Annotated in this window: 102 protein-coding genes, 1 tRNA gene, 2 CRISPR repeat arrays and 1 riboswitch (2 of these 106 only partly in view); of the genes, 58 read left to right on the top strand and 45 right to left on the bottom strand. The window is 63.2% G+C overall.

Annotation, left to right across the window (positions count from 1 at the left end):
• The 4 genes in view from W911_RS06935 to W911_RS06920 are tightly spaced (each overlapping or abutting the next) and all read left to right on the top strand, a layout consistent with a single transcriptional unit that may run on beyond the window.
• Positions 1 to 492, top strand: partial view of a bifunctional cobalt-precorrin-7 (C(5))-methyltransferase/cobalt-precorrin-6B (C(15))-methyltransferase gene (locus W911_RS06935; protein ID WP_023786822.1) — the 3' portion only. The gene continues 747 nt to the left of window position 1, outside the view; 492 of the gene's 1,239 nt are visible here — the last part of the coding sequence; its start codon lies beyond the left edge, outside the window; it ends in the stop codon at positions 490 to 492.
• Positions 486 to 872: a cobalamin biosynthesis protein gene (locus W911_RS06930; RefSeq protein WP_023786821.1), complete on the top strand. Its 387-nt coding sequence runs from the start codon at positions 486 to 488 to the stop codon at positions 870 to 872. Before W911_RS06935 ends, W911_RS06930 begins: the two co-directional genes overlap by 7 nt.
• Positions 869 to 1,624: a precorrin-4 C(11)-methyltransferase gene (gene cobM, locus W911_RS06925; protein ID WP_023786820.1), complete on the top strand. Its 756-nt coding sequence runs from the start codon at positions 869 to 871 to the stop codon at positions 1,622 to 1,624. The genes W911_RS06930 and cobM overlap by 4 nt, the downstream gene beginning before the upstream one ends.
• Positions 1,624 to 2,967, top strand: a complete 1,344-nt coding sequence (locus W911_RS06920) for a cobyrinic acid a,c-diamide synthase CobB (protein WP_023786819.1) — start codon at positions 1,624 to 1,626, stop codon at positions 2,965 to 2,967. The genes cobM and W911_RS06920 overlap by 1 nt, the downstream gene beginning before the upstream one ends.
• On the opposite strand, the gene cobF is transcribed toward W911_RS06920, so the two are convergent.
• Together cobF and cobA are read right to left on the bottom strand one after the other, a co-directional pair.
• Positions 2,968 to 3,735 (bottom strand): precorrin-6A synthase (deacetylating), encoded by a 768-nt coding sequence (cobF, locus tag W911_RS06915; protein WP_023786818.1) that lies wholly within the window; start codon positions 3,733 to 3,735, stop codon positions 2,968 to 2,970.
• 16 nt (positions 3,736 to 3,751) lie between these two features.
• Positions 3,752 to 4,558 (bottom strand): uroporphyrinogen-III C-methyltransferase, encoded by an 807-nt coding sequence (gene cobA, locus W911_RS06910; protein WP_041317817.1) that lies wholly within the window; start codon positions 4,556 to 4,558, stop codon positions 3,752 to 3,754.
• A 184-nt stretch (positions 4,559 to 4,742) separates the two neighbouring features.
• Positions 4,743 to 4,955: riboswitch (cobalamin riboswitch) on the top strand.
• Positions 4,956 to 5,123: 168 nt separating this feature from the next.
• Here cobA and W911_RS06905 point away from each other — a divergent pair.
• Genes W911_RS06905 through W911_RS06885 form a run of 5 tightly spaced genes read left to right on the top strand, consistent with a single transcriptional unit; the run spans position 5,124 to position 10,868 of the window.
• Entirely contained in the window at positions 5,124 to 5,945 is an 822-nt protein-coding gene (locus tag W911_RS06905) for a class I SAM-dependent methyltransferase (RefSeq protein ID WP_144083552.1), read from the top strand.
• Positions 5,942 to 8,218, top strand: coding sequence for a TonB-dependent receptor (locus tag W911_RS06900; protein WP_023786815.1), 2,277 nt, complete (start codon positions 5,942 to 5,944; stop codon positions 8,216 to 8,218). The genes W911_RS06905 and W911_RS06900 overlap by 4 nt, the downstream gene beginning before the upstream one ends.
• On the top strand, positions 8,206 to 9,102 hold the full coding sequence (locus W911_RS18120; protein ID WP_023786814.1) for an ABC transporter substrate-binding protein: 897 nt from the start codon (positions 8,206 to 8,208) through the stop codon (positions 9,100 to 9,102). The genes W911_RS06900 and W911_RS18120 overlap by 13 nt, the downstream gene beginning before the upstream one ends.
• Before the next feature lie 3 nt (positions 9,103 to 9,105).
• The gene (locus tag W911_RS18115) at positions 9,106 to 10,089 is read left to right on the top strand and encodes a FecCD family ABC transporter permease (protein ID WP_023786813.1); all 984 of its coding nucleotides are present in this window, start codon (positions 9,106 to 9,108) and stop codon (positions 10,087 to 10,089) included.
• On the top strand, positions 10,083 to 10,868 hold the full coding sequence (locus tag W911_RS06885; RefSeq protein WP_023786812.1) for an ABC transporter ATP-binding protein: 786 nt from the start codon (positions 10,083 to 10,085) through the stop codon (positions 10,866 to 10,868). Before W911_RS18115 ends, W911_RS06885 begins: the two co-directional genes overlap by 7 nt.
• On the opposite strand, the gene W911_RS06880 is transcribed toward W911_RS06885, so the two are convergent.
• Positions 10,865 to 12,598 carry an outer membrane beta-barrel protein gene (locus W911_RS06880; RefSeq protein WP_023786811.1) on the bottom strand — a complete coding sequence of 578 codons (1,734 nt, stop codon included), beginning with the start codon at positions 12,596 to 12,598 and terminating at the stop codon, positions 10,865 to 10,867. The two genes, W911_RS06885 and W911_RS06880, sit on opposite strands and share 4 nt — an antisense overlap.
• 447 nt (positions 12,599 to 13,045) lie before the next feature.
• Here W911_RS06880 and W911_RS06875 point away from each other — a divergent pair, with 447 nt between their 5' ends.
• Positions 13,046 to 13,255 (top strand): cold-shock protein, encoded by a 210-nt coding sequence (locus W911_RS06875; protein WP_023786810.1) that lies wholly within the window; start codon positions 13,046 to 13,048, stop codon positions 13,253 to 13,255.
• 266 nt (positions 13,256 to 13,521) lie between these two features.
• Here the strand turns inward: W911_RS06875 and W911_RS17275 are convergent, their stop codons facing one another.
• The 3 genes from W911_RS17275 to W911_RS06860 form a co-directional block, all read right to left on the bottom strand.
• Positions 13,522 to 15,969 (bottom strand): autotransporter family protein, encoded by a 2,448-nt coding sequence (locus W911_RS17275; protein ID WP_023786809.1) that lies wholly within the window; start codon positions 15,967 to 15,969, stop codon positions 13,522 to 13,524.
• A 323-nt stretch (positions 15,970 to 16,292) separates the two neighbouring features.
• Positions 16,293 to 17,288 (bottom strand): XdhC family protein, encoded by a 996-nt coding sequence (locus tag W911_RS06865; protein ID WP_144083551.1) that lies wholly within the window; start codon positions 17,286 to 17,288, stop codon positions 16,293 to 16,295.
• A 37-nt stretch (positions 17,289 to 17,325) separates the two neighbouring features.
• A complete protein-coding gene (locus tag W911_RS06860) occupies positions 17,326 to 18,090 on the bottom strand; it encodes an FCD domain-containing protein (protein ID WP_023786807.1) in 765 nt (254 codons plus the stop codon).
• A 149-nt stretch (positions 18,091 to 18,239) separates the two neighbouring features.
• Between W911_RS06860 and W911_RS06855 the strand changes: the two genes are divergently transcribed.
• The 4 genes from W911_RS06855 (at position 18,240) to aldA (ending at position 24,691) form a co-directional block, all read left to right on the top strand.
• Positions 18,240 to 19,889, top strand: a complete 1,650-nt coding sequence (locus W911_RS06855) for an L-lactate permease (protein ID WP_023786806.1) — start codon at positions 18,240 to 18,242, stop codon at positions 19,887 to 19,889.
• Between the two features lie 93 nt (positions 19,890 to 19,982).
• Positions 19,983 to 20,435: a (2Fe-2S)-binding protein gene (locus tag W911_RS06850; RefSeq protein ID WP_041317794.1), complete on the top strand. Its 453-nt coding sequence runs from the start codon at positions 19,983 to 19,985 to the stop codon at positions 20,433 to 20,435.
• A gap of 3 nt (positions 20,436 to 20,438) precedes the next feature.
• Complete coding sequence (locus W911_RS06845) at positions 20,439 to 22,808, top strand: xanthine dehydrogenase family protein molybdopterin-binding subunit (RefSeq protein ID WP_023786804.1); 2,370 nt, start codon at positions 20,439 to 20,441, stop codon at positions 22,806 to 22,808.
• 419 nt (positions 22,809 to 23,227) lie between these two features.
• Positions 23,228 to 24,691 carry an aldehyde dehydrogenase gene (gene aldA, locus W911_RS06840; RefSeq protein ID WP_023786803.1) on the top strand — a complete coding sequence of 488 codons (1,464 nt, stop codon included), beginning with the start codon at positions 23,228 to 23,230 and terminating at the stop codon, positions 24,689 to 24,691.
• A gap of 73 nt (positions 24,692 to 24,764) precedes the next feature.
• Here the strand turns inward: aldA and W911_RS06835 are convergent, their stop codons facing one another.
• Together W911_RS06835 and W911_RS06830 are read right to left on the bottom strand one after the other, a co-directional pair.
• A complete protein-coding gene (locus W911_RS06835; protein WP_023786802.1) occupies positions 24,765 to 26,726 on the bottom strand; it encodes a sigma-54-dependent Fis family transcriptional regulator in 1,962 nt (653 codons plus the stop codon).
• A 52-nt stretch (positions 26,727 to 26,778) separates the two neighbouring features.
• On the bottom strand, positions 26,779 to 27,543 hold the full coding sequence (locus W911_RS06830) for a FadR/GntR family transcriptional regulator (protein ID WP_023786801.1): 765 nt from the start codon (positions 27,541 to 27,543) through the stop codon (positions 26,779 to 26,781).
• 257 nt (positions 27,544 to 27,800) lie between these two features.
• Here W911_RS06830 and W911_RS06825 point away from each other — a divergent pair, with 257 nt between their 5' ends.
• The 3 genes from W911_RS06825 (at position 27,801) to W911_RS18110 (ending at position 30,933) form a co-directional block, all read left to right on the top strand.
• Positions 27,801 to 28,598, top strand: coding sequence for a (Fe-S)-binding protein (locus W911_RS06825; protein WP_023786800.1), 798 nt, complete (start codon positions 27,801 to 27,803; stop codon positions 28,596 to 28,598).
• Between the two features lie 266 nt (positions 28,599 to 28,864).
• Positions 28,865 to 30,286, top strand: a complete 1,422-nt coding sequence (locus W911_RS06820; RefSeq protein WP_023786799.1) for a LutB/LldF family L-lactate oxidation iron-sulfur protein — start codon at positions 28,865 to 28,867, stop codon at positions 30,284 to 30,286.
• The gene (locus W911_RS18110) at positions 30,283 to 30,933 is read left to right on the top strand and encodes a LutC/YkgG family protein (RefSeq protein WP_201768824.1); all 651 of its coding nucleotides are present in this window, start codon (positions 30,283 to 30,285) and stop codon (positions 30,931 to 30,933) included. The genes W911_RS06820 and W911_RS18110 overlap by 4 nt, the downstream gene beginning before the upstream one ends.
• 386 nt (positions 30,934 to 31,319) lie before the next feature.
• Here W911_RS18110 and W911_RS06810 read toward each other — a convergent pair whose 3' ends face one another.
• Positions 31,320 to 32,675 (bottom strand): porin family protein, encoded by a 1,356-nt coding sequence (locus tag W911_RS06810; RefSeq protein WP_023786797.1) that lies wholly within the window; start codon positions 32,673 to 32,675, stop codon positions 31,320 to 31,322.
• A gap of 623 nt (positions 32,676 to 33,298) precedes the next feature.
• Between W911_RS06810 and W911_RS06805 the strand changes: the two genes are divergently transcribed.
• The 6 genes from W911_RS06805 to W911_RS17270 all read left to right on the top strand — a co-directional run bounded on the left by W911_RS06805 (position 33,299) and on the right by W911_RS17270 (position 44,516).
• Positions 33,299 to 33,916 carry a QcrA and Rieske domain-containing protein gene (locus tag W911_RS06805; RefSeq protein WP_023786796.1) on the top strand — a complete coding sequence of 206 codons (618 nt, stop codon included), beginning with the start codon at positions 33,299 to 33,301 and terminating at the stop codon, positions 33,914 to 33,916.
• A 59-nt stretch (positions 33,917 to 33,975) separates the two neighbouring features.
• Positions 33,976 to 35,715 (top strand): PQQ-dependent dehydrogenase, methanol/ethanol family, encoded by a 1,740-nt coding sequence (locus W911_RS06800; protein ID WP_023786795.1) that lies wholly within the window; start codon positions 33,976 to 33,978, stop codon positions 35,713 to 35,715.
• Positions 35,716 to 35,818: 103 nt separating this feature from the next.
• The gene (gene aceE / locus W911_RS06795; protein WP_023786794.1) at positions 35,819 to 38,488 is read left to right on the top strand and encodes a pyruvate dehydrogenase (acetyl-transferring), homodimeric type; all 2,670 of its coding nucleotides are present in this window, start codon (positions 35,819 to 35,821) and stop codon (positions 38,486 to 38,488) included.
• Positions 38,489 to 38,541: 53 nt separating this feature from the next.
• Positions 38,542 to 39,825: a dihydrolipoyllysine-residue acetyltransferase gene (aceF, locus tag W911_RS06790; RefSeq protein ID WP_041316385.1), complete on the top strand. Its 1,284-nt coding sequence runs from the start codon at positions 38,542 to 38,544 to the stop codon at positions 39,823 to 39,825.
• A gap of 6 nt (positions 39,826 to 39,831) precedes the next feature.
• On the top strand, positions 39,832 to 41,262 hold the full coding sequence (gene lpdA, locus W911_RS06785) for a dihydrolipoyl dehydrogenase (RefSeq protein ID WP_081717665.1): 1,431 nt from the start codon (positions 39,832 to 39,834) through the stop codon (positions 41,260 to 41,262).
• Between the two features lie 635 nt (positions 41,263 to 41,897).
• Entirely contained in the window at positions 41,898 to 44,516 is a 2,619-nt protein-coding gene (locus W911_RS17270) for an autotransporter family protein (protein WP_158412842.1), read from the top strand.
• 52 nt (positions 44,517 to 44,568) lie between these two features.
• Here W911_RS17270 and W911_RS06775 read toward each other — a convergent pair whose 3' ends face one another.
• Together W911_RS06775 and W911_RS06770 are read right to left on the bottom strand one after the other, a co-directional pair.
• Positions 44,569 to 44,916 carry a Rap1a/Tai family immunity protein gene (locus tag W911_RS06775; protein WP_023786792.1) on the bottom strand — a complete coding sequence of 116 codons (348 nt, stop codon included), beginning with the start codon at positions 44,914 to 44,916 and terminating at the stop codon, positions 44,569 to 44,571.
• 20 nt (positions 44,917 to 44,936) lie between these two features.
• Positions 44,937 to 45,203 (bottom strand): hypothetical protein, encoded by a 267-nt coding sequence (locus W911_RS06770; protein WP_023786791.1) that lies wholly within the window; start codon positions 45,201 to 45,203, stop codon positions 44,937 to 44,939.
• Between the two features lie 185 nt (positions 45,204 to 45,388).
• On the opposite strand from W911_RS06770, the gene W911_RS06765 reads away from it, so the two are divergent.
• A complete protein-coding gene (locus W911_RS06765; RefSeq protein ID WP_023786790.1) occupies positions 45,389 to 45,583 on the top strand; it encodes a hypothetical protein in 195 nt (64 codons plus the stop codon).
• Positions 45,584 to 46,126: 543 nt separating this feature from the next.
• On the opposite strand, the gene W911_RS18550 is transcribed toward W911_RS06765, so the two are convergent.
• A complete protein-coding gene (locus W911_RS18550; protein WP_051388524.1) occupies positions 46,127 to 46,363 on the bottom strand; it encodes an IS1182 family transposase in 237 nt (78 codons plus the stop codon).
• Between the two features lie 141 nt (positions 46,364 to 46,504).
• On the opposite strand from W911_RS18550, the gene W911_RS06750 reads away from it, so the two are divergent.
• From W911_RS06750 to cas2, 7 genes are all read left to right on the top strand, one after another.
• Positions 46,505 to 48,841, top strand: coding sequence for a CRISPR-associated helicase/endonuclease Cas3 (locus W911_RS06750; protein WP_041316383.1), 2,337 nt, complete (start codon positions 46,505 to 46,507; stop codon positions 48,839 to 48,841).
• A 72-nt stretch (positions 48,842 to 48,913) separates the two neighbouring features.
• The gene (cas5c, locus tag W911_RS06745; RefSeq protein WP_023786787.1) at positions 48,914 to 49,609 is read left to right on the top strand and encodes a type I-C CRISPR-associated protein Cas5c; all 696 of its coding nucleotides are present in this window, start codon (positions 48,914 to 48,916) and stop codon (positions 49,607 to 49,609) included.
• A gap of 277 nt (positions 49,610 to 49,886) precedes the next feature.
• Positions 49,887 to 51,635, top strand: a complete 1,749-nt coding sequence (cas8c, locus tag W911_RS06740) for a type I-C CRISPR-associated protein Cas8c/Csd1 (RefSeq protein WP_023786786.1) — start codon at positions 49,887 to 49,889, stop codon at positions 51,633 to 51,635.
• On the top strand, positions 51,632 to 52,579 hold the full coding sequence (gene cas7c / locus W911_RS06735; RefSeq protein ID WP_023786785.1) for a type I-C CRISPR-associated protein Cas7/Csd2: 948 nt from the start codon (positions 51,632 to 51,634) through the stop codon (positions 52,577 to 52,579). The genes cas8c and cas7c overlap by 4 nt, the downstream gene beginning before the upstream one ends.
• Before the next feature lie 16 nt (positions 52,580 to 52,595).
• Positions 52,596 to 53,255 (top strand): CRISPR-associated protein Cas4, encoded by a 660-nt coding sequence (gene cas4, locus W911_RS06730; RefSeq protein WP_023786784.1) that lies wholly within the window; start codon positions 52,596 to 52,598, stop codon positions 53,253 to 53,255.
• A complete protein-coding gene (gene cas1c, locus W911_RS06725) occupies positions 53,252 to 54,286 on the top strand; it encodes a type I-C CRISPR-associated endonuclease Cas1c (protein ID WP_023786783.1) in 1,035 nt (344 codons plus the stop codon). The genes cas4 and cas1c overlap by 4 nt, the downstream gene beginning before the upstream one ends.
• A gap of 28 nt (positions 54,287 to 54,314) precedes the next feature.
• Positions 54,315 to 54,605, top strand: coding sequence for a CRISPR-associated endonuclease Cas2 (gene cas2 / locus W911_RS06720; RefSeq protein WP_023786782.1), 291 nt, complete (start codon positions 54,315 to 54,317; stop codon positions 54,603 to 54,605).
• A 194-nt stretch (positions 54,606 to 54,799) separates the two neighbouring features.
• Positions 54,800 to 56,459: a CRISPR direct-repeat array (repeat unit 32 nt; unit sequence GTCGCCTCCCGCGCGGAGGCGTGGATAGAAAC).
• A gap of 95 nt (positions 56,460 to 56,554) precedes the next feature.
• Positions 56,555 to 57,122: a CRISPR direct-repeat array (repeat unit 32 nt; unit sequence GTCGCCTCCCGCGCGGAGGCGTGGATAGAAAC).
• Positions 57,123 to 57,175: 53 nt separating this feature from the next.
• On the opposite strand, the gene W911_RS06715 is transcribed toward cas2, so the two are convergent.
• Positions 57,176 to 57,376, bottom strand: coding sequence for a hypothetical protein (locus W911_RS06715; RefSeq protein WP_023786781.1), 201 nt, complete (start codon positions 57,374 to 57,376; stop codon positions 57,176 to 57,178).
• Entirely contained in the window at positions 57,313 to 57,474 is a 162-nt protein-coding gene (locus W911_RS19020; RefSeq protein ID WP_425277590.1) for an Arm DNA-binding domain-containing protein, read from the bottom strand. The genes W911_RS06715 and W911_RS19020 overlap by 64 nt, the downstream gene beginning before the upstream one ends.
• Before the next feature lie 680 nt (positions 57,475 to 58,154).
• Between W911_RS19020 and W911_RS19015 the strand changes: the two genes are divergently transcribed.
• The 15 genes from W911_RS19015 (at position 58,155) to W911_RS18575 (ending at position 70,438) form a co-directional block, all read left to right on the top strand.
• Positions 58,155 to 58,352, top strand: coding sequence for a helix-turn-helix domain-containing protein (locus W911_RS19015; protein ID WP_023786780.1), 198 nt, complete (start codon positions 58,155 to 58,157; stop codon positions 58,350 to 58,352).
• A gap of 69 nt (positions 58,353 to 58,421) precedes the next feature.
• Positions 58,422 to 59,303: a helix-turn-helix domain-containing protein gene (locus tag W911_RS06705; RefSeq protein ID WP_023786779.1), complete on the top strand. Its 882-nt coding sequence runs from the start codon at positions 58,422 to 58,424 to the stop codon at positions 59,301 to 59,303.
• Positions 59,293 to 59,958 (top strand): hypothetical protein, encoded by a 666-nt coding sequence (locus W911_RS06700; protein WP_144083550.1) that lies wholly within the window; start codon positions 59,293 to 59,295, stop codon positions 59,956 to 59,958. The genes W911_RS06705 and W911_RS06700 overlap by 11 nt, the downstream gene beginning before the upstream one ends.
• A gap of 14 nt (positions 59,959 to 59,972) precedes the next feature.
• Positions 59,973 to 60,674, top strand: a complete 702-nt coding sequence (locus tag W911_RS18105) for a hypothetical protein (protein WP_144083549.1) — start codon at positions 59,973 to 59,975, stop codon at positions 60,672 to 60,674.
• A 113-nt stretch (positions 60,675 to 60,787) separates the two neighbouring features.
• A complete protein-coding gene (locus tag W911_RS06685) occupies positions 60,788 to 61,000 on the top strand; it encodes a helix-turn-helix transcriptional regulator (RefSeq protein WP_023786775.1) in 213 nt (70 codons plus the stop codon).
• Positions 61,001 to 61,497: 497 nt separating this feature from the next.
• Entirely contained in the window at positions 61,498 to 61,965 is a 468-nt protein-coding gene (locus W911_RS06680; protein WP_023786774.1) for a hypothetical protein, read from the top strand.
• Positions 61,962 to 62,618 (top strand): hypothetical protein, encoded by a 657-nt coding sequence (locus W911_RS06675; RefSeq protein ID WP_144083548.1) that lies wholly within the window; start codon positions 61,962 to 61,964, stop codon positions 62,616 to 62,618. The genes W911_RS06680 and W911_RS06675 overlap by 4 nt, the downstream gene beginning before the upstream one ends.
• 9 nt (positions 62,619 to 62,627) lie before the next feature.
• A complete protein-coding gene (locus W911_RS06670; RefSeq protein ID WP_023786772.1) occupies positions 62,628 to 63,236 on the top strand; it encodes a hypothetical protein in 609 nt (202 codons plus the stop codon).
• Positions 63,237 to 63,365: 129 nt separating this feature from the next.
• Positions 63,366 to 63,683, top strand: coding sequence for a phage tail assembly protein (locus tag W911_RS06665; RefSeq protein ID WP_023786771.1), 318 nt, complete (start codon positions 63,366 to 63,368; stop codon positions 63,681 to 63,683).
• Positions 63,684 to 63,804: 121 nt separating this feature from the next.
• The gene (locus W911_RS17260; RefSeq protein WP_023786769.1) at positions 63,805 to 66,108 is read left to right on the top strand and encodes a phage tail tape measure protein; all 2,304 of its coding nucleotides are present in this window, start codon (positions 63,805 to 63,807) and stop codon (positions 66,106 to 66,108) included.
• 12 nt (positions 66,109 to 66,120) lie between these two features.
• Entirely contained in the window at positions 66,121 to 66,495 is a 375-nt protein-coding gene (locus W911_RS06655; RefSeq protein WP_023786768.1) for a hypothetical protein, read from the top strand.
• Between the two features lie 354 nt (positions 66,496 to 66,849).
• A complete protein-coding gene (gene ku, locus W911_RS06650; RefSeq protein ID WP_023786767.1) occupies positions 66,850 to 67,710 on the top strand; it encodes a non-homologous end joining protein Ku in 861 nt (286 codons plus the stop codon).
• 1 nt (position 67,711) lies between these two features.
• Positions 67,712 to 69,334, top strand: a complete 1,623-nt coding sequence (ligD, locus tag W911_RS06645) for a non-homologous end-joining DNA ligase (protein WP_023786766.1) — start codon at positions 67,712 to 67,714, stop codon at positions 69,332 to 69,334.
• Positions 69,331 to 69,942 carry an ATP-dependent DNA ligase gene (locus W911_RS06640; protein WP_023786765.1) on the top strand — a complete coding sequence of 204 codons (612 nt, stop codon included), beginning with the start codon at positions 69,331 to 69,333 and terminating at the stop codon, positions 69,940 to 69,942. The genes ligD and W911_RS06640 overlap by 4 nt, the downstream gene beginning before the upstream one ends.
• 202 nt (positions 69,943 to 70,144) lie before the next feature.
• A complete protein-coding gene (locus tag W911_RS18575) occupies positions 70,145 to 70,438 on the top strand; it encodes a hypothetical protein (protein WP_144083547.1) in 294 nt (97 codons plus the stop codon).
• A 70-nt stretch (positions 70,439 to 70,508) separates the two neighbouring features.
• Here the strand turns inward: W911_RS18575 and W911_RS06630 are convergent, their stop codons facing one another.
• On the bottom strand, positions 70,509 to 71,567 hold the full coding sequence (locus tag W911_RS06630) for an STAS-like domain-containing protein (protein WP_023786763.1): 1,059 nt from the start codon (positions 71,565 to 71,567) through the stop codon (positions 70,509 to 70,511).
• A 197-nt stretch (positions 71,568 to 71,764) separates the two neighbouring features.
• On the opposite strand from W911_RS06630, the gene W911_RS18095 reads away from it, so the two are divergent.
• From W911_RS18095 to W911_RS18885, 4 genes are all read left to right on the top strand, one after another.
• Complete coding sequence (locus W911_RS18095; RefSeq protein ID WP_023786762.1) at positions 71,765 to 72,217, top strand: hypothetical protein; 453 nt, start codon at positions 71,765 to 71,767, stop codon at positions 72,215 to 72,217.
• Complete coding sequence (locus W911_RS18090) at positions 72,214 to 72,792, top strand: hypothetical protein (RefSeq protein WP_144083546.1); 579 nt, start codon at positions 72,214 to 72,216, stop codon at positions 72,790 to 72,792. The genes W911_RS18095 and W911_RS18090 overlap by 4 nt, the downstream gene beginning before the upstream one ends.
• Before the next feature lie 219 nt (positions 72,793 to 73,011).
• Positions 73,012 to 73,500, top strand: a complete 489-nt coding sequence (locus W911_RS06615) for a hypothetical protein (protein WP_023786758.1) — start codon at positions 73,012 to 73,014, stop codon at positions 73,498 to 73,500.
• The gene (locus W911_RS18885) at positions 73,497 to 73,631 is read left to right on the top strand and encodes a hypothetical protein (protein WP_023786757.1); all 135 of its coding nucleotides are present in this window, start codon (positions 73,497 to 73,499) and stop codon (positions 73,629 to 73,631) included. Before W911_RS06615 ends, W911_RS18885 begins: the two co-directional genes overlap by 4 nt.
• Before the next feature lie 31 nt (positions 73,632 to 73,662).
• Here the strand turns inward: W911_RS18885 and W911_RS06610 are convergent, their stop codons facing one another.
• The 4 genes from W911_RS06610 to W911_RS06595 form a co-directional block, all read right to left on the bottom strand.
• On the bottom strand, positions 73,663 to 73,938 hold the full coding sequence (locus W911_RS06610) for a type II toxin-antitoxin system HicB family antitoxin (RefSeq protein ID WP_081717827.1): 276 nt from the start codon (positions 73,936 to 73,938) through the stop codon (positions 73,663 to 73,665).
• A gap of 14 nt (positions 73,939 to 73,952) precedes the next feature.
• Positions 73,953 to 75,272: a site-specific integrase gene (locus W911_RS06605; RefSeq protein WP_041316379.1), complete on the bottom strand. Its 1,320-nt coding sequence runs from the start codon at positions 75,270 to 75,272 to the stop codon at positions 73,953 to 73,955.
• A 63-nt stretch (positions 75,273 to 75,335) separates the two neighbouring features.
• On the bottom strand, positions 75,336 to 75,752 hold the full coding sequence (locus W911_RS06600) for a hypothetical protein (protein WP_023786754.1): 417 nt from the start codon (positions 75,750 to 75,752) through the stop codon (positions 75,336 to 75,338).
• Between the two features lie 233 nt (positions 75,753 to 75,985).
• Positions 75,986 to 76,076 (bottom strand) — tRNA-Ser (locus tag W911_RS06595).
• Between the two features lie 291 nt (positions 76,077 to 76,367).
• On the opposite strand from W911_RS06595, the gene W911_RS06590 reads away from it, so the two are divergent.
• Positions 76,368 to 76,994: a hypothetical protein gene (locus W911_RS06590; RefSeq protein WP_023786753.1), complete on the top strand. Its 627-nt coding sequence runs from the start codon at positions 76,368 to 76,370 to the stop codon at positions 76,992 to 76,994.
• 794 nt (positions 76,995 to 77,788) lie between these two features.
• Here the strand turns inward: W911_RS06590 and W911_RS06580 are convergent.
• The 6 genes from W911_RS06580 to uvrC form a co-directional block, all read right to left on the bottom strand.
• Positions 77,789 to 79,183 carry an N-acetylmuramoyl-L-alanine amidase gene (locus W911_RS06580; RefSeq protein ID WP_041316376.1) on the bottom strand — a complete coding sequence of 465 codons (1,395 nt, stop codon included), beginning with the start codon at positions 79,181 to 79,183 and terminating at the stop codon, positions 77,789 to 77,791.
• Between the two features lie 216 nt (positions 79,184 to 79,399).
• Positions 79,400 to 79,873, bottom strand: a complete 474-nt coding sequence (locus W911_RS06575) for a molybdenum cofactor biosynthesis protein MoaE (protein WP_023786748.1) — start codon at positions 79,871 to 79,873, stop codon at positions 79,400 to 79,402.
• Positions 79,874 to 79,890: 17 nt separating this feature from the next.
• A complete protein-coding gene (gene moaD, locus W911_RS06570; protein WP_023786747.1) occupies positions 79,891 to 80,187 on the bottom strand; it encodes a molybdopterin converting factor subunit 1 in 297 nt (98 codons plus the stop codon).
• A gap of 19 nt (positions 80,188 to 80,206) precedes the next feature.
• The gene (pgsA, locus tag W911_RS06565) at positions 80,207 to 80,794 is read right to left on the bottom strand and encodes a CDP-diacylglycerol--glycerol-3-phosphate 3-phosphatidyltransferase (protein WP_023786746.1); all 588 of its coding nucleotides are present in this window, start codon (positions 80,792 to 80,794) and stop codon (positions 80,207 to 80,209) included.
• Positions 80,795 to 81,130: 336 nt separating this feature from the next.
• Complete coding sequence (locus tag W911_RS06560; RefSeq protein WP_023786745.1) at positions 81,131 to 82,276, bottom strand: NAD(P)-dependent methylenetetrahydromethanopterin dehydrogenase; 1,146 nt, start codon at positions 82,274 to 82,276, stop codon at positions 81,131 to 81,133.
• A 274-nt stretch (positions 82,277 to 82,550) separates the two neighbouring features.
• Positions 82,551 to 84,557, bottom strand: coding sequence for an excinuclease ABC subunit UvrC (gene uvrC, locus W911_RS06555; protein ID WP_023786744.1), 2,007 nt, complete (start codon positions 84,555 to 84,557; stop codon positions 82,551 to 82,553).
• 154 nt (positions 84,558 to 84,711) lie between these two features.
• On the opposite strand from uvrC, the gene W911_RS06550 reads away from it, so the two are divergent.
• The gene (locus tag W911_RS06550; RefSeq protein WP_023786743.1) at positions 84,712 to 85,677 is read left to right on the top strand and encodes a hypothetical protein; all 966 of its coding nucleotides are present in this window, start codon (positions 84,712 to 84,714) and stop codon (positions 85,675 to 85,677) included.
• 24 nt (positions 85,678 to 85,701) lie between these two features.
• Here W911_RS06550 and W911_RS17250 read toward each other — a convergent pair whose 3' ends face one another.
• The 3 genes from W911_RS17250 to W911_RS06535 form a co-directional block, all read right to left on the bottom strand.
• Positions 85,702 to 87,153 (bottom strand): glucosaminidase domain-containing protein, encoded by a 1,452-nt coding sequence (locus tag W911_RS17250; protein WP_023786742.1) that lies wholly within the window; start codon positions 87,151 to 87,153, stop codon positions 85,702 to 85,704.
• Positions 87,154 to 87,159: 6 nt separating this feature from the next.
• Entirely contained in the window at positions 87,160 to 88,389 is a 1,230-nt protein-coding gene (locus tag W911_RS06540; RefSeq protein WP_023786741.1) for a glucosaminidase domain-containing protein, read from the bottom strand.
• A 338-nt stretch (positions 88,390 to 88,727) separates the two neighbouring features.
• Complete coding sequence (locus W911_RS06535) at positions 88,728 to 89,486, bottom strand: SDR family oxidoreductase (RefSeq protein WP_023786740.1); 759 nt, start codon at positions 89,484 to 89,486, stop codon at positions 88,728 to 88,730.
• A 473-nt stretch (positions 89,487 to 89,959) separates the two neighbouring features.
• Here W911_RS06535 and W911_RS06530 point away from each other — a divergent pair, with 473 nt between their 5' ends.
• From W911_RS06530 to W911_RS06520, 3 genes are all read left to right on the top strand, one after another.
• Complete coding sequence (locus W911_RS06530; RefSeq protein WP_023786739.1) at positions 89,960 to 90,682, top strand: TorF family putative porin; 723 nt, start codon at positions 89,960 to 89,962, stop codon at positions 90,680 to 90,682.
• 227 nt (positions 90,683 to 90,909) lie between these two features.
• On the top strand, positions 90,910 to 91,725 hold the full coding sequence (locus W911_RS06525; protein WP_023786738.1) for a TorF family putative porin: 816 nt from the start codon (positions 90,910 to 90,912) through the stop codon (positions 91,723 to 91,725).
• A 608-nt stretch (positions 91,726 to 92,333) separates the two neighbouring features.
• Complete coding sequence (locus W911_RS06520) at positions 92,334 to 93,107, top strand: hypothetical protein (RefSeq protein ID WP_023786737.1); 774 nt, start codon at positions 92,334 to 92,336, stop codon at positions 93,105 to 93,107.
• A gap of 25 nt (positions 93,108 to 93,132) precedes the next feature.
• Here the strand turns inward: W911_RS06520 and W911_RS06515 are convergent, their stop codons facing one another.
• From W911_RS06515 to W911_RS06500, 4 genes are all read right to left on the bottom strand, one after another.
• Positions 93,133 to 93,519 (bottom strand): hypothetical protein, encoded by a 387-nt coding sequence (locus W911_RS06515; RefSeq protein ID WP_023786736.1) that lies wholly within the window; start codon positions 93,517 to 93,519, stop codon positions 93,133 to 93,135.
• Positions 93,520 to 93,722: 203 nt separating this feature from the next.
• Positions 93,723 to 94,280 carry a hypothetical protein gene (locus W911_RS06510; protein ID WP_144083545.1) on the bottom strand — a complete coding sequence of 186 codons (558 nt, stop codon included), beginning with the start codon at positions 94,278 to 94,280 and terminating at the stop codon, positions 93,723 to 93,725.
• A gap of 124 nt (positions 94,281 to 94,404) precedes the next feature.
• The gene (locus W911_RS06505) at positions 94,405 to 95,208 is read right to left on the bottom strand and encodes a ribonuclease T2 family protein (RefSeq protein ID WP_023786734.1); all 804 of its coding nucleotides are present in this window, start codon (positions 95,206 to 95,208) and stop codon (positions 94,405 to 94,407) included.
• 1 nt (position 95,209) lies between these two features.
• Positions 95,210 to 96,613 carry a M20/M25/M40 family metallo-hydrolase gene (locus W911_RS06500; protein ID WP_023786733.1) on the bottom strand — a complete coding sequence of 468 codons (1,404 nt, stop codon included), beginning with the start codon at positions 96,611 to 96,613 and terminating at the stop codon, positions 95,210 to 95,212.
• A gap of 93 nt (positions 96,614 to 96,706) precedes the next feature.
• Here W911_RS06500 and ppdK point away from each other — a divergent pair, with 93 nt between their 5' ends.
• Entirely contained in the window at positions 96,707 to 99,463 is a 2,757-nt protein-coding gene (gene ppdK / locus W911_RS06495) for a pyruvate, phosphate dikinase (RefSeq protein WP_081717662.1), read from the top strand.
• 74 nt (positions 99,464 to 99,537) lie between these two features.
• Here ppdK and W911_RS06490 read toward each other — a convergent pair whose 3' ends face one another.
• From W911_RS06490 to W911_RS06440, 11 genes are all read right to left on the bottom strand, one after another.
• Positions 99,538 to 99,765 (bottom strand): hypothetical protein, encoded by a 228-nt coding sequence (locus W911_RS06490; protein WP_041317742.1) that lies wholly within the window; start codon positions 99,763 to 99,765, stop codon positions 99,538 to 99,540.
• Positions 99,766 to 99,903: 138 nt separating this feature from the next.
• Entirely contained in the window at positions 99,904 to 100,767 is an 864-nt protein-coding gene (nadC, locus tag W911_RS06485) for a carboxylating nicotinate-nucleotide diphosphorylase (protein ID WP_023786730.1), read from the bottom strand.
• The gene (locus W911_RS06480; RefSeq protein ID WP_023786729.1) at positions 100,764 to 102,452 is read right to left on the bottom strand and encodes an L-aspartate oxidase; all 1,689 of its coding nucleotides are present in this window, start codon (positions 102,450 to 102,452) and stop codon (positions 100,764 to 100,766) included. Before W911_RS06480 ends, nadC begins: the two co-directional genes overlap by 4 nt.
• 336 nt (positions 102,453 to 102,788) lie before the next feature.
• Positions 102,789 to 103,889 (bottom strand): quinolinate synthase NadA, encoded by a 1,101-nt coding sequence (gene nadA, locus W911_RS06475; protein WP_023786728.1) that lies wholly within the window; start codon positions 103,887 to 103,889, stop codon positions 102,789 to 102,791.
• Between the two features lie 253 nt (positions 103,890 to 104,142).
• Positions 104,143 to 105,135, bottom strand: coding sequence for an NUDIX hydrolase (locus tag W911_RS06470; protein ID WP_023786727.1), 993 nt, complete (start codon positions 105,133 to 105,135; stop codon positions 104,143 to 104,145).
• Positions 105,136 to 105,315: 180 nt separating this feature from the next.
• On the bottom strand, positions 105,316 to 105,948 hold the full coding sequence (locus W911_RS06465) for an HD domain-containing protein (protein WP_023786726.1): 633 nt from the start codon (positions 105,946 to 105,948) through the stop codon (positions 105,316 to 105,318).
• A gap of 10 nt (positions 105,949 to 105,958) precedes the next feature.
• Positions 105,959 to 106,579: a DNA-3-methyladenine glycosylase I gene (locus tag W911_RS06460; protein ID WP_023786725.1), complete on the bottom strand. Its 621-nt coding sequence runs from the start codon at positions 106,577 to 106,579 to the stop codon at positions 105,959 to 105,961.
• Positions 106,576 to 107,463, bottom strand: coding sequence for a CAF17-like 4Fe-4S cluster assembly/insertion protein YgfZ (gene ygfZ / locus W911_RS06455; RefSeq protein ID WP_023786724.1), 888 nt, complete (start codon positions 107,461 to 107,463; stop codon positions 106,576 to 106,578). Before ygfZ ends, W911_RS06460 begins: the two co-directional genes overlap by 4 nt.
• 52 nt (positions 107,464 to 107,515) lie before the next feature.
• Positions 107,516 to 109,000 (bottom strand): amidohydrolase family protein, encoded by a 1,485-nt coding sequence (locus W911_RS06450; protein WP_023786723.1) that lies wholly within the window; start codon positions 108,998 to 109,000, stop codon positions 107,516 to 107,518.
• Positions 109,001 to 109,255: 255 nt separating this feature from the next.
• Complete coding sequence (locus W911_RS17245; RefSeq protein WP_244438624.1) at positions 109,256 to 110,092, bottom strand: L,D-transpeptidase; 837 nt, start codon at positions 110,090 to 110,092, stop codon at positions 109,256 to 109,258.
• A 177-nt stretch (positions 110,093 to 110,269) separates the two neighbouring features.
• Positions 110,270 to 110,884: a hypothetical protein gene (locus tag W911_RS06440; protein WP_144083544.1), complete on the bottom strand. Its 615-nt coding sequence runs from the start codon at positions 110,882 to 110,884 to the stop codon at positions 110,270 to 110,272.
• A 260-nt stretch (positions 110,885 to 111,144) separates the two neighbouring features.
• On the opposite strand from W911_RS06440, the gene W911_RS06435 reads away from it, so the two are divergent.
• Positions 111,145 to 111,807, top strand: coding sequence for a LysE family translocator (locus W911_RS06435; protein WP_023786720.1), 663 nt, complete (start codon positions 111,145 to 111,147; stop codon positions 111,805 to 111,807).
• Positions 111,808 to 111,865: 58 nt separating this feature from the next.
• On the opposite strand, the gene W911_RS06430 is transcribed toward W911_RS06435, so the two are convergent.
• Together W911_RS06430 and W911_RS06425 are read right to left on the bottom strand one after the other, a co-directional pair.
• Positions 111,866 to 112,114 (bottom strand): hypothetical protein, encoded by a 249-nt coding sequence (locus W911_RS06430; RefSeq protein WP_023786719.1) that lies wholly within the window; start codon positions 112,112 to 112,114, stop codon positions 111,866 to 111,868.
• Positions 112,115 to 112,346: 232 nt separating this feature from the next.
• Complete coding sequence (locus tag W911_RS06425) at positions 112,347 to 112,808, bottom strand: TIGR02301 family protein (protein WP_023786718.1); 462 nt, start codon at positions 112,806 to 112,808, stop codon at positions 112,347 to 112,349.
• A gap of 278 nt (positions 112,809 to 113,086) precedes the next feature.
• Here W911_RS06425 and W911_RS06420 point away from each other — a divergent pair, with 278 nt between their 5' ends.
• Positions 113,087 to 114,576: the 5' portion of a Clp protease N-terminal domain-containing protein gene (locus W911_RS06420; RefSeq protein WP_023786717.1), read on the top strand. The gene runs 289 nt beyond the window's last position; 1,490 of the gene's 1,779 nt are visible here — the first part of the coding sequence; its start codon is at positions 113,087 to 113,089; the stop codon falls past the right edge of the window.

Raw genomic sequence — 114,576 nt, 5'->3', positions numbered from 1 at the left:
GTCACGCTTTCCTCGCTCGCGCCACATCCAGGCGAACTCTTGTGGGACATCGGTCTCGGCGCAGGCTCCATTGCCATCGAATGGCTGCTCCGCCACCCCGCGATGCGCGCCATCGGGATCGAAGAACGGACCGAGCGCGCACAGCGCGCCGAGCGCAACGCGGCAGCCCTCGGCACGCCCGAACTCCGCATCGTTACAGGCCGCGCGCCCGCGGCCTTATCCGATCTCCCATGCCCCGATGCCGTATTCATCGGCGGCGGCATGGGTGAACCCGGTGTATTTAAAGCGGCCTGGGCGGCGCTCAAGCCCGGCGGCCGCCTCGTCGCCAACGCCGTCTCGCTCAAGACGGAGCAACGCATGCTCGATCTCCACCAAACGCTCGGCGGCGAACTTGTCCGGCTCGACATCGCCCGCACGAGCCCGATCGGCAACGAGCGCGGCTGGTCGCCCGCGCGCCCCGTGACCCACTGGCGGGTGACGAAGCCATGCTAGTGTGCGGCATCGGGTGCCGGCGCGGAACGGCGACAGAAGACATCGAGGCAGCCATTTGCCTCGCGCGCAACGCCTTCATCCGCACCGAGGACATTGCTGTGATCGCCACGGAAACGTCGAAAGCAAACGAGCCCGGCATATGCGAGACCGCGCATCGGCTCGGCGTAACGCTCGTCTCATTCACGACGGACGAATTCCAAAGCGTCGCGAGCCGCATTTTGACGGTCTCTCCCGCAGCGCTCAAGCATAAGAGCACGCCATCCGTCGCCGAAGCCGCAGCCCTCCTTGCCGGTGGCGCGAACGCGCGCCTGCTGGGCCCGCGCGTTTTCAACGCCACCACCACCTGCGCCTTCGCAGTCGTCGACGGAGATCTGCGATGACCGTGCATTTCATCGGCGCGGGGCCGGGCGCTCCCGATCTTATCACCGTACGCGGCCGCAACCTCATCGCCGCCTGCCCGGTCTGCCTCTACGCGGGATCGCTCGTTCCGAAAGAGCTGCTGGAGCACTGCCCTGCGAACGCGCGCATCGTCGACACGGCCCCGCTCTCGCTGGACGAGATCGTCGCGGAAATCGCGACAGCCCACGCCGCCGGCCAAGACATCGCACGCCTGCACTCCGGAGACCTCTCGATCTGGAGCGCAACCGGCGAGCAGATCCGCCGTCTCGATGCTCTCGGCATTCCCTACACCATGACGCCAGGCGTCCCCTCCTTCGCCGCGGCAGCAGCCGCTCTGGGTCAGGAGCTCACGCTGCCGGAAGTCGCCCAGTCGCTCGTGCTGACCCGCACCTCCGGCCGCGCGTCCGCCATGCCGTCCACGGAAACGCTCTCCGCATTTGCCGCCACGCACACGACGCTTGCAATCCACCTGTCGATCCAGAGCGTGAAGCGCGTCGTCGAAGAGCTTATGCCGTTCTACGGCGCGGACTGTCCGGCCGTCGTCGTCGCGAAGGCGAGTTGGCCGGATCAGGAAATCATCCGCGAAACGCTCGGCACCATCGCCGCGGCGGTCGAGGAAAGCGGCATAGACCGCACCGCGCTCATCCTCGTCGGCCCGTCGCTCGCCTGCCGCGATTTCCGCGAGAGCGCGCTCTACAGCGTCGATTATCAGCGGCGATACCGGGGGCGCTGATGTCGTCCATCGCAAAACGTCCCCGCGGCATCGTCGTCGCCGCGCCGAGTTCCGGCTCAGGAAAAACGACGGTGACGCTCGGCCTCCTTGCCGCATTGCGTAAAGCAGGCGTCGTCGTTCAGCCGTTCAAGACAGGCCCGGACTACATCGACACCGGACACCATGCACGCGCGGCAGGGCGGCCGAGTTTCAATCTCGACACCTGGGCCATGCCGCAGGACCTGATCGCGAGCATCGTCTCTCGGACGGCAGCATCCGCCGACATCTCCATCGCGGAAGGCGTCATGGGGCTGTTCGATGCCGGCCCCAGCCGTGGCCTGTCGGGCAATGGCGCCACCGCCGATCTCGCGGCCCTGCTCGGCTGGCCCGTCGTGCTCGTTCTCGACGTCTCCGGGCAGACGGAAACCGCAGCCGCCCTCGCGCTCGGCTGCGCCACCTATCGGCCGGACGTTCGTATCGCGGGCGTCATCCTCAATCAGGTCGCGAGTGAACGGCATGAAGCTTTGATCCGCCCCGGCTTCGAACGGATCGACCTGCCAATCTTTGGCTCGCTGCGCCGCACGGACAAGATCCACCTGCCCGAGCGGCACCTGGGCCTCGTCCAAGCGGACGAACATGCCGACTATAAAAATCGCATCGCACACCTGGCCGACATCGTCGCCGTATCGATGGATCTCGATGCCATCGTCACCGCCGCAAGCGAGGCGGCCATTCCGCAGGCATCGGACACGACGCGCACCCCCGCCGTGAATCCGCCCGGTCAACGCATCGCCATCGCGCAGGATGCGGCCTTCTCGTTCACCTACAATCATATCCTGCAAGGCTGGCGCGACGCAGGCGCGGAGATCATATCGTTTTCGCCCCTCGCCGACGAAGCGCCGCCCTCGGAGGCCGACACCGTCTGGCTCCCTGGCGGATACCCGGAACTGCACGCAGGTCAACTCGCAGCCGCATCGCGCTTCATGAGCGGATTGAAAGCCCTTGCCGGGAAATCCGTGCCCATCCATGGCGAATGCGGCGGGTACATGGTTCTGGGCCAAGGCATCGAGGATGCGAACGGCGAGCGTCACGCGATGAGTGGCCTGCTCATGGCCGAGACCTCGTTCCGGCAACGCAAGCTCCACCTCGGTTATCGCCGCGCCACGCTGCTCGATGACTGCGCGCTTGGAAACAAGGGCACCACGCTCTACGGCCACGAATTCCACTACGCGACACTCGTCGCCGACACCGGCAAACCGCTTCTCGACATGGAAGACGGATCTCGGGCAAGTCAGACGGCCGGCTCACGGAACGGAAGCGTGACCGGCTCGTTTTTCCACCTTCTCTCCGCATCCCGCGTTTGATCAATCCGGCCGGCTTCGGCGCAGGAGATAAATATCCATGATCCAGCCGCTCGCGGCCTTCTCCTGGGCGCGTATCCGCTCGATCTCGTCGATAACGTCCGTGAGCTTGCCCGACACGAGCCGCTCCCGCGGCGTGCCGAGCAAAGCTCCCCAATAGATTTCGACATCCTCGCGTGCTGCCGCCCTCAACCCGTCGCCACGGTCAAGCATCACGACAATGCTGTCCGCCGCTTCCGGCCATCCGCGCTCCGCAAGCTCGCGACCCGTCGTCACCATCACCGATCCGCCGATGGTATTGAGGATCAGCCCATGCCGCGCAGCCAGCGCTTGAACGCTGCTGATGCCCGGAATGACCTCGATCTCGAACGCAAAGCGGCGCTCCTCGCGCACGAGATCGATCAGACGCAGCGTGCTGTCGTAAAGGCTCGGGTCGCCCCAAACGAGAAACGCACCGCATTCGCCATCCGCGACTTCGCTCACGATCCGCTCGACCAGTTTCTCGGCGCGCGCGCGGTGCCACGCCTCGACGCCCCGCTTGTAGCCGTGCGGCTGCGGATCTCGCATCGGATCGTCGATCGACACGAACCGATAGTCGTCGTTCTCGATAAACCGCTCGCAGATCTCCTGACGCAACGCGACGAGATCGCTTTTCGCCTCCCCCTTGTCGAAGACGAAGAACACGCGGGCTCTATTCAAGGCGTCGATAGCCTGAACGGTCACGTACTCCGGACTACCGGCTCCGATTCCAATGACGAGCAACTTTCTCATGACATCATCTCGCGCATTATCCTGCCGACGACTGCCAGGAGAGCAGAAGGCCGCGCAGATCCTGCCGCATCGTCACGATCTTTCCGATCACGACAATTGCGGGCGCCGAAAAGCTATGGGCCGCTGCGTCCGAAACCACGGCGCCAAGCGTCGTCTCGATGATGCGTTCACGCTCCGTCGTCGCGTTCTCGATGATGGCGGCGGGCGTATCGTCCGCCAATCCGCCACGCTGAAACGCCGCCGCGATCTCGGCCAGACGCGCCATGGCCATGAAAAGGATGATCGGCTGTCCGGTGCGAGCAAGCGTCTCCCATTCGGCAGCCGTCTCGTCGTCGACAACGCGGTGCCCAGTCGCAAGGATAACGGCATGATTGATCGTACGAACCGTTGCCGGAATGCCTGCAAGGGCGAGGCCCGCAAGCCCCGATGGAAGACCAGGCACGATCCTGACCGAACGCCCGGCCTGCACGAGCGCGCGCATTTCCTCGGCTCCACGGCCGAAGACGAACGGATCGCCACCTTTGAGGCGCACGATGCGCCGGCCCAGCCGCGCACTTTCGATCAGCGCGTCGTTGATGTCGTCCTGATGCGGTGACACCGTCCCACCCCGCTTGCCCACAGGCGTAAGAATAGCGTTCGGCTTCGCAAGGCGAAGGACGCGCGTATCCAGCAGCGCGTCGTAAAAAATCTCGTCGGCCTGACCGAGGGCGTGCACAGCTAAAAGCGTAAGCAGGCGCGGATCGCCGGGCCCGGCACCTACCAGCCAGATCTCCCCGGACGCGAACTCGGGAAACGCCAAAGCACAATCTGCGAGAGGATCCATTTTCCAACCGGCGCCGGCATCGCGGATGCGGATGCTTACGCGCCGTTCAATCGCAATGCGGCCTTGCGAGTCAAGGAGTTGCTGCCGACGCGAACCCACTCCGCTGTTGTGGCCGGATTGCTCCATGCACGCCTATTTCTGCCGTGAGGCATCCTACTTGCTTGACAGGAAACGGAGAGATGGGCTTGCCTGTCGCTGCTCAGGTTCTACGGCGCATGCGCTGTAGGTAGGGAATGCGGTACGCAGATCGATAATCTGCAAATCCGCAGCTGCCCCCGCAACTGTAAGCGGTGAGCTGCTTCGCACGAAGCCACTGGTGGCCATCGAGGCCGCCGGGAAGGCGCGAAGCAGCGTTATAACCGCAAGCCAGGAGACCTGCCTGAGCATGGTCGCTCTTCAACCGTGCGGGAGGCGCAGTTGATGCGGCAGCGTAGCAGCGACCGAATGTGACTTGGGGGGAACACTCGGGGCAGCTCGCGCACTATCGCTTTTTCATAGCTATTGTGTGCTCGTCGCATTTTGCGACTGACCTGGGTGTTCCGAACGGTTGTTCGGGGGCGCGACGGTGCGTGCGCAAAGCACATACGGGTTCGATAACCTATGGCACGACGGATGCCATAGGCCGGCTTCGGCCGCCGCTTTCGAGTCCATCGAAACCCACGACCCTCACGCAATCGACCCGCTCGTGCTGTACGCAACCGGCATCGGCGCATCCGATTACGTTTCGCGCATTTTCCCGCTCCTGTCCGCGCTGACAATCGGCGACCTGCTCGATGTCGGGGCCGGAGGCGGGCAACTCGGCGCAACGGTGCGCGAACGGGATCGCCGCTGGACGTGCATCGAGCCCTCGACGGCGATGCGCACGCGTCTCAGCCGTCTCGGACCATCGCTCGTCCTGCCCCATGGTTGGGAAGACGCCGACGTCGCGCCTGAAACGCACGACACCGTGCTCGCGGCAAACATTGCCGCACCGCTGACGGCCCCAAAACGCTTTCTCGAAACATGCCGCCGCTGGGCGACCCGCAACATCGTGTGGGTCGTTCCCGCGCAGAACGGACCGCGCGGTCTCTGCCTCGCCGGATGTCTCCCCGCAGAATGGCACGGCGAAGACGAGACGCCCGGCATCGACATCGTCCTCGCGCAACTCTCTCCCGAAGAGGCCCCGGCATCGATCGCCGTCGCAGACTGGACCTTCTCCCTGATCGCGACCGACGTGCCGGGCCTCGCCTCCTATCTCGCCGACCGCTTGTCCTGGACGTCGACCGACGCGCGACGCTCCGAACTCGTCGAGCATCTCACCCGGCGCGCTCGACCCGTCAGAGGCGGCTTCCGCCTCGACGTTCCCAGAAAATCTGCCGTTCTCGTTTGGAGGGACCTAAAAAAATGACACTCTATCGGATGAGCGCGCTTTTGGCGCTCTCGGTTTCCGTTGCAGCACTGCCGCAAAGCCTTCGAGCGCAGGAGCTCTCCCTCGACGAAGGCGAGAGCACCATCGTTCTCCCGGGCATCGACGTGGAACAGGCGGCCTCGCCCGCCCGCAAAGCCGGATCGCAGCAGACACGCAACCCGCAGCGCCAGAGCGGCCCGTCCGCCTCCGCCGTCGCATCCGACGAACTCGTCATCACACCGGGCGGCCGTCCGGAGGCGCGCGGCAAGGTTGCCGGAACCGTGCAGGTCATCGACCGTGGCATCATCGAGCGCTCGACCTCTCAATCCGTCACCGAACTCTTGCGGGAAAACGCCGTCGGCTTCTTCAGCGAATGGACGCCCGGCCAGACGTCCATCAACATGCGCGGCGCGGCGACAGACGGCCAGGGCAAGGATTTCCGCAGCCAGGTGCTCGTGCTCATCAACGGCCACCGTGCAGGCACGGCCAACCTGTCCAAGCTCTCGCTTGCGGACGTGGATCGCATCGAGGTCGTCCGCGGCCCCGCATCCGTCGTCTACGGCAGCCAGAACTTGGGCGGTGTCATCAACATCATCATGAAGACCGGCCGCTCCGCTCCCGGCACGCTCGTCGAAGGGCGCGTCGGCTCCTGGGACCTGTATCAGGGCAAGGTTCAGCACGGCGGAACCTCCGGAGGCGTCGACTACTACGCAGGCGTATCCGGCGGCATGCGCGACGACTATCATAGCGGCAAGGGCGGCGGCCACATGGAGAACACGGACTGGGACCGCCGCGGCGCGACCGGCTCTCTCGGCTACCAGATCAATCCCAATCACCGCCTCGAATTCAACGCACGCACCGACGGCGTCTATGACGTGGGCTTCCGCGGCTCCGCCGCCAACCACTTCGCCCGCGACGACCGCTCCAACAAGTCTGCCGACGCGAGCTATTACGGCCGCACGTCGGACGGCGTGTTCAACTGGTTCCTGCAGAGCTACATCGTCGAGGACGTCGACAATTTCAAATGGGCCTCGCCAAGCTCCGCCGGAACGTCGCTCGACCACAACCGCCGCGAGCTCGACATCTTCGGCACGCGCGTTCAGCCCCGCGTGCGTCCGTGGGAGGGCCACGAGTTGCTTCTCGGCTGGGATTGGGAGCAGAGCACGCTTCGCTCCGAGCGCGTGCGTGTCGGCCTCGGCGGCGCACCGATCGGACAAGTCCCGCCGCAGGACAACAACCAGACAGACCGCGTGCACGGCTTCTATTTCGAGGACTCGCAATCGTTCTTCAACGACGTTCTCGGCCTGCGCGGCGGCATGCGCTACACAACCGGCACGACGAGCTTCGATCCCACGCCGCACTACCGCGATCAGGTGAACACATCGCAGGACTACGACGCGCTCACCTATTCGTTCGGCGGCACGCTCGCGATCACGGAGGGAATCATTCTGCGTGCCGGAACGTCAACCGGCTTCCGCGCGCCGACCGCAACCGAACTCGCGGCCGCGACGACGAACCTCAACGGAACGCGCGCTTTCGGAAATCCCAACCTCGACCCCGAGACCAACGAGCAGATCGAGGTCGGCGCCAACATCTCCGGCTGGCTCGGAACGATCGATTTGGCGCTGTTCCAGAACGTCATCTCGGATCGCATCACCACGCGCCAGCGCCCGGGCGTCGCGCCGCAGACATCCGATTACATCAATAACCCCGGCGACATCGAGGTGCGGGGTATCGAGATCGGCTTCGACGCAAACCTCATGCGTCTGATCGGAACCGAACAGAGCACCTGGCGCTGGAACCTGTTCTCGAACGGCTATTACCACTTCGATATGGTCGACAAGGGTGCGCCCGCCACTGCGAACACCGATAAAGTCCAGCGCATGTACGAGTACGAGACCTCGATCGGCACTCGCTTCGGACAGTCGGGCGCGGGCGTGCGGGACTGGTCGCTGCAGATCGTCGGCCTCCTGCGCGGACCGATGTGGTATGATACCGAAGAGGCTTTGCTGATCCCGCTCGGCGAACCGAGAAACACCTTCATCCACCGCAAAGATCCTTTCTGGGTCTGGAACATCCGCGGTGATATCGAGCTGACCGAAGGACTGAAGCTCTTCGCCGGCGTCAACAATCTGTTCGATGTCAACGAGCATCCCATCTTCATCGCAACCGATACCCAGCCATGCATTGCCAATCCTGCGTCTCAAAACGGCGGCTGCGGCACCTCCATGCCCGGCCGGGAATTCGTCGCCGGCTTGCAATGGCGCTGGTAAAGTACATCGTCGCCGCCGCACTCGTGGCGGCGACGATCCCTTTCGGCGGAGCCTCCGCCGAGCCCGTTTCCATCGTCGATGCGCTCGGCCGCAAGGTCGTGATCCCGGCGCCACCCAAGCGCATTGTCACCGTCTTTTCGTCGAACACCGAGCTCGTCGCCGCACTTGGTCTCGCCGACCGCATCGTCGGCATCGACGCGATGACGCGCTATCCGCCCGAGATCGTCGCCAAGCCCCACGTCGGCGGGCGTCTCGGCTTCTCCGTCGATGCCGTCGTTGCGCAGCGGCCGGACCTCGTCATCGTCACCCCAGCCCGCCAAGCCGCCAACCAGCTCGTCGAACCGATGCGGCGCATCGGCATTCCCGTCATTGTTCTCACCTCACGCACGATGGCCGAGGTCATCGCCAACCTGCGCCTCGTTGGAAAGGCCGCAAGCCAATCCGAAAACGGCGAGGCCGTCGCACGCGCGATGGAAGTCCGAATCGCCACCGTCCAGAAAGAGAACGCTGGCCGCACGCGCCCGCGCGTCGTGATGATAACGGGGCAGCTCGGCAACGGCCTCATGCTTGTCGCGCGGCCCAACACATACACAGGCGACGCGATGCGCATTGCCGGAGCGGACTTCGCCTTGCCGACCTTACGAACACTGGCTCAGGTCTCGCCGGAAGCCATTCTGGCGTCCGCGCCGGATGTCGTGCTATTCGCAGGCCGGAAGGAGGATTTCGACGATCTCCTGACCCGCCCCGGATGGCGCGATCTCCCGGCAGTGCGCCGAGGCCGCACCTGGATCGTCCCGCGCGCCGAGTGGCTCATTCCCGGCCCCCGCACCGTCGACGGCATCGAACGCCTCGCCGAGCGCCTGCGTCAGCCCGAAGGTTCATAAGCGATGCGCTATTGGCTGACCCTCCTCGCCTTCGTCCTCGTCGCGATTGCCATCGGGGCCTGCGCCGGGCACACCTGGGTGACACCCGCATCGGTGCTGCGCGCCATCGCCGGCGAGACTTCGATAGAAAGCGCGCTGCTGTTCGAATGGCGCCTTCCCCGCGTCGTCGCCGCGGCTCTCGTCGGCGCACTTCTTGGCCTCGGCGGCGCAGTGTTTCAGGGCGTATTCCGCAATCCTCTGGCCGAACCTTACCTTCTGGGCTCCGCCGGCGGCGCGGCACTCGGCGCCACCATCGCATTGCTGGTCCCGCTCGCCGTGTCTCAGGCGTTCTCGCTGCCGATCCTGGCCTTCATCGGCGCATGGGGCGCAACGCTCCTCGTTATCGGAGTTTCGCGCGCCGCGGGCGCCCTCGACGTTCCGACGCTCTTGCTTTCCGGCGTCGCGGTGTCGGCTGTGCTCGGCGCGCTGCGCTCCTTTCTCATGCTCGCGCTGTCCGACGAAACCGTGAGCCTCCAGGTCGTGTTGAGCTGGGTGCTGGGCGGCATGCAGACACCCACATGGATCGGCGTCGGTGGCCTCGCGGTCGTGACGGCCATCGCGCTCGCCGCATGTCTCGCGCTTGCCTCGGGCCTCGATAAACTTGGCCTTGGCGAAACGATGGCGACCGCCTTCGGAATGGATGTCAGCCGCTTCGTCGCCCTTGCGGTGCTCGTCGGCTCGGCAACGGTTGCAGCCTCCGTCACCGTCGGCGGATTGGTCGGATTCGTCGGCCTTGCCGCGCCTCACATCGCGCGCTGGCGCCTGGGTCCGCTACACCGCTCGGTGATCCCGGCATCCGCCGCTATCGGCGCAGGCATCGTCGCCCTCGCAGACGCCATCGCACGGTCCGCGCTGCCCCCGGCCGAAATCCCGCTCGGCCTGGTGACAGCCGTTGCAGGCGGCCCGTTCTTTCTCTTCCTCCTGGCAAGGAGTAGGAAAAAATGGTGAGCCTCGCCGCCGAAGCCGTATCCGTCATACGCTCGGAACGCCTTCTCCTTGATGGCGTGAGTTTCGCGACCGGCGACACCGGCTCGATAGCGATCATCGGGCCGAACGGCGCCGGAAAATCGACGTTGCTCAAAGTTCTTGCCGGCCTTGAGCCTCCCACCGAAGGTGCCGTAACACTCGACAGAAAATCTCTGGCCGATCTGCCAGCGGCGCACCGCGCCCAAGCGATTGGATACGTGCCCCAACACTTCAATCCGCACTGGGATATTCGCGTCCGCGACCTCATGCGCATCGCACTCGAACGCGCGCGCCTCCCGAACATCCTGTCCGCCTTGGATCGCAGTCTTTCAGAGCACGATCTCGAAGCGTTCCGCGACCGCTGGTGGTCCACGCTCTCCGGCGGAGAACGCAGTCGTGTTCTCCTCGCCATGGTCGTCGCGACCGACCCGCCCATCCTCCTGGCCGACGAACCCTCGGCCAGCCTCGATCCGCGCTGCCGCCTCGACTTGATCGCCCGCATCGCGAACCACGGACAAACCGGCGTGTGCGTTGTTGTCATGCACGACATCGATCTCGCATTTCGGTATTTCGACCGCATCGTGATGATGAACGGCGGACGGATCGTAGCGGACGGATCGGCCGACAGCCTCTTCGAGCCCTCGCTTCTCGACGACATGTTCGGCGTCCGCTTTGCCCGCTCGCAGCAAGACGACTTGCGCTTTATCAGCGCTGGCTGGCCGATCGAAGGCGACAGCGACGGCAATGAGAAGCCAGGTTAATCGCCGAAGCGATACGACACCTGGCCGAAAACGCCCACGCGTTCGGTCTCGATCTTCAAGTGCTGCCTGATGGGCAAGACGGGTCCGCCGGCATCGTAAATCCGCTGCATGTGTCCGTCTTTGGTCCACATGGACCAATAGCGCGCACCAACGCCGACATTCAATCGATCCGTCATCGCATAAACCAGCATCGCCTCCATCTGCGTGCCGTAGCCATGTCCGCGCAACGGATTGATGCTGGCGATCTCAGGCGTGTTGCCGAAGTAATGCCGGTCTTCCGCATCCACCGAGACATACGGCAGAAACGCCACGTCAGCGCTCAGCGTGAAGCGGGGTGTGAGCTGGAACGCACCCGTTGCGCCGAGTCGAAGCGACTGCCACGTCGCTTCCTGCGCAATGATGGGATGACCGATAGGGGGAAGCCCCCCGCCGACATCCGCACCGACCGGCCCCAGTTGATTGGCGATCTGTATGACGCCAAGAGCCCCCATCGTCTCGCGATAATAGTTGTAGCCGACATACGCACCCAGCCGATGGCCCGGCGCACGCCACCAGTCATAACCGACGTCGATCGTACCGTACGCGGGGATGTCACCGGAAAGCTTGGGACTCAGCGTGTTCGAGTACGGAATGCTCGCCACGGTATCGCCGGGGATATTGTAGTCCTCGTCGTTCATATGACCGCCGGTGATCGAGCCCCCGCCGATGAAGCCCGCCGCGAAGACATTCCACGGCGTCGTAAGCCGCCCCGTCACTTCGCCTGTGCTGGCCGTGACATCGTCGTATGTAAGGCGCGAAACGAGCGCATGTCTCGACGCAGGCTCATTCTTTAGGAGACCGAGATCGTACTTGTGCCGTCCCCAGCTGTACCAGTAGCGCGCGCCGATCTCCAATCCATAGCCATGGTTCGCAGGTGTCGGATCGCCAAATTGCGGCACGGGCGCGGCCTCGTCGCCTTGTCCAGAAGAGGAGCCGAAGCGATAGTTGAGCCCCAGCTTGAACGTATGCAAATCGTTTGAAATCTGTCCCCGTCGGCCCGGAATCGTTTCGACGACGGCTCCCGTACTGTCGAGTACAGCGCTCGGCAAGAGACCGACCGAGCGATTGCCGAACTTCGCGTATCCGTATTCGGCGTTCAAAAACCAACTGCGGCTCAAGGCGTAATCCGCGCCAAAGCCGAGCGTCCATCCCCAGCGCGAGCGATCGTCGCTTCGGACTGTGAACGTGTTGCCCGCAGCCCCCTCCGTCATGTCGTTCGTCGCCTGATCGAGACCGCCCGCATACCAGGCCGCACCCGCCTTGCCGTAGATCACTGTGCGCCCGCTCGCGCCGAGGGCGAGACCGAGGCGCGCCGCGAGCGTACCGAACGCGTCGATATCGGTCACGCAGTTCGCGTTGACGAACGAGCCGGACAGCGCGGAGCACGTCCCCGTTCCTTCGACTCGGGGAAAGGAAACGTCGGCATCGAGGCCGTACACGACGATACCGGACTGATACGTGTAACCGGCCTGAGCGCCACCGAAGGCGCCCGACGCATGAATGGGATTGCCGAAAAGAGATCTTCCGAGCGGATCGGACACTTCACTCAGATCGGCAAGCCCGCCGAGATGCACACCGGCATAGAAGCCCGTCCAGTTGAATGGGGCATCGTCCGCCATCGCTGGTACGGAGAGAAAAAAAACAACCGCCCCCAGCAGGTGCGCCGAGCGTCCGCCAGGTCGCGCCACCATCCGCAGTCCTCCCGAAATCGCAGTCTCGAATCTCGCAAAAACGCGTTGATGTGACGCAACGTGCACCAGCCGATGCTAATGATTCGCCTGCCGGGACTCAATGTGCGGATGTCTGGGACGACGACAGGTGCGACAGGGAGGCGACGCAGAACGTCTCCGCGAGCAACGCGTATCCGCTCGAACGCGTGGGCGCTAAACTTTCCAAATAGGGTGTCTGCACGCGTGCTTTAAGAAGTTAACATATTACTGGAGCTTTCGATTTACGCCCTTGCAAACTCAAAAAATATCAATTACTTTTATTAAATCGAAATTGGCCGGAATGCGGGCCCCTGTACTCAGCTTTACTGAGTGTACGTTCATAGACCCCAAAATCGAGACGTAGAGTCGGCACCCACCTCTCGGCGCGTGTCGGCTTGTTAGCATGCATAAAATAGCATTGGAACATCCATGAAGACGGGTACGGTCAAATTCTATAATGGACAAAAAGGCTACGGCTTCATCGCTCCGGATGACGGCGGAAGCGATGTTTTTGTCCACGCAAGCGCTCTTGAGCGCGCCGGACTGCATGGTCTGAACGAAGGCCAGAAGGTCTCGTTCGACACTCAGGAAGATCGTCGCTCGGGCAAGATCGCCGTTGGCACCATCTCCGCCGACTGATCGAGGCCCGCCGACAGGCCGCTGTGTCTCTTGTTGGCCGTTCCCGCACGCGGAACGGCCAATTTTGTTTGAGTGTGGAACGCCTCTGACAAGGACATCCTCTCGCAAGGCAAATGCCCGAGCTCCCCGCCCCTCTGCGACGATCTCGACGTGCGGGACATCCGCACCGAGGCAGATGTGATGCGGGCGACAGTTCACGATCTCCGAGGGTTTCAAGCCCCTATCGCCACCAACGTAGAAGGCGCGCTCTGCCTCCTCGTTGAGACTCACCACGAAACCTGGATGCCTATTTTACCGTCATAAGCACTGCCGTGGGCGTGTTCGCCGAGGCCGACGAGATAGGACGCGTTGGCGTAGACGGCGGTCCCACCGCCTATATCTGCGGTGAAGCCGGTGTTGATCTCGAACGTCGTGCCGCCCAGATCCGCCGAGAACGGGATGAAACCGTTGGCGGGAGAGAACTGCGTCTTCGGATCGCCGAGGAACTCATACCAGAGGTTGGGGCGCACCCACGCGGTGAAGGTGGACGGGGTGCCCGGAAGACCGAAGTTCTGTGCAAAGCGAACGCCCAAACGCCCGACCAGAGAGTTCACATTGTCGTAGTGCACCTCGGCACCGACATCGGAGCCGTCATCGAGGTCGATGGTCTGATATGCGATCTGCGCCTGCGGTTCGATACTGAAGCCGCCAGGCCCAGTATAAACCGGATAGCCGCCTTCGATCGACGCACCAAATGCAACACCATCTGTTTTCATCTTCGCAATCCGCTTCGATTGCGCATCGATGTCGTACCACGAGCCCAGCAACAGCGCGTCAACGTAAGCGTTGTTCGGTGTGTGGTGCTTCCAGTAGGCGCCCCACGAATAGGCCATGAACGAATTGTCGCCCGCCTTGCCGACGCCGATATGTTGCACATCGCCCGAACCATGGCCGATAGCGAAGAATGTGCCCGCGTGGTTGCGCGAGCTGCCAATGTCGCCGTCGCGATACAAATCCATGCCGCCCTGGAAGGCCCAGAAGTCGTAGTCATACTTCGGGCCACTGCCGTAGATGCCCACCGTGCCACCGTCGCGATCGCCGCGCTGGCCAATGACGCGGGCCCACGCCGCGTTAGCCACTGCACCCGAGCCCACCTCATCCCCGCGCCGCTCGTGCAGCGTATCGAGCATGAGGCGGCCATAGAGCAGCGCCATCGCCGGCACGGCAGCATAGAGAGAAGTTTCAGCGCGATAATCAGGACGGAAGCCGGGCGCCCCGGGCGTGCTGGGAGTCTCGGGAGCACAAATCGGCGCTGAGGGATCAAGTGCGCAGTTCACGACAGAGCGGAGAAACCAGGCGTCAGGATTGCTCGCGTCCACGCTGCCGCGATGAAGCGAATATTCATAAGGACCCGCGATAACCGGCCCGGCCAACGTGAAACCGCCCGGGACGGTGGTGCCGCCATTGATCGCATCCACGACGAGAATGCCGTTGACCTGCGTAAGTGCGCCAAGCCCGCCAGCATTCGTGACGCTGAGCAACGACGTCCCCACTGCGGCGCCGCCATCGATGATCAATCGATCGGATGGCGAACCATCGCCGCCCAGGTGTGTGTTGACGTTAAACGTACCGCCTTGGCCGATGTAGTCCACCGTCGTCAGCGTCTTGAACGGCCCCGCGCTGGAGACCGGAGGTGTGAAATGCACGAGGCTGCCAGCGCCATTCGTCAGGGTCGTCACATTGGAAGAAGCGGTGATCGTCCAGTCCGTCGATTGCAGATTGACGTTCGAGATGCTGCCGAATGCCGTAATCGCTGCGCCTGTTAGAGTTGAACCCGTCGCATCCAGATCCAATGTCCCGCTGACAACTCGCAGTAGCGCACTGCCGCCAGTCAAGGTGGAGTTTGTAACCGTCGCATTTGCTGAGCCAATCGCGACATCGAACACCGCACCATCGCCGGACGATATCGTGCCATCGCTGATTGTGAAGGTGCTGTTGCCCTCTTGGTAAAACACCGATGTACCGGCGCCAGAAACGGTGATCGCGCTATTCGCGATGTTTACGACGTTGCCCACACCGCTCATATCAACGCCGTGCGAACCCGCCTCATTGGTGGTGATCGACGATCCGTTCCGCAGAGTAAGATTGGCGTTTCCGTTCAAGTCCGCGCCAAATCCGAAGGCTTGCAGCGTCGTGTTGTCGAACACAACCGACGCACTTCCAATTTCCATACCGTACGACTCGCCGACATTCACGCTGCTATCCGTGAGGGTTACGGTCGATCCGCCTAGAGAAAGGATGCCGCGCGAAAAAGGGCCCGTCGTGGTCGTGATGACCGTTCCAACGATATCGATCGTTGCATTGCTTTGCGCAGCGATGGCGACAGAATTGGCACCTGTGGTCGTAATGGTGGAACCGGCCTGAATAAAAATGTGGCTGCCGATAATCGACTGGACTGCCGTCGAAAGCGAGCCCTGCGACGTAATGAAAACCGGCGAGGTGGTTGTTATCTGTCCGTTATTCAGCGCATAGAAAACGGGAGTGCTGTTGAGGTTTAACGTGTACGTCCCAGCCGCTGTTTGGGCTGTTCCATTGGCCAAAACCTCTTGCGCTTGCGCGGATGAGGGACAGACGAGCGGAACGCCCAGAGCCGCCGATAAAAATGCGAAGGCGGCCAACGGCTCGGAGCGATACGAAAACTGCGCATGGCGGCGCTCTTGATTTCTGCTCAACATTGCGTCCCTTGAACCTCCGGCGGCGCGCGAGTTAAAATCGGCCTTTTGAACTCGGCGAACGCGCGATAACAAATGCGCAACCCACGATGAGCAGTCAGTTTCAATGAGACGATGATCCGTCGCCTGATTGTGCGCGCCAACAACTATAACGGCAGGCGCACACATCACATTTGCGAAGACGTCCAGGACCGGAATGCTCCTTATTCTGAGCGATTCGTTCCGCTATGGGTACCCGCCAACTTGAGTTCACGACCTAGCCTGGCCCAGATGGTTCATCGGCCAATCTCGTTTCGTCGCGATGTCGTCCTGATTAAGTTTGGAGCCTAAGGCACCAGGTTCCGAGCTTTCGCCTGCGCCATCATCTCAGCCAGTACGCCGACGGCGAGGGTTGCCTTGCTCTTGGCTGCGGGAATGGAGCCGATTGGCGCGCGTATGCGGTCGAGACTCGCTTCCGATACCCCGCGTGCAGCAAGAATCTGGCGCCGCTCGCGGTGGACGGCGTGGTTGCCTAAAGCGCCGATGTAAAAGCATTGCGTCTCAAGCAATGCGGCGAGATGGTCGATTTCCCGCTCGTGCTCATGGAAAATCAGGATTGCGGCTGTCACGCAATCGAGGCCTGCGAGCGTTTCCGGAAGATCGGCGTCGTCGATGAGCGCGCGCCGCCCGGCCAAGCCCAGGGCGCCGCGTGTTGCGCTGTCAGGAGTGACGATCTTGAGCGCGATGCCAAGCGCTTCGGCGAGGGTCGCAATAGCCACCAGCGCCGGACCGCTCCCGAGCAGCAACACCTGGAGCGGTGGCGTAAAGACGCGCTCGAACACGTTGCCGACGCGGTGGCTCGGGGCCGAAATCCCGTTCGCGCTTTCCACCAGGATGACCGTACTGCGCTGGTCGTCCATGTCGGTCGCGAGCATGAACGGACGACGCTTGGCGCGATACTCTGCCATTTCGGCGAGTTGTACGGCCGAGATGGTCTGGTCGAAGTAAAGATCGAGCCCGCTTCCGCAGGGAAGGCGGATATCGACGTAGCGGGAGCCCTTGCCGTAGCGGACCAGCCTGTTCTGCCGCGCGGCGATGGCGGCCTTGGCTTCCAGCGCGACGGAGTCCTCAAGGCAGCCACCTGACAGATAGCCGGCATAGCGGCCGTCCTCCGCGACCGCCATGTGTGCACCAGGCTGGCGTGGCGCACCGCCTTCGACGCCGACCAAAGTGACAAGCGCCACACGCTGGCCCGCTGCTTGCCAGCGTCGCATGGCGGGGAACACGTCCTCGTCTGAGAGGAGGCCGGCGGAGGACAACTGGCTCAGCGCGTCGATAGTCATGGCCTTGTTGCCTTTCCGGACAATCTCGCCCTGCTGGTCAGCGTGGGGCCAGGAAGGCGTTTCGCCCAACCCGCGACATCGAGCACTTGAGCCGCTCCTTATCCTCTTCGATCTTCTCGACGGTGCCGAAGACGAACGCGATGTGCGTGGCGGCCGCCTTCTCCGCCTCGTCCGGTCGCCCCTCGATCACGGCCTTGCCGATGGCGAGATGCTGGGCGAGCAGCTTCTCGCGCACGCCTGCGCGCCGGTAAAGATGCTCGCGGTTAAAGAAGATATGGTCGCGCAGAAGCTCGCCGAGCCCGCGCATGACGTGAAGCACGAGAAAGTTATGGCTCGCTTCGTAGAGCCTGAGGTGCAGGCTCGCGTCCGCCTCCGCCTCCCGCGCCGGATCGGCCGCCTTGTGGGCCTTCTTCAACTCGGCGAGGCAGTCACGGATTGCCGCCCGGTCGAGGGGGGTTGCCCGCTCGGCCGCGAAGCGCGCTGCCTGTGCCTCCACGCACTGGCGGAACTCCAGATAGTCCGCGGCGGCGTTTTCGTGGTCGCGGTAGAGGTTCGCGAGCGGCGTCATCATCGGCGTCAGGAACTCGGCCACCGAGGTGCCGCTGCGCGAGGCGGTGAGCAGGCCGCGCTTTACGAGTTTATCGATCGCTTCGCGCAGCGAAGGGCGAGAGACATCGAGCCGCTGGGCGAGGTCGCGCTCGGAGGCAAGCTTCTCACCTGGCCGCAGAGTGCCTTCGAGAATGAGCTTTTCGATGCGCGTCGCGATCGCATCCGAAAGCCTTTGAGTCTGGACGGCTTCCATTCGCACCCTCCATGGAGACCCGGATCCGATGCTGCACCGCAAGAACGGCGTGCGGGCCCGATCCTACAACAGGTTTTGACCAACTGCCACAGCTGGTATATTCGTTTTACCAAAGCTTCAGAACAAACGTCGAGGGAGGGGAAGAGTTCATGTGGTCGCAGGTCTATGACCCGCTCGGAAGTATGGTGCTTTCCAGCACCGTCGCCGCCGTTCCTATCGTTGTTCTGCTTGGCGCCATCGGTGTTTTCAACATCCGCGCCCATATTGCGGCCATGTTGGGGCTCGTGGCGGCGCTGATCGTCGCCGTTTTTGCCTACGGAATGCCGGTGCAAATGGCGGGACTCGCGGCCGCCTACGGCGCGGCGTTCGGGCTTTTGCCGATTGGCTGGATCATTCTCAACGTCATCTTCCTTTATCAGCTCACCAACGAGAAGGGTGAGTTTGCGGTTTTGCAGCGGTCGATCAGCACCGTCAGCGACGATCGCCGGTTGCAGCTGCTGTTCATTGCGTTCTGCCTCGGCGCGTTTTTCGAGGGCGCTGCAGGGTTCGGAACGCCGGTCGCCGTGACGGCGGCGATGCTGATCGGGCTCGGCTTCACGCCGCTTGCCGCTTCCGGTCTCTCGCTGATTGCCAACACGGCGCCCGTCGCCTTCGGTGCGCTCGGCACCCCGGTGATCGCGCTTTCCGCCGTGACCGGCCTCGACCTTCACGAGCTGTCCGGCATGATTGGTCGGCAGCTTCCGTTCTTCTCCGTTATGGTGCCGTTCTGGCTGGTGTGGGCCTACGTCGGCTTCCGCAAGATGATGGAGGTCTGGCCACCGATTCTTGTTGCGGGCGTGTCGTTCGCCGTGCCGCAGTATCTGGTCTCGAACTTCCACGGTCCCTGGCTGGTCGACATCGTGGCCGCCATCGTGTCGATGGCGGCGCTCGCTGGCTTCCTGCGCATCTGGAAGCCGAGTGATCGGGCCGCAGCCACCGCGGCCGAGCTGGCTGGCGCGGGCAATGCCGGCTCCGTGCCGGTGAAGGAGGATCTCCCCGCGCCCGCGGTGCGGCGCGCATGGACGCCCTGGGTTGTGCTCTCGATTTGCGTCTTCCTCTGGGGCGCGCCGCAAGTGCGTGCGGCCCTCGATGGCATATGGGTGGCGAAAGTGCCCGTCATGGGCCTGCACGAACAGGTGCAGAAGGTGCCGCCCGTCGTTGCGGAAGCGCATACCGAAGCCGCCGTCTACACCTTCAACATCCTGTCGACGACCGGATCCGGCATTCTGCTCGCCGCCATCTTCTCAGGATTCTTCCTCGGATATAGTTTAAGCGGCATGGTGCGCATGTATCTTCGCACGATCTACCTCGTGCGCTATTCGCTGATCACGATCTCCTGTATGCTGGCAATCGGGTTCGTCACCCGCTACGCCGGCACCGACGCCACCCTCGGCCTCGCTTTGGCCAATACCGGCTGGCTCTATCCGTTGTTCGGCACCCTCATCGGCTGGCTCGGCGTGGCGTTGACCGGATCCGACACAGCATCCAACGTGTTGTTCGGCGGCTTGCAGAAGGTAACGGCAGAGCAGCTCGATTTGAGTCCGGTGCTGATGGCCTCCGCCAACAGCTCCGGCGGCGTGATGGGCAAGATGATCGATGCGCAATCCATCGTCGTCGCGTCTACGGCCACGAGGTGGTACGGGCACGAAGGGTCTATCCTTCGCTTCGTGTTCTTCCACTCGGTCGCGCTCGCGATCCTCGTTGGTCTGTTTGTCATGGGCCAAGCCTATGTGTGGCCTATGACCCTCCTCGTCCCGTGATCCTCGGCGCCGGAAGAGCCGACACGTTTGGACGATCGTTTGAAGTTGCAGTTGGCGGTCGTGTTTGCCGCCGTAAAACCGGGAGAACGTATCATGGCAACCTTCACCGTGAACGGCGAGAGCCGTTCCTTCGACGGGGATCCGGGCACGCCGCTGCTCTGGTATCTGCGTGACGACGCGGGCCTCACCGGCACCAAATACGGATGCGGACAAGGCCTTTGCGGGGCTTGCACCATCCACCTCGACGGCGTGGCCGTGCGCTCTTGCATGACGACGATCGAAATGGCGGACGGCAAGGCCGTGACCACGATCGAAGGCCTGCACCCGGAAGGCGATCACCCCGTGCAGAAGGCATGGCGCGAACTCAGCGTGCCGCAGTGCGGTTTCTGCCAGGCGGGGCAGATCATGCAGGCAGCGTCTCTCCTGGCGGAGAACCAGGCGCCGTCCGACGACGAAATTACCCAGGAAATGAGCGGAAACCTCTGCCGCTGCGGATGCTACCAGCGCATCCATGCGGCTGTGCGTCTTGCGGCGGGAGGAGTGTAAGCCATGTTGCATTATCTCAAGAAGGAAGCCGAGAAGGCCGAGCGTAAAACTTCGCCCGCTTTGATCGAGAATGTGAGCCGGCGTAGCTTCGTGGGCGGCGCTCTTGCCGCCTCGGGCCTCGTGCTCGCGGTTCGCATTCCGAGTGCGTCGGCGCGCGAGAAGCTGACGCCTTACCCGACGGGCGGCGCGGACATGCCGCACGGCTATGGCAGCGCCAGCGATCCGCACGTGTTCGTCTCCATCAAGCCGGATGGCTCCGTCACCATTCTCGCGCACCGCGCGGAAATGGGAACGGGCGTGCGCACCAGCCTGCCGATGGTCGTAGCCGACGAAATGGAGGCGGATTGGTCGCAGGTCAGCATCGAGCAGGCCGTGGGCGACGAGCCGCTCTACGGCAACCAGGACACCGACGGCTCGCGCTCCATGCGCCATTACATCCAGCCGATGCGCGAATGCGGAGCCGCGATGCGCCAGATGCTGGAGCAGGCGGCGGCAACCAAGTGGGGCATCGACGCGTCACGCGTGCGTGCCAAGGCTCACAAGGTGGCGCAACTCGACGACGCGGGCAAAGAGACAGGCGAAACGCTCGGCTTCGGCGATCTCGCGGAAGCGGCGATGGCGCTGCCCGTACCCGCGCGTGAAACGCTACTGTTCAAGACGCCCGACGAATTCAGCTATATGCGCAAGGGCGAGACGAAGATTACGGATCTCCACGACATCACGACCGGCAAGGCGATCTACGGCGCCGACGTGCGCCTTCCGGGCATGAAGTACGCCGTCATGATTCGCCCCGCCGTGCTCGGCGAGAAGCTCAAGTCGTTCGATGGTGCCGCTGCGCTGAAAGTGCCCGGCGTGGAAGCCGTGCACGAGATCGAAGGCTTCCACGAGGCGCCGCGCAAGTTTGCGCCGCTCGGCGGCGTCGCCGTTGTGGCGAACTCCACGTTCGCGGCGTTGCAGGGCCGGGATGCGCTCACCGTCGAATGGGAACCGAGCGCCGATCATGCCGGCTACAATACGGACGCCTTCTTCGAGGAGATGTCGGAGACGTCCAAGAAGCCCGGAAAGGTGATCCGCGATCTTGGTAACGTCGATACCACGTTCGCGAATGCCAAGACGGTGTTCTCGGAGGAGTATCGTTGCCAGCATCTCAATCAGGCATCGATGGAACCGCTCGTTGCGGTGGCGCGTGTCGCGGACGGAAAGTGCGAGGTGTGGGCGCCGGTGCAGAGCCCGTACGGCGCGCGCGAGGATCTCGCAAAAGCGCTTGAGCTTCCGATCGAGGACGTCACGGTTCATGTGACGCTGCTCGGCGGCGGTTTCGGGCGCAAATCGAAGTGGGACTTCATGGTCGAAGCCGCGCTCATCTCGCGGAAAATCGGCGGTGCGCCGGTGCTTCTGCAATGGACGCGCGAAGACGACATGCACCACTCGTTCTACCATACGGTCTCGGTGGAGCGGATCGAGATGGCCTTCGACGATGCCGGCAAGGTGACGGGCTTCCGCCACCGCACGGTGGCGCCGTCGATCCTCTCGACGTTTGCACCCGACAGCGGCTACCAGTTCAATATCGAATACGGCATGGGCTTCGTGAACACGCCGTACGAGATTGCGAACGTGCGCTGCGAGAACGGACAGGCGTTCGCCCATACGCGGATCGGCTGGCTCCGGTCGGTGTCGAACGTCCCGCGTGCGTTCGCGGTACAGTCCGCGGTTGCGGAAGCCGCGCATGCGATGGGGCGCGATCATCGGGAGTTCCTGCTGGAGCTGATCGGATCGGACCGCATCCTCGACCTGAAGGCGCTCGGGTATCCGGAGGACTTCTGGCACTATGGCGACCCCTACGAACCTTTCCCCGTCGATACGGCGCGCCTGAAGCACGTGATCAATCTGGCGACCGAGAAAGCCGGCTGGGGCAAGGAACTGCCGAAGGGGCAAGGGCTCGGTCTCGCGGCGCATCTGTCGTGGCACAACTACGTCGCGACGGTTGTGCACGTGGACGTGAAGGACGACGGCACCATCACCGTGCCTCATGCCGTCACGGCCATGGACTGCGGGTTCTACGTCAACCCGGAGCGCATCCGCTCGCAGGTCGAGGGCGCGGCCGTCATGGGCATGTCACACGGGCTTTACAGCGGCATCACGTTCAAGAACGGTGCGGTCGAGCAGTCCAACTTCTACGATTTCGAGATCGCGCGGATGTCGAACTTCCCGAAGGTGGTCGATGTGCTTCTCGTCGAGCCGCAGCCGGGACGGAATGCTGCGGGCGTGGGCGAGCCGGGCTTGCCGCCGTTCGCCCCCGCGCTCGCCAACGGCGTATTCGCCGCGACCGGCAAGCGCCTCAGAAACATGCCCATGGGCGAGAAGGTCGCGTAAGCGGCCTGGCGCCAACGGTCTGCTTTCAGAAGATGAAGCCCGGGGAAGGTTCGCCTTTCCCGGGCTTCTCTATTCTGATCACAGTGTCTTGGCGCTGCGCGCCGACGGTCGATGCCGCACACCTCGAACGGGCATCGAGTTACGGCGGACGTAACGTCAAACGAGCGCATGTTACACACGGCGACGCCTCCCAGGCAGAAGCGCGCGCATTGAAAAAATCGAAAATAGCCTAACTACGACAGACGCTTGCGCGTCCGAATAGCTCTGCGCCAAACGCGTTGCTTCCCTATTGGCATAGCGCTTGCTCCCACCGTCTGCGGCAGCGAGCCGTCTCGGCATCGCCGGCGAGGTGGCCCCGACGTACGGCCTTCCGCCGCGGACCCTCTGCCAAATGACAAAGAATTTCCAGGGAGTGACAGATGCAGCTTTTCACACAGCAGCCGGGAGCAGCGGCTGCCTATCAAAATTTTATCGACGGCAAGTTCGTCGAGAGCCGGGGCAATACGATCGACGTCTCCAATCCCGCCACGCTCGACGTTATCGCCCGCGTACCTGACAGCGGATCGGAGGTCGTCGATCAGGCCGTGCAGGCCGCGAAGCGCGCGCAGCCGGCGTGGGAGAAGCTGCCGGCGATCGAGCGCGCCCGCCATCTCAAGGCCATCGCGGCGAAGGTGCGGGCCAACGCCGAACCGCTCGCCCGCCTCATCACCGAGGAGCAGGGCAAGGTGCTGCCGCTCGCGCGCATCGAGGTCAACTTCACGGCCGATTACATCGACTATATGGCCGAGTGGGCACGGCGCATCGAGGGCGAGATCCTCACCAGCGACCGGGCGGGAGAAAGCATCTTCCTGTTCCGCAAGCCCATCGGCGTGACGGCCGGAATTCTGCCTTGGAACTTTCCGTTCTTCCTCATTGCCCGCAAGATGGCTCCGGCACTCGTCACCGGAAACACTATCGTCATCAAGTCGAGCGAGGAAACGCCACTCAATGCCTTTGCCTTCGCCGGACTGGTGGCGGAGACGGACCTGCCCGCCGGAGTCTTCAATCTCGTGAGCGGCACCGGGGCCAACACCGGCGCCCACCTGGCTGCCCACCGCGACGTCGGGCTGATCAGCTTCACAGGCAGCGTCGAGACCGGCAGCAAGATCATGCAGATGGCCGCCACCAACCTGACGCGCGTCAATCTGGAGCTCGGCGGCAAGGCCCCTGCCATCGTGCTGGCCGACGCCGACCTCGATCTGGCGGCGAAAGCGATTTACGACTCGCGCGTCATCAACACGGGCCAGGTCTGCAATTGCGCCGAGCGCGTCTACGTGGCGCGGCCGGTGGCGGATGCCTTCCTCGATCGCATCACCCGTCTGATGCGCGAGACGCGTTACGGCGATCCCCTGGCCATGCCCGATCTTAACATGGGCCCCCTCGTCAACCGCGCCGGCCTGGACAAGGTGACGGGCATGGTCGACCGGGCGCGCGCTGCCGGCGCCGAGGTTGTAACCGGCGGCAAGCCGGCCGATGTCTCGCGCGGCCACCATTACGAGCCCACGGTTATCGCCAACTGCCGCGCCGATATGGAGATCATGCAGAAGGAGGTGTTCGGCCCCGTGCTGCCGATCCAGATTGTCGATGACGTCGAGGAGGCGGTCGCGCTGTCGAACGCGTCAGACTACGGGCTGACCTCGTCGATCTTTACGAACGACCTGAATACGGCAATGCGCGCGAGCCGCGACTTGCGCTTCGGCGAGACCTACATCAACCGCGAGCACTTCGAGGCCATGCAGGGCTTCCACGCCGGACGGCGCAAGTCCGGCATCGGCGGGGCGGACGGCAAGCACGGTCTCTACGAGTTTACCGAGACCCAAGCGGTTTACCTGCAGCACGGCTGATCCGCAGGCACATCTGCGGTATCCCGCTCAAGCACGCTCCCGGACACAATCCGGGAGCGTGAAGGCGACTTGCTCACGTCGGCCGGCTGAGGTTTTCCTTCTTGATCCAGCGGTAAAGCGTCTGCCGGCTCACCCTCAGCTCACAAGCCGCATCGGAAATGCACCAGCGGTTGCGCTCCAGCGCATCGATCAGATTGGGCGCGTCGGGCACGTCCCCGACCGGGGAAGGCGCGTTGTCTCCGGCTCCGAGGTTGAGCCAGTTCGGCAACCGATCCTGCGAGATCTCATCCTCGCCAGAGCAGGCGAGCGCATACCGGAGCGCGAGACGCAACTCGCGCATGTTGCCGGGCCACCTCTGCGCGAGGAGGATCTTGAGCGCCTCCGGCGAGATAGCCGGCGGCACCCCAAGCGCCATCTTCTGCGCCTCGACGGCCAGCGCGCCCAAGATCACGCTCTCCTTGTCCGTCCGCGCCCGGAGGGCAGGCAGCTCCAGGCGTATGCCCGCGATGCGGTAATAGAGATCCTGGCGGAACGTGCCCTCGGAGACCATCTTCGGCAAGTCCTGATGGCTCGCACAGATGAGGTTGAAATCCACCTTGATGGGCTTGGCCGCGCCGAGCGGCACCACCTCCCCCTGGGCCAGCACGCGCAGAAGCCGCGTCTGAAGCGGAAGCGGCATGTCGCCGATCTCGTCCAGGAACAGCGTGCCGCCGTTGGCCTCGGCGATTCGTCCGCGCCGGCCCTCTCGCCGCGCCCCCGTGAAAGTGCCCGTCTCGTAGCCGAACAGTTCGCTTTCGATCAGGCTTTCGGGGATAGACGAGCAGTCGATGACCACGAACGGCTTGGCGGAGCGTGCACCCACCTCATGAATGCCGCGCGCGAACTCCTCCTTGCCGGTGCCGGTCTCGCCGTAGAGCAGGATCGGCAGGCTTTTGTCGACGAGCCTGCGGATGGTCCGGACATGCTCGCGCATGACGGGATCGCTACCGGCCAGAAAATCGAGATCGAGCTTGCACGCGCCGGCAGCCCCGGACGCCAGTCTCCTGGACGGCGCCCAGCCGGCGGAGCGGGCAGGCGCGATCAGGCTTGCAAAACATGGACGGTCGCTGCCCTTCAGGTGCGCGATGCCGATACGTTCGACGTGCGGACTCTTGGCGCTGCGGGCCACATCCTGCCAGGCGATCTCCATGAACGCCGAGAGCGGATTTCCGATCAGGGCGCCACAATTCGTTGCCCGCGCGTGGTCGCCGCCGCCCCCTTGAACTTCGATGGTGCGCCCATTGTCGTCCAGCGCCAGGATCAACCCGGAGCCATCATGATGGCTGTCCAGCCCCCATTCGACGCGCACGATGGCGCGGTTGCGGTTCTTTTCCAGGAAGTAGCGCCGCTCGATACGGCGTGCCGTTGCCGAAACGAGTTCGCGCACCAACGGCTGCATCTCCTTAGGAAGGTCCGCGACCGATGACGCGTCGAGCGATGCCATGACCTGCCCGTCGGAGCCGAAAATCGGTGCTGCCGTGCAGGTGAGGCCCGAATAGTTGAAGAAGAAGTGCTGCGAGCGGTGGATGGTCACTGCGCACCGGCTCGCGATCGATGTCCCGATCCCGTTAGTTCCGGCTTGTTCCTCGCCCCACGTCGCCCCGGGGCACACGCCGACGCGACGCAGCGCACGGTCGGGCGCCGCCGCACTCAGCACATCGAGTGCAATGCCGTTCGGATCGGCCAGCATGACGACATAGCCGGACCCGCCCACTTGCTCCATCAGCCGCTCGATCTCGGGACGGGCGACATGCCTCAGGAGGTCGAGCGGATCGACGGCGCGCTTCAACTCGTTGCTTGTGACAATCTCAGGCCCCTTGTGGCCGCCGCGGTCGAGCTTGTATTCGCTGACGCAGCGTTTCCACGACGAGACGATGAGACTCGACATATCCTCCGCGACATCGCACTCGTCCCGCGCGATCTCGTCGACGATCCTTTTCGCATGAGCGTATTCGGGAGATCGGTCAGCCACCTTTCCCTTGCCAAACACGTTCATTCTCGCCCTCCCAAAAAGGCTTCTTATGTTTGCTCCGGGCGTGCTCGTCTTTTCAACTTGCGAGATAATCGCTCCGTGCAACGCGCAACAGCGACGCCTTGAGGCGTGCGCCGTCGCGAAGAATCTCCTCGACGTTGTTGAACGTGAAGCGCACGTGGTCGGTCGCGGCGGCCTCGGCTGCTTTAGGGTTGCCCGCCAGAATGGCGTCCGCGATGGCCAGATGCTGCGCCAGAAGCTTGTTGCGAACGGCCGCGCGCTGATAGAGCTGCCGGCGGCTGTAGAAAATGTTGGTGCGGAGCAGCTCGACCAGCCCCCTCATGATGTGGAGCACGACGGCGTTGTGCGCCGCTTCGTAGATCGAAATATGCAGATCGACGTCTGCTTGAGCCTCTTCGGTCGGATCCGCAATCTCGTGCGCCTTCTTCATGCGCGCGACACAGGCCCGGATGGCCTCTCGGTCGATGTCTGATGCCCTGAGCGCCGCGTAGCGCGCCGACTGGGCGTCGACGCCTTGACGAAACTCGAAATAGTCGGCCGTGACCTGCGCGTTGTTTTCCAGCAGGGAGGCCAGCGGCTTGAGAAGCGGCGACAGGAATTGAGCCACATGCGTTCCGCCGCGCGTCGTGATCAGCAAGCCACGGCCGGCGAGCATCTCGATCGCCTCGCGCAAGGAGGCCCGGGACACATCGAGTTTCTCGGCAAGCTCGCGCTCCGGCGTCAGCCGCTCACCCGGGCGCAGGACGCCCTGCAGAATGAGCTGCTCGATGTGCTCGGCAATCGCTTCGGCGACCCGCTGCGGCTTAATGCGTTCGGTCATGGTCTGTCCGCGAGGCCTCCCCGTTAGCGATGTGGGATGAACGACGAGCCGTCAGGAGTAATAGATCGTCCAAATCTGTCAATAGGAACTATCTATTTCCCACTCGGATCATTTGGTCTAATAATATGACCATAAAGGCGAGCGGTCCGGATCGGCGACCTGTTGAGACTCGCCGGATTCGGGGGAAATCACGTGGTGTCTCAATCCTATATTCCGTCCGGCGCCATGCAGACTTGGGTGACGGCTTCCCCGTGCCGATGACGAAAATCGACGATGCACCCTCAACAACCGGCGGACGCCCGCGGGTCGGCCTTTTCGTCACCTGCCTCGTCGATCTGTTCCGCCCCGGCGTCGGCTTCGCTGCGGTCAAACTGCTCGAAGATGCCGGCTGCTCGGTCGAGGTTCCCGAAGCGCAGGTCTGCTGCGGCCAGCCGGCCTATAACAGCGGCGACCAGGGCGCCGCACGCCGCATCGCAAAGCAGGTCATCGAGGCGTTCCAAGGCTTCGACTATGTCGTCGGCCCGTCCGGATCGTGCATGGCCACGGTCCGCAAGGAGTATCCCGCGATGTTCGACGGCGATGTCACCTGGCACGCCCGCGCCGTCGCACTTGCGGAGCGGAGCTACGAGCTCATGAGCTTCCTGACCGACGTCATGGGCATGTCGGCCGTGACCGCCTCCTTTCACGGCACCGCGACTTACCACGACAGTTGCTCCGGCCTGCGCACCCTCGGAATCAAGGCGCAGCCGCGCACGCTTCTCGCAACGGTCGAGGGCCTGACGCTCACCGAGCTTCAGGATGCGGAAACATGCTGTGGGTTCGGCGGTACCTTTTGCGTAAAGTACCCCGAAGTTTCCGTTAGAATGGTCTCCGACAAGGTCGCGAACATCGAGATGACTGCCGCAGACACCGTGCTCGGCGGAGATCTCGGGTGTTTGATGAATATTGCGGGCCGGCTCAAGCGGCTCGGCAAGCCCGTCCGCGTCTACCATGCCGCCGAAGTTCTGGCTGGCATGGCGGGGCCGGCGGGCATCGGCGACCCGGAGAAGGGCTAGGCTGCGTACTCATAAATGGATGGGACATTGATGAGCCAAGACAAGCCAAGGGCCAGGAAAAGCGTGCAGCTCGATGTCTATCATCGGGCAAACGGTTTGACGCCGCCATTGGTTTGTCTTGGCTCACCCCGCAGGGGCGCGGTCCTTTCGCGCTTCCGGTGCGTCCCGAAAGCTTGCAAACCATGGAGGTTTCCTGCGCTTCCGCTCCTGCCGGAAGCACGAAAGTCCTCGCGTCAATGCCCACCCATTTATGAGTACGCAGCCTAATGCTGGTCAACGGCAAGGATTTCAGTTCGCGCGCATCCAAGGCGCCCGCGGACGCGGGTCTGCAACAGCAGGTGTCGAACCTCAAAACGGGGTTCGTTGCCGCCCGCGCGCGCGCCGTCGCTGCGCTGCCCGAGTACGAGGCCATGCGCGACGCTGGCGCGGCAATCAAGGATCATACGCTCGCAAACCTCGATTTCTATCTTGAGCGCTTCGAGCGAGCGGTCGTCGACCGGGGCGGGCATGTGCACTGGGCCGCGGATGCCGAAGAAGCTTGCCGTATCGTGCGCGAGATTTGCACGCGGACCGGCGCCAGGACCGTCACCAAGGGCAAGTCGATGGTGTCCGAGGAGATCGGGCTCAACGAGGCGCTGGAGGCCGACGGGCTCGATGTGGTCGAGACGGATGCGGGCGAATATATCGTCCAGCTTGCAAAAGAGGCCCCCAGCCACATCGTCATGCCGACCGTGCACAAGACGACGAACGAAATCTCGGATCTCTTCTTCGAGCACCATCGGCGGCACGGCTTCAGCGAGCGCGTCACCGACGCGGCAGAACTCATCGCCCAGGTGCGTTCCGTCATGCGGGAGAAATACTTCTCCGCCGACATCGGCATTACGGGCGCCAACTTTCTCGTCGCCGAGACCGGATCCAACATCATCGTCACGAACGAGGGCAACGGAGATCTCACGTGCACCCTCGCCCGCGTGCACATCGTGACGGCGGGCATCGAGAAGGTCGTGCCGACGCTGAACGACGCCAGCGTGCTTTTGCGTCTGCTGGCCAGAAGCGCGCTCGGCATCGAGACGACGAGCTATACCACGCTCTCGACCGGCCCCAGGCGTCCCGGCGATGCCGACGGCCCCGAGGAGTACCATGTCGTGCTCGTCGACAACGGCCGCACAAAGATGCTTTCGGGCGCGTTCCGGCCGATGCTTCGCTGCATTCGCTGCGGCGCCTGCATGAACCATTGCCCGGTCTATCTCGCGGTCGGCGGCCACACCTACGCATCGGTCTACCCCGGCCCCATGGGCGCGGTGCTGACACCGATGATCGCGCGCCACGAGGCGGCGAACGAGCTTCCCCATGCGTGCACGCTGAATGGGCGCTGCCAGCAGGTGTGCCCGGTCAAGATCCCTCTTCCGGACCTACTCAGGCGCCTGCGCCACGAGCAATGGGAGGACGGCTTCATCAAGGGCCGTTCACGGTGGGGGCTCGGCGTGTGGTCCTGGCTCGCAACGCGACCGGCGCTCTATCGTGTCGCGACGCGCCTTGGCGTTCAGGTGCTCCGATGGCTCGGTCGGTCCAGGGGCCGGATCGGACACCTGCCCCTCGCAGGGGAATGGACGGCGGGTCGTGACCTGCCGGCACCTCAAGGGACAACCTTTCATGCCGCATGGGCCAAGAGAAAGCGCCAGCCGTGACCGAAGCACGACGCGACACCGTGCTGGCGCGCATCAGGGCGGCGCTCGGCGACCGACACCGCACTCGCGATGAACTGGCGACACTCGATCGACGGCTGAACGCGCCTCCCGTGGGCGTGCGCCCAAAGCTGCACGACGATCCGCTGAGCCAGTTCATCACGAAGGCGCAAGCCAACCTCTGCACAGTGGAACGCATCGCCTCGCTGCAGATGCTTGTGCCGGCGATTCTTCGCCTGCTGCCACCGCCCCCGCAGAAGCCCGACATCAGCGTCGCACCGGCTCTGGCGCATCTGGGGTGGCCAGCCGACTGGAGCATCAATTTCGGCGCCGGCAGACGGACTGAGCCCTTGAGCGTGACGCTGGCCGTCGCGGGCATCGCCGAAACGGGCAGCGTTGTCCTGCGGTCCGCCCCCGCATCGCCGACGACATTGAATTTCCTACCCGACATGCATGTCGTCGTGCTGCGCGCGGACGACGTCGTCGCCCATACGGAAGACGCCTGGGCCCGCCTGCGCGCCGAAGGCGGGGACTGGCCCCGGACGGTCAATATCATTGCCGGGCCGTCGCGCACCGCAGACGTCGGTGGCATCATCGTCAGGCCGGCGCATGGCCCGAAGAGCGTTCATCTCGTGCTTTGCGATAGCTGACGCACGACGGAATTTCCGCGCGTCTTCGCTGCGCCGCCGCGCACGCCCCCTGCTCACCGCCGCAATCCAGCCAGCAGCATCGAAAAAAGGGCGATCGACGATCGCCCTCAAGGTTGCCTTGGGAGAGGACCGTTGCCGAACGAGAAATGCGGCAACGGCAGGAGCGAAAAAGGCGGCTCGCGTCGATCGGGAGAAGGACTTTGCGAGCCGCCCTGGTGGCATGGACCTAGACCATGATCGTTTCAGGCCCTATCAGCCTGAAACGTGAATCATCGGTCTAACTCAAGAGACCATGATCGTTTCAGGCCCTATCAGCCTGAAGCGTCAATCATCGATCTCATCAAAGAGATTAGAGCATCCGATCCGATTGCATTGAATCGGACGCTCTAGAAGAAGATTGCCGCGCCGAGTGCATAGATGTGCAGGTTCTCAAGGCTCTCCTTGCCCGTCGCACCTCCGGCATCGATGAAATCGATCTCGCCGTCGTAGTTCTTGTACTTCAGCCAGAGCGCCATCGATGCGGCATCGAGTTCCTGCACGACACCGAAGCCGAAGCGCTCGAACGTCGATCCGCTCGTGTGGGCCGCTCCGCCCGCGCAAGCCGTGTCGATGTTGCCGCCCGTTCCCGCGAAGCCGTCGCAGAGATCGGTCACGCCGCTGAACACCGCGCCGCCCTCAAGGCCGCTGAACATATCGTCGCCGCGGCCGTATTCGCCGTAGAAGATGGTGGCGCCGAGGGAGGTGAGGTTCGTCCTGAGACCGGCCTTAAGATAGAGCTGGTCGGAGTCCTTGAATCCGTCCGGATCCTCGTTGCCGTAATAGACGACACCGAAGAGACCGGTCGGCTGATGCAGCGCCGAGAAGCTGACCTGGAAGATGCTGGTATCCGTGATCGTGTTGATCCGAGGATCGCCTTTGTTCTCGTGGTACGACATGCCGAACGCCGTCTTGAAGGCGCCGAACTCGCCGGCATGCCTCAGGGCCACGTCCCAGTGGTCGTCGCCGCCCCAACTCGTCGAGGCGACGAAGCCGGCGATGGTCGGCGTGTCATAGCGAACGCTGTCGGTTCGGTCGCCGGCGCAGTCGGCGAAGATGCCGACGCCCGTCGTGTAGCAATTGCCGATGTCGCCCCAGCGGGCCTTTGCCCGCCTTCCCGTGCCTTGCGGGACGAGCTGGAAGTTCTGGCCGTCGAAGATGACGAGGTTGGCCGCGAAGATGCTGCCCGCGCCGGAGACGTCGACCCAGGTATCGTCAGCGGAGTGGCTTTGCCGGCCGACGGAGACCCGGCCCAGGCGCTCGCTCTTGATCCACCAATACGAGTTGAGCAGGCCCGGCGGGCCCTCGCCGCCGCGTGCGTTGGAGGCATCCTGCACGAAGCCGTTGGCGCCGGTGATGTCGAAGCGCAGGCTATAGCCGGCCGACCATTCGTTGTTGATGCTTGCCGATCCGTCGAAATGCAGACGGGTTCCGAGGTCGTTCAGGCTGGTGCCGACGTAGGCATCCGAGCTGATGCTATCGTCCCAACCCATGATCTGCTGGGTGACCCAGCCCGAGATCGTAAGGGACACCTTGCGGTTGCCCTTGCGTGCGGTTGTCGCTTCGAGCTCTGCAATCCGCTCTTCGAGATCGGCGCAGCAGTTCCCCCCAAAATCCGCCGCGAACGACCTGTCGCTCCCCAGCAGACCTGCGCTCACACCCACCAGGGCCGCCGCAGAAAACAGGAATGTCTTTCCCCCAAGCATGCTTCTTCTCCTTCGAAAGGCTTTCCCGAGCCGCAATATGAATTCGTTCCTTCACGCATGAACTTGAACCGACGCTCACCGCCGTCCAGCCCCACAAGGCAAGCGGTGTGCCAGTTGCCGAGGGCAATTGCGCCGAAGAGCGATCCGAACCTGCGGGGCGGCACGCCTCGACACAAAAAATAAAATTGGACAGAGGGTTATGAGTTTCGATGAGAAAGACACCCGCATCAGACACGTCAGATTACGGACGGGTCGTGCTGGGAGAGCAACAATATTGGTGTGGCCACCTGCTCCATTCCCCGCGTGGGCGTGTGGGTCCAGCGTTACACTGTGACATCGAGCGATCCGCGCAATGTAACGCGGGATGTTCGTGACCTCGTCTCGCGACGCGTAAAAGAGCCTGCCAGGCATCCGGCCTGCCATCGCAGCGCGCCATCCGGAACATCCGATTTTACAAGTTTTTCCGGAGCCTTGCCCGACGTCGGCGCACCGATGCTGCAACAGCGCGTGCAGCGCAAATAGGTAATGGCACGAATCATGCTGTCCCCCCTTCTTGCGGTGAAGATGTCGCAGTGAATGCGATCCCGATCCGCAGCGCACCAAGACGCAGATTGGGGAGGAACATGCAGAAGGATACACGAACCCGCCGTGACGCCGGCGGAGCGGACGAGGATCAGTGCGAGGTCGGTCGCCGCAATGTCTTGCAGGGTCTTGCCTTCTCCTGCTGTGCCGTTGCTGCCGGCATCGCCGCGAGTGCGCCAGCCGATGCGCAGACCACACGCGGAAGACGCGCGGAGCCCGGACATCGCTTCGCGTTCATGACCGGCGACAAGGAAGGCGAGGTCGTCGCGCCGTCAGATGTGAAGATCGGAGAGCAGCCTCTCCTCGTCTACCCGATGGATGCAGAGACAGGGGACATCCTCGCGTCGCGCGCCAACCTCCTCATTCTCATGCGCGTGCCTGAAGGCGATCTGGATCCATCCATGGAACAGCACGCCGCCGCGGGCATCGTCGCCTACTCGGCCATCTGCACGCATGAGGGCTGCCCGATCTCGGGCCAGCATGAGAACCCGCGCATGGCCGTGTGCAACTGCCACGGCTCGACGTTCGACGTGGGCAACAACGGTGTCGTGGTTCAGGGACCTGCCGTGCGCAGGCTCGCCATGCTGCCGGTAACCATCACCGACGGCGCGTTGGTGGTGGCGGGGAAGCTGAACGGCCCGATCGGGCCGCCAGCGTAGGAGGCACCTCATCACGCCTCATGCAACGAAGCATTCAAAAAACTGGGAGGACCTACTCGATGAAACTTCGATCATCCGTTGCAGTTCTTGCACTTGTGGCCGCACCGGCCACGATGCAAGCGGCTGAGTTCAAGCTGTCGGACTACAAACCAGTCACCGAGGACCGGATGAAGAATCCGGAGGCGGAGAACTGGCTGCTGACCAAGGGCAACTATGCCGGCTGGAGCTACACGCCGCTCGATCAGATCACGACAGAGAACGTCTCCAGGTTGAGGCCGGTATGGTCGGCCGCCACGGGCGTCAACTCAGGCCACGAGGCCCCCGCGGTCGTCAACGGCGATTACATGTTCGTCGCGACGCCGCACAACCAGGTGCTGGCGTTCGATGCGAAAACCGGCCGCTCGCTGTGGCGCTTCGTACGCGAGGTGCCGGAAGGCATGGGCGCCTTGCACCGGACCAACCGCGGCGTGGCGCTCTGGGGCGACAAGGTCTACGTCGGCAGCATCGACTGCATGCTGACCGCGCTCGACGCCAAGACAGGCACGAAGGTCTGGGAGGCGGAGGTCTGCGATTGGGAAACCAAGAGCGCTTACATCACCTCGGCACCGCTGGCCGTGAAGGGCAAGATCATCATCGGTCCGTCCGGCGGCGAGTTCGGCGTGCGCGGCTACATCAAGGCCTTCGACGCCGAGACCGGCAAGGAAGCGTGGACGACCTACTCCGTGCCCGCCCCCGGCGAGCCGGGCTCGGAAACCTGGCCGCAGGACGGGAAATGGAAGGATGCTTGGAAGAACGGCGGCGGCACCATGTGGATGCCGGGCAACTACGACGCCAAGAACGACGTGATCTACTGGGGCGTCGGCAACGGTGCTCCGTGGATCGCCGATCAGCGTCCGGGCGACAACCTCTATATCGCGTCGAGCCTTGCGATCAATCCGGACGACGGCAAGATCGTCAGCCACTTCCAGTATCACCATAACGATGGCTGGGACTGGGCGGCGATGAACGCGCCGACGCTGGTCGAGTTCAACAAGGACGGCAACACGGTCGAGGGCCTGATCAGCGCGCAGCGCAACGGCGTGCTGTACTGGCTCGAACGTGACGCGACGGGCAACATCTCCTTCGATCAGGCCGAGAAGTACGTTTACAACAACGTCTTCACGAGCATCGATCCGAAGACGGGCCGGCCAACCTACAACCAGGACGCCATCCCCGGCACCGGCAAGTCGGCAACCTACTGCCCGACTCTCTGGGGCGGCAAGGACTGGCCATATGAGGCCTACAGCCCGAAGAGCGGCATGCTCTACATCCCCTACAACGAGAACCACTGCAGCACGCTGACCGGCATCATCCAGCCGATCATTCCCGGCGTGTGGTCGGCGGGCGTGGACATCAACGCGCTCAACATCGAGTTGCGCGACGGCTGGGACCACATCGGCGGCATCCAGGCCTGGAGCGTCGACGGCCGCAAGGAAGAGTGGCGCGTCAAGTATCCCGGCTCCTGGAACTGGGGCTCGATCCTGACCACCGGCGGTGGCGTCCTGTTTGCGGGCGGCACCAACGACCGCATGTTCCGCGCCTACGATGAGAAATCCGGCAAGCTGCTTTGGGAGTTCCCGACGCCTTCCGGCATCATCTCGCCGCCGAGCGCCTTCTCCGTCGACGGCAAGCAGTACATCGCCGTCGTGTCGGGTTGGGGCGTGGACGCAGCCTGGGTCCAGGGCAAGATGAATGAACTTGCCGGTTGGGAGAAGCAGGTGCCCGAAGGTGGCTCGGTCTGGGTGTTCGCACTCGACTGATCCCGACGCATAGACAGCCAGAAAAGAGAACCGATCCGCACCGTTTCTAGCCGGTGCGGATCGGCATGCGCTCCGGTGCGCGCAACGCGAGGCCATTGATCCCATGAACGACCAGATCGACGACAGGAACGCGGAGCGTCGCGAATGGGAGGACGCGATCTCGTCCGTCCTTGCATTCGAAGGCCGGCATCAGGCGGACAAGGTGCTGAGCGGCGCCGTGGAGATTGCGCGCCGGTCCGGAGCACGGCTGCCCTTTGCCGCCCACACGGCCTACGTCAACACCATTCCCGCCGACGAGGAGCCGCCGCACACGGGCGTGCGCGAGGTCGAGCACCGCATCCGCTCGGCGATCCGCTGGAATGCGGCGATGATCGTGCTGCGCGCCAACAAGACATCGTCGGACCTCGGCGGGCACATCGCAAGCTTCCAATCGGCGGCAACGCTTTACGACACGGGGTTCGAGCATTTCTGGCATGCGCCCTCCGAGAACCACGGCGGCGACCTCTTGTTTATCCAGGGCCATTCTTCGCCCGGCATCTATGCCCGCGCCTTCCTCGAAGGCCGCCTCACGGAAGAGCAGCTCTCGGCCTTCCGCCAGGAGGTGGACGGCCTCGGCCTCTCCTCCTATCCCCATCCATGGCTGATGCCGGACTTCTGGCAGTTCCCCACCGTCTCGATGGGCCTCGGGCCGATCATGGCGATCTACCAGGCGCGATTCCTGAAATATCTTCACGGCCGCAACTTCGCCGATACGTCCAACCGCCACGTGTGGGCGTTCTGCGGCGACGGCGAGATGGACGAACCCGAGAGCCTCGGCGCCATCGCGCTCGCGGGCCGCGAGAAGCTCGACAACCTGATCTTCGTCGTCAACTGCAACCTGCAGCGACTGGATGGCCCGGTGCGCGGCAACGGTAAGATCGTCCAGGAGCTCGAAGGCGTGTTCCGCGGCGCGGGCTGGAACGTCATCAAGGTGATCTGGGGCTCGAACTGGGACCCGCTGCTCGCAGCCGACACCTCGGGCCGCCTGCGCCAGCTCATGGAGGAATGCGTCGACGGCGAATACCAGGACTTCAAGTCCAAGGACGGCGCCTATATCCGCGAGAACTTCTTCGGCCGCTATCCGGAAACGGCGGCCATGGTGGCGAATTGGTCCGACGACGAGATCTGGAAGCTGACGCGCGGCGGGCACGACCCCTCCAAGGTCTACGCCGCCTACAAGCGCGCCGTCACTCACACCGGCCAGCCGACGGTGATCCTCGCCAAGACCGTCAAGGGCTACGGCATGGGCAAGGCCGCCGAAGCTCAGATGATCATCCATCAGCAGAAGAAGATGGATATCGACGCGCTGCGCCAGTTCCGCGACAGGTTCCAGGTGCCGGTCCCCGATGAGCGGATCGGCGAGCTGCCGTTCGTGCGCTTTGCGGAGGATTCGGAGGAGGCGGGCTATCTGCGCGCCAGGCGGGCGGAGCTCGGCGGCTTCCTGCCGGCACGGCGCCGGCGCTCGGAGAGCCTCGCGGCCCCCGAGCTGTCGCAGTTCGACGCCCTGCTCAAGGCGACGCCCGGACGCGAGATCTCGACGACGATGGCCTTCGTGCGCCTGCTCTCGACGCTGCTCCGCGACAAGACGCTGGGTCCGCGCGTGGTGCCGATCGTGCCCGACGAGAGCCGCACGTTCGGCATGGAGGGCATGTTCCGCCAGTTCGGAATCTTCAGCCAGGTGGGCCAGCTCTATCGCCCGTCGGATGCCGGCGAACTGATGTACTACCGCGAGGATCAGAAGGGCCAGATGCTGCAGGAGGGCATCAGCGAAGCCGGCGCCATGTCGTCGTGGATCGCGGCGGCGACCAGCTACTCGACCTCGAACGTACCGATGATCCCCTTCTACATCTTCTATTCGATGTTCGGCTTCCAGCGCATCGGCGACCTCGCCTGGGCGGCGGGCGACAGCCGCGCGCGGGGCTTCCTGATCGGCGGCACGAGCGGGCGAACGACCTTGAACGGCGAAGGGCTCCAGCACCAGGACGGACACAGCCATTTGATCGCCGCGACGATCCCGAACTGCGTCTCCTACGATCCGACTTTCGCCTACGAGGTCGCGGTGATCGTCCGCAACGGACTCGCGCGCATGATCGAACGGCAGGAGGACGTGTTCCACTACATCACCGTGCTCAACGAGAACTACGAGCATCCGGCGATGCCGGAAGGCGTGGAAGACGGCATCGTCAAGGGCATGTACCTGCTCAAGTCGACGAGCGGAACGGCGAAGGGGCGCCGCCACAGGGTGCAGTTGATGGGCTCGGGCGCCATCCTGCGCGAGGTCATCGCCGGCGCGGAGCTTCTCGAAAGCGACTTCGGCATCTCCGCCGACATCTGGAGCGTGACGAGCTTCACCGAGCTTGCCCGCGAGGCGCAGGAGGTCGAGCGCTGGAACCTGCTCAACCCCGAGGAGCCGCCGCGCACGCCTTACGTGACGCAGCTCCTCCGGGAGCGCGGCCCAGGGCCCGTGATCGCGTCGACCGACTATACCAAGGCGTTCGCCGAGCAGATCCGGCCCTTCGTGCCCAACGCCTACCGCGTGCTCGGCACCGACGGCTTCGGCCGCTCAGATACCCGCCGCAAGCTGCGCTTCCATTTCGAGGTCGACCGCCATTTCGTCGTCGCCTCGACGCTGAAGGCGCTCGCGGACGAGAACCGGATCCCGTCGTCCCGCGTGTCGGACGCGTTGGCGCGATACGGCATCCGTCCCGACAAGCCCAACCCCGTAAAAATCTAAGCTCCAACCCGAGCGTGGAAAGCCGCAGCCGGATCGGCAGCGTGGAGAACCGCATGTCCCTGATCGAAGTCAAAGTGCCGAATATCGGCGATTATTCCGGGGTACCCGTCATCGAAGTGCTCGTGACGGCGGGCGACGTCGTCAGCGTCGACGACCCGCTGGTGACGCTCGAATCCGACAAGGCGAGCATGGAGATCCCCGCGCCCTCGGCCGGCAAGGTCGCAGAGGTGCTCGTCAACGTCGGCGATACGGTGAGCGAGGGGCATCTCATTCTGAGGCTCGAAGCGGAGGCCAACGAAGCGGGCACGGCCGCCGCCGCCGATGCGCCCACGCCACCCGCGGCGGCTCGGCCCGAGGCAGATCCGGACGGGCCTGCCGATCCCTCACCGCCGCCCGCATCTTCTAACGTATCGTCCAACACGAGCGTGCTTCCGGCGCCCGCCGATTTCGACGGCCTCAACGCGAGCCCGTCCGTACGGCGCCTCGCGCGCGAACTCGACATCGATCTCGCGGCGCTCAAGGGAACGGGCGAGAAGGGTCGGATCACGAAAGCCGATGTGAAGGCGGCCCTCGGCGGCGGGTCCGCGACGGGACGCGCGCTCACAATCGCGGATGTCCCTCAGCCGGATTTCTCGAAATTCGGTCCCGTCACGGTCGCACCCTTATCGCGCCTGAAGCGGCTCTCGGGTCCGCACCTGCACCGCGCCTGGGTCAGCATTCCGCACGTGACCCACACCGACGAGGCGGACATCACCGAACTTGAAACCTACCGCAGAACCCTCGACGCCGAAGCGCGGGCCAAGGGCTACCGCGTCACCATGCTGTCCTTCCTCATGATGGCGAGCGTCGCGACGTTGAAACAGTTCCCGGAGTTCAACGCCTCCCTATCCCCCGACGGCCAGTCCCTCATCCTCAAGAGGTATTACAACATCGGTGTCGCGGTCGACACGCCGGACGGGCTCGTCGTGCCGGTCATCAAAGACGCGGATCGCAAGCGGATCCTTGAGCTCAGCCAGGAGCTGTCCACGGTCTCGCAGCGCATGCGCGACGGCAAGATCGCGCCGGCCGACATCCAGGGCGGGACGTTCTCGATTTCGAGCCTGGGCGGTATCGGCGGCACGGGCTTCACGCCGATTGTCAACGCGCCGGAGGTGGCCATTCTCGGCGTCGTGCGCGCGGTGACGCGGCCGGTATGGAACGGCGAGACCTTCACGCCCCGCCTCATGCTGCCGCTCTGCGTCTCCTACGATCACCGCGTGATCGACGGCGCGCTCGCCGCACGCTTCACGCGCCGCCTCGCCGAGATCCTCGGCGACGTTCGCCAGCTCGTTCTCTAGGTGCGTATGACAAAAGCTCCTGACATCGAAACCGATCTCCTCGTGCTGGGCGCTGGCCCGGGCGGCTACACCGCCGCGTTTCGCGCCGCCGACCTGGGCAAGACCGTTGTGCTCGTCGAGCGCGCACCCGTTCTCGGCGGCGTGTGCCTCAACGTCGGATGCATCCCCTCGAAAGCGCTGCTGCACACCGCCAAGGTGATCGAGGAGACGCGCGAGATGGCCGGCGCGGGGCTGCGTTTCGGCGCGCCCGACATCGATCTCGGCCAGCTCCGTGCCTGGAAGACCGGCATCGTCGGCAAGCTGACGTCCGGACTCTCCGGCCTCGCGAGGCAGCGCAAGGTGACCGTCGTCACCGGCACCGGCCGGTTCGTCTCACCGCACGCGCTTGAGGTGGTGCACGAGGGTGCCGTGCAGCGCATCGGCTTCGCGCAGGCTATCGTCGCGGCCGGATCGGAGCCGGCGAGGCTGCCGTTCGTTCCGCACGACGACCCGCGCGTGCTCGATTCCACCGGCGCGCTCGACCTGGAGGATGTCCCCAAGCGGCTGCTCGTCATCGGCGGCGGCATCATCGGCCTTGAGATGGCGACCGTCTATCACGCGCTCGGCAGCACGGTGAGCGTGGTGGAGGTGACCGACCAGCTCATTCCCGGCGTCGATCGCGACATCGTGGCCCCGCTCATGAAGCGCGTGGAGGCGCGCTACGAGGCGATCCACCTCGGGACCAGGGTGACGAAGGTCGAGCCCGGCGACACCGGGCTGACCGTTGCCTTCGAAGGTCCCGCCGCACCGCAAAGCAAAACCTTCGACAAGGTTCTTGTCGCGGTCGGGCGCGTGCCAAACGGCAAACTGCTGAATCTGGAAGCGGCCGGCGTCGGCGTCGACGACCGCGGCTTCGTGCCCGTCGATCGTCGTATGCGCACCAACGTCCCGCATATCTTCGCCATCGGCGACATCGTCGGCCAGCCGATGCTCGCCCACAAGGCCGTGCACGAGGGTAAGGTCGCCGCCGAGGTGGCGGCCGGGCTCGCCTCCGCCTTCGATGCGCGCGTGATCCCCTCCGTCGCCTACACGGACCCGGAGGTGGCCTGGGTGGGCCTGACCGAGACGGAGGCCAAGGCCAACGGCGTATCGTACGGCAAGGGGGCCTTCCCCTGGGCCGCATCGGGACGCGCGCTCTCGCTCGGCCGCGACGAGGGACTGACGAAGGTGCTGTTCGATCCCGAAACGCATCGCATTCTGGGCTGCGGCATCGTCGGCCCCAACGCCGGCGATCTCATCGCCGAGGCGGCACTCGCCATCGAAATGGGCGCCGACGCAGCCGACATCGCCGCCACCATCCATCCGCACCCGACGCTATCGGAGACGATCGCACAAGCCGCCGAGATGTTCGAGGGCACGATCACGGACCTGATGCCGAAACCGGCGCGCCGCACCTGAGCGGGGGCTCGCCCGTCACCGCAGATCACGATACCGACGGGCCGGGTTTCAAGCTTTTCTAGTCCATCACGACCTGCATGGGCATCGGAACGTGGCGGAAGCGGTGAGGCCCGAGCCGCGCTTTGCATCGTCCGCGTGCCGCCCTGGTCGACGACCGGAGTGGTCTGTTGCAGCACGAGCTTGTCGGTGGGAAGAAAGTTGATGCGAACGTCGTCGCTTTCCCGTCGCGCCGCCGATAGCGACGATCCTCGCGCGCTCGTCTGCCACGACAGGCCACAGCGCCATTGTGCCTCGATGCCAAAGGGTCACACTCAGGCGACGCTACGAGGTTAAACGCAAGCCATCCGTACTGCTACGGATGGTGGCTGAGCCCAACCTGCTTATTGTCCGCTAACGAATTTTGATCCCTTCGACACGTATCGCGTTCCAGATGTGGCCGGGAGGCCAACGCCATGTCGCGCGACCTGACTACGCAAGGTCTTGGAATTTGGCCTTTATCCCTCTGCATCCTTTTGGTCTTGGGGGCTGCTGAAGGCTTGGCCTCGGGGCGCGGTGGAAACGGCACTGCGGGAACAGGCGGCACTCCTTCGGGGAGCCTCGTCAATGCACCTGCCTCTACTGGCCAGGGCTCGTCGGTGCAGAATTCCAATACCGTCAGCGGTGGTGGCGGCGGCGGCGGCGGTAGCGGCACCACCGGCGGCAACGGTGGACATGGCTCCGCAACGCTTGGCGTCGGAGGCGCCGGGGGCACCACTGCGGGTGCAGACGGCGGCGCAGGTAGCAGCGGCGGCACTTATGGTGCAGGTGGCGGCGGTGGCGGGGCGCACGGCTATTTATCTCCATCCCTTTTGCCGACTGTGGACGTCAAAGGAGGCGACGGAGGTGGCGGCGGTCACAGCACCGGCGGTGGCGGCGGCGGCGGCGGAGGCGGCAACGGCGTCGTTGTCAATGGTTCAAACTTTACCGGGATCATCAGCACCATTGTAGCGGGAGGCAACGGAGGCCATGGAGGAAACGGCGGCTCCACAGCCGAGGGCGGCTCGGGTGGCCGCGGCGGCGAAGGCTTGTATGTTCTCCATAGTGGCCATGATATCGAAATTACCGGCACGATAACCGGGGGAAATGGTGGCAATCTTGGGTCGGCGGGGGCGGGGGTCAACACAGGATATGCCGGAAACGGCGCTAACGCCGTTTGGCTCTACAACAGCCGTCTTGCCGTGACAGGAACAGTCAGCGGCGGCAATGCCGGTGCAGGTGGCCCAGCCAACGGAGGCCACGGTGTCTACGGTGAAAACGTCGATCTTGTCGTGACAGGAACGATCCGAGGCGGCATCAATTCGGACAGCAGCCAGGCGTTGGCAGTTCGCTTCACAGGTGGCACGAACTCGGTGACGATAGAACCAACCGCCTCCTTTGTCGGGGGCGTGCAGGGCGCAGGCAATGACGCGATCGTGCTGAGCGGAGCGACCGACGGCAGCATCGCTTACACCACGCAGTTCAACGGTTTTTCTGAGCTGGTCAAAAACGGCACCTCAGCATGGACGCTGACGGGCAGCAACTTTACCGGCAACACGACGATCAATTCCGGACGGCTCGAAGTAGACGGACAGGTTGGAGGCGCAGGCGCAACGACAAACGTCGTCGGCGGAACACTCGGCGGTACGGGCACGATTGTCGGCACATTGAACGTTGGGCCGGGCGCGATCCACGCGCCGGGCAACTCTATCGGAACGCAAACCGTGAACGGCCCGTACATTCTTCAGGCCGGATCGATCCTCGAAATCGAAGTCAACGCCGCAGGCCAGAGCGATCTCGTGATCGTCAACGGCACGGTCGACATCACGGGCGCAGCGTTGCGTGTGCTGGCCGAGAACGGCAATTACGCTGCCGCGACGGACTATTTGATTATCGACAACGACGGTGTTGACGCCGTGGTCGGCACGTTCGCGCCGATCACGAGCAATCTTGCGTTTCTCACCCCGAGCGTGAGCTATACCGGCGGTGACGGAAACGATGTCGTGCTGACCATGACGCGCAATTCCACCGCGCTCACGAGCGTCGCAGATACGCCGAACCAGACGGCGGTTGCCGGTGCCATGAACGGCCTGCCCCCAACAAACCCGCTCGTGAACATCGTGCTCGGCCAAAGCGCTGAAGGTGCGCGCCAATCCTTCGACGCGCTCTCGGGCGAAGTCCACGCGACGTTGAGCGCGACGCTCGCGCGCGACAGCCGCTTCACGCGCAACGCGCTCTTTGCGCGGCTTCAGCAGGCGTTCCATGCGCGCGGTGCGGCGGGAAGCACCACGCAAACGGCTTCGCTCGCCAACACCGGCACGACCTCCGTCGCGGGCAGCTTCGACGCGCCAATGATGGGCCTCGGCATGGGGAGCGGCAGCGCATCCGGCTATGACGCACCGCCTCCCGCATCTCCGCTGGTGTTCTGGACGCAGGCGTTCGGCTCGTGGGGCGACACGGACGGCGACGGCAATGCCGCAACCGCCAAGCGCACCATCGGCGGCTTCCTCTCCGGCGTCGATACCGGCATCGGATACGGCTGGCGCGCAGGCGCAGCGCTCGGCTACTCGCGCTCGAACGTCAGCGTCTCGCAGCGCATCTCGTCGGCCGAGATCGACAGCTATCATCTTGCAGCTTACACCGGCGGCCCGGTCGGCGCGTTCGCGCTGCGCGGCGGCGCATCCTGGAGCTGGAGCGACATCGACACCGAGCGCACGGTCGTCTTCCCGGGCTTCCTCGACCGCGTGGAAGCCGACTACGACGGCGACACGGGGCAGATCTTCGGCGAGATCGCGTTGCCTCTCACTGCAGGCGGCCTCGCCTACGAACCGTTCGCCGGTCTTGCTTACGCCCACGTCTCGACGGACCGCTTTACCGAACAGGGCGGCGCAGCCGCACTCGACGGCTTCGGCGGCTCACAGGATGTCGGCTTCTCGACGCTCGGCATCCGCTTTGCCGCGACCACGCGGATCGGCGGCACGACCGTCACGCCGCGTGCCTCTATCGCGTGGCAGCACGCTTTCGGCGATACTGATCCGACGCGCGCGCTTGCGTTCGCGAGCGGCGCACCGGGCATGACGATTACGGGCGTTCCGCTTGCGCGCAATGCCGCACTGATCGAAGCGGGCCTCGACATCAGCCTCTCTCCGTCAGCCACGCTTGGCATCTCCTACAACGGCGAGATCGCAAGCGACGTCGAAGACCACGGCGTGACCGGGCGTATGAACTGGCGGTTCTGAACAGCGGAGCGTGTCGCTCGCCTCGGTTCAGGCGTCGCGACATACCTCTGTGCTAGTCCCGCTTGCAGGGATATGCGCGAGCCCAGGCCAAGTGGGCCAATTGAACGGCACTGCCATGCAACAGTTCGGGACGGTCCTCTAGGAACCGGACGAAGGTTCGCATCATGTCGTTCACCGAAGCGTCGTCGGGAGCGCACCAGAGCGGGCCATCCGGCATCCGCTGGCTGGCGTAGAGTTCCATATGGATCAGCCCGCTCAGGTAGCCGATGCAGCCCTCTCGCGTGATGCTGTTTTCACAGATCTTGAGCCAGTACTTTCCCGAAACGGCATCGGTGGCCGGTGCGGCCGTAGCCGATAAAATCACGCTGAGAGCGACCAGCGCGCCAAGCAAAGAACGCATCGTTTCCCCTTAGCTCATTCCTAGAAGGCTTCGACATCCTCGATCGTAATGCGCGCGGGTCTTTGCCCCTCGTCGAAGCGCTTGCTGGCAAGCTCTCCGAAGCGCGCTTTGTACATCGAGAACGCGATCCGAGGATCGTAGACCTCTTTCTTCTGGATCGCTCGTTGCAGGCCGTCCCTGGTGATTTCGCAGGAGACGGTATCTCCCGTCTGCTCATCGCGCATCGAGAAGACAAACGTATCTCCGACGAAACCCATCAGGATATCGTCATTAAATACCAGCGGCATGGCTCCTCCTTTCACGGCTCGCCTATGTCGCCTGGAAGCGACGAGAGTTCAAGAGGCGCGAGGTGTGTACGGAATAGCCCCCGCGCATTCTGGAAACGCGGGATACTTTTCTGGACATAAAGCAAAGCCCGCTCATCAGCTTTCTGCATCTTGTATCCGACTGTTCGAAGAGACGGAGCAAGCCAATGGCAAAGAAAACGCGCCAGATCGCGCCGCCGGTCCAAGGTCGAGCGACATCGGAACCGCTTCACATCCCGGCAGCGGACTTATCGGACGAGGAACTGACAAGCGTGCAGGGCGGAGCGGCGCCAATTCCATTCGAAAAGCAGCTCGCAACGGATGCAGGCTTTATCGCGTCGAAGACGGAGGTCATTCACTGAGATGCGAAACGTACCTATGACAGGCCGAAACGGCGTTCGGTGCAAGCATGACGAAGCTTTGACCAGAGACGAGCCAGCACCCGAACGGAATGACAGCCTCGGGGACGGCGAACTCGCGTGCGTGGTCGGAGGCACTGGCATCGTCAAACGCACACAATTTATGTTGGCCGGCGCAAAGGCCTATGAGGCGCAGCGGAAGGCCCAGAACACGCACGATTAAGGCTCAGCGGAGCGGGTTCGAGAAGCGGGATCATAGCCAAGGTTCGTCACCTCACGGGCGACAATAAGATGATGCTTCGCCTCAACGGCAGTTCGCACATTGTAGCGGATCACACGGGGCTTTCTGCTCATCGTTGCTATGGCGCAAGCATCGGGATCGGTAAGCGAGACCTACGTCTCTCCGCTTTCGTCCATGCGCCGCTTGAGTTTCTCGCGAGCGAAGTTTTTCGCCTTGGCATTGACAGCTTTAAACTCTCGGCCGTCGATCGCCACGATGCTCGCACCCAGGAGGTCAAGACCGCGGCACAGCGCGACGAACTGCTGTCATACCTTACGGAAGACTGGACCGTTATCGCGGCGAAAGTCTGCGATGATCTTGACGTCGGATGCCAGGCGACCGGTGAGCCAGATCGGCTCCAGGTTCCGCCGGCACTCGCGCTCGAAACCGCGCGAGGACTGTACCTGGTTGAGATAGCCGTAGAGGTAGAGCTCGAAGATCGTTTCCGGATGGTCGTCTGAGCGGCCCGTCTCTTCAGGCGCGCCTTCGATGAACCGCCCCATTCAATCCTCCCGCCTACCTCGCGGAAATCGCATATTGGTTCGTCAGAATGCGCCCGTTTTCACGGCCTCCATGCAAATCCGATCGTGACACGGCCAAGTTGTTAGCCGAAGCTGAGAGCTTTCAACCGCACATAGTTTTGTATGCACTACGCACATTCGACGGAGAACGAAGATAAATCCGATTGGCAAACGCTTGTCGCCCACCTGCGTGAGGTTGCGGCGCTTGCGATGCAATTCGGGGATGCGTTCGGCGCCGGTCGCGCGGCAGCTCTCGCGGGTTGGCTGCACGACCTCGGCAAATACGCCGAGAAGTTCAAACTTTACATCGAAGGCAAGGGAGAGAACTGCGATCACTCGACCGCAGGCGCCAAGGCCGTCCTGGAGCTTGTCCGATCCGACTCGGATGACACCATCATGGCCGAACTCGTCGCGTATGCGATCGCTGGGCACCACGCGGGGCTGCCGGATCGTATCGGTGGATCGGGCGGATCGTTGAATGATCGCCTAAAAAAGAAAATTCCCATTCTCGATGCAGCGTGGAAAACCGAAGTCGAAGCGGAGACCGACAACCTTGTCCCCCGCAACTTCTCGCTGCGTCAGGGTGACGATCAATCGTTTTTCCAGATCGCATTTCTGGGCCGCATGATTTTTTCGTGCCTTGTAGACGCCGATCGCTTGAATACGGAGGCGCACCACGCTCACGTCACCGGCATCGAGGTCGACCGCACATGGCCCGAGCTGCCTAACGAAGTTGCGGGATTGGTCGCCGGCTTCGATGCGCATCTCGATGACAAGCTTGCAAAGCTCACCCCGGCCGAGCGCGCGGCTCCGCTCAATGTCCTGAGACGCGATGTTCTAGCGCACGTGCGCGGCCAGACGGCAATGCCCAAAGGTGTGTTCACCCTCGACGTGCCGACGGGAGGCGGCAAAACGCTGGCATCGCTTGCGTTTGCCTTGGAGCACGCACGCGCCTGGAGCATGAGGCGTATCGTGTACGCGGCCCCTTTCACGTCGATTATCGATCAGACCGCGCAGATTTTCCGCGACATACTTGGCGACGACGCGGTGCTCGAGCACCATGCGCAGGTCGACACGGAAAAGGATCTGCCTGAAGAGACCGGCGACCGGAACGCGCAAAGCAGGGAACGGAAGTTACGCCGCGCTATGGAGAACTGGGCCGCGCCCGTCGTCGTGACAACGAACGTACAGCTTTTCGAAAGCCTCTTCTCGCACCGGCCCTCGCGCTGCCGCAAGCTGCACAACCTCGCCAATGCGGTCATCGTACTTGACGAGGCACAGACAATACCACTGCCCGTGCTCCGTCCCTGCGTCGTGGCGCTCGATGAGCTTGCCCACAACTACGGCTGCACGATCGTGCTGTGCACGGCCACACAGCCCGCTCTCAAAGCACCGGACTTTAGATTTGGCTTCGAGACATCACATGAGCTGGCGCTCGAGCCCGCAAAGCTCCATACCGCGTTCGAACGCGTCACGTTCGAAATGGCTGGTGTCCTGAGCGACAATTCCTTGATCGAGCAGCTTCGCCAGGTGCCGCAGGGCCTCGTCATCGTCAACAGCCGCAAGCACGCGCGAGATCTTTTTCTCGCGGCCAAGGATGCGCGGATCGAAGGGCTGATCCACCTCACGACGCGTCAGATCGCCAACGACCGCGCCGAAATCCTGACGGAGATACGAGAGGAGCTGAAGCACAAGAAACCGTGCATCGTGATCGCCACGAGCCTGATTGAAGCCGGCGTCGACGTTTCGTTTCCACGCGTATGGCGCGCCGAGGCAGGTCTCGACCAGATCATCCAAGCCGCCGGCCGCTGTAACCGTGAATGGGAGCAACCAAAGGAGCACGCTCTTGTCGTTGTGTTCCAGCCGTCGGAGGCCAAGCCGCCGCCGGAGATCGCGGGTTTTGCCGATGCCATGGCCCGCGTGGCAAGAACATTTCCGGATCCACTCGTGAAGCCTGGCATCGAACTCTACTTCAGGGAAGTCTATTGGCAGCGTGGAGACAACCGACACCGGGATGGGCTTGACGACGTCCCGATGCCCAATCTCGACGGACGAAAAGCCCCAGCGAAAGTCCTCGATCAGTTCGCCGGAAACGATGGGAGCACCGATTTCTCCTACCGCAAGGTGGGAGAGAATTTCAGGCTCATCCGGGACGGCATGGCCCCGATCATAATCGCGACGGACGACCAATCGAAAACGATCCTGAGAAGGCTTCGCGACGGCACGATCACCGCAGGCCGCGCAGCGCGTGAGCTCCAGCGCTACCTGGTCCAGGTTCCGCCACGCCATCGGCAGCGGTTCGTCGACAATGGCCACGCCGAGTACGTCCCTGGCTTCGAGACGCAGTTCGTGGTCCTCAAGGAAAGCCTGATCAACACGATGTCGGGCTTTTACTCCCGCGAGCAGGGTCTGCTGTGGGAAAAGGGCGATGAACTGGGGATAGAGGGCAACATGATCTAGTCAGCCGGGCCCCAACGCTCGAACATCCGTGAACGTCCATATGACGGCGTGCCGCCCGCCGGAGGAGCCGCGATGAGTTACGGAGTTCGCCTTCTGGTGCAGGGCAAATACGCCTGCTTCACGCGCCCGGAGATGAAAGTGGAGCGGGTGTCGTATGACGTCATGACGCCTTCCGCGGCGCGCGGCATCCTCGAGGCGATCCACTGGAAGCCGGCGATCCGATGGATCGTCGACGAGATCCATGTCCTGAAACCTATCCGCTTTCAGTCCGTCCGCCGAAACGAGGTCGGCGCCAAGGCTCCGGCCGCCTCGATCCGCAAGGCGATGAGGACCGGAGACGTCGGCGATCTCGCGCTCGTCGTCGAGGACAACCGTCAGCAGCGCGCCTCGACGCTGCTGACGAACGTCGCCTACGTGATTTCCGCGCACTTCATCATGACATCGAGAGCCGGCGCTGAAGACAATGAAGGCAAGCACCTGGACACCTTCAACCGCCGCGCGCGCAAAGGTCAGTGCTTCCACCAGCCCTGCCTCGGCACGCGCGAGTTCCCGGCCGAGTTCGAATTGCTAGAAACCGGCGCTCCCGCGCCCGTTGCCGATCCCGACGACAGAACGGCGAGCCTCGGGTTCGGCACACCGCGCGACCTCGGCTTCATGCTCTACGACATCGACCACGCGGGCGACCGCTCGTCGATGGTCTTCCGCGCCACGCTCAAGGACGGGGTCGTAAAGGTGCCGGCCCCGGATTCGCCTGAGGTGAGGAGATGAAACTCCCAGGACTAGAGACTTTGAAGGCCCCCAATCCCAGGCTCTCCGCCAGGATCCGGATCAAGGCGGAGACACCCCTCCTCATTTACCTGATTCATGCTCGCGCCACGTCTATATCTACAGTTTGCCAGAAGATTATCATGGTGGTAGAAGTGGCAATGGCTCGTCGCCTAGTCGCTTCGAGTACGGAGGCGTGGATAGAAACTGGCAAACAGTTGATATGTAAAGGAAAATTGAAAGGCGGCGAGCCCACTTCACATTTGGTTGGAGCAACCGAATGACCGCGCTCGCCTCCCTCGCGCGCGCCTACGAGCGCATGGCCGCACGAGGCGAAACCCCGGCGCCCGGGTATTCCCCGCAGAGGATCGGCTTTCTCGTCTCGCTCACGTCCGACGGCCAGCCTTCAGGTCCCCCACACGATTTGCGGGAAGCCGACGGCCGCAGGAGAACAGCAGCGCTCATGGCGGTCCCGCAGCCCGGCAAACGCACGTCGGGCGTGATGCCGAACTTTCTGTGGGACAAGACCGCATACGCGCTCGGCGTCACAGCCGGTGAAGCGAAACGCACGGCGCAGGAGCACCGGGCATTCGCCGACAAGCACCGCGAATGGCTTGAAGGCACGACCGACGAAGGGCTTCTCGCGCTTCTTGGGTTTCTCGACTTCTGGACGCCCGAGAAATTCGGAGAACTCGGCTGGCCCGAGGACATGAAGGATCAGAACGTTGCCTTCGCCCTTGAGCGCGAGCGCCTCGACAACATCCGTATTCATGACCGCCCAGCGGCGAAAGCACTTTGGGCGCGGCTTTCGGGGGATGGCGAAAAGACCGACGCGCTATGCCTCGCGACCGGCGAGCGCGGCCCCCTCGCACGCTTGCATCCCGCGATCAAGGGCGTGTGGGGGGCACAAACGGCCGGCGCATCGATCGTGTCCTTCAACCTCAATGCCTTCACTTCCTACGGCAAAGAGCAAGGCGAAAACGCGCCACTGTCCGAGGCGGCGGCGATCGCCTACACCGAAGCCCTGAACGCATTTCTGCGCGGCACGCAAAATCGCATTCAGATCGGCGACGCCACGACGGTGTTTTGGGCCGATGCCTCGGATACAAACGCCGCCAGGAAGGCCGAAGGCCTGTTCGGCGCGTTCAGCAAGGTCACGGACCAAGGGGAGGCAAAGAAAGTCGCTGCGATCCTGGAGAGGATCCAGCGCGGGCTTCCGGTCGATGATTTTGATCCCGTCCGTGAGGGCGTGCGTTTCCATGTTCTCGGGCTGGCGCCGAACGCAGCCCGCCTCTCGGTGCGGTTCTACGTCGAAGACGATTTCGGCGAGATCGCCAGACGCTACGCAGACCATCACGAGCGCATGCGGATCGAGCCCGAGCCCAAGGACGGGTGGCCGCCAATGTGGCGGCTCCTCATTGAAACCGCAGCGCTTCGCAAAACGGAGAACATTCAGCCGAACCTTGCGGGTGATTGGATGCGCGCGATCCTCACAGGCTCGCCTTATCCCCTCACGCTACTTTCGTCGATCGTCATGCGCCTGCGCGCGGACCACGACGTCAACGCGCTGCGGGTCGCCATTCTCAAGTCCGTCCTCATAAGAAATTTCAAGGTGAAGGAGACGCCCGTGTCGCTCGATCCCGAATTCAAGGATGCCGGCTATCTGCTCGGGCGGTTGTTCGCGGTCTACGAGCAGGTCCAGGTCGCGGCGCTCGGCACCGGCGTCAACGCGACGGTCAAGGACAAATTCTTCGGCGCCGCCTCGGCCCAGCCGCGCAAGGTGTTCCACATTCTGGCGTCGGGCGCTTCGAACCATCTGTCCAAGGTCGCGAAGCAGAGCAAGGGGCGGCAAGTGAACCTCGAAAAGGCGATTTCGGCCATCATGGAACTGATGAAACCCGGTGACGATCCCTTTCCGGCCAGCCTGCCTGACAAGAGCCAAGCCTTATTCGCGCTCGGCTATTACCACCAGCGCAACGAATTCTTCCGCAAAGCCGAGAAAACGACCTCCGGGGAGGATGCTCAATGACCGCGCTCGCAAACCGCTATGACATCGTGTTCTTGTTCGACGTCAAGAACGGCAACCCGAACGGAGATCCGGACGCGGGCAACCTGCCGCGCATCGATCCCGAGACGAGCCACGGGCTGGTGTCCGATGTTTCGCTCAAGCGCAAGATCCGCAACTACACAGAGCTCGCGCGCGGGGCGGAGGCCGGCTATCGGATTTACGTGCAGGAGGGCTCGATCCTGAACGAGCGCCATCGCGAGGCTTACAAGGCCGAACGGCCGGGTGACGACACGGTCGAGAAGGCTCCAAAACTCAATCCCAGGAACGATGACGAGGCCAAGGCCCTTACCCGGTTCATGTGCGAGAATTTCTTCGACGTTCGCACATTCGGAGCCGTGATGAGCACCGGCATCAACGCTGGCCAGGTGCGCGGCCCCGTACAGGTCGCATTCGCCTCCTCGGTGGAAAAGATTCTGCCGCTCGAGATCTCGATCACCCGCATGGCTGCGACCAACGAGAAGGAGAAGGCCGCGCGCGAGAAGGATGCCGGAGACGATCGCACGGAGAACCGAACCATGGGCCGCAAGCATATCGTGCCCTACGGACTCTATCGCGCCCATATCTTCGTCAACGCCAAGCTGGCGGAGAGAACCGGGTTCAGCGACGCGGATCTGAAGCATCTCTTCGCGTCGCTGAAAGCCATGTTCGAGCACGACCGCTCGGCCGCGCGCGGAGAGATGGCAACGCGCCGCGTCGTCGCTTTCAAGCATGCCTCGGCGCTCGGAAACGCTCCTGCCCATCAGCTGTTCGAGCGCGTGAAAGTGCAGCGCAAAGTGGGGGACGACCTCTACGACGTCGACAGCGCGAAGCTGGACAACTACCCGCCGGCGCGCGCCTACTCCGACTATCAAGTGTCCGTCGATCTCAACGGTCTTCCGGACGGCGTGGAGGTGGTTGAGCTTTAGCGTACCGGAGCGAAGGATGCCTGAGCTCGACGACCCGATCCCGATTTCCGCCCTCCAACACGCGGTCTTCTGCATCCGCCAAGCCGCCCTCATCCATATCGAGCGCCTGTGGGAGGAGAACCGCTTCACGGCCGAGGGCCGCGTGCTGCATGAGGCCGCCCACGACCCGTCGCGCCGCACGCGCGGCTTGGTCCGCCGCGTCACGGCTTTGCCGCTCGCCTGCCGCCGCCTCAACCTTTCCGGCACGGCCGATCTCGTCGAGTTTCGAAGAGAGGCTCCTGGCGGCCCCGAAACTCCGTTTCCTGTCGAATACAAGCGCGGCAAACCGAAGCTACACCGCGCGGATGAGGTTCAGCTCTGCGCCCAGGCGTTCTGCCTTGAGGAGATGACGAACCGGAGCGTGACCGAAGGCGCGCTCTTCTACGGCGGAACCAAGCGGCGGGTGGTTGTGCCGTTTGACGTCGAGCTGCGGCGCCTCACGGAAGAGACCGCGCGCGCCTTTGGCTCTCTCCTCGCCGCCGGAGAGACACCACCTGCCGTCTATAAACATGATCGCTGCCGCGCCTGCTCACTCATCGACGTATGCCGCCCCAAGGCCACTACGAAGACAGCGGCCGGCTTCCTCCATCGTGCCGTGGAAGAGACGCTGTTGCGCGACGCGAGCGAGGCACCGTGAAAAAGCTGCTCAATACGCTCTATGTCACAACGGAAGGCGCATCCCTGCGCAAGGATGGGGAGAACCTCGTCGCAGAGGTCGAGAGTGCCGAACGTGCTCGCGTTCCCTTCCACATGCTGACGTCTCTGGTTGTGTTCGGCGGCATCTTCATATCGCCGCCGTTGATCCAGGCGCTTGCTCAGCTCGGCATAACGATCGTGCTACTCGATCGCGCCGGCCGGTTCCAGGCGCGGGTGGAAGGTCCCGTATCCGGCAACGTCCTTCTGCGACGAAAGCAATACAAGGTTGCCGAGCAGCCGGACGAGATTGTCCGCAGTTTCGTGACCGCCAAGATAGCCAATCAGCGCCTCGTCCTTCAGCGCGCCCTACGCGACTACGGATCGGACATGCCGCCCGACAGACGGGAGCGCGTGGAGCAGGTGGTCGATCGCCAGGCGGCAATTCTGCGCAAGGTCGCTTTCAAAACGCGCGGGCTCGATACCCTGCGCGGAGCCGAGGGTGAGGCTGCCCTCGGCTACTTTTCCGTGTTTGGAGATCTTATCCGCTCGCCCGATGCCGCCGTCTGCTTCCGCGGCCGCAGCCGCCGTCCTCCTCTCGATCCGGTGAATGCCGTCCTATCCTTTCTCTACACGCTTCTCACGCACGAGTGCCGAAGCGCGGCCGAGGGCGTAGGTCTCGATCCCGCCGTCGGTTTTCTTCATAGGGATCGCCCGGGGCGGCCCAGCCTGGCCCTCGACCTCATGGAGGAATTGCGCCCAATTTTCGCGGATCGCCTGGCGCTGTCCCTCATCAATCGCCGACAGCTACGCGCCGGAGATTTCGAATTCCAGGACAGTGGCGCCGTTCTACTGAACGATGACGGCCGGCGTACTGTTCTCACAGCTTGGCAGGAAAGGAAGAAGGAAGAGCGGCGGCATCCGTTTCTCGAAGAGGTGGCGCCCCTTGGCCTCGTCCCCCACCTTCAAGCGCTGCTTCTGGCTCGCCACCTGCGTGGCGATTTGGATGCCTATCCGCCGTGGATATGGAAATGAGACACGCAGCGTTCCGGGAAAAATCGCCATGATGGTGCTTGTAACCTACGATGTGAGGACCAGCGAGCCAGGCGGTGAGCGCAGGTTGCGCCGCGTGGCAAAAGCCTGTCGTGATTTTGGTCAGCGTGTGCAGTATTCGGTCTTCGAGGTGGAGGTCGATCAGGCGCAGTGGATTAAGCTCAAGGCAAACTTGGAGGGCTTGATCGACCCGGCCCACGACAGCTTGCGCTATTACTTTCTTGGCACCAATTGGCAGCGGCGCGTGGAACATGTGGGCGCCAAACCTGCCGCAGACTTGAACGGTCCGCTCATCGTTTGACGCGCCTTTTTAAAGAGCGCGAACCGCAAGCATGCCCGCTACTCCAAGCAGGGTTCGCGCTGCTCTACCGCACTGTATTATCTTATAAATTTCCATCCCATCACAGATTAATTGGCTACACAGGAGCGCCCGACGCATAGTTCGCGGCGGCGAGGGATTTTGACAAACCAAACGAGTAAGTTACCTACACTAGCGTCGCCTCCCGCGCGGAGGCGTGGATAGAAACTCCGTTGCCATGCCGACCGAAACGTCAACGCTCAGTCGCCTCCCGCGCGGAGGCGTGGATAGAAACGCGATCACCTGTTCCTGCTTCTCCGCGATCACAGGTCGCCTCCCGCGCGGAGGCGTGGATAGAAACAAAAGTGCGCGGTGGAGCAAGGCCTAACGCTGGCGTCGCCTCCCGCGCGGAGGCGTGGATAGAAACAGCACAATATCTGTCGGGATGAACGAGTCATGCCCGTCGCCTCCCGCGCGGAGGCGTGGATAGAAACCGCGGTGATTTGCATCAAGCGCAATGGTGGCCGCGTCGCCTCCCGCGCGGAGGCGTGGATAGAAACTCGCTGAGGCGAATGACGATGACGCGGAGTTCTGGTCGCCTCCCGCGCGGAGGCGTGGATAGAAACGCGTCCGTCAGCGACTTGGCGTAATAGGCGCCCTGTCGCCTCCCGCGCGGAGGCGTGGATAGAAACATTGGCGAGGAAACACCGTAAAGGTTGCACTCTTGTCGCCTCCCGCGCGGAGGCGTGGATAGAAACGCCGGGTCCGCATCGTCACCGCCGAAGACGTAAAGTCGCCTCCCGCGCGGAGGCGTGGATAGAAACATATCTCGCGCGCCGACCTGCCTGAGACCATCAAGTCGCCTCCCGCGCGGAGGCGTGGATAGAAACTCAATCCCGGCAGTCTGTTCAGCAGATGCGTCCGTCGCCTCCCGCGCGGAGGCGTGGATAGAAACTTTGCACGAGTGCGCCGCGCGGCATGAGCTGCTGGTCGCCTCCCGCGCGGAGGCGTGGATAGAAACATCGCAACGTTCGGGACGGTGCTGTTCGCGAAGGGTCGCCTCCCGCGCGGAGGCGTGGATAGAAACCGCTGAATGTATCCGGGTGGGGTTTGGCCCGGCGTCGCCTCCCGCGCGGAGGCGTGGATAGAAACGTGAAGAACGTGTCGGTGTCGATCAGGAGCAGCCGGTCGCCTCCCGCGCGGAGGCGTGGATAGAAACTTCGCCCTCAGCTTGTCATCTGTGCCCGCGATCTGGTCGCCTCCCGCGCGGAGGCGTGGATAGAAACTCCCACATCCTCCATCCCTCCCCGGAGGCCGTGGTCGCCTCCGCGCGGAGGCGTGGATAGAAACACGACATCTTCGTCGAGGTCGTTGTAAATCTCCGGGTCGCCTCCCGCGCGGAGGCGTGGATAGAAACGCAGCTGTTAGCTCCGGTCAGCGCTCCCGATCGTGTCGCCTCCCGCGCGGAGGCGTGGATAGAAACGCCGCCCGATCCGGCCATGCCGAATATCACCCCAGTCGCCTCCCGCGCGGAGGCGTGGATAGAAACTCCCAGACGGCTTCGAGCATCTGCCCCACGGTCTGTCGCCTCCCACGCGGAGGCGTGGATAGAAACGCCGCCCTGCTGTGGCTCATACGATGAGCGACGCGTCGCCTCCCGCGCGGAGGCGTGGATAGAAACCCAACTGAAAAGGTTGTTCCGTTTCCCGGAGGCGTGGATAGAAACTCAAGCTCCTTCGCCCACGGGGTTTTGCCCCTCGGTCGCCTCCCGCGCGGAGGCGTGGATAGAAACACATCGTCGAGCGGACTAGCGACGCAAACGTCAGTCGCCTCCCGCGCGGAGGCGTGGATAGAAACTCTGTGGCGAGCAGCGTGACGTGGAACCCGAAGGTCGCCTCCGCGGAGGCGTGGATAGAAACTCCACATCGGCCTCGCCGGCAGCCTGCGGCGCAGGTCGCCTCCCGCGCGGAGGCGTGGATAGAAAACAGCAAGGGAAAAAACGCCATGAAAACGCCATGCTGAACCGCAAGGAGCGGTCGCCTCCCGCGCGGAGGCGTGGATAGAAACTCGATCCCGCAGGCACCGTGCGTGCACCCATGCGAGTCACCTCCCGCACGGAGGCGTGGATAGAAACATCATCTGCGACCTCAACGCGCCGGACGGACAGTCGCCTCCTGCGCGGAGGCGTGGATAGAAACGAGAACATCCGCTCCGAGGGGATCGGGTATCCGCAGTCGCCTCCCGCGCGGAGGCGTGGATAGAAACCGCATGCCGATTGCAGATGGTGATCACATTGGAGTGTCGCCTTCCGCGCGGAGGCGTGGATAGAAACATCGGCCTGTCCGCAACGCCATGGTCGCCTCCCGCGCGGAGGCGTGGATAGAAACACCATCGTGCGCGAAAACACGCGCTGGACCGGCGAGTCGCCTCCCGCGCAGAGGCGTGGATAGAAACATTGAGCATGGCCGCCGCTTTGTGGGGGGCATTAGTCGCCTCCCGCGCGGAGGCGTGGATAGAAACCGCGTGGCGCGGCTGTCGACCGCGGACACGTTGCGCGACAGCGTGGCCCGCCATTAAGCCCGATGCTTGTCGTTGCTCCAATCCGCTTCGTGGGCGGCGACATAGGCCTCCGCGCACGTCTTGAAGGTGATCAACTGGGCTTCGGCAATGCGGGCAGCCGCGCGTTTGGCGCTGCGCGCTTCTATGGAGTCTACATCCGCTGCAAGGCTCTCACGGCATTTTTGAGCGGCCACCCGAGCCGCTGCCAGCGACATCGCCGGGAGGACCCGAGGCCCATCTCGCGCGCTCGCTTCGCGTGAGTGAAACGGAACAGCCAACTCTTGCTGCCACTGTCCGTGACGCGGAGGTGCAGCCCACCGCCATCACAATGCTAGCCGGGCTTCCGGAGGTTCTGCACCTGAAGCGCCGTCAGCCTATTAGTCGTCCGGCTTGCTGGCGACCGGCCCTGCCCCCAGCCCACATTTGTGTACGTGACGTGGCTCGACGTGCGCCGACGCTCGCCAGACGACAAGCATGCTAAGACGCTGAAATATCTTGTCAAACATCGACGCTCATCGACATGGACAGACATTTAGCTTTTGGGCAATGGCGGGCTTGGAGGGACTGAGTTCGAACTCCAGTCAAAGCACGAAGGGCTCGGGAGCAAGGCGACCCGGGCCAAGTGGCCCGCCCTCGCGGAGCCCGCCGCGCGGGCGTTAGCGAAAAGAGCTGGCGGAGACGAGGGGATTGAATTACCCCTCGACCTACAAACAAACCATTGATTTTGCTAGATAACAATTCGACCATTTCGTATCGCGTTACCCCGGATGTTGCCCGAAAAACGGTACATTCTATCCACAGGCGTTTTGGAAAACTTTTACCGCATTGACATTCGCGAAACAAAGATCGGCCTGGGGCAGAAATTAGCGCGGATGTCGGACTAATTTGTAAATTTACAATGCGACTTTTTGGGTAGATTTCAATTTGCGGTATTGTTTTCCGGTCATTTGACCAGCATCTGTTCCGTGACGTTTCAAGGTGTATGGAGAGGTCATGGATCGCCTTCTTTTATCTCCGAACGAGTTCGCTCACCGCAATGGCGTTTCGCGCGTTCAGGTCTACCGAATGCTGAACAGCGGAGAGATCTGCGCTTTCAAGGTCGGCAAGCAAACCAAAATCCCGGTCGAGGTTGAACGGGAGTGGCGGGAGAGACTGCCCCGCTATGTACCGCGAGCGGGATGCCAATCGTAAGTCGCAAAGCAACGCGCCCGGCTTTGGCGAGCCGGGCGCGTGTACAGTCAGTCAATGGGAATATCCAGCATGAGTATCAAGGGTAGCGCGAGAGCGCAACCGCGCAATGACGCGCCGCTGATCGTGTCGCAGAAGAATTTTGGAGACGATTTCACAGAGGAGAAGGCCAAGAGAATTGCAGCGATCCGTGATGACCTTCATGTGCATTCGTCTTGCTTTCGGCTCGCTCACATAATCGCGAGCTACATCAGTTCGAGCACGGGGATTGCTTGGCCGAAGCAGGAGACGCTCGCGGAACGAATGGGCTTTAAGAGCAAGGAGGGCATCAAGAAGCTCCTCGATCCACTGGTTGCTCGCGGGCACTTGCTGATTGTCGAGAAGTCAAAGGGGCGTGGGCGCGCGACTGTCTACGCGTTCCCAGCCGTCATTGAGGACAAAAGGGCCAACAGCAGTTCCCCTATTAATGAAGAAAAGGACGAACAGGAGTTAGTCCTTTCGGCTGAAAGGGCTAACTGTAGTTCGGAAAAGGGCGAACAGGAGTTGGCCCCAACTTCTTTTAAAGAACTCCAGAAAGAAGAGAGGGGGGAGGGGTCTGCTTTGGGGGGCCTGACGGCCCCCAACCGCCAAGGGGAGCCGTTCAACCGGTTTTGGGCGGTGTACCCAAAACGTGCTGGGTACGACCTCGCCCGGTGCCATTTCGACAAGGCAATCGAGAACGGCGCCGATCCCGAGGCAATCATCGAAGGCGCGGGTCGCTACGCGGCTGCTCGTGAAGGCCAGGATGAGCAGTTTACGAAGTTCGCATCGAATTGGCTGCGAGAACGCTGCTGGCTCAAGGAACCGACCAAGCGACCGCAAGCGCAATCTCGCAGATCATCCACCCCACATGTTCACGTCAACGATGTCATCCGCCAGCTCGGCTACTCCTTGGAGGCAATCGATGAAAACTGAAGTTGCACAACGTGCGCGCAACGTGCCTGCGCAGCCGAACAGCCCGGCTGCCTTCTTGACGGCCCATGTCGATGCACGGGCGGTTCGCGATCGATACGAGGTTGTGCTGCGCCTTGCTGGCGCTGAGGTTCGAAAACTGTGTATCGAGTATGATGGAACCCCGGCAAGTTGTGACAAGCTGAAGGATCTAGCGCTGCACGTTTGGAACAGAACGCCGCGCTTCATCGATACCCACGACGCCCTTGAGAAGCTCAAGACAGCCGCCGAGAGCCAAGCGTCGAAGGCGGCGATCTCGTCGATCGTCAGCGTGATGCTTCAATCTCGCGCCAGCTTTGATCCATCTCGCAAGGCCGGGTACGTCGATGCACTGCTCGCGGTACTCCTGATGGAAAACGACTTGCGCCCGTTCTCTCGCGCAGCGCTGGCGGCAGCGGTCTACCGGGTGATCACGAATGAGGAGTTCTTACCAGAGATCGCGAAAGTTCTTCGCTTCATCCGAGACGAACAACGCGGGTTCCACGCGGCCGTCGAGGCGGTGGAACAAATCAATGAAGCTCGCCACTACGCTGGGCAAATTCTAGAAGATACAGGCGTGCCTCACGAGCCCGACCAAGATCTATTCGATCTCGGCATTTTAGAGTTTGTACCATTCTAGGTAGACGAGGTGCGATGGCCGTGTCGTATCCGGAGCCGCTTGATGCAGATGCCCTGCGCGCCTTGCGCGCGCGAGCCGAGGCTGATCATGCACAACACTGCGCCCAGTGCGCCCTCCACCGCGACCTGAACACCGCTCTCCGCCTCATTGGAAAGGTGCAAATCAATCGAGGACTTGGCCCAAGAGATTGGGTCGCGTTCGTTGCGTCGGGCGGCCTTGGCCGCCTCTTGGCGCGGGCGGAGGGGCACGGTGACCCATCTCGTGTTGATTGCTTGCCGAGCCTGTTGAACATTGAACGCGATCCCCTCGACGCGCGAGTAATTGACCAGATCGCGTGCTCCCTCGAAAGCCACGCCCACTTCACGAGGGGTAAACAGGGACGACGAAGGGGCGCCGAGTTCTTCCTCGCACTCCACCTTAGCTACGAATTCACCGGCCGCTTCGGTGAGTTGCCTAAGGTGAGCACCTCAGAACAATTCCTCGACGGCCACGATGACCTTGTTTCGCTGTTCGATGTTACCGGCCCCTTTGTTCGCTTCGCACGAGCATCTGCTGGCGATCTCGGCGAACGCGCGTTGCGCGACGCTGTTCGCGACGGGCGCTACGCCTGTAGCATCATCCTGGAATTCGGCATCGTCCCTCCGCCGTATCGTTCCCTTCAATGGATTGATATGGATCGCAAAGTGATCCCACTTTGCGAAGTGGAAGCCGGATAGCGCCATCGGCGCGTTCCGAGTTTTGCATCGTTTTCCGTCCTTTGTCGCAATTAGCGATATCCGTGCATTCTTGCTCCGACGCGGTGATCAGCGTGCCGCGCGACGGAGCAGCGATGAGCAAGACTACCTATCTATCGCCGCGAGAAGCGGCCTCGCATCTCGGTCTGTCGGCCAGCACCTTGGCGAAGCACCGCATCACTGGAACCGGCCCTCGCTTCTTCAAGCTTGGGGGTCTCGTCAAGTATCGTGCCGACGATTTGAACGAGTGGGCGCGTGAGCGCCTGTTCAGATCAACGACCGAGTATATCGAGAAGGCGCGCGCATGATTGGATCCCTCCCCGGTTTTGAAAATCCGAAAAGTCCTGGCGATCTGACAGCGAGCGGCGCGAACGGTTCGTCGTGCGAGAAGCGTTGGGACGCGCGTCAGATCGCGGGCGACTGGCCCTCTCACACCCAGAGGGCAAACACGGACCCAACAGTAGAAGGCGACGCCGCTCGCCACCGGCAGCGCCGAGTACAGTGCGGGTCCGCGCCGCGCCAGGGGCGGGCGGCGCCCACGGTCCACGGTGCGCCACGCCTTGGCTCGGCTCACCGCAACCCTGGCCGACACACGGGTAGTCACATCGGGGTTCGGCAAACCCTTGCCAGGATACCCCGCGCGCGACACGCCCCGACGTCGCGCCGCCCAGGCCCCGTCCCGCACCCCTCCCCCGGGGCGCTTAGGTTCTTTCCAGGGCCTCCTCGCCACTGCGGCGGCCAACCCCCGATATTTTAGCGTTTCTGAAGCTTCCCGATCCGCGTTGCACTTCACTTTCAAGGGCACATGAAAATCAAATCTCCCACCCCTGGAACGATCTCAGTCGATGTCGCCTCGGCCTTGCTGAAGGTTTCCCGACGTCGTTTTTTCCAGCTCGTCAGCGACGGTTGGATCCAGCGATCCGAACGCGGCGAGTACGCCATCAAGGAAGTTGTCCAAGGCGCTATCGCGTTCCGCGACGATCAGATCGCGCGCGCCGAAAAGCGGAATGCCGACAACCGCATCCGCGACGCACGGGCTCGTGAGATCGAACTGCGGACGGCACGCGAGGAAGCCTCGTTGGTGCCGACGGACGAGGTGATTGCCTACACGAGCGCTGTCGTTGGTGCACTCATGGAGCGTCTTCGCAAGCTTCCGGCGAGCGTGACCAGCGATCCGCACGAGCAGCAACGCATCTCAAAAATCGTTGAGCATATCGGCCGGAAGGTTGACGAAGCCGGGTCCGAGTACCGCAACGCATGGAGGCGCTCGTGACGGAGACGACTTACCTCGCTGCGCAATGTCGGTGCGGCGCTGGCGGATATCTCGCTCCAGCAGATGCAGAGTACGCGCTCAAAGTGCTTCAGTACAAACGACCACAAATTGTGGCAGGCGCAGTGCCGACAGCAGCTCCGGATCGCACGCTGCGCGTCGCGACACACGAAGCCTCACACGCGGCGATGGTTCATGTGCTTGGTCACGAACTGTTGTCCATCACGGCGGACGGCCAAGCCCACTGCCTCCACGCTGCCATTGGAAGTCACATAGACCGGGCGGCCATCGCGCTTGCTGGTGGCCATGGCGAACGTCTCATCATCGAGCGCTGCGAGTTTCGGCCCTACGACGACGCCGTGCTGGAGACCTTCAACATCGTTCGAGCGCTGCGGATGGGCGGTTGCGATCAGTGTAACGCAGCCCTCGCGATGTTCGGCTACTGCGGTTTCGATCCGTCAGACGCAGACCTACTCGCAACGTACCGCCGGGTAGAGGCCGCCACCATCGATTTCCTCAGAGAGCCGGTAGCGCGAGCCGTCATTCGCAAACTCGCAGACCGCCTAATGGAGATCGGCACGGTTGACGGTGCCGCTGCCCACCGCCTCATCGAAACCAGCGGCGTTGAGTTTGGCTCGCGTCGCATCACCATCTAGGAGAAGTACATGATCGAGATTTTCAAGAAGCTGGCGGGCGCATCACGTCCCGCAACTGCCGCGGAGTTGCAAGACGCACTGGCCTCAATCGACGAAGCGGCGCTCGCCACGGCACTTGAGGCGGCGACCTCATCACGTGATGAAGCACTACTCTCCGGAGACGAAAAGCGGTTGGAGCGCGCAGAAGCCACTCTCGCGATGGCGCACCGTGATCTCGATCGAGGCCGCGCAGCTACCGAGGCTCTGACGACAAAGATTGCAGAGGCGGAGAAGCGGGAGACTGAACTCGCTATTGAAACCGAGCGAGCAGCGATCGAGAAGCTGGCGAATAGCGTCGCCGCTGACCTTAAAAGGGTATACCCGCGAGCGAGCCGAGAAATCATCGATCTGATCGAACGCCTCATGGAGGCCGAGGAGCGAGTGAAAAAATTCAATGAGAAGGCGGTGCAAGGTGGGTACGGACTGTACATAGAGGAGGTCGATCCTCGCGCCTTTCCTATGCCGAGTGGCATCATTTGGCACGGCGTGGCTGCGTGCACTTCATTGCAGCCGTGCAAAGGTTCACCGGGGTGGGGTGCAGCGCGCGTCTCCCTTGAATGTGCAGGCGTGAAGTTCTGATTGAACACGCCATCCGCGCGGCCACGTCGCGTCGCACGAATGCATTTGGCGCGGCGGCCCTCTCCTTTGTCGCTGCGCCATCGGGGCGGCCCCACTGGGCCGCCCCACCACCGCAACAAGGAAAAAAAGATGACGAGCACTTCCGAGACCGTATCCGCAGGTCCGTCCAAAAGGACCCATCACCTGAAGCACCCCTTCACAACTGCGGACGGAAAGCAGGTCACCGAGATCCTGTTTCGCCGTGCCCGCGCGAAAGACATCCTTGCGTTCGAGGAGGAGCTGAAGCGCGGCGGTAGCGATACCGGCGTGACGTTGGCGTTCCTCGCGAGCGTGAATGGGATGTCGCTCGACGACCTGGGCGAGATCGACGCCGAGGACATGATCGAGGTCGGCGCGATGGTCGTCGATTTTTTGCCGGAACAGTTCAAGGGCGCCCGCGAGGAATAATCGCGGAGGTGGCGTGCGTCCTGCGCACGCCGCTTACCGACGTCCTTGAGATGGAATGGTCCGAAGTTCTGCTGTGGCACGACGAGGCGGTTCGGATTTCTAAGGTGACTGGGGGTGCGTGATGGCTGATCTGACTTCAAGATTGATCGTCCGCCTGATCGACGGCGTTTCCGGCCCGGCTCGTGCCGCAGCGGGCGCCCTCGGTCGCCTGAACCGCGCCTCGAATAACGGGGCAATCGGTGGCGGGCTCGTTGCGATGCAGCAGCGGGTCACCGAGGCGAGCAAGCGCAACAGCGCCGCGATCGCCGGTCTTCAGAACAAGATGTTCGCGGCGGCGGCCGGTGCGTGGGCTCTTAAAGGCGGCTTCACGGGCGTCGTCGGCCCGGCGGTATCGTTCGAAAGCGCTCTTGCCGACGTGGCCAAAGTCACCTCGTTCGATGACACCGAGCTTGCGAAATTCGGGAAGTCGCTCCGTCGCATCGCGACCGATGAGATACCTGTTGCTGTCGATGAGCTTGCCGCCCTCGCTGCCGCCGCCGCACAGTCCGGTGTGCCGGAGGTTGACTTAGAAGGCTTTACTAAAATGACCGCTAAGGCAGCGGTCGCTTGGGAAATGACTGGACAGCAGGCGGGCGAGAACCTCGCGAAGATCCGCGCAGCGCTCGGTCTCACCAACAAGCAGACAGCTCTTTACGCTGACGCGATCAATCACGTCAGTGACAATACCGCTGCAAGCTCGCACGACCTAGTTGATTACACGAGGCGTGTCGCGTCCCAAGGCGAATTTTTCGGATTTGCAAAGGAACAGACGCTCGCGTTCGGCGCCGCGATGATCGGCGCGGGTGCGCAGTCCGAAGTGGCGGCGACGAGCTTCCGCAACATGGGCCGCGCATTGACCAAAGGCGCAAGCGCTCCGAAGCGGATGCAGAGTGCCTATAAGAAGCTCGGTCTGACCTCGACTGGCGTCGCGAAGGCGATGCAGAAGGATGCGGTCGGCACGACGCTTGACGTGATCCAGCGGCTCGGGGAGCTGCCGGAATATATGCAGGCGTCGGTGATGTCCGATCTGTTCGGCGATGAAGCGCGCGCCCTTGCGCCGCTGCTGAACAACGTCGAGCTTCTTCAAGATGCGCTGCGTCTCGTTGCCGAAGAGCAAGAATACGCAAACAGTGTGGGCAAGGAATTTGAGCGGCGGGCGCAAACGACGGCTTATGCGTGGCGGTTATTCAAGAACCGCGTGAAAGACATCGGGCTCGCGCTCGCGGGCACTTTGCTCCCGAACCTCAAGAAGGGCTTGAATTTCCTTGGCCCGTTCGCGAAGCGACTAACCGAATTTTCGGAAGCCAACTCTGGGGTCATCGTCGCAACGCTCGGCGCGGCGGCCGCGCTGATCGGCTTGCGCGTCGGCCTACTCGGTCTCGGGATCGCCGGGCGCCTTGCATATGGCGGGCTCTTGTCGATCGCGAACGCGGCCCTATTCGTCGGACGCGCCCTGGCGTTTGTCACTATCGCTCCACTCGCCGCCGCGCTCCGCGCGGCCCGCACCGCGATGGTAGGCTTCGCCGCGTCCGCTGCGATCCTCGGGAAGGGTGGTGCATTCAAAGCGATAGGAGCGTCGCTGGTGTCGCTTCTCGCCCCTGCCAAGCTGCTTGCTGGCGCCTTTGCCGTCTTGAAGGGCGCTCTCATGTTTAGCGGCGTCGGATTGGCCGTCGGCGCCATCGCTGCGGCCGGGACGGCGATCTACCAGAACTGGTCCGGGATCAAGGCGATGTTCTCCGGCATCGCGGACGGCTTCGCGAAAGGACTAGGACCGGCTGCGAAAGCATTCGAACCGATCGCCAACTTCGCCGAACGGATCTCATCCGCGATCTCTGGCCTAGTCGGCCCGTTGCAAGCCTCAGATGAGATGTGGAAATCGTGGGGGGAAACGATCGGTGGCACCGTAGCCAGCGGCGTCAACGCCGTAATCGGCGCGCTGTCACGTGTAGTCGGCTTCCTCTCGTCGGCGGTCGACATGGCCGTCCGGTTCGGCAGCGCGATCTCAAATGCACTCTCATGGGGTGGCGGAAGTGCCCCTGCCATGCCGAGCGGTCGCGGTGCTGCGCCTTCTGCGCAGAGTGGTGGCGCGGCTCCTCCGGCACGCGTTCGCGGCGGACCTGTGTCGCGGGGACGGTCGTACATCGTCGGCGAGAAGCGCCCGGAGATCTTTACGCCCGGATCGAGTGGCTACATTCACCCGCGCACGGACGTTGGTGTTGGTACTGGCGGTAGCTCTGGCCCGATCAACGTCACGCAGCACTTCACGATCAATGGAGCGACCGATCCCTCGTCGCTGCTCGCAACGATCAGGCGTGAAATGGAGCGGGCGGCACAAGATGTTTTCCGCGGCGTCTTCGCCGACGCGCGAACTGGCTTTGGCTACTAACGGGAGCGCGCGATGAGCATTCAAAAGGCGATGGCGGAGGTGGTCGCCCGCGAAGGCGCAGCCCAGTTCCATACTGTGTTCTCGGAAGCTGCTTTGGGTCGGGCTACGCGCGCGTACGTCGCCTTCGTTGGGGCGGACGAGGAATGTCCGGGCGAGCGCGTACCATTCGCCGCGGGATACGTCCTTGGCGTCGCTGAAGCGCTCCGCCGGGCCGCGATCGCTCTGACTGATCCTCGGTCTCGCGGCGTCGAGGCTGAAGTAGTTCGGCTCCTCGCGGAAGGGCTCGATATCGAAGACGCGCTTCGGAAGGCCAGCGCGCCGCCGGAGCCGAAGGAGCGTGTCGATGCTGTCGTTGTCGCACTTCGCCCCCGTGCGGCAGCGGATTAGGCGCTCTCGGGCCGTGGTCGGCGCAACGACGATCGTCTGGGCCTCACGCCGAACCCGGTAACGAACGTGCGCGACCGGATGCCGGTGCTGTTGTCGGATGAGAGCGATTTCCGAGACGTGGCTGACGGGGACACCCGAAGAGGCGTATTGGCTCGTGCGCACGTGTCCTGCGGAGGCTAGCGGCGAGAAAAGCTTGATCTGCTGGGTGAGGCGGCAGACGCCACTGGTTTCAGCCTTTGACCGGAAGGCGGATTGCACCGCTCATCGAAGTCCGGCGGAAACTTTGTGACACAATCAGGCGTTTCCAACGATAGGTCGTGCCCGTTTCGGGCCCCTAATGTTGGAGTTTGCGTCATGCCTAAGAGAGCCCGCGCATATTGGAAGGGGTTTCTCAGACTGTCTCTCGTGACGATCGGCGTAGAGATCTACAATGCGGTGGAGAGCAAAGCGGACATCTCGTTCCGCCAGATCCACAAGCCCTCTGGCAAGCGTGTTAACTATCAAAAAATCGTCCAAGGGATAGGCGTTATCGACAACGCCGATATCGTTAAAGGCTACGAGGTCGATCAGGACACCTACGTCACCCTTGACCCGGAGGAGATCGACGCGGTCAAGCTCGACAGTAAGAAGACCATCGATCTCGTGCAGTTCATTGACGCCAAGGACATTGACTACCGCTACTTCGAGCGCCCCTATTTCATCGTGCCGTCGGACCCGCTCTCCGGAGAGGGCTTCGTCGTCATTCGCGATGCGCTTCGGAAGACAGGTAAAGTTGGCATCGCCCAGATCACCATCTCTGGGCGCGAATGGCTGGTCGCCATCGCGCCGCTCGAAGACGGCATGGTTATGGAAATGCTCCGCTATGCGGAGGAGCTGAGACAGCCCGCAGACTTCTTCGACGAAGTGCCGAACGCAAAGCCCGATAAGGAGATGGTGGATCTCGCCGTCCAGCTCATCGAGAAAAAGTCGGGTCCGTTCCGCCCGGAGAAGTTCGAGGACCACTATGCGACGGCGCTTAAGGCGCTCATCCGAGACAAGCTGAAGGGACGCAAGATCGTCGCCCGCGAAGAGGATGGCCCCAGAGGCGGCAACATTATCGACCTCATGGAGGCCTTGAAGAAGAGCGTTCGGGGTGGCGCATCGGGCGCAGAGAAACCAAAGAAGACAGCGCGTCGCAGCTCACCCGCGCGCCGTGGCGCCAAGAAGCGAGCTTGACATGGCGCGCTCGGGTAGGAAGTCGGAGCGCTCCCGCAACACGCTCCTGCCATATCGTGCAAAGCGCGACTTCACCCGAACTGAGGAGCCGAGCGGCGCTCAGAACGTGCGCCCAGGCTCGTACCCGCGCTTCGTGATCCAGAAACACGACGCTACTCGGCTTCATTATGATCTTCGCCTTGAGATCGACGGAGCTTTCAAATGTTGGGCGGTGACGCGCGGCCCTTCTCTCGATCCAGGTGAGAAGCGCTTAGCGGTTGAGGTTGAAGATCACCCGCTCGACTACGGCGACTTCGAGGGCACGATACCGAAGGGCGAGTATGGCGGCGGCACGGTAATGGTTTGGGACCGAGGGTTCTGGCTGCCGGAGGGCGACAAGCCTGTGCGAGACGCGCTTCGCGACGGCGAACTTAAGCTGGTCCTTGCAGGATCGAAACTTCAAGGCGGGTGGGTGCTGGTGCGCATGAAGCGCGACCGCACCGGAAGCAAGCGCAACAACTGGCTTTTCATAAAGCATCGCGACATCTATGCGCGGGGCGGCGATAACGATGCGCTCTTGAAGCAGGATCGTTCCGTGGCATCGGATCGAACGATGGCCGAAATCGCGAAAGGCACCGGGCGCGCGCCCGAAGCATTCATGCTCGACGGACGTCGGCGTGGAAAGGCCGATGCGATTTGGCATTCACAGCCAATTGAGAAGCCACGGTCGCAGGATGCAACCGCCGTGCTCAGCGTGAAGATTTCAAACCCCGATAGAGTGCTGTGGCCCCGCACGAAGACCAATCCTGCGACGACCAAACGGGATCTCGCGCGTTACCTGGAAGCGATCGGGCCGTGGATGATCGGCCATCTCGCGGGTCGGCCGTGCTCGGTCGTGAGGGCGCCGGACGGCATAAAAGGTGAAATCTTCTTTCAGCGCCACGCGCTGCAACGAACGCCCGAGGGTGTGACTGAGGTGGAGGTCGGCGGCGACAGAAAGCCATACATTCAGATCGACAGTGTCGAAGGTCTGGTAGGCATGGCGCAGATGTCGGCGCTCGAATTTCATCCTTGGAATTCAGCCCCAGACGCAACTGACGTTCCCGGCCGACTGGTTTTCGATCTCGATCCGGGATCGGGCGTCGCATTTGATGACGTTGTTGCTGCCGCGATCGAGCTACGCGGCAGGCTAGAAAAGCTCGGCCTCGTGCCCTTCTGCAAGACCACGGGAGGGAAAGGGCTGCACGTCACCGTGCCACTCGATCCGAAGCGCTCTCACGGCATCGGGTGGGATGAAGCCAAGATGTTTGCTCAAACCGTCTGCGCTCAGATGGCCCATGACAGCCCCGACCGTTACCTGATCAAGATGACGAGGTCTCTGAGACGTCGGCGCATCTTTCTCGACTACCTGCGCAACGACCGCATGGCGACCGCCGTGGCGCCCCTCTCTCCACGCGCGCGGCCCGGCGCGCTCGTGTCGATGCCGCTCACCTGGGGCCAAGTGCGTCGCGGGCTTGATCCCTCGCGCTTCACGCTCCGCACTGTGCCGAAGTTGATCGCGCGATCCGAAGCATGGCGTGACTACGACAGCGGCGCCCGCTCGTTGAAGGACGCGATCCGCCGCCTCGTAGGCGCAAAGCGATGACCCATCTGGATCGCCGCGCACGAGACGCGATAGACGAGTTTATCCGGCCGTCCGAGCCCATCGAGCAAAGCGCGCCGCCCACCGGCAAGGGCTGGATCCACGAGGTCAAGTTCGACGGCTATCGCCTCCAACTCCATAAGGTCGGCGAGGAGGTCACGATTTACTCCAAGAACGGAAAGGACTTCACGGCGCGTTTTCGTGATATCGCGAGAGCGGTCTCAGGGCTGCCAGTCAAAAGCTGCGTAATCGACGCGGAGGGTGTGGCCCTCGATGCGGCCGGTCGTCCTGATTTCAGAGCCCTTGCCGGGGGGCAAAAGCATGACCGCGTTGCGTGGTGCTTTGATCTGCTCGTTGTGGACGAGCGCGACCTGCGGGAATTGACACTGGTCAAGCGGCGCCTGCGGCTCGGCGCCCTGCTGAAAAAGGCCCGTAGCGAAGTGCTGCGCCTTTCCGAACCATTCCCCGACCCGCTGAAACTTCTGGAGGCGCTCGATGAAGCCGGGCTCGAAGGCGTGGTGTCGAAACGCACTGACCAGCCCTACGTCAGCGGAAAAAATCGAGGGTGGATCAAAGTGAAGTGCCACGTGTGGCGCGCGACCTGGAAGTAAGGCGCTCCCAAGCGGCGAACACAAAGACGCCTGAAGCACAGACCGCAGCCATAGAGCATCGCGGGGCGACCTATCCCCGGCCGAGCGGGCCATCCACGTTCAGCGGCGGAAGGAGATTTACGAGCGCGTCAATGGACCGGCGAAAGCCAACTCTGCCAGAGCGGCAAATGCGAAGCAGGGTAAGGGCGACGTAACGGCCAAGTTGGCCATTACGTCATTCGTCGAGAATACCGCCGCGAAGACCGGCCAGTCCGAACGCAAGGTTCGTCGGGACGCGGCCCGCGCTCGGCTCATTCCGAAGATAGCCGAAGTGGTTGGCACGTCGCTGGACAAGGGTGATGAACTCGATGCGCTCGTGAACCTTCCAGACGAGAAGCAGAGCGAGGTGATCGCCAGGGCCAAGGCTGGCGAGCGCGTCAGCGCCCACCGTTCGATTGATCGGCGATCTTTCGGAAACCGCCGTTTTATCATCGATGTTGCCCGGCCCGGAGCTTAGATCGGGTACCTCCGCGGGAGCCGGTGCACATAAAGTAGCTTCATCAGTAGCAAGAGAAGTCGGTTACAGCTTAAAATCCGGGAAGCTTTGGATCGAGGGAAGCGCCCCCTTTCGCCCTGGCAATCATCTTATCGACATCCGGATTTGTGCGGAGTGTGATTATCCGAATTTCTGGGTGCTGGCTGGCAAAGACGCGAAAAATCTCATCAGCAAACGCCTGGCCGATCGTGTCGATACCAGAGAAGTCCAAAATAACCTCTTGAAAACGCTCAACGCGGGCCATGAGGCGCCTTGCTTGCGATCTAGAGACAAGGCTTTCTCCTTCATATCGCGCCAACTGCAAGGGCACATGCGTTTTAGCAAATCCGTAATCTTCGCCCGTACTGAACTTGTCGAACACTTCTTTGCTCGTGTGCGGCGAGTTTCTCGCCATTCGCATGATAACGGTCGTCCCGTTGTCAACTGGACCTTCTACGATATCGATCAACCAGCCGTCATCGCTGCGTTCCTTCGTATAGAAGAGATCAATCGAAGTAATTGAAAATCGATCCATCATTCTAGACGTAAAGAATATGCCCTCCCCGCTGTGCCTTCTGGCATCGGTCGTCAGCTTCCCTTTTGAAAGCTCCAAAAGAGCATGTCGCCGATCGTCCAGATCGAATGCTTTCCTAATTTTCTCAAAAATACCGACGCCGTAATCTTTAATTCCGAGAATTACGTACGATGCATTCAGTTCACACCAGTAAAGGACTTTCGGGCTTTCAGAGTGATCGATGACGTTATTCATCATCTCTGTGAAGCCGTACTGGCAAATGTCCAGCACGTTGCGCGCAAGGTACGGCTTTACGGCCGGAAGCAATTGTTCTCGCCAGATCTCGTCGTCAGCCATATCGCTGGTGACAGGAGCCTCCTGCACAATGTCCACGATCGACTTAAGGTGATAGGTACGCCCCTTAGTGGTACCTTTTCCAACAATCTCACCGGACCTAATCATTCGCACCAAATAATTAGTCGCGGTTTGTCTCGTTACCGCGAACTCTTTGGCGACCATCTGAACGATCGTGTCGGGGTGCTGTGCTACGTTGTCGAGAACGAAGCGAAGTATTTCTTCCTTGACCGGACGGGCCATGGGGCACTCCTGACGCAAAAAGCCTTATGAACTAGCGAGATAATTGTAAAATTAAACCGTGATAATTGTCAAACTAAATGTTGGCAGGCTTGCGTTCCCGATGTGTTCCGCATGATGTATCGGCGCGCGCGACATGATCAAGCTGCATTGCTCATGCGGATGCTGCCCCGTACACGGGCGAGCACCGCCGACTTACCATGATCCGCGATGACTACCGACATTGCGAAATCGCCCGCGTGCGAACGCTACGCGGCGACTGCTACGACGGTGCGCAGACTGAGAAATCGCTTGACTTTTTCGCCGAATGTCATTTAGTAATCCTATCCCTAGGCGCAGTTCTGGGGACCGGCGAGCAGCCATCCCCGCGATCAGTTCGGGGTGAAATGCAATCTCCTCCCTCTCTGGAAAAGCTTGAGCAAGCCCTCGCTTTCGTGGCGCAGATCGTGCTGCGCCACGGTGAGGTCTATGCCCCAATCCTCGACCGCCTTGAGCGTGAAGTCGAAGCCGCGCGCCGTAACGGCGCGACGGCACGGGCGAAGCGTATCCTTGAGGAGTTCAGGGCGAAGAATGCCCTGGCCGAGCCGATCCAGCTCACAGGCGAAGCACCGCGTCAGATCAACCACAACAGCAGCAAGGGGGGGGCGATATGACTGAGTTAGCACCCGTTTGGGACCATGACGACGACTTGGTGGGCGCACTAACCGTCCCGCCGCGCGACAAGCTGATCGCCTTCGATCTCCGAGGCACCCTAATTCACGAGTGCGGCCACTTGATCGTTGGCGATCATGTCGGGGTCGAAAAGTCGTTTGCCGATATCTGGCTCTGCGAAGACGCTCACCCTCTAGACAAGAAGCTTATCCGCGGTCGAGCTTCCTTTTTTCCGCGCCTACATGGGCGCAACAAGCAGCTTATGGGTGTTGCGGGAATAGTCGCTGAAAGCCTTGCTGATGAGGAATATTTTTGCTCGTACAGCTTGCTCGACCAGGTAGACAATGATCCGAACACCATGTCGGCCACCGATCGTGAGAGGGCCGGAGAAATAGACGAAGCGCTTCTTCACGAGTGCGCTGACATTCTCCGGCAGCGTTGGCCTGACCTGATCGCTGAGGCGCTTCACTACCTGGAACAATTTGAGAAGAGCCACGCCGACGACGGCGATGTGGTCGGGGCCGCGCCTTCCGTCCGGGTTGACCTCGAAAGGATCGCTTCCCGATTTCATTCATGACCTGGAAAGGCGCCGTGATGGGGGCCTTTTCTCGTTGCAAGCCGGAACCGGCTTCAGGCCGCGATCGAGCTTGGATGGGAAACGATCGACGTAATCGAACTTCCCCAGCTCGACGAGCAGGAGGACGCGGCGCCCATCGCAAAGCTCGCAGAGATCGCCGAAAACCTGCACAGGCGGGAGATCACGGCGCTCGAACGCAGTGAGCTTCAGGCGGCGTGGGTGGAGATCATCGGGGCGCGGAAGCGTGATGCTCAATCGGCCGAAGTTCGGCAGATTGAGGAGACCAAGCGCGCAGACAAACCCCGCCAAGTTGGCGCGGTTTCCGGGAAGGGTGGACGCGGGAAGACCGGCGGCATCAATCAAGCTGCCCGCGAACTTGGCGTTCCCCCGACCGACCTACGCCGCTCTGTCAAGATCGCGAAGCTCTCTCCCGAGGCAAAAGCCGAGGCCCGAAAGCTGAAGCTCGATGACAATCAGGAGGCGTTGCTCACGGCGGCGAAGAAGACAAGCCCCGCCGCGCAGGTCGCTGCCCTTGAGCAACGCACGGCGCCGAAGCCGCAAACACGGCGCGCAAGCGAGCGTCAAGCCGATCAGGACGCCGCAGCGCTTCAATCCGCATGGAACGGTTGCGGCGAAAAGGGGCGGAGGCAGTTCGTCAAGAGCAACGCCGAAGCCATCGCGCAATTTTTGAACGGAGACGGACAATGAAAATCATCGGACTGACTGCCGAGAACATCAAGCGCCTCGTCGCCGTAGAGATCGAGCCGACCGGCGCCGTGGTGCAGATCACCGGCAAGAACGGCAACGGCAAGACCAGCGCGCTCGTCCCACGAGGGTGATCGAGGCAGCCAAGGCGGGTGAACGCGTCAGCTACGCGTCCGAAAGAAGCGGGATCATGACCGTTGTCGCGCCACAGAAGGCGACATGGTCAATGACACTCTGATCGGCCAGAACTATCGGTAGCGGGCGTGGGTTTGCGATCGGGCTTCCTTCAGCAGCCATCATCGCTGCGACTTCACTCAAGGCGCTCGTCGCGTCCGCGATAGCCTCCTCCGGCGTAGCGCCGCCGCCGTGAACACCGGGCGCGTCGGGGATCATTACGCCCCACACGTCGCCGCTACCGTCGAGAAGTCCTACATATTTCATCGTTCCCATCTCCGTCAGATTGTTCGTGGCGGCGTGAACGCGATCCGGTCGAGCCATCCCTTCAGGTGCTCAAGGCTCGGACCCGATCCATACTTCGGCCGCTGGTGTTTGTGACCCATCAACACCGCGATAATCTTGTCCGGCGGATCGAGCGCCGTGAGGCGATCCTCGAACGTGTGGCGCAGGGAATAGAGCGAGTGCCGTGGCGTCGGCCGCATCTCGCGAGCGTCCATCGCCTTGTTCACGAGCGCGGATAGCGACGAGGCGTTGTCGCGGTATCGCGGAAACCCTTTCGGCTGAAGCCGCATCGCCGCCAGCGCACAGCCCACCAGCGGCATCTTCCGCGCCGAATGGCGCGTCTTCAGCTTCCGTCCTTCGGCGACGATCTCCACATGCGGGACTTCCGCGTCGAGGTGGATATGGTTCGGCAAGAGGTTCACGACCTCCGACAACCGCAGCCCAGTATCGGCGACGACGTACACGACGCGCCTAGCTTCGTCGTTGAGCCCGTCGAGCGCGCCGTCCTTGAGGATGACCTTCTGCACGAAGTCAGGATCGAAAGCCGTTCGCTGGCCCTGTTCCTCGCCTTCGAGCCTTAGCTTCGCGAAGGCTTCGAGGGATATGCCGAGCCGCCGCGCGTCTTCGATTGTACGCAGCATCTTCGCGACGTGGCCGAAGTCCTTGTTCGCCGTTCCGATCTCGACCTCACCTTCGAGGACGCGATCCTTCCAATGATCGCGGAAGGCGAGCGCGTCGGCGCGCGACAGATCGGTCAGGGTCTTGTCACCGATTACGGCGATGAGGTTGGTCACGGCCCGGACCTTCGGGTTGCGCGCCTTCCGGCGCTGATCGGGCGACAGTGCGTTCAGCGCCGTTGCCTGCTCGCTTTCGAACGCATCGACCAACCCCGACAGCTTAAGCGGGGGCGGCCCAATGCCGCCCAGAACGGCCTCCACAGCCTTCGGATCGGAACCGCCGTCGTTGCCGCGCGCAAGCGCCGCGAGCCGCCGTAGCAGCTCGGCAAGCGGCTCAAGTGCTATGTCGGCGGCCGGGGCGTATTGGACGCCGTAGGCCGCCGCTTTGGCGCGCGCCTGATCGTACCTGCGCGCGTGGCCCGGCTGTCGCCCGGCGACAAGGTCGGCCCAGTCCTGTTCGAGCTGCGCGTTGAGGTCGGCAACGACGAGGCGGGCGCGAGCGCCGCGCGGGTCGTCAACGATCTTGATGCCCGTCGTGATCCGGACGAATGATCGAGCGTCGAGGTGGCGCATAGCAGCCGGGACACGCCTGACAAGGTGCCAGTATCCCTTGCGCTTGTGCGGATTGATTTTGCCCATTCACGCCCCCCCGACGCACCATAGGGAGGGCGCCGAGCGCCGCTCCCCTACATTCGACAGTTACTACGCCGCCTCGCTCCGCCCCGTTGTCGCCGCACGGCGATACCACGACCAAACATGGCTCCCTGAGCCGTCAAAAGCACCTGACGGATAGAAACCAGCATCAAGGATGCCGTGCATTATCCGGTCCAAATCACTCGGAATACCCTCTGACCAATCATCCATCTCCGCCAATACACCAGCCGCCTTCTGCGCAAGCTCGCGGGTCTCGAACAGGTAAACACTCCGGCCAGTCGGAACGTGGATCAGATGCGTCCATTTGTGGGGCCCCACAGTCTGAGTGGCGAAACACGCCATGCCGCTCACAACTCGCTGAGCGCTATCGACCGAAGCCAAAACATTCAAGTCGGCCTCGACCCGATCGGCGATGCCATTATCGAACTTCTGTTTGCGGCCACCAATCGTCTTTGCCTTGCTCATAGCAATCACTCCCTTCCAAGGAACACCAGACGGCCGCCCGTAGAGCGCGCCGACACGACTGGAACGGATGCTGAGGTGGGTAGGTAGCTCGTCATCGACGCCGCCTGAACGGCGGAAGCGGAGGGGCTACTTGTTGCGCAATCCGTTACCCCTGAATGGGTACTATGGTACGGGGTGGACGAGCAAATCTCGACAAAAATCAAATAAAATCAATACGTTAAAGGGGTAACAGTTGGCGGAGACGAGGGGATTCGAACCCCTGATACCCTTTAGGGGTATAACGATTTAGCAAACCGCCGCCTTCAGCCTCTCGGCCACGTCTCCGGATCGGTGCGAGCACCCGTATAGAGGTGGGTTCCGCCGTTTGCAAGCACACCGCACATGGGAACGAACCGAAGCCTGCGGTGGGGACGCGCCGACCGCTTCATTGGTTTGCCACAAGCCCTGTGCTAGAGTGCTTCCGGGAAAAGTGGGAAACGGTTTTCCGATAAGAAGCACGACCAGACAAAAGCTTAGAGCCGCTCCGCGATTCCACCAAAATCGGAACGGCTTTAAGTGGTGGCAGAGCCTGTGCCTCGCCTGGAGAGGGCGTCGTCTTCGCGCCAGAGGGGCGTCATGCAGAAATACATACCGATCCTCACTGGAGTGTGCCTCACCGTGGGGCTGTCTGCGGCCGTCGGCGCCGCCGAGTATTGCGTCACGTGCGAGGGCCCCCCGGCGCTCTACCGCTGCGTCATCGACGGGCAGGCTGAAGGCCCCGGCAAGGACCCGCGCGCATCGATCTATTGCATTTCCGAGATGGCCAGACAGGGCAAGCACGAGCGATGCGCGGTGTCCCGCGGCGCTCCCTTCCCATGCCCTGGGCTGACAGCGCTCGTGAAGCCGCAATTGGATGGCCCGGCCCATCCCGACCACGCCGCGCCTTATCCCGATCCACAGTCGCCTCAAGACACCCTTTCGGGTCCTGAAGGCGAAGCGGATACGGCGAAGGCCCCTGCGGAGCCCACATCGAAGGTCCCCCGCACCGTGGAAGAACTGGCCGGGCAAACCGTACGCTCGTCCAAGGAAGGGCTGGAGAAGGCCGGTGAAGCCATCGGCGGCTCCGCGAAAAAGGCGGGCGAGGGCATCGGCAAAGCGGGCAGCGCGATCGGCCAGGCCGCCTCAAATACCTGGACCTGCATCACATCGCTGTTTGCGTCCTGCGGCGATGCGCCTGAGAGCGAGCCGCAACCTGCGGAGTGAGTCGCGCGGGCCACGCCGCCTCGATAGTTAGGGCGGCCAACACATCAATGTCATCGAATCGCGTAATCTTTGCGCCGTGGGGAAAATTTCACCTCGCCGGACGATACCTGCGGCCTCGGCCTAATTATCGTCTGCATAGGGTGCGTGCGTCAGAGCCTTGGGACAGGAGTCCTTGAGATCCTCTGAGCCAATACGACCGAGCTGGTCATCGAGCCCGGCAGAACGCGTGGCAGCCCCGGACGGAGCAGCCAGAGGGAGCGTTCTACGGGCCCGCATTGCACCCACATCCGTCCAGGATCGCCGCATCCGCTCCGTCCCCGTCAGCACCGTCGTCGTCTCGTGCCGCCAACCCAGGCAGCAGGTGATGTGTGTCGCGGTTGTCGGGGAGCACGTCTCCAGAGCTCGGACGCGGCCCCAACTCGAAGATGGAGTGCACCATGCTGAAGCAGCTTCGTCAGTTGTCAATCGACGCGTCCTGTTCGGAGAGCACCGCTCATATCCATGAGCTTCGGCACGAAATCGACTGGAAATTCGTTTTTCTCTGGCGCCTCAAAACCAAGCATCCTCCAAGTACACTCTAACTGAGACGGTGCCGGCAGGGTGTGCGACCCGGAAGCCGGCCACACAAACAAAGGCCGGTCCCACAGGACCGGCCTTTATGTTTTCGAGCAACTGGAAAGCGGCATCTCTACGGCGCCGCAGGCGCCCGGGAGCAAGGCGACCCGCGGCAAGTGTCGCGCCCCCGCGGAGCGCCAGCGCGCCTCTTGGCGCGCGGTACGGCGCGTGAGCGAAAACTACAGCGGCAACCTTGCGATCTGGTTCGAGAAGTAGTTCTCGATCGCGTCCATGATCGAATCCGAGACCTTATCGCGCCAGGAATCGGACTTGAGCAGCGCCGCATCCTGCTTGTTGGTGACGTAAGCGAGTTCGATCAGCACGGACGGGAACTGTGCCGTACGCAACACGCGGAACGCCGCCTGCTGATCGGGCTTGGCGCGCATTTCCGTGCTCGCGCCCATGTATTCGATGACCGAACGCGTGAAGACGTTGGTGCGCTCCTGCGTAGCGCCCACTTCGCGGCCCGCAAGGTCCGCAAGGATGCTGCGCACCGCCGCCAAGTCTCCGTCGGCACTGACTTTGTTCATCGTCTCGACCTCGTCCTTCGAAAGCACGTTGGACGAAACCTTGCCCTTGGCGGACCGCTTGAGCGAATTGGCCACGTTCTCGCGCAACGAGTAGATCGTGGCGCCCCGCGCCGCCGCCCGCTGCGCATAATCGGCGTGAACGGCGATGAAAAGGTTGGCCCCGTGCTGCTCGGCGAAACGGCGCCGGTCGTCGAGCGCGACGAACACGTCCGTGTCGCGCGTCATCAAGACTTTGTAGCGCCCCGTCTCCTCAAGCTTGTCGCGAAGCATCAGGCTGAACGCCAGCACCACGTCCTTCTCGACCGCGCCATGCTTCTTTGCGCCCGAGTCGTGGCCGCCATGGCCGGGATCGATGACGATGATCGGCTTGAACGAACGCTCCGCGAGTCTATCGGGCCGCGTCGCGGGAACAGGGAGGGGCGGCTGGACGCTCGCCGCGCCAAGGGAGAACGACGGTTTCGCGATGGCTTTCTTCGTCGCCTTCGCAGCCGCCGCCGGCGCGGTCACCGGCACGATGTCGAGCGCGAGCCGATGGCCCTTGCCGTCGGCCGACGGTACGATACTCGCGCTCTCGACGATGACGGGCCGCGTCACCTTGATGATAACGCGCGATTTGCCCGGCCCCGATTGACCGGCGCGGAAGTTTCGGACGAGCCCGACCGCAATGTTCTCGTCCGGCTGCGGCGGAAGCTGCAGCGCCGTCTCGGATACGTCGACGATGACGCGATTGGGATTGGCGAGCGAGAAAACCTGGAATTCCGTCTCACGCGGCAGCCCGATCAAAAACCGCGTGCGCATGACATCGCCGCCGAGCGCCGCATCGGCGCCGGGCTTCGCTTTTGCAGCAGCCGACAGCGCACCCGTGGTGAGGCCACGCGCCGTGGTCCCGGCGCTCTTGGCCTGATGGAGGGATTTTTGGGTCGGAAGCGGCATGGCGGCAGGCGTACCCCCACCCCCCGTCGCGGAGGCCGCGAGCGGGAAAGCGAGCGCCATGAGCGCACAGCCGAGTTGCAGCGCAAAGCGCCGCAAATACCCTATCGTCATCGTTGTGTGACCCCCGTCTACGCAACACGGTCCTTTGGCGGGACGGTCAAAATCTAACCTTCTGATGATGGCCTTTTACGGGACACCATCAGGGCAAAGTTATGAAATGTGAAAGGTTAACAAAGACCTAACGGGGTTTCGTCAATTGTGCGAGAGGGGCCAAAAAAGAAAGGAAATACAAAGCAGTATGAGAATGATCTGACAAATCGACTATGGTTACTTTTGTGTTGCCGATTCCCCGCCCCAACGCGCTTCGGCGCGGCTGTCGCTATCGCGCGCATCGACCCAATTTCCCGCACCGTCCGCAAACGTTTCCTTCTTCCAGAACGGCGCGCGGGTCTTGAGATAGTCCATCAGGAATTCGGCCGCTTCGAAGGCCGCCTGCCTGTGCCGCGAGAGCGCAACCACCAGCACGATCCCCTCGCCGGGCGTGAGTTCGCCCACGCGGTGCACCACGACGCAATCGACAAGGTCGAACCGTTTACGCGCTTCGACTTCGATACGGCCGAGTTCGGCCTCCGTCATCCCTGGATAGTGTTCGAGCGTGAGCGAGATAAGCGGACGCCCGTCCACGTCTCCGCGCACGAGGCCGGTAAACGTCACGATGCCGCCGACGTCGATACGCCCGCGCGTCAATGCCTCGACCTCGGCTACCGCATCGAACGGCTCGTGCTGAACCCTGACCGCCACGGGGCCTCTCTCCTCCCTCACCCGCCGGTGACGGGCGGGAAGAACGCAACCTCACGCGCACCGGCAAGCGGCGCCGAGGGCTTGACGTGCACCTGGTCGAGCGCGGCGCGCACCACGTCCGCGCGCTTGAAGGCTTCCGCATATTCCGGGCCGCGCGTGGCGAGCCAGCGGGCGAACTCGCCCACGGTGGCAACGCTCGGCGGGATCGTCACCTGCTCCTCGGAACGTCCGACGCGCTCGCGCACCCATGCGAAATAACGCACGGTTACGCGCTGTTCGGCGGCGACTGCCGCGATTGCGCCGCCGCTCGTCATCGTAGTGCTGGACATCGCCTTATCCTTCCATGGCGTGGCGGATACCGGCCTTGAGATAGTCATATCCGGTCCAGAGCGTAAGCCCTGCCGCGATCCAGAGCAGAACCATCCCGGCCGTCGAGACCCCGGGAACGATCTTGTCGGCAGCGGGCCCCGCAATAAGTGCGGCCAGCGCCACCATTTGCACCCCGGTCTTCCACTTGGCGAGGTTGGTCACATGGATTTTGACGTTGAGCTCGGCCAGGAACTCGCGCAGCCCCGAGACGAGGATCTCGCGGCACAGGATGACGATGGCCGCCCAGATGGACCACCCGTCGAGCGTCCGGTCATGAACCAGCATGATCAGCGCGGCGCCCACGATCAGCTTGTCCGCAATCGGATCGAGCATCCGCCCCAGCGTGGACTGCTGCTCCAGCCGGCGCGCGAGATACCCGTCGAGCCAATCGGTGGCGGCCGCCGCAGCGAACAGCCAGAACGCCGCCCAGCGCCCGCCCTCGGTGCCCATGAAAAGGCAAGCGACGAGCGCAGGCACGGCCGCGATCCGCGCGTACGTCAGCACGTTCGGCACAGTCGCCACGGGCGGTCGGGAGGTAACGGGCGTATCCATAAGGGCCAAGCTAACACCACTCGCACGCACCCCAGTCAATGGGGTACCCGGACGCGGTTAAGAACCAATCGTAGAAAATAGGCCTAACCGCCCGGCCCAGAGGCGTCCTTACATCTTATCCACAGGAGATCGAAAAGGATCGGGAAGAAATGGCCGCCGCGGCCGTTCTTCTTCACGGAAGCGTCAAGCAGCGGTCGTAAGTATTGCGTCGCCGACTGTTTGGTCGCAAGCGCTCGTTCAGTGTCCGCGTACTTTGGAAAACGGGCGCAAGTGTGAGCGGAGCGGGAGCAAGCTCCCGCTCCGCTCATTTTTTGTTTCACGCGCCAGGCAGGCGGTTCAAGCCGCCGTCAGCGCGACGGTTTCGGCAGCGCGGCCCCTGGGCCGGCGTGTCTTCGCCTTGCGGGGCTTCGCCGCCGCAGCCTTCGGCGCCCGCTTGTTCGCGGCCTGCTCGGTCACGATCTCCCGCGCCAACTCGAACGCATGGCGGAAATCGAGATCGAGCGGCTCTTTGCTGGCGATCATGCGCCGGAAAAGACCGGCCTGGGTTTTATATTTCACGTCACCGATCGCGAGTGCGCCGACGCCAAGCGTCGAACAGCCCGGAAGCGGCACACCGTTCATGAACAGATCCATGCCCTCGATCCCGAACGGGCTGACCGCGTTGACGTCCGCCGCGACCAGAACGCCCGGCGCGCGCGACAGCAGAAGCCGCGGCAGAATGTTTACTCCCGCAGGCCCCGCCGTGAGCACGACATCGGACACCGCAAGCAACGTGCTCTTGAGCGTATCCGTCTGCCCGGCGACCGGCTCCAGCTCGGCACCGAACTGCTCCTTGGCCAACCGCGCCAGCTCTTCGAGCGGCTCCAGCGTGTCGTGCGCCACAATGCGCACCTTCGCACCTTCGAGGGCCGCGACAACGGCAGAAGAAAACCCGACGACGCCCATCGCGCCGAACACCGTGACGCGGAGCCCCTTCAGGCCCCGGCCGTAATTCTGGTTAAGCACGCGCTCGACGCAGGCGACCATGGCAGCCGCTGTCGTGAACGAACCGCCCGGATCGGCAAACACCGACACCTCGAACGACGGCACCATCGCCGCACGCGCCGCTTTCATCATATCAAGCGCGAGCGTGACGTCCTTGCCGCCGATGAATACACCCGTCCGGGCGCCCGGCGGACGCGAGAAGATGGCATCTTGAACCAGCCCCGCGACATCGCCGACAGCAACGTTGTCGTACGGAAGCACAACCTTGAAACCGGAATCGACCGCCATGTTGCAGTCGAACGGGCTCATGAATTTCTGCGGAGAAAGCATGTAAAGGATCGGCAGCGTACCGAGAGGCGCCTCTTTGCGGCCGCGCGGCTTGGTGCGCTTGGCCTTCGCCTGATCCCCCGCCGTTCGGCCGCCCCCCCGCGCCTTCGACGCATTGCTGGCGGTTTTCTTGGCAGTCGCGGTGCGCGTATTCTTGTTGGCGCGGGACAAACCACGCCCTCCCAACTCCACACTCGTACGCATAACGATTGTCCTTGGCTCCCCGTCGTGGTCCGCGCTTTTGAGCGCGTCCGCAGGCTCGGCCAGGGCTCGAAACCCATCCTCCCCGCGGACCTTCGACTATGATCTCAAGCGGTTTAAAAAGGATGTTCAAAGCATTGATAAAGAGGAAAAATACAACGCCATTGGTGCGGCGGATCGGCCATCCGGCATCTCGCAGCATGGGTTCAGTGCTGATGGACCTAAGGAATCGACAACACGTGATTCAAACTCGGCGCTCGTGGAAGAAATCGTAAATCTTTCGCGCCATCTCGGCCGAGATCCCGGCCACCGCCTGCAAATCCTCGACGCCTGCACGCGACACCGCCTTTGCCGACCCGAAGTGCTTGAGCAACGCCCGCTTGCGCGTGGGCCCGATGCCCGCGATCTCGTCGAGCGGATTTGCGCCGAGCGACTTCGCGCGCTTCGCCCGATGCGTGCCGATGGCGAACCGATGCGCTTCGTCCCGCAGCCGCTGCACGAAATAGAGAACCGGATCGCGCGGTTCGAGCATGAAGAACGCCCGCCCCGGAATGTGGAAATGCTCCCGGCCCGCATCGCGATCCGGCCCCTTCGCCACACCTGCAACCGGAATGTCGGTCAGTCCGAGTTCGGCCAGCACCTCGCGTGCAACGGTGAGCTGCCCCGCGCCGCCGTCGACGAGCACGAGATCGGGGCGATCCGGGAATACACCAGTGTCCTCCTCCTCGACGACACCGCCTTCTTCGGCGACATGCTCCCAAAGCGCCTCGGAGGATGTCTCGGGCGGAGCCTCCGCCTCGTTCTCCGCAAGCCGCCGAAACCGCCGCTCCAGCACCTCCCGCATCATCCCGTAGTCGTCGCCCGGCGTCAGCGTCTCGGAACGGATGTTGAATTTCCGGTAGGCGTTTTTCGCGAACCCGTCCGGCCCCGCCACGATCATCGCGCCCACCGCATTGGTGCCCATGATGTGGCTCATGTCGAAAACTTCGACGCGCCTTGGGGCCCGCGACAATCCGAAACGTTCTCCGAGGGCCGCGAGCAGCATCCGCTGCGACGAGCTTTCCGCAAGCCGCCGTCCCAGCGCCTCGCGCGCATTGGAAAGCGCGTGCTCGACGATCCCGGACTTCACGCCCCGCTGCGGCACCCGGATCTCGATACGCCTGTCGGCCTTGATGGACAGCGCGTCCGCAAGCACATCCCGGTTGGCGATCTCGTGCGAAAGCAGAACCAGCCGCGGCACCGGCTTGTCGTCGTAAAACTGCGCGATGAAGCTATCGAGCACCTCTTCGACCGCAAGCGAACGGTCGGCCTTCGGATAATAGGCGCGATTGCCCCAGTTCTGCCCCACACGGAAGAAGAACACTTGGATGCACGTCTGCCCGCCTTCCTGATAGGCGGCGAAGACATCCGCTTCCTCCACCCCTTCCGGATTGATCGCCTGCTCGGCCGTGACGTGAGCGAGTGCCCAAAGCCGGTTGCGCAGCATCGCCGCCCGCTCGAATTCGAGCTTCTCCGCCGCTTCTTCCATCAGCCGTTGGTACATCTCCCGCACCGATTGGCTTTCGCCGCGCAGGAAGCGCACGGCTTCGTCCACGAGTAGACTGTAATCTTCGAGGCTGATTTCTCCGGTGCATGGCGCCGCGCATCGTTTGATCTGGTGCAGCAGGCATGGCCGCGTGCGGCTCTCGTAAACCGAATCCGAGCACGACCTCAGCAGGAACGCCCGCTCCAGCATGTTGATGGTGCGATTGACCGCGCCCGCAGACGCGAACGGCCCGAAATATTCGCCTTTGATCGTCCGTGCGCCGCGGTGCTTGAGGATCTGCGGCGCATCCTGATCGCGCCGGATCAGGATGTAGGGAAACGACTTGTCGTCGCGCAGCGTCACGTTGAAGCGCGGACGGAAACGCTTGATGAGGTTCGCTTCCAGCAGCAGCGCTTCCGCTTCCGTACGGACCGACACGAACTCCATCGACGCCGTGGACTGGATCATGCGCAACGTGCGGTTCGCAAGCCCCGCAAGCCGCGTATAGCTCGTCACGCGCGCCTTGAGGTTCCGCGCCTTGCCGACGTAGACGACGGTCCCGGCCGGATCCAGCATCCGATAGACGCCGGGGCCCGTGCCCAGCGTCTTCAGATAGCCCTGAATGACCTCCGGCCCCGTTTTGACGGCGGCAAGCGCCAACGCCTCTTCCGCGCCCGGCGGCGCAGAAGCCGGACGGTCGTGGGAGGTGTCGTCGGTGTCTGACATGGGCCGAACATTGGCGGCGAAACCCGCCCCGTCAAGCGCCGCGCCGGACCTCCTGCCACAAAACCGCCCAGGACTTTGGTGCCCTTGGGCCGAAAATCGAAACGATGCGCGCAATCACGACCAGCACCCGGCTGCATCCGGGAGGCGAGGCCCTATGCGAGTTGTACTTTCAGTCCTGGTTGCCACCCTGCTGCTGACCCCTGCCCTCGCTCAGGATCGGAGCAAACGGGCAGCTCCAACGCAGCCGGAAATCACCCGCTCCGAACAGATCCTGAAATGGATCAACGATTACCGCCAGGCTCCAACGCCCGACAAACTGCCCGACATGGTCCGCGCAATGGGCAACCTCGGTCTATTTCGCGAGCTTGACTCGGCCGGCGTCTACATCGGCTTCATCGGAGGTGTCATCGGCGCCAACCCGGAACGCGCCGAGCGTCTGGTCGCCCGCATGTTCCCGATGCCGCCCGAGGATCAAGTCGTTCTCATCCGCGCCATCGCCTATTCGGGTCTGCCCGATTGGAAAGGCCTGCTCGGCCTGTTCGTCGAGCGGATGCCCGCGCGCATGGTCCTGATCCGAAAATACCTCTACGGCGACGGCAAGACGCTTGCCGAACTCGAACCCGACGACGGCTACGTGATCGACTTGCTCTGGGGCAACTACTTCGCAACCGGCAACCCCGAGCCCGTCCGCCGCATCGTCGCGACACTCGCATGGAGCACGGACAAGAACAGCGTCGAGAAACTCACCATCGGCTCCATGTCGAAATGGACGCTTGCGACGAATGCCTCCCGCGAGAAGGATCTGCTCGACATCCTGCACGACGAGATGAACCGCCAGCCCGACGACGTGCGAACGCCGTTGCGCGAGGTGATCGAAGCCGCCGAGACGTTCGAGACGGGCAAGATCCGCAAAGAGGCCGTCGCAGCCGTCGAGGAGTTGAAGGCGAGAGGGCCGGAAAGCTCCCGCAATTTCGCATGGTGGGGCCAGGTCGGGCAGACGACGTTCGCGCTCGGCTGCGTGGCCGCCGCGGCAACGGGGCAGGTCCAGTTCGGAATTCCGTGCGTCGTGGGCGGCGCCGTCTCGTCGGCCGCCCTCAAATATCTAGCGCCCGCCCCCTAAGCATCCCGTCGCAAAAGGCAGGAATCAGCCCCCGTCGGGACAGAGCGTCCGGGCCTGCTTGAGCGCTTCGTCGCGCGAGAGATATGTGCCCACCGCCTCGCCTCCGTTCGGCTGCGCCGAAAGAAAGCTCTTCGTCATCGTATCCTCGAAGCCGTCGAGAACGGACAGCGCGACGTAATGCATCGCGTCGCCCTTGGGCGTCCGCACAAGCACCGTCGTCTGCCCGCCGAACGTCGCCGTCTCCACCACGCAGCCCCCTGTTTGCGCCACGGGAGCCGGCGGCGGCTTCATACCAAGGCCCGAAGGCGGATCGAATGCCGGCTTGGCATCGGACGCCGAGGAAGCCCCTGCAATCAGAAACCCGCCAACGGACGCACCCGCGACCGCCTGCGGATCGGCCGGCGCTTCGGAAACGACCGGCACTTCGGACGCGTCGCGCGCATCTGCCTGCGCGGTCGCGCTCGCGTCGAGGACCGGCTGCGGCAGATCGCGGCTCGCAACCGCTTCCGGCGTCAGCGCTCCGGCAAACCCGGCAGGAGGCGAGAACAGGGCAAACACGGAAGGCGCGTCAACCGACGCGGTTTCGATCGCAGCGGCATCGCTTTCTGCCGATGTCGGCGCGGGCAGAGCATCGACGGCCTGCGTCGAATCCGGCTCCAAGGCGTCGCCGCTCTCCTCGACTGTCGAAATCGCAACCGTCCCTTTCGGCTTCGGCAACTCCAGCGCAGCGACATTGCGCGGCTTTCCGGCATCGCCCGTGCGTTGCGAAGGCCCGCGATGCCACGGCAGAATTTCGACCTCGTCCGAAACGTTGTCGCTGCCCCGGCAGAACTGCTCCCGATAGCGCCCAGCCACCCACTCGATCGAACTCGCATACTTCGGATCGACCGCCCAGCGCCGCGCGAGATCGGAAAACAGCACGGGCCTGTTCAGCTTCCGCGACAGAGCCAGGATGTGGTGTTGCTTGAGCCGCGTGCGCGAAGCGACGGGTTCGCCGACCTGCTCGCCCGAATACACGACGAGATGCTGGATCTGCCCCAGCACGCCCGTGCTCACGTCCGGAAAGCTGTCTCCCGGCACGCCGCCGCCTGTCGTGCCGATGCCCGCGAAATTGTTCTGGCGCGGATCGACGTCGCCCATTTTTCCGTTGGGACGCCGATAGCTGAGAAAGTTGGTCTCGATCGCCATCTGGAAAAACGCGTAGTCCCAGCGCACGCGCCAAGCTTCGCCGTGTTGGCGATAGTAATGGGCGATGGTCTTGAAACGCGGATCGAGGTTGCCGTTCCGCTGGCGGAGAAACGCCATCAGCCGATCCGGCGTCACGCACTGAGGCACGGCGTTCCGCTGCGACAATCGAATTTCCGGCGACCTTGCCGCCTGTGCGAGCGCCTCCCCGCCGAGCACGCCGGCAAGCGCGGCGCCGACGAGCACGGAGACGCAGAACGGAAATACTTTACGGCAGAATACGCTCTTCACGTCCGATCACCCCTCCGGACACAGTTCGAAGGCCTTTTCGAGAGCCTGCGACTGACTTGAAAACTCGCCGACCGACGCCCCGCCCTTGGCGTATGCGTTGATGTAGGCGTCCGCCTCGCGCTTCTCCGCGCCCTCGTTCACATCCAGAACCGTATAGTTGGTCGTCGCATCCTGGACGGCCTTGATGATGATCGCCTTGCTGCCGCCGTAGCTTGCCGTCCAGACGCGGCAACTCCCTTTGGCCTTGGCAGGTGGCGCATCCTTCTGCGGCGTGACGGCCGCACCTGCGGCGGCACCGCTGGGCAGCGCCGCGACCTCGACCGTTGCCTGATCGTCGACCGTCGCAACGGCCTCCTCGACGACGGAAACGGAAGCCTCCACGGCCTTCACAGGCTCGTCGGCCTCGCTCGGATTGAGCAGCGTGACGGACGGCGTCATGGAAGCCGTCTGCACCTGGGGCGGCTTTTTCTCGACCTTCGCGACAACGTCGGGTTTGGCCTCGGGCGCGCTCGGAAGCGTGCTGACCGTTGTCTCTGGCGGCGCGCTCTTATGCGCGACGGCTTGCCCGCTCGTGCCGCGGATCTCGGCAACCAGTTCCGGCCTCGGATCGGGCTCGCGGCAAGGCCCTTCGAAGAAACGCGTGGCAATCGTCTGCATGTCACGCGTGTAGCGGCGGCTTCCCGGCGCCCACTTCTTGGCAAGATCGGTGTAAGTGATCGGCCGCGAGAAACCCTTCTGCCAGGAGGTGAGCACGCCCCAGTCCTGAATGTTGCGCGTCCGCTCGGCCACGGGGTTCTCGACCCGCTCGCCCGAATACATCACGACATGTTCGAGATGCGCGCGCACGCCTGTCGAAATATCGGAAAACCGTTCGCCCCGCGCACCTTTTCCCGTCGCGCCGAGACCGGCGAAGTTGTTCTGATCGGCGCGCACGTCGCCCTTGTACGTCAGATGGCCCGTCTCCAGGATCATCTGGAAGAACGCGTAATCCCAACGCACGCCGAGAGCCTCGCCATGACGCATGTAGTGGCTGCCAAGCTCGTCGTACCGGGAATCGAGTTTCGGATTGCGCTCCTTGAGGAACGCCATCAACCGGCCCGGCGTGGCGCATTCGGCCACCGCATTGCTCGCGCTGGTGCGGATGGGCGGAAGATTGGCAGCCGAAGCGGCAGCAGGAAAGAGAGAAACCGACAAAGCAACGCCGGCAAGGAGAAGGGGCCGAAATCGGCAAGTCATGGACACACCCCAGGTTTTCTACGCAGCGCCAGAAGCGTGCCGATCCCCACCCGAGGGAACGGTTCGCCTCGCCACTCACGCGCACGAGACCATGAGTAACGCTTAGGACCGAAAGCTCCGGATGCCGCTATCGTCTGGCCCCCGCCGATCCGAGCATCGGTTCATAACCCCTTAAGTTTAAGAGCGGGTTTACGGGTGATTCAGTTGAAGAGGACGTGCCCTACCCGTCCCTCATATTTAGGGCGCGAGTGGGGGGATCAGAGGGAGGAATTGTGGCGCCTGCTGCCGAGCGCCGCGCGCCCCCGCGCGGCCAGGGCGTCGTGGAGCGGCGATCGCGGCTACTCTTCCGAGCCCCACGTCAGATGCTGCCCGCCGTCGAGCGCGATCATCTGCCCCGTCAGGGTGGGGGAAGCCAGGATGAAGCGCACCGCGGCGGCAATCTCCTCGGGCGTCGGGCCACGCTTCAAAAGCGTCGATGCGCCTTCCTTGGCAAAGTCCGCATCCGTCTGGTGAACACTCTTCAACACAGGACCTGGGCCAATCGCGTTCACCCGGACGCGTGGCGCTAAAGCCTGGGCGAGCGTCCGCGTGGCCGTCCAAAGGCCGGCTTTCGAAATGGTGTAGGAGAAAAAATCCGGCGTGAGCTTCCAAACCCGCTGATCGATGATGTTGATCACATTGCCAACCGCACCCGGCGGAAGGGCGAGGAAAAGAGATTTCGCGAGAAACACCGGGGCCTTGAGGTTGATATCGAGATGCGTGTCCCATGTTTCTGGCGCCATCGTCGCGACCGTATCAACGAGAAACTCGGACGCGTTGTTGATCAGGCAAACCGGTGCGCCGAGCGCTTCCGTGCAGCGCGGCACCAGGCTCGCGACGTCCGCCTCCACCGCAAGATCTCCGGCAACCGCAGCAGCCGTCCCCCCGGCGCGCCGAATGTCCTCGACCAGCGCCTCAGCCTCTTGAGCAGAGCGGCGATAATGGACGCAAACCTGCCATCCGTTCTGGGCGAGATCGCGCGCGATTGCGCACCCGATCCGCCGGGCGCTTCCCGTAATGAGAACGGTGGGAGCGGACGCCGCCATCGCACGCGACATGAACTTGATCCCTGATGAGTTGATCCCGGAGAGGACGCAAACACGAGATTAAGCGCTCGCCCGCCCGTCCCTGAGAAGCCGATGAGGTCTTCCTGCATCGAAAACGAGTCGCGGGGAAGAGGTGCTCAATCGACGCGAATCGATTTCCCAACGAGGGGCGCACAAATTTTAGGCAGTTACTGCCCGGTTTTCTTACACGACCTGACAGCAAATGCCTGCTCAACGGGCGGTTTTTGAGCAAGACATGACCAGATCGGGACCAAAGTTGCGAAGATGAGACACCCCTTTTGCCCGCGCACCTCTTGGACGTGTTCTGACTTGTACTTCGACCTGAGTTTCCGTTTTTTTAGATCAGCAGCGCCGTTGGGTCGGCACGCTGATCTTCGGTGGGCACCCGGACAGGGGAGCCGGGATCGGGACGCGGGCGCCAGAGAGAATTCGGGCGTGGGATCATTTGGGGGTTGAGAGGTACGATGTCGACATCAGCATCATTCAAGAAATTCATCGGAGCAACGGTCGGAGCCGCGGGCCTCGCGCTTTGCGCCCTGTCGGGCTCCGCCCAGGCTGAGAGCCGCGAGTTCTCGTGGTCGGTCACCGGCACCGGAACCAGCGACTACGTCTTCCGCGGCCTCTCGCTCAACAACGAAGATCCGGCTTTCCAGGCGTCCATCGATGTCGAGTACGGCATCTGGTACGCAGGCCTCTGGGGCACCATGGTCGACGGCCAGGGCTACGAACCCGTCGAGCTTAACTTCTACACGGGCATCAAGCCGGTTCTCGGCCCGGTAACCTTCGACTTCGGCATCGTTTACTACTTCTATCCTTGGGCCGATAACTCCGGCGACAGCGACGTTATCGAGCTGAAGGCCGCCTTCGACTGGTCGCCCGTCAAAAACCTGACGTTCTCGCCCGCCTACTACTACGTGCCGGACCAGAGCAACTCCGACGAAGCTTCGACGGTCGAAGGTACGCTTGCTTACGAGTTGCCCTCCGTTGGCGTCTTTACGCCGACCCTGAGCGGCCTCGTCGGCTGGACCGAAAACTTCGGCGGTGGGGAATACACCTACTGGAACGCCGGTCTTGCTCTGGCCGTCGACAAGTTCACCTTCGACTTCCGCTACTGGGACACGGACATCTCGAACGACGGCCTTGCCGACGAGCGCTTCGTGTTCACGGCCAGCATCACGCTGCCCTGATCGACCAGACCAAGACCTTTTCCACGGAACGGGGCCTTCGCGGGCCCCGTTTTCGTTTTGAAGACCGGCAAGCCACGCGTTGCCGCGGAGCCACAAAGCTCCGGCGACAAAGGGAAAACCCCGTCTTTGTCCTTGTCTCCGTCCGACGGCTACGGTCTTGTATCCTGATGAATCGCGCATGTCCGGCGACGGCCGACAGCGCCCGGGGAATCTAAGGGGCAAAGTCCATGTCGATGTTGGTGGGGACCACACGCGCAGGTCTGGCAGCAGCCGCTGCGATCGTGTTGACCGTTGGAGCGATGCCCGGCACCGCCCTCGCCGATGGCTGGCACGGCGGCAGCTTCAAGGATGCGCCCGTAGAAAGCCGCAAGCTCGAACTTTCGGCCACCCTCACCGGCACCAACGATTACGTCTGGCGCGGTTTCTCTCAGAATATGGAAAACCCCGCCGTTCAGGGCTCGGTCGACCTGGCCTATGGCATTTTTTACGCGGGCATCTGGGGATCGAATGTCGATTTTGGCCCCGGCTCCGATGCCAACGCGGAAATCAACTACTACACCGGCGTCAAGCCGGTCTGGGGGCCCGTCACCTTCGACTTCGGTGCCATCTATTACCATTACCCCAGCGCGAACGATGCAGGGGCAGAGCTGGATTTCGTCGAGCTTAAGGCCAGCTACAGCCTGGAAAGCCCTTGGATCAAAGGCCTGACCAGCGGCACCACGCTCTATTGGACACCGGATTACAGCGGCGAGCTGGGCAGTGTCTTCACGCTGGAGAGCGCGGCCTCCTACGCCCTTCCTAAGGTCGGCATGTTCCAGCCCGCGATCAGCGGCGTCTGGGGCACATCTTACGGAGATCGCAAAGACGGCTTCGTCTTCGGCACCAACAATAAGGACCGCTACTCCTACTGGAGCGCCGGCCTCGAACTCGCCGTCGAGAACTTCACCTTCGACTTCCGCTACTGGGATTCGGACGTCCGCGGCGGCGCCGACGGCTTGGCCGACGAGCGCTTCGTCTTCACGACGACCGTCTCGCTGCCCTGATCCATCAACGAAGCGCGCGCTGCGCTTCGTTCGGATCGGCCCTCTGCAATCGATACGTCTTGAGCACCCCGCGCCGTGCAGCCGGCCGTCGCGCGGTGTGCGCTCGTGTGCGCCTGCCACGAACCCGTTGCAGTTCCTTCATCACCACGTCACGAACCACCGATAGCTTCCGCGCAGACCATGATCGTTTCAGGCCCTATCGGCTTGAAACGTGAACCGTCGGTCTCATGAGAAACCACGAGCGCTTTTCACGCTTGTGGTCGAAGACTTCGACCAGTCCTCTTACCCCATCTCCCGCGTCCGGGGTGTGGTTGCCTCGCTCGGGCAATCCATTGAGAGGACGGTAATGGGACGTCGCCCGCCCTCGTTTCGCGCGTCCCGTCTCCTGCCGCCCGCCCGGACCGGCAACGGTCTTGAGCGGCACGAGAGAGGCCGGCCTGTCTGTCTCGCGCCGCGCACCCCGCGACCGGCAATCGGCAGCCAGGCTGGCCTCGTTTGTGCCCTCGCTGCGAGCCGCCTCCCTTTTTCCCCGTATTCTTCGCGACGCGCGCTTGATCGCCGGTCAAAGCGCGCCCTAAGAGACATTGAGGGAGAATCGAGCAGATGCCGTGATTCTGGCAATTGTCATCATGGTCACTCTCACCGTCGCGATCGCGGCCCGCGTGCTCGCGCCGCGTCTTGCGGGTGATCGCGTCCTGTTCGAGCAAAGCCCGGACCACCCATCCCCCTTCGGCTACCGAATGGCATGGCTCGCGGTGCGAAGCCGCGATACGGAGGCCGTCGCAAAAGAGCTTGGGCTCGTCGCCCCCGAACCCTGCAACTGGCGATCCGGCATCGGCACCGTCTACGACAACCACCTCGGCAACGATCACGTCTTCGTCTCCCCGCCCGTCAACGGATGGACGTTCGTCGTCGGCCTCGCGCTTCCCTTTCCCGCCGGCCGCACGTTCACCGACAAGGCGATGCCGATGTTGCGGCGCCTGGGAGACCGCTTCGTCGAGGTGCAATACTTCTTCGCCTATCCGCCCATCGACTGCTTCGCCTGGGCGCGCGTGCTCGATGGCCGCGTGGTCCGCGCTTTCGCCATCACCGATTCCGGCATCATGTGGAACCGGGGACGCATCACGCGAGAGGAGCGCGGCCTCGGCCTCAAGCTGTTCGATTTCCGAGGTGTCCGCGGCCGCAAGGGCGATGCGGGCGGCGAGATCGTCTTCTATCCGACCGAAAAGCACGTCCTCAGCCTAGCCAAACGCTGGAGCATTGATCCGAGCGGCCTCGAAAACGTCGAGATCCCAACGCCTGCACTGGGCTTGATCGCGCTTGCCCCGGCATCCTGGAAACCGGAACGCGCAAACAAAACCGGCATGAAAAAAGCTGGCTAATCGGAGCTTGATGCGGTCTGCGGCGCTACGCAGCCGAGAGACCTGCGATCTCGGCCATCTGTTGCGCGATCATCTGATCCAGAAACCCCTCGAACGGAACCGTGAACGTTGTGAGCCCCTTCGGATCGTTCTGCCACGCCGTGAGCTTCTCGGCGAACGCGGCCGGCAACGGCGCCGCCTCTTCGTCGCGATCGACGATGCTGGACCGGAAGGCCGCTTCCGTCATGGGTAGAAACGGAATGGTCACGCGTTCGAGATGACCATCGGCGTGGCGTCGCGGCGCATGAACGGCGGCCGCACAGACGATGTGCTGATCGTCACCGAAGGACGCGATGGCTCCAATCAAAAGCCGGGACGTCTCGAAGCCCCGAGGGGCGCGATAGCTCCAGCTTTGTCCGGCGACAAGGTCCATGTTCGACGACTCCACAAAATCCAGAAATGGCTCAAAGACTTGAGCCGAGCGATGCGCTGATACGCGGGCATCGGGGCAGCTTTCGGGCGCGCCAATCGGCAAAGTTCGCTTCGATTCTGCGCGTCGCCAGAGAAAGCGTTGATTTTCAAATGCGCTCGCAGCTCAAGACGCAGCACGAGGAAAATCGTCGCACGAACGGAATTTTACGGGCGCCGAGGGCCGAGCGCGCGCGCCGGAGTCTCCGGAGCGGCCCACGCGGCCCCGTCGTTGCTCGTTCCCGCGCGATCTTCGCGCTGTTTGACCGAAGCACCGTGCGAAGGCGAAAAATCCTGTCCGCAGGCGCCCGACGAAATCGCCCCCGTCTTCCGGTCGAGCTGAAGCGCCGTACACCAAGCCATCACCAGCGGCGCATCCGAAATTTCCGCAGCGGTCTGGGAGGCTTCGATCTCAGGCGCCTCGGCGCGCGAACGATCGACCGAGCCGGACGGATGCCCCGCGAGCACCACAGCCGATACGAAGCTCCAAAAGCCGACGAAGTGCCAGAAAAGCGCGCCTAGCAGGAATCCGATCACGCTCCAACCGAGACCGCCAACGCCGTCGAGCACCCGCCGCGCTGCACGAAGCTGCGCGCCACGGCTTTCCTCAAAGCGACGCGCACCGTCACGCCTCGCCGCAAGCGACGTAGACCCCACGTCCTGCGCCCTCGGAAAGCCACCCTCTGCCAATGGCGGCAGACCGCGCTCGTTTGCAAATCCCCGCATGCCCCACTTCCGCATGGACGACGACCGAACGCAGTACGACTCGAAGCTTGGGGCCCGTGGCCCGCGGCGACAAGTGGCGCAATCGGGGCGGAAGGCAACTTATCCACAGACTGTGCAGAGAGCCTCAGTTACGCGCCGCCGCGCGCAGCGGCGGCACATGCATCCGCTGCGTGCGGCAAAGCCGTTGCTGCGCCTCGTTCCGCCCGCATCGAACGGGTTCGCCCGCTTTCGAGAAACAGACGCGAAGCTCGCGGAACCGATTGCCGGGACCTGCACAAACCACCGCCATCATGTCGCGATCGAGTTTCGGATTGGCGGCAGCGAACGCAGCCATGACATCGTCGGGACTGAGAAACTGCGTCTCTCGCGGATTGCGAAACTTGTCCGGCACCGTGATGCTGCGGAAGAGTTCTCGCGATTTATCGAAGTACGCCTCGGGCCCAAGTCCCGAGCAGGTGCCGTGCTTGCGATACTGGTGAATGACGAGCCCGCGGCTCGGCATGATGTCGGCCATCTCCGAGATCACGCGATCCGGCACGAACGGCCGCTCGCGCGTCTCGCAACTTTCGGGAAATCCGTCGGCATACTGCGGCCAGAGCCCATGCAGAATGAAACCATAGGGCCGCCCGTGCCGGGGTGCACACTGCTGCGCATCGCGGTCATGATCTGCGCTTTCGCAATGCGTCGGACTCCACGAGAGTGCGAGCGTGTAATAGTCGAACGCGCCGGTCGCAATGGCCCCGTCGCCGCTAGAGCGCTCCCGGCCCGTTCTCCGATCCGCGGTGTCTCGCTGCGTCGTCTGCTTTTGAGCCGACGTGGTGTCGCGCGCCTGCTCCCCGCCCGGCAACTGGTCGAAGTAATAAAGGACAGCCACAACGATCAGCAGCAGCACAAGCCCCGGCAGGGACATCTGTTTCGGTTGTGCCATTTCAAGCCGCCTGACGCGCCAGAGCGTCCAGAATGCGCACCCAGCTCCGCGCGCCCTTCTTGAAACTCTTCAGGTTGTATTTCTCGTTCGGCGAATGGATGCGGTCGTCCTCCACGCCGAAGCCGATGAGCAGACTGTCCATCCCGAGCGCGGACTTGAACGACGTGACGATGGGGATCGACGCTCCGCATCCCATCAGCACGGCCGGCACGCCCCACTCATCGCTGAGCGCCTGCGCCGCCGCACCGACCGCAGGGGCCGACGTATCGAACCCGATGGCCGCACTGCCATGCACGCCAAGAAACTCCGCCGAGCAATCGCTCGGCAAGTTGTCGAGCACAAACTGCTGAATGGCCTTGAGCACCTTCTCCGGGTCCTGCCCCGGAACCAGCCGGCACGTGATCTTCACCGACGCTTGCGCCGGAATGATCGTCTTCGAGCCTGCGCCCTGATAGCCTCCGGTAATGCCGTTGAATTCAAGGGTCGGCCGCGACCAGAGCTGTTCGATGAGAGAGGCGGACGCTTCGCCCGCGGGCTCCGAAAGGCCCACCGGCTTCAAAAGCTGATCCGGCCCAAGCCTCAACGCTTTCCACTGCTTGAGCTGCGCGGCCGAGGGCTTTTGGATCCCGTCGTAAAAGCCGGGCACGCGAATGCGGCCGCGGTCGTCGTACATCTTGCCGAGCACACGGGTGAGCGCGCGGATCGGGTTCATCGCCGCGCCGCCATAGAGGCCCGAATGCAGGTCGCGCGACGGCCCCTTCACGATCACTTCAAGCCCCGCGAGCCCACGCAGCATGGTGGTGATCGCCGGCGTATCCTTGTCCCACTGCCCCGTATCGCAGACGAGCACCAGGTCGGCCGTGATCTCCCGCCCCGATTTCTTAAGAAACCCCGGCAGCGACGGAGAGCCGCACTCCTCCTCGCCTTCGATCATCGCCGACACGGCAACCGGCAACTCGCCCGCCACCTCCGTCCACGCGCGCGCCGCTTCGAGGAAGGTCATGAGCTGGCCTTTGTTGTCCTCGGCCCCGCGCGCAACGATCACCTTTCCGTTCAGCTTGTCGTTGGCGATGCGCGGCTCGAACGGCGGCTTCGTCCAAAGCTCCAGCGGATCGGGAGGTTGCACATCGTAGTGTCCGTAGAACAGGACGTGCGGCGTCCCCTTGGCCACTTTCTTGCGGTCATGCCCAACGACAATCGGATGGCCGCTGGTCTTACGCACGGATGCGGGGATGCCCGCTTCCGTCAGCGTCTCGGCACACCAGTCGGCGGCTTGGCGGCACTGCGCGCCATAGGCCGGGTCCGTCGAAATGCTCTCGATCCGGATGAGTTCGAACAGCCGTTCGAGACCGGCATCGAAATTGCGTTCCAGCCGGGCGAGAACCTGGGGCACGAGATCCGTCATGTCGGAAACCTTGTCGCATTAAGGATGGGAGGCGGGAGAGTGCGCGAACGGGCTCAATCAGTCAAAGGGGGTGTTGGCGCGCCCCCTTCGCATATGCCACAGTCCGGCCTTCCCGGCTGCAATCCAAGGAGAGGGCTTTTGGCACAAGCCAGGTCATCGCACGACCAAGCCCCAAAGTGGGTTTATACGTTTGCTGCCGGCAAAGCCGAAGGCGGCGCCGACATGACGGATCTGCTGGGCGGCAAAGGTGCGAACCTCGCCGAGATGGCGGGCCTCGGCCTGCCTGTACCGCCTGGCTTCACGATCACCACGGAAGTCTGCACGCTCTACTATCGGAATGGGCGCCGCCTGCCGGATGGGCTCGCAGTCCAGGTGGAAGAGGCGCTCGGCCTCATCGGCAGCGAAGCGGGCGCACGCTTCGGCGATGAGGAGAACCCGCTGCTCGTCGCGGTGCGCTCCGGTTCGCGCGCCTCGATGCCCGGTATGATGGACACGATCCTGAACCTCGGCCTCAACGACCGCACAGTGCAGGGCCTTGCGCGCCGCTCGGGCGACGAACGCTTCGCCTACGACAGCTACCGCCGCTTCATTCAGATGTACGGCGATGTCGTGCTCGGCGTCGATCACTCCGTGTTCGAGGACATCCTCGACAACTTCAAGAACTTGAACGGCTACGCGCTCGATACCGAGCTCACCGCAGCCGAATGGCTGAAAGTGATTTCCGCTTACAAAGCCGCCATCGAAGACGGCGCCGGAAAGCCCTTCCCGCAAGACACCGGCGAACAGCTTTGGGGCGCCATCGCCGCCGTGTTCGGATCATGGCTCAACGCGCGCGCCGTCACCTACCGCCGCCTGCACGACATTCCCGACGATTGGGGAACGGCCGTTAACGTCCAGGCGATGGTGTTCGGCAACATGGGCGATACGTCGGCAACCGGCGTCGCCTTCACGCGCAACCCGTCGACGGGCGCCAACGAGATCTACGGCGAATACCTTGTGAATGCGCAGGGCGAGGATGTCGTCGCCGGCATCCGCACGCCGCAGCCGTTGACGAAGAAAGCCCGCATCGAGGCCGAAGACCCCAACCTGTCGCTCGAAGAGGAAATGCCGGACTCGTTCGCGGAGCTTAGAAGCATCTTCGACAAGCTTGAGCAGCGCTACCGAGACATGCAGGACATCGAGTTCACCATCCAGAACAGCCGCGTCTGGATGCTGCAGACCCGCTCCGGCAAGCGCACCACCGAAGCCGCTGTCAGAATTGCCGTCGAACTCGCCGAGGAAGGCATTCTCACGCGCGAAGAAGCCGTGCTCCGCGTCGAACCGGGCGGCTTCACGCAGCTTCTGCATCCCACCATCGACCCCACCGTCGAAAAGGATCTTCTCACCAGCGGCCTCCCCGCCTCGCCCGGCGCCGCATCGGGCGAGATCGTCTTTTCCTCCGACGAGGCCGAGCGGCAGAAACAGCAGGGCCACGCGGTGATTCTCGTGCGCACCGAAACGAGCCCCGAAGACATTCACGGCATGCACGCCTCCGCCGGCATCCTGACGGCCCGCGGCGGCATGACGAGCCACGCCGCCGTCGTCGCACGCGGCATGGGCGTGCCCTGCGTATCCGGCGCAGGCGCGCTCCGCATCGACGAGAAAGCCGGCACGCTCGCCATCGGCCCGAAGAAGCTCGCCACGGGCGATATCATCACCATCGACGGAGCCACCGGGCGTGTCTACGCAGGCGCCGTTCCGATGCGCCAGCCGCAGCTGTCCGACGATTTCGCCAAGCTCATCGCGTGGGCGGACGAAGCGGGCGGCCTTGTCGTCCGCGCCAACGCCGATACGCCGAAAGACGCACGCCAGGCGCATAGCTTCGGCGCGCAAGGCATCGGCCTCTGCCGCACCGAGCATATGTTTTTCGATACCGAACGCATCCTTGCAATGCGCGAGATGATCTGCGCCCCCGACGAAGCGGGACGTCGCCGCGCGCTCGACAAGATCTTGCCGATGCAGCGCGCGGATTTCGTCGAGCTGTTCGAGATCATGGGCGCGCTCCCGGTCACGATCCGCCTACTCGATCCCCCGCTGCATGAATTCCTGCCCCAGCAGGACCACGAGATCGAAACCCTCGCCGAAGCGCTCGGCACGGACGTCGGCAAGATCAAGTCGCGCGTCGCGGAGCTGCGCGAGTTCAACCCGATGCTCGGCCTGCGTGGGGTGCGCCTCGCCATTCGATACCCCGAGATTCCGGAAATGCAGGCGCGCGCCATCTTCGAGGCGGCCATCGAGGCCGAGAAGCGCCTCGGCACGCGCGTCGAGCCCGAGATCATGATCCCGCTCGTCGCCTATCGGCGGGAGTTCGACATCGTGGCCGCTGTCATCCGAAAAACAGCGGATGCCGTCGAAAAGGAAACCGGCGCGCGCCTCGCATACCAGCTCGGCACGATGATCGAGCTTCCGCGCGCCTGCCTTCGCGCCGCGGAGGTTGCGGAAGGCGAGCATGGCGCGGATTTCTTTTCCTTCGGCACCAACGACCTCACCCAAACCGCATTGGGCCTCTCGCGCGACGACGCAGCACCCATCCTCTCCACCTACACGCAGCAAGAGGTGTACGAGGAAGATCCTTTCGCCTCGCTCGACCGCGAAGGCGTGGGCGAACTCGTGAAGATCGGTGTCGAGAGAGGGCGCGGCGTGAAAGCGGGCCTCAAGATCGGCATCTGCGGCGAGCACGGCGGCGATCCGCAGTCGATCGCGTTCTTTCACGAAGCGGGCTTCGACTACGTGTCCTGTTCGCCGTTCCGCGTGCCCGTCGCGCGCCTCGCGGCGGCCCAGGCCGTCATTCGCGCCAAACTCACGAGCTAGACCATGATCGCTTCGGACCCTATCAGTCCGAAGCGTGAATCATCGGTCTCGTCAAAAAAATAGAGCAGCCGCGATCAGTGCATCAGATCGCGATTTTCGATGTGTTCGAGTTCGTCGATGGATGGGCGGCGCGGACGCGGGCCCACATGCTTCGGCATGAACGCCAGCCACAAGAGCAGCGGCGGCAGGATGAAGCACCACGCCATCCAGAACGAATAGTCGCGATTCTTCCACGCGGCGAGAAAGCCGGCGAGTGCAGCCGAAGCCATGGCCGCCAAACCCCAGGCGACGATCCAAGTCATGATCGCGACCCCCTTTTCCTCAAAGCTCAGCCAATCCGACGCAACAAGCGAGACATGCCGTGCGAGTGCGGCCAAATCAAGCTGCACGTGGATTTCGTGCTTAAGCGTCGGATTTTTTCGCGCGTCATCGCGCCCGGCTTACGCCGAGAAATCTAGCCCGAGATCGAGAATAGGCGCCGAATGCGTCAGCGCGCCTACAGAAATGAGATCGACACCGCTCTCCGCAATGGCGCGAACCGTCTCCAGCGATACCCCTCCGGAGGCTTCCGTCGTGATACGACCGTCCACGATGCGGACGGCCTCCCTCAACGTTTCGGACGTCATGTTGTCGAGCAGAACCGCGTCGAGCGGATGCCGGAGCGCGGCTTCGAGTTCTTCGAGAGAGCCGACTTCGACTTCGATCTTCACCATATGGCCCGCGTGGGCCCGCGCCGCTGCAATCGCGGCCTCCACGCCGCCCGCCGCCACGATGTGATTGTCCTTGATCAGGATCGCGTCGTAGAGCCCCGAGCGGTGATTGTGCCCGCCGCCGCAGCGCACGGCATACTTTTCGAACGCGCGCAGACCCGGCGTCGTCTTGCGCGTGTCCACAATACGCGCATTGGTGCCCGCAATCCGCTCCACGAACCGACACGTGAGCGTTGCAATCCCGCTCATGTGACAAAGATAGTTGAGCGCAACACGCTCCGCCGTGAGCAATGAGCGCGCGGCTCCCGACACACGCGCCACAACGGCACCCGCATCCACGCGATCGCCATCCCGCGCGAGCGCTTCGAACGCAACCCGTCCGTCGAACGCTTCGAACGCAGCCCGCGCCACATCGAGGCCCGAGATCACGCCCGCGCGCCGTGCGCCGAATGCCGCCACCGCCTGCGCATCGGCCGACACGGTGGAAAGCGTCGTGATATCGCCGCGCGTCCCGAGATCCTCGACGAGCGCGTCCGAAACGGCACGGGAGATGAGAATGGACGGCAGTCCGCCGTCGAATGAAGCACACTTCACAGCGAGAGCTCCGCAACGAATGACGCGGCCGCGACGGCCGGCCCGCCGGCATCGGGCGCCGCAGCAACGGCCGACCGGATCGTGTCGAGCGTAACGGCACTCCGCTGCCGCAGCGCCTCGACCGGCTCCGCAAAATCCGAACGGAAATGAGCCCCGCGGCTCTCTCGCCGCAACAGCGCTGACCCCGCGATGATCTCCGCCGCAAGCGCCATATTGACGAGCGAGCGGTCGCCAACGGCCTCCACGCCAATCTCTCTCAGGATCTTGAGCGCGCGAACGAGGTCCGGGCCGTTACGCACGACCCCAACATGCTGGCTCATGGTGTTCCTGAGGCGCGCGAGCAGATAATCGCGATACGCACTGTCCAGCGCACGCTCCTCTGCAACCCGATAGGTCTTCGCCACCGGCCGCGCCGTTTCGGGCGCGATCAAGGCCGCAATGTCCGCAGCCACGCGCGCGCCCATCACGACGGCTTCGAGCAGCGAGTTGGACGCAAGACGATTTGCGCCGTGCAGCCCCGTCGCCGCCACCTCGCCGACCGCCCAAAGACCTTCCAGCGATGTCCGTCCCGAAAGGTCGGTTGCGACACCGCCCATGTGATAATGCGCCGCCGGAGCCACCGGGATCGGCTGTGTCGCGGGATCGATTCCGGCCGCGAGGCAATGAGTATAAACGGTAGGGAACGCCTGCGGAAACCGCGCACCGATCGCAGTCCGGCAATCGAGGAACGCGCCATCGCCGGATGCGATTTCGGAGAACACCCCGCGCGCGACGATATCGCGGGGACCAAGCTCTCCGTCCGGATGCAGTTGCAGCAAGAACCGCTCGCCGCTGCGATTGATCAGCGTCGCGCCCTCGCCGCGCAAGGCTTCGGACGCGAGCGGTGCCGGATCGATCCCCGCATCGATAGCCGTCGGATGGAACTGCACGAACTCGGCATCCGAGATCACCGCACCCGCGCGCGCCGCGAACGCGAGCGCTTCACCGCAGGCATAGATCGGGTTCGTCGTCACGGCGTAAAGCGCCGACGCACCGCCCGTGGCGAGCACCACAGCCGACGCCGGCATGAAATCGAAAGTGCCGGATCCCGCAGCATCGCGCCGAATGAGACGGACGCCCGCACACCGCCCGGCAGCGTTCGAGCCTGCATCGAGGATGAGATCCAGCGCCTCGTAGTTTTCGAGCACGCGGATGGAGGGCGTTGCCCGCACCGCCGCGATGAGCGCCTGCATGATAGCGGCGCCCGCGCGGTCTCCCGACACACGCACGACGCGGCGCGCCGAATGCGCCGCCTCCCGCGAGAGCACGAGATGTCCGGCTAGATCGCGGTCGAACGGCACGCCATACCGAAGCAGATCCGCGATTCGGGCGGGCGCTTCCTCTGCAATAACGCGCGCGACGTTGGGATCGACGAGCCCATCGCCAGCCGCAATCGTATCGGCCGCGTGCTGCTCGGGCGTGTCGCCCTCCCCCACCGCCGCAGCGATGCCGCCCTGGGCCCAAACGCTCGACGCACCTTCACCGAGTGGCGCGGCCGCCACGACCGTCACCGGCAGCGGCGCGAGGCGAAGCGCCGCGAAGAGGCCAGCAAGCCCCGCGCCGACGACGACGATGTCGCCGCTTCCGAGCGCGCGGTTCGGATCGGCAAAGCCGTGAACGAGAGGATTTGAGACAGCGGAGTCCATGGGCCGGACCTCCTTCGAAGCGTTCCGACGAAACGGAAGCAAGGGCGCGGGCACGTTCGCACCTGCGCCGACGACCTTAGGTCGTGAACTCACAAATCGATGGGCATTGACGCGAGGACTTTTGTGCATCCGGCAGGAGCGAAAGCGCAGCAAACCTCCATGGTTTGCAAGCTTTTGCGACGCACCGGAAGCGCGAAAGGACCGCGCCCCTCCGGGGTGAGCCAAGCAAGCCCAACGGCGGCGGCGGCGTCGTGCTGGAAGCACGCCTCCGGCGTGACGCGATTTCCCTGGCCCTTGGGCTTGATTGGCTCATCAATGTCCCATCCATTTGTGAGTTCACGACCTTAGCCCCGACGCCGTCGACCGACTACGCTCCACGGCGCGGCGCGCCTTCTCCGCGACTGTCGGATCGACGGTCACTTCGTAGCGGTTGTAGAGCAGCGCCTCATAAATCTTTTCGAGGCTGATGCGCTTCATGTGCGGGCACAGGTTGCACGGCCGCACGAACTCGACGTCCGGCACTTCAGCCGCGACGTTCGACGCCATCGAGCACTCGGTGACGAGCACGACCTTCGCCGGGCGCTTGGTCTTCACCCAATCGATCATCGCAGCGGTCGAGCCCGTGAAGTCGGACGCCTCGATGACATCCGGCGGGCACTCGGGGTGCGCGATGATCTTGAGGCCGGGATCGGCCGCGCGCATCGCCTCCATTTCATCACCCGTGAAGCGCTCGTGCACCTCGCAGGAACCCTTCCAGGTGATAATCTCGACCTTGTCCGTCTGCGTCTGCACATACTTCGCGAGATACTGATCGGGAATGAGCAGCACGCGCGGCGCGCCAAGCCCTTCCACGATCTTCACCGCGTTGGACGAGGTGCAGGTGATATCGCACTCGGCCTTCACCGCCGCGCTCGTGTTGACATAAGTCACGATCGGCACGCCCGGATAAGCGGCACGCAACGCGCGCACGTCGTCCGCCGTGATCGAGGATGCGAGCGAGCAGCCCGCCAGCGGATCCGGGATCAGAACCGTCTTGTCGGGGCTCAAGAGCTTCGACGTCTCGGCCATGAAGTGCACACCGGCTTGCACGATCACTTTCGCGTCCGTGCGCGCCGCTTCCTTCGCAAGCTGCAAGCTGTCGCCGCGGAAATCGCCCACGCAGTGGAAGATCTCCGGCGTCATGTAGTTGTGCGCGAGGATCACCGCCCCCCGCTCGCGCTTAAGCTCGTTGATCGCCTTCACGAGCGGCGCGTAGTGCACCCACTCCATCGGCGTCACGACGCCCTTCACGCGCTCGTAGAGCGGCGCAAGCTCACGCTTGAGCGCGGGCGTAAACGCGAAGGGCGGAACGATCGGAGCCGTCCGGGCGCGCGGCGCGCATGCCGCGCGATCAACATCGGGCGTCAAAGTGAGAGTCGAATGGGCCTGAAGCGCCATTGAGACCTCCCCATGTTGGCATATACTCCACTTGAGTATATGCGGGACCTGAAAAATACCGGCCGTTTCGGGCCAGTTATTTCTACGCTCTTGGTACCGTTCGGTTCCCCTTGTTATGCTCGACTAGAGCATTGAGCGGCTGCACTAAATTTAGTGTAACTGCTGCTCAATTTCCAGAGTCTCACCGATTTTTTTGAAGAGCCGCATATCGCGGCTCCTCCACGTACGCTCGACTGAGGAACGACATACGTCTTCAGCTTCTCGCCGGTTTAACGCGCACGCCGGGCGCCGGCCGCTCCAGCAGCACTTCGCGGCGGAAGCGGAACAGCTTGGCAGGCCGCCCGCCCGTCTGCGTCTTCACTTCGCCCGTGGGCTCCACGAGCCCCGCGCTCTCCACCAGGCGGCGGAAGTTCTGCTTATGAAGATGCGGCCCCAGGATCGCCTCCACCGTCTTCTGCAGTTCGAAGAGCGTGAAGTTATCGGGCATCAGCTCGAAGATCACGGGGCGGTATTTGATCTTCGCGCGCACGCGCCCGATGGCTGTCGCCAGGATGCGTCGATGATCGAAACGCATCGGCAGGCCGAGGCGCGGAAGCCCATTCCAAAGCGAAGCCGCCTCGCGCTCGTCGCGTCGCGCTTCCTCCACGAGACCCGCTTCATAGAGAAGCTCGAAGCGATCCAGAACCTTCTCCTCGTCCCACGCGCCCCCGTCCAGGCCGAAACAGATGCGGATACGATCCTCGCGCGGCACGGGCCGCACCGGCGCAGAACGAAGTGCCGGCTTCACGGCCCACTCTCTGAGCCGCGGCTCGATCTCGCTCGTCAGAATATCCGGCTTGCCTTTACGCCAGTCCTCCCACGGGAAATACTGATACCAGCTCCGCCACGTCCCATGTTCGAGATCGCGCGCATGTCCCCGCTCGGTGAGCGCGAGATAGCCGATCGACACCACGTGCAAGGAAGGGTCGTCCGGCTGCGCGTGTCGTCCGCGATCCCCGAACGTGTAGAGCTGCTCGACATAGCCGAGCCCGAGCCCCGTCTGCTCTTCCACCCAAGAGCGCAATCCGCTTTCGAGCGTTCGGTGTGCAACGGGCGAGAACGGGCCGAACGGCAAGCCGTCCACCGCATCCCCGTCGTTGCGGATGACGAGAGCCACCGGCTCGTCGTCCACCACGGCGACAATCGCCGCGTTGAGTCCGATCTCCACTCCCGCCGGTTCGCTACGAACAGCGGGGTGCGTTTCCATTGCGTCGATTCCACTCTCGTGGACCCGATGCCTGACAGTCCCATCCGTGATCATGGCGTGTGCTCCTCGGAGCCCGGCTAAAGTCGGATCGTGGCGATTTTCCGAACCGCCAACTCAAGATATTTTTCACCAAAGAGGGAATAAAAACGAACGTGCTCGGAACCAACGCCGAGACATCGATTAAAGTTCGCTTCCGAGATCCGAAAAGCGCTGCAAAAAGAGCTTTTGCGCGTCGGGCGCAGGCAACGGCGCGAGCAAATCTCGCGTGTTGGAAAAGTGTGCCTCGGACAATTCCGGCCGCCCAAAATAAATGAGCGCTTCGTCCTCCGCGAAGCCCGCAAGCCGCGTCGCCTCGTAATAGGCCGCCACACGATCCGCCCGCTTGATCTCGCTTTGAATCTCGTCCGGCAACGTTGGCGGAAGCCCGAACCGCACGTGCACCGCTTCGAGAATCCGAAACTCGAAAGCCTTGTAGTCGAACCCGATGGCAGTCTTGAACGGGCTGATCAGATCGCCGATCACGTATTCGGGTGCATCGTGCAGAAGCGCCGCCAGCCGCCAGCGCGCCGGCCACGCAGCGTTGAGCGCACCTGCAATCTCCTCTACAAGCAGCACGTGCTGCGCCACCGAAAACGCGTGCGCTCCTTGCGTTTGCCCGTTCCACCGCGCCACGCGCGCAAGCCCATGCGCGATGTCGTCGATATCGACGTCCCCGGGCGAAGGATCGAGAAGATCGAGACGCCGCCCCGACAACATGCGCTGCCAGGCCCGCGCGGGCGCGGCTACGTCTGACCTTGATCGGGATGCGCTCATATCGTGGCCATCAAACCTGCGGCGGAACAAATGCGGCCTGCAGCTTGGCACACACCGCATGGCGCGGACAGCCGACGAGGTGATCGTTCACCATCCCCGTCGATTGCATGAACGCATAAACCGTCGTCGGACCGACGAAGCGGAAGCCTGCGCCTTTCAACGCTTTCGAGAGCCGCTTCGAAACATCGGTCGCAGCCGGCACGTCACCGAACGCGGCATGGCGATGGGCGCCGGCCTTCCCGTCCACCGCGTTCCAGAGAAACGACGCAAGCGTCTGCGTTTTTCGCAGCTTGAGATAAGTCTTCGCGTTGTCGATGGTCGCTTCGATCTTCAAGCGATTGCGCACGATCCCGGCATCCGCCATCAGCCGCGCCACGTCGCGCTCCGTGTAACGCGCGATGCGCGCCGCGTCGAACCCATGAAACGCACGCCGGAAGTTGTCGCGCTTCTTGAGGATCGTGATCCACGAAAGCCCGGCCTGAAATCCCTCCAGCACGAGCTTTTCGAACAGCCGCACGTCGTCCGCGTGCGGCACGCCCCATTCCTCGTCGTGGTAGCGCGCATAGAGCGGATCGTCGATCCCGACCCACGGGCATCGTTCGAGTGCCGCCTCGGCCTTGCGCGATGTCATGCGGCAACCTCGATGCGGAACGTCGCGAACGACGGTACTTCGACGCGCACATCCGTGCCGCCGGCAGTCAACGGAATGCCGTCGCGGATCGCTTCCGCGACGCGATCGATCCGCACCAGCGCCAGCCCGCGCGACCCTGCGACGGAGCCCAGTCGTCCGATTTCAACCGTACCGATAGCGACGGGCACAGGCTCCCTCGGCAACGCAGCATCCGCCACCACCGTCACAACGCGCTTCCTCACCGTCGTGCGATGCTGCATCCGTGACACGACTTCCTGCCCAACGAAACAACCCTTGGTGAAGGAAACGCCGTTGAGCTGATCGAGCAAGGCCTCGTGCGGAAACGTATCGCCGAACGCAAAATCGCGCCCGCCTTCCGGCACGCCGAGCCCGATGCGGTGCGCATGATACGCATCGGAAGAGATTTCCACGCCTCCCACAGCGGCAGCAAGATCGCCCGCCGTCGTCCCCGCGCGCGCGATCACGCGATGGCCCAGCGCAGAAAAACGCGGATCCGCATAAACCTGCACACCAGACGGCGCTCCGTCCTCCAGCAGGGGAGCACCACCCCAAACGGCGCCCGCAACGAAATCCGCCGATGCGTCGCGGATCTCGACGGCGGCGCGCAGCTTGTAGATCGCAAGCCGCTTGGCGAGTTCCCCCGCACGGGCCCGCAGCGTATCGAGCAGAAAACCGTCTGCCGTCTTCACCACGAGAAAGTCGAACAGGATCTTGCCTTGCGGCGCAAGCAACGCCGCATAGAGCGCAGGCGCCGCGTCGAGCACCGACATCTCGTTCGTGATCAAGCCGCCGAGCAGCTTCTCGGCGTCCGGCCCCGTCACAGAAACGAAACCTCGGTCTTCCAGAAGTGTCGCATACGTCATGACGACCGCCCCTCAGGCACTTCTCTGCCTCGTCCGGTGCTGGCCCCTGTCATCAGACGCCGGCGGCGCGCTTCTTCGCGGGCGCGGCTTCGTCCATCGCGCTTAACCCCGCCATGGCGGTGATCGGCTTGGCGCAGGCCCACTCCGCCACCGCGTCGATGTCGTAGAAACGCGTCGCCTCCATCAGCATCCGGCACTCGGTCCAGATGTCGCCGTCCACCATCGGCATGAAAAGATCGTGCACGTTGTCGACGCCGAGATAGCAACGCACGCCCGCATCCCGCAGCTTGACGTACGGAGCGATGGAGTTGTGCAGCGGACCCGACATCGGAAGCTGCTTCATGCTGAGCGCCGCCGACGGACAGATGATGATGCCAAGATCGGCTTCGCGCACCTTCTCGATGATGCGGTCCTGCTCGCGATCCTCTTTCGCGGAGAGCGAGATCGCATGCACGCCGAACACGCGCCCCTGCATCCCGTGCTCGATGGTCTTCTCGGCCAAAAGCTCCGTCTCGTTTTCGAGCGGATTGTTCTCTTGGTCGATGTGCACATCCACAGGCTTGCCGAGCTTCTTGGCGAGCGAAAGGATCACGTCGAGATGCTTCTCCGGCGTCGGCCGGTCGCGCGACGGCAGGCCGCCGCAATAGTCGGCAAGCTCGCACGCTTCCGCATACTGCGCAAACGACGCCGGATCGAGCACGCCCTGAAGCGGCTGCACACCGACCTCGAAGTGAATGCGGTCCGCATAGCGCTTCTTGACGTCCATCGCCGCCTTGATCGGCAACAGCCCCACGGTGCTGTCCGCATCCACCATGGTGCGGCAGTACGTGACCCCCTGCTGGATCATCATCTCCAGGCCGCGGCTGATCCGCTCGACGAGGTCGTCGTGCGTGTAGTTCTCTTTCAGATAGCGGTAGAGTTCCCACTTCTTCTGCATATCGACCTGGCTGAGGCGCAGGTTCTCATGCGTAATCAAATAGGCCTTGTCGAAATGGGCGTGATGGTTCGCAAGCCCGCCATGCTTCTCCGCCGCGGCCAGGAAGCGCAAGCGCAGGTTCCACGGCTCGCTGTCGTCCGCCAGGCGGTAGCGATAGGTGCCCCGCTCCGCGTCGATGATAATCTGTTCGAGCGTCGCGATGCCGACATCAGCGTCCGTGATCAGCGGAATGCCGTTCTCGATCGACAATTTGCGGATAAGGCGCGCATCCGACCCCTCGTCGTAATCCTCGTCGCCCGTCAGCACGTTGATGACGAGGTCGAAGCGGTTCGCCTTGAGAAAGGACAGAATGTTTGGCGAACGGCCATCGGTGATCTTGTGGATCTCCGTACTGTCGATGCCGTTCTCCTTGAAGAAGCGGTAGGTACCCGGCGTTGCGTAGAGTTCGACATCGAGCGTGAGGATGCGCCGAACCGCGGCCAGCATCCGCTTCTTGTCTTCGCGGCGGCCCGCACTGATCAAGATGTTCTTGCGGCGCTGGCGGCCGAGCAGCTTCAGGTTGAAGGCCAGAAGCTCAAGGGAGATCGCGTTATTGCTCATGTGTCCTGACCTCGTGTGTTCCGATAAGCGCTGTCTGCGCGACTTATCCCGGCGGACATGAGCCCGCGAGGTGGTCAGAATCGCAGCTTATTGCACTTGGCTGCCGCGTACCACCGGATTGCGGCGGCCGTCCATGGCCCGGCCGGAAGATCCGGACGAAGCGACACCGCTCCGCCACAGCGGCCGACCTCGATACGCGAAATGGACGAGGCGGATCACCGCCCCGTCCAGAATTAAGAAACGCGTCAGGCCTCGTTAGATCGCCTGATCGTCCGCAGCGTCGGCCGGCTCTGCCGCTCCGGCACCGTTCTCCCCGGCGCCCGTGTCCGCATCCCCGGCTGTCGGAGCAGGGCTCTCGACAGACACCTCCTGCACGGCGGGCTGCTTGGGCTTGGACCCACCCGGCGGCGTCGCAGGGCCGGACTTCGGCAGGCTGCGCATCACGTAAACCGGCGCTCCTGCATCGACGAGACCGGCCAGATGCACCACGTGCCCATTATGCATCCGGAAGCAGCCGGACGAGGACGCCGTGCCGATGGAACGCGTCTCGTTGGTGCCGTGGATGCGATAGAGCGTATTGCCGAGATAGATCGCCTTCGCGCCGAGCGGATTGCGGACGCCGCCCGTCATCTTGACCGGCAGACGCGGATCGCGGCGGCGCATCTCTGCCGGCGGATGCCAATCCGGCCAGCTCTGGACGCGGGAGACACGCTCCATGCCCGTCCACGTGAAGCCCTGCCGCCCCACGGCAACCGGGTACACATAGGCGCTGTTCTGCGAAAGTGTGTAGTAGAGCTTGCGGCCCGCAGTATCGATCACTACCGAGCCCGGCTCGAATCTGTTGTCGAAGGAAACGCGTTTGGGCGACTTCGGGCTTATGGACGGACGGCCGCCACCCTGTGCCAGCTCCGCACCGCGCGCCGCCTGAGGCGCTGCTGGCGCCGCGCCAAGAAACGAGGGGGAGCGGCTGGTGGGCGGACCGCTGCCCCACATGCCGTATTGGCTGAGCCCCTGCGCCGAAACGGGAGCGGCGCTCCCGACCATCAAAAATCCCGCACCGAGAACCAACGCAGAAACACGAACACCCGACATCATCACAAACCTCTAACCGCTAACCGAAACGCATCACCCCGGCGAGGAGATCGCCCTGAACATAGGCCCACTTTGCTCAACCTTCCACCCGTCCACACGCCGCAGCAGAACACGGTTGAATTTTATGGGAAATATCTCGTTCCGAATTGACCCTCTCGTTCGGAGCGCAAGCCTCACCTACTCGTAGCGCCGGAACGCCAGCCAAGTTCCATCGGCCCCGATCGCAATCCGCCACCAGGGCCACTTTCCGCCCTTACGGATCGCCTCCGCCGTCTCCGCCGGAACAAGACGCAAGAGATCGACCGTTTCCGTCGATGTCAGTGTGTTGCCCGGCACTTCCGCGAGATAGGGCCAGACATAGACGAACGTATTTTCAGGATCTTTGCCGATTGCAAGCCGCGCCGGCGGCAGCGCGAGAAGGTTCGCGGCAATCGCGAGCACTTCGAGGCCCGCACCATCCCGCGAGAGACGTTTCCAGTGGCCCACGTGATCCGCATCCGGTCCAGCGCCGAAGTCCACCGGCCTGCCGCTCCTCGCCTCGCTCCAACGGGCCGCTTTGTCCAGATCCGCGAGCGCACCCGCATGGATCGCCGCGAGAATGTCCTCCCGCATTTCGATCACGCTTTCCGGAAGCTCGCCGTGAAAGGCCCGTTCTTTGATCGCAGCGCGATCCTGGACAGCAGGTTCGGCCGCAAGCGCGCGAGACGAAAGACCATCGCCATGGACATCACCCAGGACCACGGCTACCAATAGGGCCGAGGCCAGAGTGCCGATCCAGCACGGTCGGCGCATCCGACGGATCGCTTGGCCGAGCCCTGTCGGCGCGAATGCCACCAGAGGCGAGGAACATCCTGCCGCAACGTGCGTCGGCACAACGCAAGCGCGTGTCGCAGGCCGCGAGAAATGAGCGTATCGCGTCCCCTCGAAATCAGACCGCTGCGTATCATATGTCATAAGACGCTCGCGTCCCCTTCCATGACCCGGAGAACCGGGTCTCCCATTTGAGGTGCAATGCCGGACTTCGATCAAGCGCTGTCGCCGCGGTGGCGCACATGCAGCTAGTGCCCAATCTCTTCATCATCCCCGTTGGCATCGTGATCGGGGTGCTTGTCGCGGCTCCCGTAGGCCCCGTCAACGTCCTCTGCATCCAACGCGCCATCGAGCGCGGCTTCTGGGGCGGAGTGGCCGCCGGCATCGGCGCGACGTTGGGCGATGGGCTGATCGCACTGTTCGCAAGCCTCGGCGTCGGCGCGATCTCGGGCGCCATCGAATACCACCGCCAGACGATCCAGATCGTGGGCGGCCTTGCACTCGTTCTAGTCGGGATAAAACTGTATCTGGCGCCTCCCATCATTGCGACGGTGGAGGCGGAAATCGACGGCTCCGCCACACTGCGCGACTACGCCTGGGATATTCCGAAAACGTTTTTTCTCACCATCACAAATCCCGCCGCGGTGCTGGGTCTGTTTGCGATCTTCGGAGGCGTATCGACGTTCGTGGATGTCGACAGCGTTGTCGACGCGCTCACCATGGTAGCGGCGATCATGGGTGGAAGCCTGATGTGGTGGCTCGGCCTCTCGCACCTGATCGGCCGTCTGCGCCACCGTTTCAGCCCGGTCCACCTCGCCTACACGAACCTCGTCGCAGGCGCCCTTCTGATCGTGATCGGCGGACTGCTCATTGGCGAGCTGGCGGTGGCGTGGCTTCAGGCCTGATCCCTCAAGCCGAACACCCCGCGCGACCGGCGTTCCCAGCGCGTGCGCCTTCAGGGACCTACTGCAGATTGCGGTCGAGCGTGAATTCGCCCAGGTCGATCCGCTGTTCGAGCCCGCACGCGAGCTTCTTCACGGCGTCTTCGCCGTAAAGCGAAACGAGATCCGTCAGCGCGGTGAACAGCGCGGCGTAGGCCATCTGCTCGGGCGCAACGCCGCTCTCGGTCCCTTCGTCCCACGCCGCCAGAATGAGGCTCAGGGCGCGAAAACTCAGATCCTCAGACGATTTGAGATCGATATGCGCTGTCATGTCGGTCCTTCCCCCAGAAGCCTAACGCGAGAGACGGGCCCCCTCGCCGCGCGACTCTCTCCATTCCCGAGCGTACACCTAGCACGCGGAGAGCGCCCGACCAGATGCTTAGACAATTCACAGTAAACTCGCTAGAGTGACATTGATTTTTGTTAGTAAGATATCAATGCGCTAACGGATCGTTTTCATGTGAGCAGCATGAAACGCTGCGCAATTTGATCTCGCGCCGGAGTTAGCGCGCGTTCTTCACAAGCCCATCGCCGATCTCGATTCCTTCAACCAAGAAGCGCTCGATGGAAGATTGCGCGGTTGGCGTGCACGTTGCATACGTGCGCCGATAGCTGCGATAGCCTTGATTGAAGCTACGCGTAAGACGTGCCTTCCGCAGCGCGGTCGCGCCCTCGGTATCGAGAAGCTCCTTCATCCTGTCGCGCCAGAGCTGACCGTCGTCGGCGCTGCACAACTCGCGCAGATAGTGCACCGCGCCCAGAATCTCCGCGAGGCGCAAAAGCTGCTCGTCATAAGGCTTCGTATCGGCGGTTTGCGCCCGAACAGGATCGGCACCGGCCAGCGCGAAGGCCCAGGCGCCGACAAGAACCGCAGCAATCCCAAGCACGACACGCCGAAACCGCCCGCGAGCGGGACGCCCCCAGGGCTCGGAGGAAATGACGGATGGCACTGTGAGGACCTGCATCGGCTTCGCTCTCGTCTAAGTCCCGAGTTTAGCACCGATTCTGACCGCCGGATGACCGTATGAACCGTCCGCGCCAACCCGGCAATTTCGCTGCATTTACCACGTTTTCGGGGCAAGTCCGCTCCCCCTCGCCGCACGGCCAGGAACAGGCTATCCTCTTCGCGGGGATACGCACAGGCACCCGGCGGACGACGATCCGGCCGGACATGCTGCCTGAGTTCCGGCAAACTGAATATGGGGGTATCCCGCCGGCAGTGCGTAACGGGGAGTAGAGTGGGATGAGTTATCGTGGCGACGATCTGGATCTGAGAACGCCTCAAGCGGCGCCGTCGGATCTAGCCCTCCCGCATGGCGGAGAGATGTTCGCACCCCCATCGCGGTCGCGGTCGGGTGCCAACGCACGCAGCGGCCCCATCTGGGTCGACCAGACGGCACTCGATTGCTGCAATCACGCCTTTGAAGTCGCCTCCGCCCATCGCGCACTCGAAGTGCGCTTGGAACACCTGATCTACGCGCTCACCCGCGTGCCCGAAGCTGCGGATGCCTTCGAGGCGCGCGGCATCCGCGCCGTTGCGCTACGCCGTGAAGCCGCAACCGTCATCGCGACAGAAATTCCGGCAGACCCCGGCAGCGGCAAGACATTACCAAGCCGGACCGACGCGCTGGAGGAAGTCTTGAGGCTGGCGTCGGGCATCGCCTATCGCCGCCAGGCCCCAGTCAACGTCACCGACATTATCCGCGCCCTGTTCGACAGCGACGCAGAATTCACGAGCCTCAAGCGCCTGCTCGGGCGGCTCCAACAGGCCCAGCCCGTCCATGCCGGGTTCGACGACGGCATCGTCCGCGAGCGCTTTCGCCCCGCGCCGTCACCGCAGCCCGCTCAAGCCTCGCCGCAGCCCCAGCGCACCCACGAACTGGCGAGCAGCGGCACGGCGGAGACGCACACGCAAAGTTCCCGGATCGACGCCCTTGAACAGTCGATCCGCAATTTGACGAACGAATTGGCAGACGAAAGAAAAACAATATCGGGAGTGCTGCACGACCTGCAGCGAGAGCTTATGGCCCAGCGCGAAGACACGACAGCCCGCCCCGGCGGCCTCACTCAGGACAAGATCCAATCGGTGATCGGTGATCGGTTGCAAAGTTTGGAGCAGGCCTTCCTCTCCGCCCGCACACCGCCGAACGGTGAATATCAGGAGCGCATCCAGGAGCGCCTCGCAACCATCGAGCGCACGCTGACGGCGGAGATCGTACAGACCCGCACGGCCATCGAGGCGCTCGCCTCCCGCCCGGGCCCCGACCTCGCCCCGCTGGCGCAACGCATCGCCGTCATCGAGGATGCCGTCCTCTCGCGCGAAACGGATCACCGCCTCAAGGCGCTCGAAATTGCCGTCGAGGACGAGCGCGAGCGGGCCAAAGCCGCGGACGAAGCCCTGCTCGACGCCCTCGCACGCCAGCCCGACACCGATCTCGACGCACTGATCGAGCGGATCGAGGCCAGCCGCTCCGCCACCGCCGAGGATCTCGCCCAGGCGCGCGAACGCATTTCCGCGCTCGAAAGCGCGCTCGGCGAACACGCAACTCGCTCCGAGACCGCCGATGGCCAAACCGCCGAAGACCTCGGCTCCGTAAGCGACAGCCTCTCCGCCGTGCGCGACACGCTCGCGCTCGAATTCCTCAACACACAGGACGGCGTCGGCAAGCTGACGGAAACGTTCTCGAACGAGCTGAGCGAGCTGCACATCGGTCTCGCCAAGGTCAACGGCAA

This window comes from Hyphomicrobium nitrativorans NL23, assembly GCF_000503895.1.
GTDB lineage: Bacteria > Pseudomonadota > Alphaproteobacteria > Rhizobiales > Hyphomicrobiaceae > Hyphomicrobium_C > Hyphomicrobium_C nitrativorans.
This window is presented reverse-complemented; position numbering and strand designations above follow the sequence as displayed.

What these genes read in the sequence shown, in the direction of transcription:
- W911_RS06930 (WP_023786821.1), top strand. Translation starts at nt 486, where the DNA reads ATGCTAGTGTGCGGCATCGGGTGCCGGCGCGGAACGGCGACAGAAGAC.
- cobM (WP_023786820.1), top strand. Translation starts at nt 869, where the DNA reads ATGACCGTGCATTTCATCGGCGCGGGGCCGGGCGCTCCCGATCTTATC.
- W911_RS06920 (WP_023786819.1), top strand. Translation starts at nt 1,624, where the DNA reads ATGTCGTCCATCGCAAAACGTCCCCGCGGCATCGTCGTCGCCGCGCCG.
- cobF (WP_023786818.1), bottom strand. Translation starts at nt 3,735, where the DNA reads ATGAGAAAGTTGCTCGTCATTGGAATCGGAGCCGGTAGTCCGGAGTAC.
- cobA (WP_041317817.1), bottom strand. Translation starts at nt 4,558, where the DNA reads ATGGATCCTCTCGCAGATTGTGCTTTGGCGTTTCCCGAGTTCGCGTCC.
- W911_RS06900 (WP_023786815.1), top strand. Translation starts at nt 5,942, where the DNA reads ATGACACTCTATCGGATGAGCGCGCTTTTGGCGCTCTCGGTTTCCGTT.
- W911_RS18120 (WP_023786814.1), top strand. Translation starts at nt 8,206, where the DNA reads ATGGCGCTGGTAAAGTACATCGTCGCCGCCGCACTCGTGGCGGCGACG.
- W911_RS18115 (WP_023786813.1), top strand. Translation starts at nt 9,106, where the DNA reads ATGCGCTATTGGCTGACCCTCCTCGCCTTCGTCCTCGTCGCGATTGCC.
- W911_RS06885 (WP_023786812.1), top strand. Translation starts at nt 10,083, where the DNA reads ATGGTGAGCCTCGCCGCCGAAGCCGTATCCGTCATACGCTCGGAACGC.
- W911_RS06880 (WP_023786811.1), bottom strand. Translation starts at nt 12,598, where the DNA reads ATGGTGGCGCGACCTGGCGGACGCTCGGCGCACCTGCTGGGGGCGGTT.
- W911_RS06875 (WP_023786810.1), top strand. Translation starts at nt 13,046, where the DNA reads ATGAAGACGGGTACGGTCAAATTCTATAATGGACAAAAAGGCTACGGC.
- W911_RS17275 (WP_023786809.1), bottom strand. Translation starts at nt 15,969, where the DNA reads ATGTTGAGCAGAAATCAAGAGCGCCGCCATGCGCAGTTTTCGTATCGC.
- W911_RS06865 (WP_144083551.1), bottom strand. Translation starts at nt 17,288, where the DNA reads ATGACTATCGACGCGCTGAGCCAGTTGTCCTCCGCCGGCCTCCTCTCA.
- W911_RS06860 (WP_023786807.1), bottom strand. Translation starts at nt 18,090, where the DNA reads ATGGAAGCCGTCCAGACTCAAAGGCTTTCGGATGCGATCGCGACGCGC.
- W911_RS06855 (WP_023786806.1), top strand. Translation starts at nt 18,240, where the DNA reads ATGTGGTCGCAGGTCTATGACCCGCTCGGAAGTATGGTGCTTTCCAGC.
- W911_RS06850 (WP_041317794.1), top strand. Translation starts at nt 19,983, where the DNA reads ATGGCAACCTTCACCGTGAACGGCGAGAGCCGTTCCTTCGACGGGGAT.
- W911_RS06845 (WP_023786804.1), top strand. Translation starts at nt 20,439, where the DNA reads ATGTTGCATTATCTCAAGAAGGAAGCCGAGAAGGCCGAGCGTAAAACT.
- aldA (WP_023786803.1), top strand. Translation starts at nt 23,228, where the DNA reads ATGCAGCTTTTCACACAGCAGCCGGGAGCAGCGGCTGCCTATCAAAAT.
- W911_RS06835 (WP_023786802.1), bottom strand. Translation starts at nt 26,726, where the DNA reads ATGAACGTGTTTGGCAAGGGAAAGGTGGCTGACCGATCTCCCGAATAC.
- W911_RS06830 (WP_023786801.1), bottom strand. Translation starts at nt 27,543, where the DNA reads ATGACCGAACGCATTAAGCCGCAGCGGGTCGCCGAAGCGATTGCCGAG.
- W911_RS06825 (WP_023786800.1), top strand. Translation starts at nt 27,801, where the DNA reads ATGACGAAAATCGACGATGCACCCTCAACAACCGGCGGACGCCCGCGG.
- W911_RS06820 (WP_023786799.1), top strand. Translation starts at nt 28,865, where the DNA reads ATGCTGGTCAACGGCAAGGATTTCAGTTCGCGCGCATCCAAGGCGCCC.
- W911_RS06810 (WP_023786797.1), bottom strand. Translation starts at nt 32,675, where the DNA reads ATGCTTGGGGGAAAGACATTCCTGTTTTCTGCGGCGGCCCTGGTGGGT.
- W911_RS06805 (WP_023786796.1), top strand. Translation starts at nt 33,299, where the DNA reads ATGCAGAAGGATACACGAACCCGCCGTGACGCCGGCGGAGCGGACGAG.
- W911_RS06800 (WP_023786795.1), top strand. Translation starts at nt 33,976, where the DNA reads ATGAAACTTCGATCATCCGTTGCAGTTCTTGCACTTGTGGCCGCACCG.
- aceE (WP_023786794.1), top strand. Translation starts at nt 35,819, where the DNA reads ATGAACGACCAGATCGACGACAGGAACGCGGAGCGTCGCGAATGGGAG.
- aceF (WP_041316385.1), top strand. Translation starts at nt 38,542, where the DNA reads ATGTCCCTGATCGAAGTCAAAGTGCCGAATATCGGCGATTATTCCGGG.
- lpdA (WP_081717665.1), top strand. Translation starts at nt 39,832, where the DNA reads ATGACAAAAGCTCCTGACATCGAAACCGATCTCCTCGTGCTGGGCGCT.
- W911_RS06775 (WP_023786792.1), bottom strand. Translation starts at nt 44,916, where the DNA reads ATGCGTTCTTTGCTTGGCGCGCTGGTCGCTCTCAGCGTGATTTTATCG.
- W911_RS06770 (WP_023786791.1), bottom strand. Translation starts at nt 45,203, where the DNA reads ATGCCGCTGGTATTTAATGACGATATCCTGATGGGTTTCGTCGGAGAT.
- W911_RS06765 (WP_023786790.1), top strand. Translation starts at nt 45,389, where the DNA reads ATGGCAAAGAAAACGCGCCAGATCGCGCCGCCGGTCCAAGGTCGAGCG.
- W911_RS18550 (WP_051388524.1), bottom strand. Translation starts at nt 46,363, where the DNA reads ATGGGGCGGTTCATCGAAGGCGCGCCTGAAGAGACGGGCCGCTCAGAC.
- W911_RS06750 (WP_041316383.1), top strand. Translation starts at nt 46,505, where the DNA reads ATGCACTACGCACATTCGACGGAGAACGAAGATAAATCCGATTGGCAA.
- cas5c (WP_023786787.1), top strand. Translation starts at nt 48,914, where the DNA reads ATGAGTTACGGAGTTCGCCTTCTGGTGCAGGGCAAATACGCCTGCTTC.
- cas8c (WP_023786786.1), top strand. Translation starts at nt 49,887, where the DNA reads ATGACCGCGCTCGCCTCCCTCGCGCGCGCCTACGAGCGCATGGCCGCA.
- cas7c (WP_023786785.1), top strand. Translation starts at nt 51,632, where the DNA reads ATGACCGCGCTCGCAAACCGCTATGACATCGTGTTCTTGTTCGACGTC.
- cas4 (WP_023786784.1), top strand. Translation starts at nt 52,596, where the DNA reads ATGCCTGAGCTCGACGACCCGATCCCGATTTCCGCCCTCCAACACGCG.
- cas2 (WP_023786782.1), top strand. Translation starts at nt 54,315, where the DNA reads ATGATGGTGCTTGTAACCTACGATGTGAGGACCAGCGAGCCAGGCGGT.
- W911_RS06715 (WP_023786781.1), bottom strand. Translation starts at nt 57,376, where the DNA reads ATGTCGCTGGCAGCGGCTCGGGTGGCCGCTCAAAAATGCCGTGAGAGC.
- W911_RS19015 (WP_023786780.1), top strand. Translation starts at nt 58,155, where the DNA reads ATGGATCGCCTTCTTTTATCTCCGAACGAGTTCGCTCACCGCAATGGC.
- W911_RS06705 (WP_023786779.1), top strand. Translation starts at nt 58,422, where the DNA reads ATGAGTATCAAGGGTAGCGCGAGAGCGCAACCGCGCAATGACGCGCCG.
- W911_RS06700 (WP_144083550.1), top strand. Translation starts at nt 59,293, where the DNA reads ATGAAAACTGAAGTTGCACAACGTGCGCGCAACGTGCCTGCGCAGCCG.
- W911_RS18105 (WP_144083549.1), top strand. Translation starts at nt 59,973, where the DNA reads ATGGCCGTGTCGTATCCGGAGCCGCTTGATGCAGATGCCCTGCGCGCC.
- W911_RS06685 (WP_023786775.1), top strand. Translation starts at nt 60,788, where the DNA reads ATGAGCAAGACTACCTATCTATCGCCGCGAGAAGCGGCCTCGCATCTC.
- W911_RS06680 (WP_023786774.1), top strand. Translation starts at nt 61,498, where the DNA reads ATGAAAATCAAATCTCCCACCCCTGGAACGATCTCAGTCGATGTCGCC.
- W911_RS06670 (WP_023786772.1), top strand. Translation starts at nt 62,628, where the DNA reads ATGATCGAGATTTTCAAGAAGCTGGCGGGCGCATCACGTCCCGCAACT.
- W911_RS06665 (WP_023786771.1), top strand. Translation starts at nt 63,366, where the DNA reads ATGACGAGCACTTCCGAGACCGTATCCGCAGGTCCGTCCAAAAGGACC.
- W911_RS17260 (WP_023786769.1), top strand. Translation starts at nt 63,805, where the DNA reads ATGGCTGATCTGACTTCAAGATTGATCGTCCGCCTGATCGACGGCGTT.
- W911_RS06655 (WP_023786768.1), top strand. Translation starts at nt 66,121, where the DNA reads ATGAGCATTCAAAAGGCGATGGCGGAGGTGGTCGCCCGCGAAGGCGCA.
- ku (WP_023786767.1), top strand. Translation starts at nt 66,850, where the DNA reads ATGCCTAAGAGAGCCCGCGCATATTGGAAGGGGTTTCTCAGACTGTCT.
- ligD (WP_023786766.1), top strand. Translation starts at nt 67,712, where the DNA reads ATGGCGCGCTCGGGTAGGAAGTCGGAGCGCTCCCGCAACACGCTCCTG.
- W911_RS06640 (WP_023786765.1), top strand. Translation starts at nt 69,331, where the DNA reads ATGACCCATCTGGATCGCCGCGCACGAGACGCGATAGACGAGTTTATC.
- W911_RS06630 (WP_023786763.1), bottom strand. Translation starts at nt 71,567, where the DNA reads ATGGCCCGTCCGGTCAAGGAAGAAATACTTCGCTTCGTTCTCGACAAC.
- W911_RS18095 (WP_023786762.1), top strand. Translation starts at nt 71,765, where the DNA reads ATGATCCGCGATGACTACCGACATTGCGAAATCGCCCGCGTGCGAACG.
- W911_RS18090 (WP_144083546.1), top strand. Translation starts at nt 72,214, where the DNA reads ATGACTGAGTTAGCACCCGTTTGGGACCATGACGACGACTTGGTGGGC.
- W911_RS18885 (WP_023786757.1), top strand. Translation starts at nt 73,497, where the DNA reads ATGAAAATCATCGGACTGACTGCCGAGAACATCAAGCGCCTCGTCGCC.
- W911_RS06610 (WP_081717827.1), bottom strand. Translation starts at nt 73,938, where the DNA reads ATGAAATATGTAGGACTTCTCGACGGTAGCGGCGACGTGTGGGGCGTA.
- W911_RS06605 (WP_041316379.1), bottom strand. Translation starts at nt 75,272, where the DNA reads ATGGGCAAAATCAATCCGCACAAGCGCAAGGGATACTGGCACCTTGTC.
- W911_RS06600 (WP_023786754.1), bottom strand. Translation starts at nt 75,752, where the DNA reads ATGAGCAAGGCAAAGACGATTGGTGGCCGCAAACAGAAGTTCGATAAT.
- W911_RS06590 (WP_023786753.1), top strand. Translation starts at nt 76,368, where the DNA reads ATGCAGAAATACATACCGATCCTCACTGGAGTGTGCCTCACCGTGGGG.
- W911_RS06580 (WP_041316376.1), bottom strand. Translation starts at nt 79,183, where the DNA reads ATGACGATAGGGTATTTGCGGCGCTTTGCGCTGCAACTCGGCTGTGCG.
- moaD (WP_023786747.1), bottom strand. Translation starts at nt 80,187, where the DNA reads ATGACGAGCGGCGGCGCAATCGCGGCAGTCGCCGCCGAACAGCGCGTA.
- pgsA (WP_023786746.1), bottom strand. Translation starts at nt 80,794, where the DNA reads ATGGATACGCCCGTTACCTCCCGACCGCCCGTGGCGACTGTGCCGAAC.
- uvrC (WP_023786744.1), bottom strand. Translation starts at nt 84,557, where the DNA reads ATGTCAGACACCGACGACACCTCCCACGACCGTCCGGCTTCTGCGCCG.
- W911_RS06550 (WP_023786743.1), top strand. Translation starts at nt 84,712, where the DNA reads ATGCGAGTTGTACTTTCAGTCCTGGTTGCCACCCTGCTGCTGACCCCT.
- W911_RS06540 (WP_023786741.1), bottom strand. Translation starts at nt 88,389, where the DNA reads ATGACTTGCCGATTTCGGCCCCTTCTCCTTGCCGGCGTTGCTTTGTCG.
- W911_RS06535 (WP_023786740.1), bottom strand. Translation starts at nt 89,486, where the DNA reads ATGTCGCGTGCGATGGCGGCGTCCGCTCCCACCGTTCTCATTACGGGA.
- W911_RS06530 (WP_023786739.1), top strand. Translation starts at nt 89,960, where the DNA reads ATGTCGACATCAGCATCATTCAAGAAATTCATCGGAGCAACGGTCGGA.
- W911_RS06525 (WP_023786738.1), top strand. Translation starts at nt 90,910, where the DNA reads ATGTCGATGTTGGTGGGGACCACACGCGCAGGTCTGGCAGCAGCCGCT.
- W911_RS06515 (WP_023786736.1), bottom strand. Translation starts at nt 93,519, where the DNA reads ATGGACCTTGTCGCCGGACAAAGCTGGAGCTATCGCGCCCCTCGGGGC.
- W911_RS06510 (WP_144083545.1), bottom strand. Translation starts at nt 94,280, where the DNA reads ATGCGGGGATTTGCAAACGAGCGCGGTCTGCCGCCATTGGCAGAGGGT.
- W911_RS06505 (WP_023786734.1), bottom strand. Translation starts at nt 95,208, where the DNA reads ATGGCACAACCGAAACAGATGTCCCTGCCGGGGCTTGTGCTGCTGCTG.
- W911_RS06500 (WP_023786733.1), bottom strand. Translation starts at nt 96,613, where the DNA reads ATGACGGATCTCGTGCCCCAGGTTCTCGCCCGGCTGGAACGCAATTTC.
- ppdK (WP_081717662.1), top strand. Translation starts at nt 96,707, where the DNA reads ATGCCACAGTCCGGCCTTCCCGGCTGCAATCCAAGGAGAGGGCTTTTG.
- W911_RS06490 (WP_041317742.1), bottom strand. Translation starts at nt 99,765, where the DNA reads ATGACTTGGATCGTCGCCTGGGGTTTGGCGGCCATGGCTTCGGCTGCA.
- W911_RS06480 (WP_023786729.1), bottom strand. Translation starts at nt 102,452, where the DNA reads ATGGACTCCGCTGTCTCAAATCCTCTCGTTCACGGCTTTGCCGATCCG.
- nadA (WP_023786728.1), bottom strand. Translation starts at nt 103,889, where the DNA reads ATGGCGCTTCAGGCCCATTCGACTCTCACTTTGACGCCCGATGTTGAT.
- W911_RS06470 (WP_023786727.1), bottom strand. Translation starts at nt 105,135, where the DNA reads ATGGAAACGCACCCCGCTGTTCGTAGCGAACCGGCGGGAGTGGAGATC.
- W911_RS06465 (WP_023786726.1), bottom strand. Translation starts at nt 105,948, where the DNA reads ATGAGCGCATCCCGATCAAGGTCAGACGTAGCCGCGCCCGCGCGGGCC.
- W911_RS06460 (WP_023786725.1), bottom strand. Translation starts at nt 106,579, where the DNA reads ATGACATCGCGCAAGGCCGAGGCGGCACTCGAACGATGCCCGTGGGTC.
- ygfZ (WP_023786724.1), bottom strand. Translation starts at nt 107,463, where the DNA reads ATGACGTATGCGACACTTCTGGAAGACCGAGGTTTCGTTTCTGTGACG.
- W911_RS06450 (WP_023786723.1), bottom strand. Translation starts at nt 109,000, where the DNA reads ATGAGCAATAACGCGATCTCCCTTGAGCTTCTGGCCTTCAACCTGAAG.
- W911_RS17245 (WP_244438624.1), bottom strand. Translation starts at nt 110,092, where the DNA reads ATGTCGGGTGTTCGTGTTTCTGCGTTGGTTCTCGGTGCGGGATTTTTG.
- W911_RS06440 (WP_144083544.1), bottom strand. Translation starts at nt 110,884, where the DNA reads ATGCGCCGACCGTGCTGGATCGGCACTCTGGCCTCGGCCCTATTGGTA.
- W911_RS06435 (WP_023786720.1), top strand. Translation starts at nt 111,145, where the DNA reads ATGCAGCTAGTGCCCAATCTCTTCATCATCCCCGTTGGCATCGTGATC.
- W911_RS06430 (WP_023786719.1), bottom strand. Translation starts at nt 112,114, where the DNA reads ATGACAGCGCATATCGATCTCAAATCGTCTGAGGATCTGAGTTTTCGC.
- W911_RS06425 (WP_023786718.1), bottom strand. Translation starts at nt 112,808, where the DNA reads ATGCAGGTCCTCACAGTGCCATCCGTCATTTCCTCCGAGCCCTGGGGG.